Origin of the sequence: Paenibacillus sp. FSL R7-0272, from assembly GCF_037969905.1 — a bacterium.
GTDB classification, from domain to species: domain Bacteria; phylum Bacillota; class Bacilli; order Paenibacillales; family Paenibacillaceae; genus Paenibacillus; species Paenibacillus polysaccharolyticus.
Genome location: NZ_CP150221.1, coordinates 634,385 through 749,727 on the forward strand (window position 1 = coordinate 634,385; position 115,343 = coordinate 749,727).

The 115,343-nt window shown below is 45.8% G+C and carries 105 protein-coding genes, 3 rRNA genes and 2 riboswitches (2 of these 110 running past the window's edge); of the genes, 81 read left to right on the forward strand and 27 right to left on the reverse strand.

Annotated features, from left to right (window positions below):
- Positions 1 to 1,477, reverse strand: partial view of a UvrD-helicase domain-containing protein gene (locus MKY23_RS02895; RefSeq protein WP_339835116.1) — the 5' portion only. The gene continues 1,229 nt to the left of window position 1, outside the view; 1,477 of the gene's 2,706 nt are visible here — the first part of the coding sequence; the start codon lies at positions 1,475 to 1,477; the stop codon falls past the left edge of the window.
- A 355-nt stretch (positions 1,478 to 1,832) separates the two neighbouring features.
- Here MKY23_RS02895 and MKY23_RS02900 point away from each other — a divergent pair, with 355 nt between their 5' ends.
- Together MKY23_RS02900 and MKY23_RS02905 are read left to right on the forward strand one after the other, a co-directional pair.
- Positions 1,833 to 2,651, forward strand: a complete 819-nt coding sequence (locus MKY23_RS02900; RefSeq protein ID WP_339835118.1) for a zinc ribbon domain-containing protein — start codon at positions 1,833 to 1,835, stop codon at positions 2,649 to 2,651.
- Between the two features lie 60 nt (positions 2,652 to 2,711).
- Positions 2,712 to 3,515: a TrmB family transcriptional regulator gene (locus tag MKY23_RS02905; protein ID WP_090918573.1), complete on the forward strand. Its 804-nt coding sequence runs from the start codon at positions 2,712 to 2,714 to the stop codon at positions 3,513 to 3,515.
- Between the two features lie 591 nt (positions 3,516 to 4,106).
- Here MKY23_RS02905 and MKY23_RS02910 read toward each other — a convergent pair.
- The gene (locus tag MKY23_RS02910) at positions 4,107 to 4,901 is read right to left on the reverse strand and encodes an NUDIX domain-containing protein (protein WP_308722961.1); all 795 of its coding nucleotides are present in this window, start codon (positions 4,899 to 4,901) and stop codon (positions 4,107 to 4,109) included.
- 79 nt (positions 4,902 to 4,980) lie between these two features.
- Here MKY23_RS02910 and MKY23_RS02915 point away from each other — a divergent pair, with 79 nt between their 5' ends.
- Positions 4,981 to 5,283, forward strand: a complete 303-nt coding sequence (locus MKY23_RS02915) for a hypothetical protein (RefSeq protein ID WP_090918571.1) — start codon at positions 4,981 to 4,983, stop codon at positions 5,281 to 5,283.
- A gap of 281 nt (positions 5,284 to 5,564) precedes the next feature.
- Here the strand turns inward: MKY23_RS02915 and mscL are convergent, their stop codons facing one another.
- Positions 5,565 to 6,059 (reverse strand): large conductance mechanosensitive channel protein MscL, encoded by a 495-nt coding sequence (gene mscL / locus MKY23_RS02920; protein WP_090918569.1) that lies wholly within the window; start codon positions 6,057 to 6,059, stop codon positions 5,565 to 5,567.
- A 263-nt stretch (positions 6,060 to 6,322) separates the two neighbouring features.
- Positions 6,323 to 6,422, forward strand: a riboswitch (purine riboswitch).
- Between the two features lie 234 nt (positions 6,423 to 6,656).
- Between mscL and MKY23_RS02925 the strand changes: the two genes are divergently transcribed.
- Positions 6,657 to 7,244, forward strand: coding sequence for a xanthine phosphoribosyltransferase (locus tag MKY23_RS02925; RefSeq protein WP_090918567.1), 588 nt, complete (start codon positions 6,657 to 6,659; stop codon positions 7,242 to 7,244).
- 1 nt (position 7,245) lies between these two features.
- Positions 7,246 to 8,607, forward strand: coding sequence for a nucleobase:cation symporter-2 family protein (locus MKY23_RS02930; RefSeq protein ID WP_336121236.1), 1,362 nt, complete (start codon positions 7,246 to 7,248; stop codon positions 8,605 to 8,607).
- Positions 8,608 to 8,953: 346 nt separating this feature from the next.
- On the opposite strand, the gene MKY23_RS02935 is transcribed toward MKY23_RS02930, so the two are convergent.
- The gene (locus MKY23_RS02935) at positions 8,954 to 9,292 is read right to left on the reverse strand and encodes a hypothetical protein (RefSeq protein WP_090918563.1); all 339 of its coding nucleotides are present in this window, start codon (positions 9,290 to 9,292) and stop codon (positions 8,954 to 8,956) included.
- 71 nt (positions 9,293 to 9,363) lie between these two features.
- The gene (locus MKY23_RS02940; protein WP_090918561.1) at positions 9,364 to 9,636 is read right to left on the reverse strand and encodes a transposase; all 273 of its coding nucleotides are present in this window, start codon (positions 9,634 to 9,636) and stop codon (positions 9,364 to 9,366) included.
- A gap of 395 nt (positions 9,637 to 10,031) precedes the next feature.
- Between MKY23_RS02940 and MKY23_RS02945 the strand changes: the two genes are divergently transcribed.
- From MKY23_RS02945 to MKY23_RS02985, 9 genes are all read left to right on the forward strand, one after another.
- Positions 10,032 to 10,220: a hypothetical protein gene (locus MKY23_RS02945; RefSeq protein ID WP_017690840.1), complete on the forward strand. Its 189-nt coding sequence runs from the start codon at positions 10,032 to 10,034 to the stop codon at positions 10,218 to 10,220.
- Positions 10,221 to 10,425: 205 nt separating this feature from the next.
- Positions 10,426 to 11,181, forward strand: coding sequence for a type I methionyl aminopeptidase (gene map, locus MKY23_RS02950; RefSeq protein WP_339835124.1), 756 nt, complete (start codon positions 10,426 to 10,428; stop codon positions 11,179 to 11,181).
- Positions 11,182 to 11,747: 566 nt separating this feature from the next.
- Entirely contained in the window at positions 11,748 to 12,800 is a 1,053-nt protein-coding gene (gene coxB, locus MKY23_RS02955) for a cytochrome c oxidase subunit II (protein ID WP_090919014.1), read from the forward strand.
- Positions 12,801 to 12,832: 32 nt separating this feature from the next.
- A complete protein-coding gene (ctaD, locus tag MKY23_RS02960; RefSeq protein ID WP_339835127.1) occupies positions 12,833 to 14,722 on the forward strand; it encodes a cytochrome c oxidase subunit I in 1,890 nt (629 codons plus the stop codon).
- Positions 14,719 to 15,345, forward strand: a complete 627-nt coding sequence (locus MKY23_RS02965) for a cytochrome (ubi)quinol oxidase subunit III (protein ID WP_090918554.1) — start codon at positions 14,719 to 14,721, stop codon at positions 15,343 to 15,345. Before ctaD ends, MKY23_RS02965 begins: the two co-directional genes overlap by 4 nt.
- Positions 15,346 to 15,348: 3 nt before the next feature.
- Positions 15,349 to 15,669: a cytochrome C oxidase subunit IV family protein gene (locus MKY23_RS02970; RefSeq protein ID WP_090918552.1), complete on the forward strand. Its 321-nt coding sequence runs from the start codon at positions 15,349 to 15,351 to the stop codon at positions 15,667 to 15,669.
- 171 nt (positions 15,670 to 15,840) lie between these two features.
- Entirely contained in the window at positions 15,841 to 16,773 is a 933-nt protein-coding gene (gene ctaG / locus MKY23_RS02975; protein WP_090918550.1) for a cytochrome c oxidase assembly factor CtaG, read from the forward strand.
- A 32-nt stretch (positions 16,774 to 16,805) separates the two neighbouring features.
- Positions 16,806 to 17,270 carry a DUF420 domain-containing protein gene (locus MKY23_RS02980; protein WP_090918548.1) on the forward strand — a complete coding sequence of 155 codons (465 nt, stop codon included), beginning with the start codon at positions 16,806 to 16,808 and terminating at the stop codon, positions 17,268 to 17,270.
- 80 nt (positions 17,271 to 17,350) lie between these two features.
- A complete protein-coding gene (locus tag MKY23_RS02985) occupies positions 17,351 to 17,722 on the forward strand; it encodes a hypothetical protein (protein ID WP_090918546.1) in 372 nt (123 codons plus the stop codon).
- Positions 17,723 to 17,855: 133 nt separating this feature from the next.
- On the opposite strand, the gene MKY23_RS02990 is transcribed toward MKY23_RS02985, so the two are convergent.
- A complete protein-coding gene (locus MKY23_RS02990) occupies positions 17,856 to 18,215 on the reverse strand; it encodes a hypothetical protein (RefSeq protein ID WP_154960587.1) in 360 nt (119 codons plus the stop codon).
- A 218-nt stretch (positions 18,216 to 18,433) separates the two neighbouring features.
- Here MKY23_RS02990 and MKY23_RS02995 point away from each other — a divergent pair, with 218 nt between their 5' ends.
- The 6 genes from MKY23_RS02995 (at position 18,434) to MKY23_RS03020 (ending at position 23,585) form a co-directional block, all read left to right on the forward strand.
- Complete coding sequence (locus MKY23_RS02995) at positions 18,434 to 19,147, forward strand: hypothetical protein (protein ID WP_090918542.1); 714 nt, start codon at positions 18,434 to 18,436, stop codon at positions 19,145 to 19,147.
- A 92-nt stretch (positions 19,148 to 19,239) separates the two neighbouring features.
- Positions 19,240 to 19,629, forward strand: a complete 390-nt coding sequence (locus tag MKY23_RS03000; RefSeq protein WP_339835134.1) for a GntR family transcriptional regulator — start codon at positions 19,240 to 19,242, stop codon at positions 19,627 to 19,629.
- Between the two features lie 12 nt (positions 19,630 to 19,641).
- On the forward strand, positions 19,642 to 20,544 hold the full coding sequence (locus tag MKY23_RS03005) for an ABC transporter ATP-binding protein (protein ID WP_339835136.1): 903 nt from the start codon (positions 19,642 to 19,644) through the stop codon (positions 20,542 to 20,544).
- A gap of 20 nt (positions 20,545 to 20,564) precedes the next feature.
- Complete coding sequence (locus tag MKY23_RS03010; protein ID WP_090918540.1) at positions 20,565 to 21,467, forward strand: ATP-binding cassette domain-containing protein; 903 nt, start codon at positions 20,565 to 20,567, stop codon at positions 21,465 to 21,467.
- Positions 21,460 to 22,758 (forward strand): ABC transporter permease, encoded by a 1,299-nt coding sequence (locus tag MKY23_RS03015; protein ID WP_154960584.1) that lies wholly within the window; start codon positions 21,460 to 21,462, stop codon positions 22,756 to 22,758. The genes MKY23_RS03010 and MKY23_RS03015 overlap by 8 nt, the downstream gene beginning before the upstream one ends.
- 557 nt (positions 22,759 to 23,315) lie before the next feature.
- Positions 23,316 to 23,585, forward strand: a complete 270-nt coding sequence (locus MKY23_RS03020) for a hypothetical protein (RefSeq protein WP_221787958.1) — start codon at positions 23,316 to 23,318, stop codon at positions 23,583 to 23,585.
- 107 nt (positions 23,586 to 23,692) lie between these two features.
- Here MKY23_RS03020 and MKY23_RS03025 read toward each other — a convergent pair whose 3' ends face one another.
- Genes MKY23_RS03025 through MKY23_RS03035 form a run of 3 tightly spaced genes read right to left on the reverse strand, consistent with a single transcriptional unit; the run spans position 23,693 to position 24,939 of the window.
- Positions 23,693 to 24,271, reverse strand: a complete 579-nt coding sequence (locus tag MKY23_RS03025; RefSeq protein WP_221787960.1) for a TetR/AcrR family transcriptional regulator — start codon at positions 24,269 to 24,271, stop codon at positions 23,693 to 23,695.
- A 13-nt stretch (positions 24,272 to 24,284) separates the two neighbouring features.
- A complete protein-coding gene (locus tag MKY23_RS03030) occupies positions 24,285 to 24,596 on the reverse strand; it encodes a multidrug efflux SMR transporter (protein ID WP_221787962.1) in 312 nt (103 codons plus the stop codon).
- Position 24,597: 1 nt separating this feature from the next.
- Positions 24,598 to 24,939 carry a multidrug efflux SMR transporter gene (locus MKY23_RS03035; protein ID WP_221787964.1) on the reverse strand — a complete coding sequence of 114 codons (342 nt, stop codon included), beginning with the start codon at positions 24,937 to 24,939 and terminating at the stop codon, positions 24,598 to 24,600.
- 339 nt (positions 24,940 to 25,278) lie between these two features.
- On the opposite strand from MKY23_RS03035, the gene MKY23_RS03040 reads away from it, so the two are divergent.
- From MKY23_RS03040 to MKY23_RS03075, 8 genes are all read left to right on the forward strand, one after another.
- On the forward strand, positions 25,279 to 26,121 hold the full coding sequence (locus tag MKY23_RS03040) for a PRD domain-containing protein (RefSeq protein WP_123067279.1): 843 nt from the start codon (positions 25,279 to 25,281) through the stop codon (positions 26,119 to 26,121).
- 105 nt (positions 26,122 to 26,226) lie between these two features.
- Positions 26,227 to 28,170: a beta-glucoside-specific PTS transporter subunit IIABC gene (locus tag MKY23_RS03045; protein ID WP_221787966.1), complete on the forward strand. Its 1,944-nt coding sequence runs from the start codon at positions 26,227 to 26,229 to the stop codon at positions 28,168 to 28,170.
- Positions 28,171 to 28,199: 29 nt separating this feature from the next.
- Positions 28,200 to 29,630, forward strand: coding sequence for a 6-phospho-beta-glucosidase (locus MKY23_RS03050; protein WP_312027589.1), 1,431 nt, complete (start codon positions 28,200 to 28,202; stop codon positions 29,628 to 29,630).
- 31 nt (positions 29,631 to 29,661) lie between these two features.
- On the forward strand, positions 29,662 to 31,092 hold the full coding sequence (locus MKY23_RS03055) for a glycoside hydrolase family 1 protein (RefSeq protein WP_210090497.1): 1,431 nt from the start codon (positions 29,662 to 29,664) through the stop codon (positions 31,090 to 31,092).
- Between the two features lie 272 nt (positions 31,093 to 31,364).
- Positions 31,365 to 31,943, forward strand: a complete 579-nt coding sequence (locus MKY23_RS03060; RefSeq protein ID WP_221787970.1) for a TetR/AcrR family transcriptional regulator — start codon at positions 31,365 to 31,367, stop codon at positions 31,941 to 31,943.
- 99 nt (positions 31,944 to 32,042) lie between these two features.
- Positions 32,043 to 33,158: an NAD(P)/FAD-dependent oxidoreductase gene (locus MKY23_RS03065; protein WP_221787972.1), complete on the forward strand. Its 1,116-nt coding sequence runs from the start codon at positions 32,043 to 32,045 to the stop codon at positions 33,156 to 33,158.
- 199 nt (positions 33,159 to 33,357) lie between these two features.
- Positions 33,358 to 34,188, forward strand: coding sequence for a MerR family transcriptional regulator (locus tag MKY23_RS03070; protein ID WP_221787974.1), 831 nt, complete (start codon positions 33,358 to 33,360; stop codon positions 34,186 to 34,188).
- A 67-nt stretch (positions 34,189 to 34,255) separates the two neighbouring features.
- Entirely contained in the window at positions 34,256 to 35,437 is a 1,182-nt protein-coding gene (locus MKY23_RS03075) for an MFS transporter (protein WP_221787977.1), read from the forward strand.
- Positions 35,438 to 35,640: 203 nt separating this feature from the next.
- Here MKY23_RS03075 and MKY23_RS03080 read toward each other — a convergent pair whose 3' ends face one another.
- The 4 genes from MKY23_RS03080 to MKY23_RS03095 form a co-directional block, all read right to left on the reverse strand.
- Complete coding sequence (locus MKY23_RS03080) at positions 35,641 to 37,065, reverse strand: DHA2 family efflux MFS transporter permease subunit (protein ID WP_339835148.1); 1,425 nt, start codon at positions 37,063 to 37,065, stop codon at positions 35,641 to 35,643.
- A 150-nt stretch (positions 37,066 to 37,215) separates the two neighbouring features.
- Positions 37,216 to 37,686 (reverse strand): MarR family transcriptional regulator, encoded by a 471-nt coding sequence (locus MKY23_RS03085; RefSeq protein WP_339835150.1) that lies wholly within the window; start codon positions 37,684 to 37,686, stop codon positions 37,216 to 37,218.
- Positions 37,687 to 38,009: 323 nt separating this feature from the next.
- Positions 38,010 to 39,716 carry a CocE/NonD family hydrolase gene (locus tag MKY23_RS03090; RefSeq protein ID WP_339835152.1) on the reverse strand — a complete coding sequence of 569 codons (1,707 nt, stop codon included), beginning with the start codon at positions 39,714 to 39,716 and terminating at the stop codon, positions 38,010 to 38,012.
- 25 nt (positions 39,717 to 39,741) lie between these two features.
- Positions 39,742 to 40,974 (reverse strand): MFS transporter, encoded by a 1,233-nt coding sequence (locus MKY23_RS03095; protein WP_154892203.1) that lies wholly within the window; start codon positions 40,972 to 40,974, stop codon positions 39,742 to 39,744.
- A gap of 200 nt (positions 40,975 to 41,174) precedes the next feature.
- On the opposite strand from MKY23_RS03095, the gene MKY23_RS03100 reads away from it, so the two are divergent.
- The 6 genes from MKY23_RS03100 to rrf all read left to right on the forward strand — a co-directional run bounded on the left by MKY23_RS03100 (position 41,175) and on the right by rrf (position 50,079).
- Positions 41,175 to 41,924: an IclR family transcriptional regulator gene (locus MKY23_RS03100; protein ID WP_339835154.1), complete on the forward strand. Its 750-nt coding sequence runs from the start codon at positions 41,175 to 41,177 to the stop codon at positions 41,922 to 41,924.
- 169 nt (positions 41,925 to 42,093) lie between these two features.
- Positions 42,094 to 42,957 (forward strand): DUF421 domain-containing protein, encoded by an 864-nt coding sequence (locus MKY23_RS03105; protein ID WP_339835156.1) that lies wholly within the window; start codon positions 42,094 to 42,096, stop codon positions 42,955 to 42,957.
- 205 nt (positions 42,958 to 43,162) lie between these two features.
- Positions 43,163 to 44,386: a TraB/GumN family protein gene (locus MKY23_RS03110; RefSeq protein ID WP_339835158.1), complete on the forward strand. Its 1,224-nt coding sequence runs from the start codon at positions 43,163 to 43,165 to the stop codon at positions 44,384 to 44,386.
- A 600-nt stretch (positions 44,387 to 44,986) separates the two neighbouring features.
- A 16S ribosomal RNA gene (locus tag MKY23_RS03115) occupies positions 44,987 to 46,542 on the forward strand.
- A 341-nt stretch (positions 46,543 to 46,883) separates the two neighbouring features.
- Positions 46,884 to 49,809: ribosomal RNA gene (locus MKY23_RS03120) — 23S ribosomal RNA — on the forward strand.
- A 153-nt stretch (positions 49,810 to 49,962) separates the two neighbouring features.
- Positions 49,963 to 50,079 (forward strand): 5S ribosomal RNA (gene rrf / locus MKY23_RS03125).
- The 16S, 23S and 5S rRNA genes sit together here, the layout of an rRNA operon.
- A 186-nt stretch (positions 50,080 to 50,265) precedes the next feature.
- Here the strand turns inward: rrf and MKY23_RS03130 are convergent.
- Entirely contained in the window at positions 50,266 to 51,621 is a 1,356-nt protein-coding gene (locus tag MKY23_RS03130; RefSeq protein ID WP_090924899.1) for an MATE family efflux transporter, read from the reverse strand.
- 163 nt (positions 51,622 to 51,784) lie between these two features.
- On the opposite strand from MKY23_RS03130, the gene MKY23_RS03135 reads away from it, so the two are divergent.
- The 9 genes from MKY23_RS03135 (at position 51,785) to MKY23_RS03175 (ending at position 60,343) form a co-directional block, all read left to right on the forward strand.
- Complete coding sequence (locus MKY23_RS03135) at positions 51,785 to 52,519, forward strand: class I SAM-dependent methyltransferase (protein ID WP_154960747.1); 735 nt, start codon at positions 51,785 to 51,787, stop codon at positions 52,517 to 52,519.
- A gap of 161 nt (positions 52,520 to 52,680) precedes the next feature.
- A complete protein-coding gene (locus MKY23_RS03140) occupies positions 52,681 to 53,262 on the forward strand; it encodes an RNA polymerase sigma factor (protein ID WP_154960748.1) in 582 nt (193 codons plus the stop codon).
- The gene (locus MKY23_RS03145) at positions 53,259 to 54,653 is read left to right on the forward strand and encodes a hypothetical protein (RefSeq protein ID WP_154960749.1); all 1,395 of its coding nucleotides are present in this window, start codon (positions 53,259 to 53,261) and stop codon (positions 54,651 to 54,653) included. The genes MKY23_RS03140 and MKY23_RS03145 overlap by 4 nt, the downstream gene beginning before the upstream one ends.
- 177 nt (positions 54,654 to 54,830) lie before the next feature.
- On the forward strand, positions 54,831 to 55,508 hold the full coding sequence (locus tag MKY23_RS03150) for an NAD(P)H-dependent oxidoreductase (protein WP_154960750.1): 678 nt from the start codon (positions 54,831 to 54,833) through the stop codon (positions 55,506 to 55,508).
- 436 nt (positions 55,509 to 55,944) lie between these two features.
- Positions 55,945 to 56,367: a MarR family transcriptional regulator gene (locus tag MKY23_RS03155; protein ID WP_154960751.1), complete on the forward strand. Its 423-nt coding sequence runs from the start codon at positions 55,945 to 55,947 to the stop codon at positions 56,365 to 56,367.
- A gap of 226 nt (positions 56,368 to 56,593) precedes the next feature.
- Positions 56,594 to 57,175, forward strand: a complete 582-nt coding sequence (locus tag MKY23_RS03160) for an NAD(P)H-dependent oxidoreductase (RefSeq protein WP_154985854.1) — start codon at positions 56,594 to 56,596, stop codon at positions 57,173 to 57,175.
- A gap of 102 nt (positions 57,176 to 57,277) precedes the next feature.
- Complete coding sequence (locus MKY23_RS03165) at positions 57,278 to 57,589, forward strand: helix-turn-helix transcriptional regulator (RefSeq protein ID WP_123066816.1); 312 nt, start codon at positions 57,278 to 57,280, stop codon at positions 57,587 to 57,589.
- Between the two features lie 258 nt (positions 57,590 to 57,847).
- The gene (locus tag MKY23_RS03170) at positions 57,848 to 58,873 is read left to right on the forward strand and encodes an LLM class flavin-dependent oxidoreductase (protein WP_154985855.1); all 1,026 of its coding nucleotides are present in this window, start codon (positions 57,848 to 57,850) and stop codon (positions 58,871 to 58,873) included.
- Positions 58,874 to 59,167: 294 nt separating this feature from the next.
- On the forward strand, positions 59,168 to 60,343 hold the full coding sequence (locus MKY23_RS03175) for an AI-2E family transporter (protein WP_090924907.1): 1,176 nt from the start codon (positions 59,168 to 59,170) through the stop codon (positions 60,341 to 60,343).
- Between the two features lie 97 nt (positions 60,344 to 60,440).
- On the opposite strand, the gene MKY23_RS03180 is transcribed toward MKY23_RS03175, so the two are convergent.
- Positions 60,441 to 60,812 carry a metalloregulator ArsR/SmtB family transcription factor gene (locus MKY23_RS03180; protein ID WP_090924908.1) on the reverse strand — a complete coding sequence of 124 codons (372 nt, stop codon included), beginning with the start codon at positions 60,810 to 60,812 and terminating at the stop codon, positions 60,441 to 60,443.
- 450 nt (positions 60,813 to 61,262) lie between these two features.
- Here MKY23_RS03180 and MKY23_RS03185 point away from each other — a divergent pair, with 450 nt between their 5' ends.
- From MKY23_RS03185 to MKY23_RS03215, 7 genes are all read left to right on the forward strand, one after another.
- Positions 61,263 to 63,563, forward strand: a complete 2,301-nt coding sequence (locus tag MKY23_RS03185) for a heavy metal translocating P-type ATPase (RefSeq protein WP_154960754.1) — start codon at positions 61,263 to 61,265, stop codon at positions 63,561 to 63,563.
- 118 nt (positions 63,564 to 63,681) lie between these two features.
- Positions 63,682 to 64,038, forward strand: a complete 357-nt coding sequence (locus MKY23_RS03190) for an SdpI family protein (RefSeq protein WP_251511690.1) — start codon at positions 63,682 to 63,684, stop codon at positions 64,036 to 64,038.
- A gap of 303 nt (positions 64,039 to 64,341) precedes the next feature.
- Positions 64,342 to 64,791, forward strand: coding sequence for a MerR family transcriptional regulator (locus MKY23_RS03195; protein ID WP_336121221.1), 450 nt, complete (start codon positions 64,342 to 64,344; stop codon positions 64,789 to 64,791).
- A 253-nt stretch (positions 64,792 to 65,044) separates the two neighbouring features.
- The gene (locus MKY23_RS03200) at positions 65,045 to 66,265 is read left to right on the forward strand and encodes an MFS transporter (protein WP_339835173.1); all 1,221 of its coding nucleotides are present in this window, start codon (positions 65,045 to 65,047) and stop codon (positions 66,263 to 66,265) included.
- A gap of 93 nt (positions 66,266 to 66,358) precedes the next feature.
- Entirely contained in the window at positions 66,359 to 66,781 is a 423-nt protein-coding gene (locus tag MKY23_RS03205) for a universal stress protein (RefSeq protein ID WP_261764711.1), read from the forward strand.
- A gap of 177 nt (positions 66,782 to 66,958) precedes the next feature.
- Positions 66,959 to 68,383 carry an aldehyde dehydrogenase family protein gene (locus MKY23_RS03210; protein WP_339835175.1) on the forward strand — a complete coding sequence of 475 codons (1,425 nt, stop codon included), beginning with the start codon at positions 66,959 to 66,961 and terminating at the stop codon, positions 68,381 to 68,383.
- A 356-nt stretch (positions 68,384 to 68,739) separates the two neighbouring features.
- The gene (locus MKY23_RS03215) at positions 68,740 to 69,507 is read left to right on the forward strand and encodes a TipAS antibiotic-recognition domain-containing protein (protein WP_339835177.1); all 768 of its coding nucleotides are present in this window, start codon (positions 68,740 to 68,742) and stop codon (positions 69,505 to 69,507) included.
- A 183-nt stretch (positions 69,508 to 69,690) separates the two neighbouring features.
- On the opposite strand, the gene MKY23_RS03220 is transcribed toward MKY23_RS03215, so the two are convergent.
- Positions 69,691 to 70,170 (reverse strand): GAF domain-containing protein, encoded by a 480-nt coding sequence (locus MKY23_RS03220; protein ID WP_154892181.1) that lies wholly within the window; start codon positions 70,168 to 70,170, stop codon positions 69,691 to 69,693.
- Between the two features lie 187 nt (positions 70,171 to 70,357).
- Here MKY23_RS03220 and MKY23_RS03225 point away from each other — a divergent pair, with 187 nt between their 5' ends.
- The 4 genes from MKY23_RS03225 (at position 70,358) to MKY23_RS03240 (ending at position 73,910) form a co-directional block, all read left to right on the forward strand.
- The gene (locus tag MKY23_RS03225) at positions 70,358 to 70,654 is read left to right on the forward strand and encodes a hypothetical protein (protein WP_339835180.1); all 297 of its coding nucleotides are present in this window, start codon (positions 70,358 to 70,360) and stop codon (positions 70,652 to 70,654) included.
- A gap of 231 nt (positions 70,655 to 70,885) precedes the next feature.
- A complete protein-coding gene (locus MKY23_RS03230; RefSeq protein ID WP_339835182.1) occupies positions 70,886 to 71,458 on the forward strand; it encodes a GNAT family protein in 573 nt (190 codons plus the stop codon).
- Between the two features lie 292 nt (positions 71,459 to 71,750).
- The gene (locus MKY23_RS03235) at positions 71,751 to 73,259 is read left to right on the forward strand and encodes an MDR family MFS transporter (protein ID WP_339839169.1); all 1,509 of its coding nucleotides are present in this window, start codon (positions 71,751 to 71,753) and stop codon (positions 73,257 to 73,259) included.
- A 159-nt stretch (positions 73,260 to 73,418) separates the two neighbouring features.
- Entirely contained in the window at positions 73,419 to 73,910 is a 492-nt protein-coding gene (locus tag MKY23_RS03240) for a hypothetical protein (protein ID WP_339835184.1), read from the forward strand.
- Positions 73,911 to 74,013: 103 nt separating this feature from the next.
- Here MKY23_RS03240 and MKY23_RS03245 read toward each other — a convergent pair whose 3' ends face one another.
- Complete coding sequence (locus tag MKY23_RS03245; RefSeq protein ID WP_090924920.1) at positions 74,014 to 74,475, reverse strand: MarR family transcriptional regulator; 462 nt, start codon at positions 74,473 to 74,475, stop codon at positions 74,014 to 74,016.
- Between the two features lie 465 nt (positions 74,476 to 74,940).
- Here MKY23_RS03245 and MKY23_RS03250 point away from each other — a divergent pair, with 465 nt between their 5' ends.
- The 7 genes from MKY23_RS03250 (at position 74,941) to MKY23_RS03280 (ending at position 83,055) form a co-directional block, all read left to right on the forward strand.
- Positions 74,941 to 76,275 (forward strand): MFS transporter, encoded by a 1,335-nt coding sequence (locus tag MKY23_RS03250; protein WP_339835187.1) that lies wholly within the window; start codon positions 74,941 to 74,943, stop codon positions 76,273 to 76,275.
- A 200-nt stretch (positions 76,276 to 76,475) separates the two neighbouring features.
- A complete protein-coding gene (locus tag MKY23_RS03255) occupies positions 76,476 to 77,861 on the forward strand; it encodes a hypothetical protein (RefSeq protein WP_339835189.1) in 1,386 nt (461 codons plus the stop codon).
- A gap of 49 nt (positions 77,862 to 77,910) precedes the next feature.
- On the forward strand, positions 77,911 to 79,470 hold the full coding sequence (locus tag MKY23_RS03260) for a hypothetical protein (RefSeq protein ID WP_339835191.1): 1,560 nt from the start codon (positions 77,911 to 77,913) through the stop codon (positions 79,468 to 79,470).
- 395 nt (positions 79,471 to 79,865) lie between these two features.
- Positions 79,866 to 80,273, forward strand: coding sequence for a type II toxin-antitoxin system death-on-curing family toxin (locus MKY23_RS03265; protein WP_339835193.1), 408 nt, complete (start codon positions 79,866 to 79,868; stop codon positions 80,271 to 80,273).
- Between the two features lie 163 nt (positions 80,274 to 80,436).
- Positions 80,437 to 81,174, forward strand: a complete 738-nt coding sequence (locus MKY23_RS03270; RefSeq protein ID WP_339835195.1) for an ABC transporter ATP-binding protein — start codon at positions 80,437 to 80,439, stop codon at positions 81,172 to 81,174.
- 16 nt (positions 81,175 to 81,190) lie between these two features.
- A complete protein-coding gene (locus MKY23_RS03275; RefSeq protein ID WP_339835197.1) occupies positions 81,191 to 82,444 on the forward strand; it encodes an ABC transporter permease in 1,254 nt (417 codons plus the stop codon).
- A gap of 200 nt (positions 82,445 to 82,644) precedes the next feature.
- Positions 82,645 to 83,055 (forward strand): hypothetical protein, encoded by a 411-nt coding sequence (locus MKY23_RS03280; RefSeq protein ID WP_339835199.1) that lies wholly within the window; start codon positions 82,645 to 82,647, stop codon positions 83,053 to 83,055.
- A gap of 722 nt (positions 83,056 to 83,777) precedes the next feature.
- On the opposite strand, the gene MKY23_RS03285 is transcribed toward MKY23_RS03280, so the two are convergent.
- Complete coding sequence (locus MKY23_RS03285; protein WP_339839173.1) at positions 83,778 to 85,052, reverse strand: NAD(P)/FAD-dependent oxidoreductase; 1,275 nt, start codon at positions 85,050 to 85,052, stop codon at positions 83,778 to 83,780.
- A gap of 188 nt (positions 85,053 to 85,240) precedes the next feature.
- Here MKY23_RS03285 and MKY23_RS03290 point away from each other — a divergent pair, with 188 nt between their 5' ends.
- From MKY23_RS03290 to nadE, 3 genes are all read left to right on the forward strand, one after another.
- Entirely contained in the window at positions 85,241 to 86,935 is a 1,695-nt protein-coding gene (locus MKY23_RS03290) for an ATP-binding protein (protein ID WP_339835200.1), read from the forward strand.
- Positions 86,936 to 87,156: 221 nt separating this feature from the next.
- Complete coding sequence (locus tag MKY23_RS03295) at positions 87,157 to 87,591, forward strand: BrxA/BrxB family bacilliredoxin (protein WP_090924929.1); 435 nt, start codon at positions 87,157 to 87,159, stop codon at positions 87,589 to 87,591.
- A gap of 162 nt (positions 87,592 to 87,753) precedes the next feature.
- Positions 87,754 to 88,563, forward strand: a complete 810-nt coding sequence (gene nadE, locus MKY23_RS03300) for an ammonia-dependent NAD(+) synthetase (RefSeq protein WP_090924930.1) — start codon at positions 87,754 to 87,756, stop codon at positions 88,561 to 88,563.
- A gap of 36 nt (positions 88,564 to 88,599) precedes the next feature.
- Here the strand turns inward: nadE and MKY23_RS03305 are convergent, their stop codons facing one another.
- A complete protein-coding gene (locus MKY23_RS03305; protein WP_186811802.1) occupies positions 88,600 to 88,737 on the reverse strand; it encodes a hypothetical protein in 138 nt (45 codons plus the stop codon).
- A gap of 115 nt (positions 88,738 to 88,852) precedes the next feature.
- Between MKY23_RS03305 and acpS the strand changes: the two genes are divergently transcribed.
- Positions 88,853 to 89,263: a holo-ACP synthase gene (gene acpS, locus MKY23_RS03310; protein ID WP_154891894.1), complete on the forward strand. Its 411-nt coding sequence runs from the start codon at positions 88,853 to 88,855 to the stop codon at positions 89,261 to 89,263.
- 89 nt (positions 89,264 to 89,352) lie between these two features.
- Complete coding sequence (mutY, locus tag MKY23_RS03315) at positions 89,353 to 90,621, forward strand: A/G-specific adenine glycosylase (protein WP_339835207.1); 1,269 nt, start codon at positions 89,353 to 89,355, stop codon at positions 90,619 to 90,621.
- Positions 90,622 to 91,360: 739 nt separating this feature from the next.
- Here the strand turns inward: mutY and MKY23_RS03320 are convergent.
- A complete protein-coding gene (locus MKY23_RS03320; protein WP_123066845.1) occupies positions 91,361 to 91,972 on the reverse strand; it encodes a superoxide dismutase in 612 nt (203 codons plus the stop codon).
- Between the two features lie 417 nt (positions 91,973 to 92,389).
- Here MKY23_RS03320 and MKY23_RS03325 point away from each other — a divergent pair, with 417 nt between their 5' ends.
- From MKY23_RS03325 to MKY23_RS03365, 9 genes are all read left to right on the forward strand, one after another.
- A complete protein-coding gene (locus MKY23_RS03325; protein ID WP_090924581.1) occupies positions 92,390 to 92,815 on the forward strand; it encodes a GNAT family N-acetyltransferase in 426 nt (141 codons plus the stop codon).
- Between the two features lie 314 nt (positions 92,816 to 93,129).
- Positions 93,130 to 93,714, forward strand: coding sequence for a signal peptidase I (gene lepB / locus MKY23_RS03330; protein WP_186809856.1), 585 nt, complete (start codon positions 93,130 to 93,132; stop codon positions 93,712 to 93,714).
- 183 nt (positions 93,715 to 93,897) lie between these two features.
- Entirely contained in the window at positions 93,898 to 95,820 is a 1,923-nt protein-coding gene (gene queG, locus MKY23_RS03335; RefSeq protein WP_339835212.1) for a tRNA epoxyqueuosine(34) reductase QueG, read from the forward strand.
- Positions 95,821 to 95,835: 15 nt separating this feature from the next.
- Positions 95,836 to 96,861: an HD domain-containing phosphohydrolase gene (locus MKY23_RS03340; RefSeq protein ID WP_154960399.1), complete on the forward strand. Its 1,026-nt coding sequence runs from the start codon at positions 95,836 to 95,838 to the stop codon at positions 96,859 to 96,861.
- 179 nt (positions 96,862 to 97,040) lie between these two features.
- Positions 97,041 to 97,304: a YneF family protein gene (locus tag MKY23_RS03345; protein ID WP_090924578.1), complete on the forward strand. Its 264-nt coding sequence runs from the start codon at positions 97,041 to 97,043 to the stop codon at positions 97,302 to 97,304.
- A 56-nt stretch (positions 97,305 to 97,360) separates the two neighbouring features.
- Positions 97,361 to 97,954 carry a GTP cyclohydrolase I FolE gene (gene folE, locus MKY23_RS03350; protein ID WP_090924577.1) on the forward strand — a complete coding sequence of 198 codons (594 nt, stop codon included), beginning with the start codon at positions 97,361 to 97,363 and terminating at the stop codon, positions 97,952 to 97,954.
- A 115-nt stretch (positions 97,955 to 98,069) separates the two neighbouring features.
- Complete coding sequence (locus MKY23_RS03355) at positions 98,070 to 98,942, forward strand: lipoate--protein ligase family protein (RefSeq protein WP_154960398.1); 873 nt, start codon at positions 98,070 to 98,072, stop codon at positions 98,940 to 98,942.
- 72 nt (positions 98,943 to 99,014) lie between these two features.
- Complete coding sequence (locus MKY23_RS03360) at positions 99,015 to 99,239, forward strand: hypothetical protein (RefSeq protein WP_090924575.1); 225 nt, start codon at positions 99,015 to 99,017, stop codon at positions 99,237 to 99,239.
- A 206-nt stretch (positions 99,240 to 99,445) separates the two neighbouring features.
- Complete coding sequence (locus tag MKY23_RS03365) at positions 99,446 to 101,851, forward strand: S-layer homology domain-containing protein (RefSeq protein WP_339835219.1); 2,406 nt, start codon at positions 99,446 to 99,448, stop codon at positions 101,849 to 101,851.
- Positions 101,852 to 101,931: 80 nt separating this feature from the next.
- On the opposite strand, the gene MKY23_RS03370 is transcribed toward MKY23_RS03365, so the two are convergent.
- Together MKY23_RS03370 and MKY23_RS03375 are read right to left on the reverse strand one after the other, a co-directional pair.
- A complete protein-coding gene (locus MKY23_RS03370; protein WP_339835222.1) occupies positions 101,932 to 103,236 on the reverse strand; it encodes a Fe-Mn family superoxide dismutase in 1,305 nt (434 codons plus the stop codon).
- A gap of 166 nt (positions 103,237 to 103,402) precedes the next feature.
- Complete coding sequence (locus MKY23_RS03375; RefSeq protein WP_090924572.1) at positions 103,403 to 104,422, reverse strand: alpha/beta fold hydrolase; 1,020 nt, start codon at positions 104,420 to 104,422, stop codon at positions 103,403 to 103,405.
- Between the two features lie 423 nt (positions 104,423 to 104,845).
- Here MKY23_RS03375 and MKY23_RS03380 point away from each other — a divergent pair, with 423 nt between their 5' ends.
- Both MKY23_RS03380 and thiC read left to right on the forward strand, forming a co-directional pair.
- On the forward strand, positions 104,846 to 105,589 hold the full coding sequence (locus MKY23_RS03380) for an IclR family transcriptional regulator (RefSeq protein WP_090924571.1): 744 nt from the start codon (positions 104,846 to 104,848) through the stop codon (positions 105,587 to 105,589).
- 161 nt (positions 105,590 to 105,750) lie between these two features.
- A riboswitch (TPP riboswitch) is annotated at positions 105,751 to 105,864 on the forward strand.
- 396 nt (positions 105,865 to 106,260) lie between these two features.
- Positions 106,261 to 108,084, forward strand: coding sequence for a phosphomethylpyrimidine synthase ThiC (gene thiC, locus MKY23_RS03385; RefSeq protein WP_339835230.1), 1,824 nt, complete (start codon positions 106,261 to 106,263; stop codon positions 108,082 to 108,084).
- 78 nt (positions 108,085 to 108,162) lie between these two features.
- Here the strand turns inward: thiC and MKY23_RS03390 are convergent, their stop codons facing one another.
- The 5 genes from MKY23_RS03390 to MKY23_RS03410 form a co-directional block, all read right to left on the reverse strand.
- A complete protein-coding gene (locus MKY23_RS03390) occupies positions 108,163 to 108,606 on the reverse strand; it encodes a hypothetical protein (RefSeq protein ID WP_339835232.1) in 444 nt (147 codons plus the stop codon).
- Between the two features lie 104 nt (positions 108,607 to 108,710).
- Positions 108,711 to 109,385, reverse strand: a complete 675-nt coding sequence (locus MKY23_RS03395) for a hypothetical protein (protein ID WP_090924568.1) — start codon at positions 109,383 to 109,385, stop codon at positions 108,711 to 108,713.
- Positions 109,386 to 109,524: 139 nt separating this feature from the next.
- The gene (locus tag MKY23_RS03400; protein ID WP_186809853.1) at positions 109,525 to 109,692 is read right to left on the reverse strand and encodes a hypothetical protein; all 168 of its coding nucleotides are present in this window, start codon (positions 109,690 to 109,692) and stop codon (positions 109,525 to 109,527) included.
- Between the two features lie 498 nt (positions 109,693 to 110,190).
- The gene (locus MKY23_RS03405) at positions 110,191 to 111,033 is read right to left on the reverse strand and encodes a zinc ribbon domain-containing protein (protein ID WP_339835239.1); all 843 of its coding nucleotides are present in this window, start codon (positions 111,031 to 111,033) and stop codon (positions 110,191 to 110,193) included.
- Between the two features lie 81 nt (positions 111,034 to 111,114).
- Positions 111,115 to 112,065, reverse strand: coding sequence for a YafY family protein (locus MKY23_RS03410; RefSeq protein WP_090924566.1), 951 nt, complete (start codon positions 112,063 to 112,065; stop codon positions 111,115 to 111,117).
- Positions 112,066 to 112,369: 304 nt separating this feature from the next.
- On the opposite strand from MKY23_RS03410, the gene MKY23_RS03415 reads away from it, so the two are divergent.
- From MKY23_RS03415 to MKY23_RS03430, 4 genes are all read left to right on the forward strand, one after another.
- Entirely contained in the window at positions 112,370 to 113,068 is a 699-nt protein-coding gene (locus tag MKY23_RS03415) for a response regulator transcription factor (RefSeq protein WP_090924565.1), read from the forward strand.
- Complete coding sequence (locus tag MKY23_RS03420) at positions 113,061 to 114,167, forward strand: HAMP domain-containing sensor histidine kinase (protein ID WP_154960393.1); 1,107 nt, start codon at positions 113,061 to 113,063, stop codon at positions 114,165 to 114,167. Before MKY23_RS03415 ends, MKY23_RS03420 begins: the two co-directional genes overlap by 8 nt.
- 79 nt (positions 114,168 to 114,246) lie before the next feature.
- Positions 114,247 to 115,116, forward strand: coding sequence for a M15 family metallopeptidase (locus tag MKY23_RS03425; RefSeq protein ID WP_221791432.1), 870 nt, complete (start codon positions 114,247 to 114,249; stop codon positions 115,114 to 115,116).
- Positions 115,117 to 115,169: 53 nt separating this feature from the next.
- A protein-coding gene (locus MKY23_RS03430; protein ID WP_221791430.1) for a VanZ family protein crosses the window boundary here: on the forward strand, positions 115,170 to 115,343 show its beginning. Its footprint extends 468 nt past the window's final position; 174 of the gene's 642 nt are visible here — the first part of the coding sequence; its start codon is at positions 115,170 to 115,172; its stop codon lies off the right edge, out of view.

The following is a 115,343-nucleotide window of genomic DNA, read 5'->3' on the forward strand; positions in this document are numbered from 1 at the left end:
ACGGCTTCAACTTGTCCCATTTGCTCAGATGGATTAGCGGATATTTCTTGGCCTGTTCCTGCTCACAGCGCTGGATATACTCCAGTCCTGCATCACGGGACACATACAGCGGACCGAGTGCGCTTGGCAGAGCATCCATCGCTCGTGGGTTCAGAGACAGGCGCATATGATCCATTAACGGCTTGATCAGTGACTGATCATAGAAGACCGGAGCGGCCCCGTGTTGTACAAAGGGCACATCCTTCAGCACCAATTGCTCAAATACCGCCCGGCTGCTACTGGCAGTCCGGTGCAAAATAGCTATGTCCCGATATGGAAACTGCCCTTCCTCCACCTGCTCACAGATCTGATTCACGACCCAGGCGGCTTCTTCCTCGGCGTTAGATGGTGTAGCGAACCGGGGCGCATCCCCGCGTTGTCCTGCCGCACGCAGCCGTTTGTCACGTCTGCGTTTGTTGCGTGCGACCAGCTCGCTTCCAAGTCCCAGAATACGCGCATCACTGCGGTAATTAATATCCAGCGTCACGATGCGTGCACCTGGGTATACTTTATCGAATTCCAAAATCGATTCCTGCCGTGCGCCGTTGAACGTATAGATCGTCTGGTCATCGTCTCCAACAACCATCAGATTGCGGTGTGCTCCAGCGAGCATCTGTACAATCTCGTATTGCAGCCGGTTTGTATCCTGAAATTCATCAACCATAATGTATTGAAAACGCCGCTGCAGCGGCTTTAACACCGCCGGATCCCGAAGTAGCGCAGCCGCGCGCAGCAGGATATCATCAAAGTCCATTTTGCCACGATCCTGTTTCCAGCTTTCGTATCCGAGCAATACACGCTTGGCATCGCGCTCATCTTGCGTTTTCTCCGGCAAGTCTGCCGTGTCTGAACCTTGCATCTTCCAGGCGGACAGCATCGCCAGCAGACTCTCCGGCTGAAACGCCTCGCTCATGCCATTTTGGCGAAGAAGCATTTTCAGCACCGTATGCTGGGCCCGCGACTCACCAAAAATGTCTTCCTGTACCCCGTAATGGCGTAGCAAAGTCAGCGCAAACGAGTGAAAGGTGCGGGCCTGTACCGCTTTTGCTGCAGCAGGTCTAATCCCTGGCAAAGCAGCAATCCGGTCCTTCATCTCCGCAGCGGCCTTGTTGGTAAACGTCACGAGCAGAATGCTGCCCGCGTGTACACCGCTGACTTCCATCAGGTAGCCTGCTCTCGCAGCGAGTACAGTTGTTTTGCCGCAGCCAGCACCGGCGAGGGTGAGAATAGGCCCTCTGCCATGACGAACAGCCGAGATTTGCGGACCGTTGAGTTTAATGCCGGCTTCTTCAAGCAAGCGGAAATAATACGCGTCCTGCTGATCATCACCCACAAGCTGCCGGCTGGTTTCCAGCGGTGCCGAGGGGGATTGAGGCAAGGAGGACGCGGGGGTCACCCCGAGCGGACGGGGGTAGAACGTTGAGTTCGGACTTATCATGTTTCATCCACCTCTGTATACATTCAGGGATTGAATAATCCCGTTCAGGAGTAAAGAATTTGCCCTTTTCACAATCGCATTGTAAATTGGTAAGATAGAGTAAGTTGCGAATCCTGCGTGTTCCATTCATATGGAGTCAAAGTTCCATTATACCGAACGTATGGTCTTGACGAAAGCCCCTGTTTTGATCCAATATCCGCATAAAATGGGGTACCAGCGCGATTTTTCGCAACTTTTTGGCTTCATATCGTATAAGTTATATATCCAGAGCATCTCGCATGTTGCGAATTGCTCACCTACTAACTAATGAAGAATAATAATGATATTGTTTTGACGGGACAGAGGAGGAATTGTGATGAAACTGCTTCAGCGCATCAAAAACGGAGCAAACAAAGCAACAGAGCGTGCACAGCACGCCGTTGAGATTGGCAAACTGAACAATCAGATTGTGGGCTTGCAACAGGAACAAGAAGTCCATTTTACCGATATGGGCCGCATCTTCTATGAAGGTTATCGTGCACAGGATATGACGCTCGCTGAAAAGGAAATGGTAGATCTGTCTAATCTGTGTGACGAGTTACAGGATGAGATCGACGCTCTGCGCAGCAAGATTGCCGAGTTGAAAAATGAACGCCTGTGTGAGTGTGGACACGTTGCATCACTGGATGCCAATTTCTGTCCGAAGTGTGGACGCAAATTGGGCGAATCCAAACCGGGTGCAGCTGCATCGGGAACGGCCGGAGCCGCAGGGGTTGCCAAAACGGCAAATCATGAGACGGCAGCTACACAGAACCCGGTTGCGGAGAAGTCGATTTTTGATGCGCCGCCGGTTGTGGAAGAACATGAAGAGACCGAGCCGTATCATACGGTTATCCCTTCGATTGCGGATTTGGATACGGAACCGGGATATAACAGCACCGAGTTTACGCTGGAAGAGAAGGAAGCATTCGATGCAGAGTGGGAACGCCGCAGAGAAGAGGAGATGCAGCGGGAACGTGAGCGTCAGCAGGAGCTGGATGAGCGTATTCGTTATTGGAAAGAAAACAATCCGATCGTGAACACCGTAGATGTGCAGACGGAAGTGCCACGCGAAATGGTGAAGTGTCAGATTTGTGCATCCGAATTGCCAAAAGGCTCGAAGTGGTGCCCGCGTTGCGGAGCCGAGCAGATTTGATGCAGTAGACGTGCTGCCGTCAGGCAGTGCTGGTTGCTGACAGCATGGGGGGACAGAAATATGGACCAACTGCTGCATCATCTACGTCATCTCGGGTTCACCGAGATGGAATCTAAAATTATGGTGGAATTAGCCCGCCAGGGATCAGCCTCTGGATATGAGGTAGCCAAACGGCTGGGTGTGTCCCGTTCCAATGTATATGCAACCTTGCAACGACTGGAATCAAGAGGATTTCTCCGGTGCAGTCCGGGAGAACCTGCGAAGTACAGCATGTTGAAACCGGAAGAGATGACACGCATGATCTCTGATCAGATGCATACTTCTCTGGATTACGTCGAGCGAAGCATGCCGAAGAGCGAACCGGAGAAACCTGTGTTTTACAATGTCGAAGGCGACAAAAATGTTCTGGAGAATCTGAGTCGTGAACTTGCCGCAGCGCAGCACGAGATTGTAGTGGATGTGTGGCGCGAGGAAGCAGAACTGCTTCGAGAGGAGTTGCAACAGGCTGAGGCTCGGGGTGTACGCTTATTGTGGTCCTGTGAAGGTGGGGAAGGTATGGTAGATCAGCCGCTTCCTTTGCCGGGATTGCCCTCACATGGCATGGGTAACGGGCGTAAGTTCTCGCTCGTTGTAGATCGCCGCTGGTGCATGCTGGGCATGCGTGGGGAGTCATGTCCTACGCAGGCCGTGGTCACAGCTCATCCGGTAATGACCGGATTGCTACTGAATCATTTTGCACAAGAACTGGTGCTGTATGAACTGGAGCAGGATATCGGCGAGGAGTTGGAGGATCGCTACGGACGTCGGTACGCAGACATTGCTGCACGGTACTGGTCTACCCCTGCACCAGATCATGAACAGTAACACTACAGTAGCAGGAGAGCTCTTACGGGAGAAATAAGAAATACCAAAAAGGACGAGGCGCGAACAGAAGGGTTCGTTGCGGCTTCGTTCTTTTTGTGTTGTTTTGTGTTACTGATCGTGGCACTCTTTGTCTAGCACATACTCGAAAACCTACGGCTTGAGCGCTAACGATCACCACAAGCCTTATTTTGGCGAAATCGACCTCTTTCAGATTCTAACGATCCTCAGGAACGCTATTTCGTCCAAAAAACATCTTTTCACCGCCAATAGAGCCATTTTTGCCTAAATAACGTCTCTGGTGATCGTTACATTTCACGAGACCCCGAAATGGGGCAAATAACGTTCCCTGTGATCGTTAGAATTTTTCTGAGCCCAAGCTCGCGCACATTCACTTTAGGTGGTTCATGGGTACAACGATACAATTCAGAACCCAAATGCAGTGATGCTTGTTACAGCATTGGTTTGCCATCCGGTTGATAGTAAAGGAATGCTCCTGGAATACCTAAAGGGTAATGTGATTGGGAATAATGAAGGTAATCGTCTAGGGATGAGTTAAACGTATGAAGTAATGCTATTTTTGAGAAAATGAAGTTAGACCCCATGTACTCGTTTCAAAGCTTTGAGTACGTCGATATAATACGTGGAGCCATGCGGCACAAAATCCGCCGTGCTTACTTCGCATATGAGGCGTGCAGCACTGGCGGAATGCTCATAATCGCCATGATTGGACGAAAGGTCGGTTGATGTCATTGTGATTTCTTGGGTGCACTCAGACAGTGACTCACCAGTTCGTAGGGATGCGGTTAAGGGTGTGTCATCCTCTAATGGGGTAGATAACGCTTCACCTTCTTGCACGAATGTCTGTTGCGCACGCACACCAGATGCCTGCACGGCATCTTTCTCTTGGCGGAACAGGGCGAGCAAGTCATCCAGTGGCGCTTCATAGAGACTATCCACTTCGCTAGCCTGAAGAACATAGGACTCCAGTGGCTGGTTCAGGCACAGACCGTAGACAGCACTGAATTCCCGATCCAGAAACGGAATACCACGCACCTCACCCTGTAGCTGTTGCCTAGCCGTGAACAAATAAGTCAGTGCATCGAATGAGGTATGCACACCGAGCTCTTCTTCGAGTTCACGATGTGCATCCTGTAGCTGTTCACCGGCTACGAGGTGGCCTGCCGCTGTGATATCATAATATCCGGGAAAAGTATCTTTAATATCCCGTCTTCGCTGAAACAGAACCATGCGCTTGTCGCCTTCGTCACGCACGATCCAGCAATGAAAGGAACGATGCCAATATCCTTTGGCATGGACCTCGTTTCGGGGTGCTGTACCGATCCATTGTTGCTGATCGTCATAAATGTCGAAACGTTCTGGGGTCATGAAACGTATCTCCTTATATAGCAGAATTTAAAGTTCAAAATTTCACAAAGTATCTTTTTAACGAAAGGGGAACGATTGTATGGAATGCATTGTACACTTTCAGGTGATTTATCCGCAACCTCAGGAGCGTAAAGCGCTTAGGGGACTTATCTTTGTAGGGCAAGGTCAGGAGCCGGCCACGAGTCAGCTTACGACGATGTTCAAAGACATGGGATTTCATGTTCGTTTGGAAGACGAAGCACAGTTGTTGTTTAAACCGACGGATGCCAGCGCCAATTTTGAATACATTCGGGTTACTGAACTGGATACCGGGGAAGAGGTCTACAAGGAAGACAAAGATCTCAAATCGATTCTGGAACACTTGCTGCCAAAACGTTTCTAAATAAGAGACGCATGACCAGCATACAGCAATCACAGTAAATAAAAAAAAGGTCCCACCATTAAGGTGGAACCTGAACATTTGCAGGTTTGATGTACTTTATACGCGTATGCATAGCTAAAATAGTTTTCGATCAAACAAGAATGAGTATGCTTAAATGCTCTATAGATGCAGACAATAATCATTACATAAGCGTACATTGGCTTAGATGTCATTGCTGTATCAAGAATCAAACCTGCATTTGCTTTATTTATATTTGCTCTACACATTAATAGATCAGACCCTTATGCCGGAGCGTTGCTTCCTTCAGCCTCGAGCTGGGAAGTGCATTGGGAACAACGAGTAGCTGCAGCAGGAATTTCAGACAGACAGTACTTGCATGCTTTCGTTGTTTTTTTCGGTTCAGGCTTGGCATGCTCTTTACGTTTCAGATAGTTAATGCCTTTAACCAGCATGAAGATACAGAACGCCACGATAATGAAATCAATCATCACATTGATAAATTGACCGTAAGCAATGACGGTGGCGCCAGCTTCGTTGGCTTGAGCCAGTGTCGTGATGTCTTGTCCACCAGCTGTTTTTACGTCAGGGTCAAGGTTAATGATTTTTTGGCTGAAATCGATCCCGCCGAGCAGTTTCCCAACCGGTGGCATGATGATATCATTCACAAGGGACGTAACGATTTTTCCAAAAGCAGCTCCGATAATTACACCGACCGCCAGATCAATGACGTTGCCGCGAACAGCAAACTCCTTAAATTCTTTCAGTATGCCTTTCATGTAACAATCTCCTTTAACGACTAGATTCGGAACGCATCCTCCAAGGTAAGTCCCGTCAGGATACGCTTTTGTTCTCATATTGTACATAAAAAATGAAAATCAATCATCCCCCATTATGCAAAAGAAACATCGTTTCCGCAAATTCCATGAAAATACCTCTTTATTTCAAGCCGCCAATTCGGTATACTTCTAACATTGTCAGTGAGATTACACTTTTACATTCAGGTTCGCAATTATACATGGATACGAATCGTGAAGCCAAAATGAATTGAATAGCCGTTACTCGTATATGTGCAGGAATAGGCCTGCATGTCTCTACCCGATCACCGGAATGATTGGACTACGGGAAGGATGCTTCTACGTTCTGCGTGGGTTAAGGTTAGGTCTGCCTAAATACATAGGTATGGCTTCCTGAGCCTCGCCCTGTGGCGTATGCAGTGTTCGAGCGGCTTGTGTCCGTACAGGAACAAGTCCGTCTTTCCCGTCTCCGGTTCATGCCGCAGGTGTGGACAGGCGGGCTTTTTGTTTTTTTACCCGGGAGAGATATTGTGGAGCAGACTGTACATGGCGGTAGAGGGCATTTGGGAGGAAAAAACGATGCAATTGTTAAAAGACAAAGTAAGACAGGAAGGCATTGTCCTGTCCGAGCAGGTACTCAAAGTAGACTCATTCCTGAACCACCAGATGGACCCCGTGTTGATGAAGGAAGTTGGCAAAGAGTTCATTCGTCGGTTTGAAGGGGAGAACATTACACGTGTGCTGACGATTGAATCATCCGGCATTGCGCCGGGTATTATGACCGCACTGGAACTCAATGTTCCGCTGATCTTCGCCCGTAAGCAGAAGTCACTTACCCTAACGGAAGATATTTTGGTGGAGAAAGTGTATTCCTTTACCAAGCAGGAGACGAATGAAATCACGGTAGCGAAGAAGTTTATGAATCCCGGCGACCGCGTGCTGATCATTGATGATTTTCTGGCGAACGGCGAAGCTGCATTTGGCCTGGCTCGTATTGTAGAACAGGTTGGCGCGGAAGTCGTTGGGATCGGGATCGTGATTGAAAAAGCATTCCAGCCGGGAGGCCGTCTGTTGAAAGAAGCGGGTTACCGCGTGGAATCTTTAGTTCGTATTGGAGCACTGTCCGATGGACAAGTAACCTTTGCAGATGAGGAGGGCACGAACTAGTATGGCACGCGAACGTATTTTTCAACGTCACCGGCATCCGGCCAAAACCTTCTCACTTGGCTTGCAGCACGTACTTGCGATGTATGCAGGAGCTGTCATTGTCCCGCTTATTGTTAGTAGCGCACTTGGATTCACACAGGAGCAACTTACCTATTTGATTGCGATCGACCTGCTTGCTTGCGGTGTAGCTACACTGCTTCAGGTCTGGGGCAATAAATATTTCGGCGTTGGCCTGCCAGTTATGCTGGGCTGCGCCTTCCAGGCCGTATCTCCGATGATTATGATCGGGAAGAGCAGCGGCGTATCTGCCATTTACGGTGCCATTATTGCCTCCGGTCTGTTCGTTCTCATTTTCTCTGGTTTGTTTGGCAAACTCATTCGGCTCTTTCCGCCAGTGGTTACAGGTTCCGTGGTTACTATTATTGGTCTGACCCTGATTCCGGTAGCATTTACCGATTTGGGTGGGGGTCAGAATGCGGAGGACTTTGGCAGCGGTGTACATCTGTTGCTCGGTTTCGGTGTATTCATCTTCATTATTTTAATGACTCGTTTCACTACAGGTTTTGTACGCTCCATCTCTGTATTAATCGGTCTGTTCGTTGGCACAGTGGCTGCTGGCTTCATGGGTGAGGTGAAGTTTGCTCCCGTTCTTGATGCAAGCTGGTTCCATATGGTTCAGCCATTTTATTTCGGAAGACCGACCTTTGAGATTGTTCCTATTCTGACGATGATTCTGGTCGCGATTGTCAGTGTGGCCGAATCTACGGGCGTATTTATGGCTCTGGGCAAAATGTTGGACAAGGATCTGACCTCCAAGGATTTGGCGCGTGGATACCGTGCAGAGGGACTGGCTATTGTACTTGGGGGGATTTTTAACTCGTTCCCTTATACAACGTATTCGCAAAATGTAGGGCTTGTACAGATGACTCGTGTGAAGACACGTGATGTCATCGTTGTTGCAGGCGGTTTGCTGATTGTTATTGGCTTTGTACCAAAAATTGCTGCTCTAGCTCAGCTTGTTCCCGGATCAGTGCTTGGCGGTGCCATGGTGGCGTTGTTCGGTATGGTGATTTCGTCGGGTATTCGCATCATTGGCACTCAGGTGGACCTGAACCGTCATGAGAACCTGTTCATCATTGCATGTTCTATTGGCATGGGACTAGGGGTGACGGTGGTACCGCAGTTGTTCGCAGGTGCACCAGCCTGGGCTCAGATTATGCTGGGCAATGGCATTATTGCAGGTAGCTTTACAGCAATCTTTATGAATTTGTTGTTTAATGGCCTCGGCAGTAAAGAAACAGCTGCCCAACTGGCTGCACAGCATACAGATGAGATGGCTCAGGAGAACACCAAGACTGCATAAAGGTGAGGTAAGGAGTAATGTAAGGCTGGATAGGATTATGGCTTGGAGTGGGATTCTATCCCTTCATAAACTGGCCGGAATCGCTGTTCCTTTTAGCCTGATGCTTGGTCAGAAGGGTTATTATGTAAAGCGTACATGATGAATGATTCACGTCATAAAGCATGTTGACTCAGCATATGAATGATTTATTTCTTATATTATTCATGTTATAAAATATCAATGCGATGAAGTATAAGTTAACCTTTATTTTGGACAGTTAACATAATTTACGCACAGCAAACACCGAAACAATGGGTTCAGCACAAACCATTGTTTCGGTGTTTGCTTGTTATTGCACGATACGATATTATAGGTGCCGCATCTGCTTCTCGGCAAAATCACCAACCCAAGGTAGCTTAAGCCATTTTCCTTGCAGACTTGTAACGACGGTCAGGAGCCATACGATTACACCTAGCAGGGATAACAGTGAAGCTACAAGTGGACCAAACAGTGGGAGAAAGGCCGACAGTACATGCCCAACCATAATCAGTCCGAAAACCGTCACGGATTGAAGAGCATGGAACAACACAAATCGGCTGCGCTTCTCCACGGCTAGAAAGATGATGCCGCCTACAAACGTGAATAAATAACACAACATGCCGGCTATATTTTCATCCAGACCGCTGGACGATTTCATGGGGGACATTCGGCCCAGCCTCCTTTGTCCTTTTTATATAGGCTATGTAGGAGGTGGACAGAACTGAACCGATGAATGGTTTAAGTTTGAATCTGTCTGCGAGGACTGGTTATTTTCCCTTTTTTATCTTCATCATCTTCCTTCGGCACCAGACGCTCATCTGTTTTTCCTTCATGATGATTATCGAATGCATACTCTGTCAGCTTCCATTCGGTCTTGCCGAGTACGAGGTCGGCAGGAAACTCTTGCCCCCGGTGAAGGTGCTCTTCCTGCCCGGCTTCATTGACATAAACGCCGTCGACCTCAACCTTTTCATGCGAAAGGGGTAACATATCCTGTTCTTTTCGTTCCATAACAGGTCCTCCTTTTAATTCCATATAGTTAACTAATTTGGTGATCCAAGATAATATCCCCCGAATAGTTGCGGGTTATGCTGGATAGATTAATCCGTATAGAATAAACATTTTATAAAATATGATTCGGAATTAAACTTTTTGGGCAGTAAAACCGTTATATATATTAGGAAAAATCGTCAAGTCGTAACGAGGTTCCGAATATGATACAATAAGATTATGATTCAACCTGAATCATATCGGGTATTTATAGTGTCAGGTACTTGCTATTCGGCGAGGTTCCCGACCTAAAGCTTGCTTTAAGCCGCGCACACAACTTCATGAATGGCATTTAAGACTTATTCGGCGTTCTCTAAACGGAGCATTCACTTTCAACGTTTTGGGAGGGAATTACAATGGCAACGAAAGGTCACAATGAGGTCAAAGAAAGTTTGAGGGAAATGACTCGGATTTTCCGTCCTAAAGATCCAAAAAAATTCGTGAAGGAGTATGTGAGAAAATACCGGATTACGGGTGGATATGAGGAAGAATTGACTTCTGTCGTTGAGCATGAACTTGTCAAGATGGATTCTTCCGTATCCTGAAACAACACCAACTTCTGATTATACTGTTCCAATATGAATAGAACCGTCTCTCGGGCCTTGGCTCCGGCAGACGGTTTTTTTTGCGTTTGTGGAGTCAATTAGCATGTATCTATATTATCTTGGATTTGGTGTCACTTTAGGGGCTTTGTTCTGAATTGCCTGCATATACATGGAAGTATACCTACAGCAGGAAGGATGAAGGCATGTGGACCCTATATTGAAAACCAGAGAAGAGATTGGCTACATGCAAGAAGCGGGACGGATATTAAAAGAATGCCATCAACATATTGAACAGTACATGGTTCCAGGCACCACAACAGCGGAGATTAACGAGCACGTTGAAGCCTTTCTCGCGGATCATGGAGCCACACCTGAGCAGAAAGGGTATAAAGGTTATCCCTATGCTACATGTGCTTCCGTCAACGATGTGGTCTGTCATGGGTTTCCTGGGAGCCAGGCACTTGCAAGTGGAGATGTCGTGACGATTGATATGGTAGTAAACAAAGACGGTTGGCTTGCTGATTCGGCCTGGACATATGCCATAGATGAACCGAGCAGATCTATTCGTCGGCTTATGAAACGTACGGAAAAGGCGCTTTATAAGGCGATAGCACAGGCCGTTCCAGGGAATACACTTGGAGACATTGGTAGCGCAATTGAACGAACGGCACGATTGTACCGATATGGAATCGTTAAACCGCTTATCGGCCATGGCATAGGGCAATATATCCATGAGCCACCGAATGTACTGCCTTATGGAAAACGAAAAACAGGAATGATGCTTACTGAAGGTATGGTCATAACCATTGAACCCATATTCACGAAGGGTAGCTCCGGGGCTGTGGTGTGGGATGAGGATGGCTGGACAGTCCGAACGCTGGATGAAAGCTGGGGAGTACAGTATGAACATACCGTAGCTATTACCAAGGATGGGCCGTTGATCCTAACGGATGGAACTTAAACGAAAATTTTCCCTCTATAATTGAATAATTGAAATGCTGTAAAGCTGGCGTGAATGCTCCATGCAAATATCGACTCGAAGATCCATGGGGCAGAATCGTCCATTTCCAGTTGGTGTGGTAATAGTTTCCTGAAAAGGCGAAGAATCTTTTTGCATAATATTGCATGTTTTTATTGTGATAAAAGTCGCCAAGAAATCTGATATCATCACCGAAATTTGGCAAAATTTTTCAGTGGTTAATTGTAATACTTTTAAGTGAAATCGTTTTCAAACCAAGTTGTGATGCGGTTTTATACATAAAGTGAACAATTTGTGAACATGTGTCCAAAGATTGACAAAATCATACCCTCAACTTATATTTAATAAGTGATTGAAGCATATAGAATGAATTGGAAGAATGCGCAGACATGCCCTGGACAGGAAATGACGGGAGTACTGGAAGCGTTATTTTTGTAAGCATCCTATATGATGAAGAGGATTATGTGTATCGTGCTGAAACGTACATGTGTTGCTTTTGTACCGACGACAACGTAATCTACGAAAACGTAAAAAAGTGGGGTAGATCAATGATGAAACAGTGGCAGGTTGCAAAGCGAATTCTCCCCTTGCTGGCGGTGTTCTCTTTGCTGCTATCCGCATGCGGGCGGGAAGACTTGTCAGTAATGAAACCTCAGGGTCCTGTGGCGCAAGGCCAATATGATCTGATGAAGCTGTCTATTGCGATTATGATCGTGGTGCTCATCATTGTATTTGCAATTGCTGCCTATGTCCTGATTAAGTTTCGCAGACGAGCCGGGCAGAACGAAGTACCCGAACAGGTTGAAGGCAATTTCAAGCTGGAAGTAATATGGACAGCCATTCCTCTATTGCTGGTCATTATTTTGGCTGTACCAACAGTTCAGACGATTTTCGCCCAAGGGGAAGATCTGTCCAACGACAAAAACGCAGTTAAGGTCCAGGTAACCTCACATCAGTATTGGTGGGAATTCACTTATCCTCAGTATGACATAACCACCGCTCAAGACCTCATCATCCCGACCGGAAAGAAAATTGCATTCGAATTGAAAACCGCGGACGTGCTTCATTCCTTCTGGGTGCCGTCACTTGCGGGCAAAATGGACACAAACCCGGATGGAACACTGAACAAATTCAGCTTCTCTGCTCCAAATGAAGGCGTTTACCGTGGTAAATGTGCTGAGTTATGCGGTAGATCTCATGCTTTCATGGAATTCAAAGTTAAGGCTGTTAGCCAGGAGTCCTTTGACCGCTGGGTTAACGCGATGAAAGCGCCAGCTGTTCTTCCTGAGGACACACAGCTTGCTGAGAAATTCAAAACGAACTGCCTGTCTTGCCACGCTGTAGGCGATCAGGGCGGACCTGTTGCACCTAACCTTACAGGTATTGGTGGCAAGGAATCCGTTGCAGGTATTTTGCTGAATCAACGTGAAGGTCAGGAAGAAGGTAAACCGGTACTGGATAACATGAAAGAGTGGCTTCATGATCCACAAGCGGTGAAGCCGGGCAATACGATGCCAAGTCCGAAGAGTCTGGGACTGACGGATGAAGAAATCGACGGAATTGCCGAATATTTGGCCAATTACAAATTGGACTACGAATAGAACAGCAAGGATGAAGAAGGGGGTACACAACCTTGGCTCATGCGCATAGCGTCAAGCGGTACAAGGGCTTGATGGACTGGATCACCACCGTCGATCACAAAAAAATCGCCGTTCTTTACTTGGTTGCAGGCGGACTTTTCTTCGGCATTGGCGGTATCGAAGCCATTTTGATCCGGATTCAACTGATGAAGCCGATGAACGATTTTGTATCGGCGCAAGTGTTTAATGAATTGATTACGATGCATGGAACTACGATGATTTTCCTTGGTGTCATGCCGATTATTTTTGCCATTATGAATGCGGTGGTCCCTTTGCAGATCGGGGCACGTGACGTAGCTTTCCCTTTTGTTAACGCTCTAGGCTTCTGGACATTTTTGTTCGGTGGTTTGTTACTTAATCTGAGCTGGATCATGGGAGGCGCGCCGGACGCAGGGTGGACATCATATACACCTCTCTCCGGTTCGGAGTATAGCGGAACACACGGTGTAGACTTCTATACGATCGGTCTTCAGATCGCCGGTCTGGGTACACTCATCGGGGGCATTAACTTCCTGGCTACCATTATCACCATGCGTGCGCCAGGCATGTCCTATATGCGGATGCCGATGTTTACCTGGACCACGTTTATTACATCAGCCATTATCCTGTTTGCTTTTCCTGCCATCACGGTGGGCCTTGTATTATTGACGTTTGACCGTATTCTCGGTGCGAATTTCTTCGATGTTGCAGGTGGCGGTAACCCCGTGCTCTGGCAACATATCTTCTGGATTTTCGGACACCCGGAAGTTTACATTCTGATCTTGCCGGCATTCGGCATTATCTCGGAGGTTATTCCAACCTTCTCGCGTAAGCGGTTGTTTGGATATAGCTCCATGGTATTTGCCACCATTCTGATTGCCTTCTTGGGCTTCATGGTATGGGCGCATCACATGTTTACGACAGGTCTGGGTAACGTGGCCAACGCGTTATTCTCGATCTCAACGATGCTGATTGCTGTACCAACAGGGATCAAAATCTTCAACTGGCTCTTTACGATGTGGGGCGGACAGATTCGCTTTACGGCGGCCAATCTCTTTGCTGTCGGATTTGTACCAACCTTCGTCATGGGTGGGGTTACCGGTGTCATGCTGGCTTCTGCACCGGCAGACTTCCAGTTCCATGACACGTACTTTGTTGTAGCTCACTTCCACTATGTTATTGTGGGCGGACTGGTACTCGGATTATTCTCCGGACTTCATTACTGGTGGCCGAAGATGTTTGGTCGTATTCTAAGTGAGTCACTCGGGAAGTGGACATTCTGGACATTTATGATCGGGTTCCAGCTGACCTTCTTCGTACAGCATTTCCTCGGTCTGATGGGGATGCAACGCCGGATTGTTACATACTTGCCGAATCAGGATTTTGACCTGCTTAACCTGGTTAGCTCCATCGGGGCGTTCCTTATGGGCGTAGGGGTCATTATCTTCCTGGTGAACATCGTCATCACGACAAAGAAACCAATCGATGCACCGAACGATCCGTGGGAAGACGGCCGTACACTGGAGTGGACGATTCCATCGCCGCCGCCAGAGTACAACTTCAAACAAACACCACTGGTGCGTGGTATCGATGCATATTGGAAAGAGAAGATGGCAGGCAACAAGGAGATGACTCCGGCGGAGCCGGTAGGTTCCATTCATATGCCATCTGCTACACCATTGCCGTTTGTTATGTCGGTAGGTATTTTTATCGCCGGACTTGGATTAATGTTCAGCAAAGACAAATTCGAATTGGAATTCATGAATTTCATTTTCAATAATTATATTGTGCTTATTATCGGTCTTCTCATTACATTTGGTGCGATGGCACTGCGCTCATTATATGACGATCACGGCTGGCACATTGAACCCGAGGATCAGGACGAGAAGGGGGCGAGAACATGACAACCTCACATGCCGAGCCGGTAAACGGCAAACTGCCGCACGAACCAGAGAAGGCAACGCTGGAAGGACGCAACAAGCTGATTGGCTTCTGGCTGTTCCTTGGCGGTGAGACGGTACTGTTTGGTACACTCTTCGCGACCTTCCTCGCACTTCGCGGGCAGACCAATGATGGACCTACAGCGAATGAACTGTTCCATCTGCCGCTTGTGGCAGCAGCAACCTTCATCCTCTTAGTCAGCAGCTTGACGAGTGTATTCGCCATTCAGGCGATGCACAAAGGGAACCGAAATTCACTGGCTTTGTGGCTGGGGATCACAGTTGTTCTAGGTCTGGGATTCCTTGGTCTGGAGATTTACGAGTTCTACGAGTACGTGAAACATAAAGAGTTTGGCATGACCACGAGCGCCTTCAGTTCGGCATTCTACACGCTGGTCGGGTTCCACGGAGCCCACGTTGCATTCGGTATTGTGTGGATCGGAATCATTATCGGGCAACTGTTCAAAAAAGGATTAACGGTCGTAACCGCACCGAAAGTCTATGTCTCAGCCATGTACTGGCACTTCATCGACGTTGTGTGGGTGTTCATCTTTACGGTCGTGTACCTGCTCGGAAAGGTGGGGTAACACATGTCCGCTCAGGATCAAAGTGATCAACAGCCGGTGAAGCACCGTCACCGTGCGGAAGGGCCTTCGAAGCATGTCGTCGTGTTTATTTTCTCCATTATACTCACGTTGATTGCCTTTGCAGCTGCTGCAGCCGGAGGGGTTAACACAACCTTCACCATTATTATTATGGTTGTCATGGCCATTCTGCAGGTATTTGTGCAACTTGGTTACTGGATGCACTTGAAGGACAAAGGCCACTTGATGCCAATACTATTTATGGCCTTTGGATTTTTTGTAGCCTTTACATGTATTATTATGGCCCTCTTCTGGGTCTGGTGGTAAGAGAGATGGCGGCGGCGAATGCCGCCGTCTTTTCCCCTTTTATACGAGTGAATGATGAATGATGGAGGTTTGCATCTCTGGATCGTTCCAATGTACTGTCATCAAGAGAGTATGACATCGTGGTAAGTGAAATAAATGTTCACCAAAACAGGTCACGGGGAGGTTTCCCGTATGCTCGGGTTGCAATATTTTAGTTTTGACGACTTATGGAGTCCGCTTATTCTTGCTTTATTTTTGATTATTGCGGCAGCTTATCTCGTATTAGTGGGTCCGTTCAGCGAGAAAGTACAGGGCGCAGAGCCAGCAACTACCGGACAGAAAATCATGTTTCTGGCAGGTCTGTTCGCTCTATATCTGGCACAAGCGGGTCCCTTCAATCTACTGGGTCATGTAATGTTCAGCTTCCACATGGTGAGCATGGCATTATCCTACCTTGTTGCTCCGCCATTGATGATGAAAGGTTTGCCGACTTGGGTATGGCGCGGTATTGTGCGCTGGCTGCCTACTCGCAAGCTTTCCTTCCTGGCGCATCCCATTGTAGCGGCAGTGTTGTTCAACGGACTGTTTTCCTTATATCATCTGCCCGTTGTGCATGATTATGTCATGTTGAATTTTACCGTTCACCGGTTGTATTATATTGTACTTTTTATCACATCTATGCTGATGTGGTGGACGTTACTTAACCCTCTGCCAGAGGGTAGACAAGCTTCAGGTTTGTCCAAGGTTGGATTTATCTTTTTGAACATGGTGCTGTTGACGCCTGCATGTGGATTAATTATTTTTGCTTCTGAACCGCTGTATCAGACTTATAGCAATCCGGCTGTATGGGCTGAAGCGATGAGGTATTGCGTAACGGGCGACTCTTCTGCGATTCTCCGTTCTTTCGGAGGGCCGGCGTTCTTTAATGTTCTGTCTTCCACGAAGGAGGATCAGCAGGTGGGTGGGATTCTTATGAAGTTTATCCAGGAGGGCATCTTTGTGTCTATGCTGGCTTATGTGTTTTCTCAATGGTATCGGAAAGAGAGACAGGAAGAGGATGATGATCTCTCGCCTGCTGGTGGCGGTAAAGAGCAGGGGCCGCTCAATCCGGCCGCCAAATCGTGAGTTTAATGTGACGACAAAAGGGGGAACACACGATGGATATGTATTTTTGGCTGCCTACAATCAGTACTTCGTTCATTGTGCTTAGTGCGATACTTGTGGCGATTGGCTGGGCTTTAATTATTCGTGGTAAACGTGAGGCACACCAGTCTGCTATGGTAGCGGGAGCGATCGCAGCTCTAATCTTTTTTGTAATCTACATGTCCCGCACTGTATTTGTTGGTAATACGGCTTGGGGCGGAGACCCGGATATGGAGATCTTTTACCGCATCTTTCTGATCTTTCATATTATTCTGGCCACGGTTGCCGCTGTATTTGGTATCTCGACACTGGTACTTGGCTTCAAAAAGAATTTTGGAAAACATCGCCGTTGGGGGAAATTTACCTCCATCATCTGGTTTGGCTCCGCACTAACAGGTACGGTGGTATATGTGTTGTTATATCTGCTCTATCCGGGGGGACACACAAGTCCGGTATGGGAAGTTATCCTCGGCGCTTAAATGGATGAATCTCGCAGATGATTAGTCCATACCATCTCTCTTATTCATTCATAGAATGAGTTTGAGAGGAGGGAACCAAAATGAAAAAAACAGTCAGCATCAGTCAGACGTATCCTCGTCTTACCGTGTATTCCGAAGAGAACTACAGAGGAAGAAGCCGCATTTATCGTGGTAACACTGGACTTCGCAACCTGGACAATATTTTGGACGGGGTTGAGAGCCTGCGCTTCTTTTCAACGAGTTCGAATGCAACACTTGTGCTGTTTACGCGGCCAAACTTCCAGGGAGGCTTCCGTGTCTATCGTGGAAACACCAATCTGAGAGATTTGGATGACTTGATCCGCGGCGAAGATGTAGAGTCGTTGATCTCCACCAATCAGCGTCTCACTCTGGCTGAGATTCGCGCCATCCGTAGAAACCGCAGCTTGCCAACAGGCTACAACCTCGTGTAAAACATGAGCCTCTTCTGCTATCAGGTGACCGGAAAAGAAAAAGAAAAAGAAAAAGAAAAAAGAGCTGTGCCCTTCTGTGACTGATTCACAGTGTGGGGTACAGCTCTTTTCTCTTGAGGTAGAGCAGAGGCTGTTAGTCTCCGCCGCCACCGCTATCTCCGCCTCCGCCACTATCCCCACCGCTGTCGCTGCTTCCGTGATCACTGCTCGAATGATGATGAGAGCCCGAAGAAGAATCTATATCGTGATGTTTGTGATCGTGATGGAGTCGGTGGTCGTGAGTGGACCTGGTATGCGAGTCCGTCGAAAAGTCAGAGGTCATCATAGAAGAAGACGTAGCCGAGCTAGACGAATGATGATGTTGTCTGGACTGTCTGGAATGCCTTTTGCTGTCACTTTTGCTCTTAACCCGACCTGGCTCACTTCGAATGATGAGCCAGATCATCGCAAGGATAAAACCAAATACAAGTATGGGCTCAATAAGCCATCCCATAGGGTGATCATTCCTCTCAACTAAAATCGCTGTGTATATCTTATCGCAGAATGGATTCTTTTCCCATCCTGCTTTCCTGATTCAGGAAAAAAAGGGTTGACGGGACATGCAATAGGTCTGTATACTGTGTATATTGATATACACACTAGACACAGTGATCAAAACAAAAGCACAGTCAACCAGATGAAGGAAGACAGTTGAAAGGCAGGCACAGATATATGGATGCATGGAAGCAAGCGTGGTGGCTAACCCGTAACGATTATAGTAAGGATAAGCTGCAGTGGTTATGGTCTGCCATATTTATGATCTACACAGGCAGTATGAGCGGCGTGATGCTGATTGGGCAGCAACAGAGTAATTTTATTAACCCGGTAGTAGATGCGTTTTTTCTCATTATGCTTCCGTTCCTAGGATTTCTTTTCAGCAGACGTTCCTTCCGCTACATACAAGAAGATTCCTACACACAGTTGCTTGCCTTTTATCGAAGGCTCCCGATTCCGAATGAAACTGTGATGTGGTCAAGACTGCAACAATCGCTGATTGCATTCGCATATAATGGTTTTTTCTTCTACGGATCATTATATGCAGTCAGATTACACACGGAAGGCTTCACATGGGATCAGTATTTAGCCTTTGCGCTGAGTTGCACAGGATATGGACTCCTGATTACGGGATTATATATTTACGGAGAGTTTCTCTTCAGTGGTAAAAAATATTTGATGCTTAGCTCCATGTTCTTACCGATGGCCGTTGTGATAGCTGTTCTGATCCGCCTCTCGGGTAATTATGGATTCTGGTATGTAATACACTACAGTAAACTGTGGGGCTTGTTATCTCCGATCATGTGGATTGCGGTGGTAGCAGGTTTGGCAACATTATGGGGATTCAGTCGATTGACGTTGAAGAAGCTTGCTGTGAGAGATCTTAGTTAGAAGGCAGCAGAATTATTGATAAAAAGAATATAGGATGAAACCGGCACGTTCAGGTAAGTGAATGAAGTGTACCGGAGGGCGAGGTGCAAGATGTGAAGATACCCATTCAAATAAATGAGAATAGCGCTGAACCTTTGTATCACCAGATTGAGAATCAATTAAGGTCGTTAATTATAACGGGTCAACTGGGGGAGGGGACACATTTGCCGTCCATTCGTGAATTTGCCGGCGCACTGAATTGCAGTGTGATTACGGTTAGACGGGTCTATCAGGATCTGGAAAATGAAGGCCTGCTTCGCACGAAGCAGGGGACAGGAACATTTGTGGCTCAGGTTGAGGCAGGAGAAAGAGAAAACTACAGGCTGAAGGCAGCAGAGGAAGCAATGCAAGCTGCGGTACAGTCGGGTAAAGCTGTGGGGTGTACAGAAGAGGAAATGGAAGTTTTGTTCCGGGAAGCCCTAAGAGTAAATTATTCGAAGTAAGGAGGGGGAGGTATGGTGGAACCTATAGCCGTTCAATTAAATGGTGTATCCAAGATGCGTAAACGCAGGGTTATTGGGCCGATTGATCTCACGATTCCGGAAGGATATGTGGTTGCCATTCTGGGGCATAACGGCTCTGGCAAAAGCACATTGCTTAACATGTTGCAACAAATTGTACTACCGGATAGTGGTGAGATCATATGGTTTGGACAGGAGAAGCATTCGGGGATACTTCCGATTGAGCTGAGACAACAGATTGGCTTTGTGGCAGATAACAGTGGTATTGAAGAGAATCGGATGACGCCGCAAGAGGCAGCCGATTTCAGATCACATTGGTACCCAAGGTGGGATATGAAGCTGTTCAAACAGCTTATAACAGACATGGACGTGCCAAGTGATGTGAAGCTGACCAAGATGTCCAAGGGAGAACGAAGGAAGTTTGAAATAGCCGCAGCACTTGCTGCTCGTCCTAAACTGCTTCTTCTGGATGAACCTTCGTCCGGTCTTGATCCTTTTGCTTGGAAGGTAATGGTGGAGCAGTTCCGTCATTATATGGAAGGTGGAGACACAACCATTCTGATTGCCACGCATATTGCAGATGAAGTGAAGCGGCTGGCAGATTACATCGTGCTGATGCACCGCGGGCAGGTTCTGGGTATGGCAGAGAAAGACCTAGTGCTTGAGCAGTGGAAGGAGATCTGGTACGAAGGGGATTTGCGGCCCGAGAATATTCCTGGTGTAGTTGAATCTTTTCAGGAAGAGAATGGTCTGATCCGTGTGATTACAACCCGGGTGAGCGAAGCGCAGGAGAGGTTGGAGTTATCCAATCACCGGGTGCTCAAAATTCGCAATTTGGAACTGGGAGAAGTGCTTGAATATTGGATTGCCGGGTATGCACCCGTACAGTGGAGATAACCGAAGGGAGACGATTCTGAATGAACCGATTGGAACTAAAGCAAGTCGTCAAACAGTACGCAGACAAAACAGCTGTCAATGGAGTTACGCTTAATGTAAAAGAGGGCGAGATTTACGGATTGCTTGGAGCGAACGGCGCCGGTAAAACAACAACGATGCGCATGGTGCTCGGTCTAATCCACCCGGATGGTGGTAACATTCTGTACAACGGGAAGCCATATAATACAGAGCTGCAACAGATTATGGGATATTTGCCCGAAGAACGCGGATTGTATCCCAAGGTAAAAGTTAGCGAACAGATTAATTACCTGGCACGCCTTCGCGGAATGAAAGCCAAGGATGCCGATGAGAGTCTGAAGTACTGGCTGAAGCGTTTCGAAGTGCCGGAGTATTATGATAAAAAAATCGAGGAATTATCCAAAGGAAACCAGCAGAAAATGGGCTTTATAGCCGCGGTGGTACATAGACCGCAGATTCTCATTCTGGATGAAGCGTTTAGTGGACTTGATCCAGTTAACGTAGAGTTGCTTAAATCAACGGTTAAAGAATTGCGTGATGAAGGTACAGCCATCTTGTTCTCTACACACCGGATGGAACATGTCGAGGAATTGTGTCGTCAGATCACGATACTTCATCGTTCTAACACGGTAGTGCAAGGTGAGATTAAGGAGATTAAGAGCCGTTATCCGCGTGAGCAAGTTTACCTCAGTACTCTTGGACAGGTAGAAGGACTTGAGCAGCTGGCAGGTGTGAAACGAGTGGAGCAAAACGAACGTGGATATCAGATTCAGGTCAGTGAGGTTGCAGCCGCTCAGGAGATTTTGAAAACGGCAATGGCACAGACCACCGTGGAGCATTTTGAGATCAAGGAACCAACGCTTAACCAAATCTTTATTCGTGAGGTAGGTGAGTCGAATGAATAAAATGGGCACAATTACAGGTTTCACGTTCAAAAACAAAGTAAAAACGAAGTCATTTATGGTTACTACCATTGTACTTGCACTTTTAATTTCGATTGGACTCAATGTTCCATATTTCATTACTTTATTCAATGGCGGACCAATCGGCGGCGGAGCTTCCGGTAAAAATCCTGTCAACATAGGTCTTCTGACAACGGAACAGCAGGATGTAGCACAGAAGCTGGAAGACTTCTCATCTGCTCAGGGAAATCAGGCGTATCGTTTCATCGTGAGTGGTGATAAAGACGAAGCTGCATTACAGGAAGATGCGAAGGCAGGCCTGATTGATGGTTATTTGAAACTTGAAACGGTAACAGGGCAGGAGTTTCCGAAGCCTGTGTTGTATTCCACAGATGACATTTCACCTCAGATCACTACGGCTATTGAATCTGCTCTGCAAAGTGTGAAGCTGGATGTCGTAGTCAAGGATGTACTGACACCTGAACAGAAGGCGTTGATTACAACACCTGTGAAGCTGACTGCAGAGAGTCTAAGCGCCGATGATGGTGAGGCTGGAGCTGGTGCGGAAAAATCAATGAGTCCGATCAACTATATCGTTGTGTACTTGTTAATCATCTTGCTGTTCACATCTACGATGATGACAGGTAATATGATTGCTTCTGAGATTACTGCTGAGAAAAGCTCAAGAATCATGGAAATTTTGATTACGAGTGTATCTCCACTCAGTCAAATGTTTGGTAAAATCATCGGTATCTTCATGGTAGGTATGTTACAGATCGGAATCTTCGGCGCAGTTATTGCGGGGAATATTCTATTACCGCACAACCGCGCAGTACTGGATGATTTCAATTTAAGTGTTAGCGACATTAATATCGCTGTAATTGTATATGGATTGATCTTCTATATCCTGGGTTACTTCCTGTACGCAGTGCTGTTCGCAGCCGTTGGTTCAATGGTCAGCCGTACGGAAGAGCTGGGGCAAGCAGTTCTGCCAATCACGATGCTGTCCCTGGTATCATTCTATATTGCACTCTTCAGCATCTCTGCACCGAATATTTTATTGCTCAAAGTTGCAAGCTTCATTCCGTTCACCTCGCCAACAGCGATTCTTGTACGGATCGGGGCAGGCGTTGCACCGACCTGGGAGATTCTGACGTCTCTTGCCATTCTGGCTGTATCCATTCTGGTCTTTGGCTGGCTCGCAGCTAAAATCTATCGCACGGGCGTACTGATGTACGGCAAACGTCCAACCTTCAAAGAGTTGTTTAAAGCGATGAAGGCGTACAAGATTTAATATTTCAAACGAAGATTGTTAACTTTAAAATAAAATGTCGATAACTTTAATTTAAAATGTCGTTTTCCCTTGATAAATCAAGATTTTTCAACAGAACCTCCGTAAATGCAGAGCGAAATTAGCTTTATAGTATTATGTCGTTTTTGTTGATTTTGAATAATTCATTAAATTCTCGACCTTTAATTTGTTATAACTCAATATTCCCTCCTTATGGTAGACAGTGGAAAAAGAGTCCATGTTACAATGGACTCAAGCACTGGATATAGGAGGGTTTTTTTGTGTGAATAGGAATATTCGTCCATCTGGGGTTGAAGTTTTTGTTGTAAAGACTGGACTGTGAGAGAAGTAAACATTTATGAGTGAGATCTAGCTCACCATCTGTGTTCTTTCAGAAACATTTCAAACTTTAAAGTGAGGGAATTCAATGAATAATTCGAAACTAGGGGATCAGTTTTAAAAAAGAGAGTACTATAGGACAGAATTATAGAGAGAAGTGGGAGAAGAGAAGATCAAGGAAACTCATAGAGATTTATTGTTCGATAGGTGTTATCTTAAGTATGATGAGGGATTTGAAAACAGCAAACGGCAATGATCGTTTTGTGAAGATAAGTAAATTAAATATTGATTTGCATTACATAATTAAGTTTTCCAAGAGAAATAAAAAGGATCTTGCTTTAAAAGAAATAAGAGAGCTTACATTAATATTTTTGCTTAGAATCAAATCAGGTTCAATCTTTGTAGGAGATGTTATCATATTCCTAGAAAGAGTAGAAACCCTGTTAAAGAGTTCAGTGGATCTTAAAAATGATGAGCATAGCCTTAGTTAGAAAAGGAAAGTTAGCATTAAAAGTATAAAAAGCGTAACTGATGGTATCAGTTATGCTTTTTATGTTTTACACAAAATTATACTTAGTTCATATGGATTAATTGAAGATTATTTCTGGATTCCTCTCCAAAATACTTTCCAAGTTTCTTCTAATTTGTTTTCATACTCATCACGAGAAAAGTTTAACATCTGAAAGATCATTCCATCTATAACACACATAAATGAAGCGATAACTGTATTAGCAGGTATAAATCTCTCAGGTTCACTGTCTATAGCTTTTCCGATAATTTTTTTTATTTCCTCTTCAGTCTGTTTGTAGAGTTGAACAAATGTCCCCCTGAATGGATCTGGAGGGAAAAGAAAATATCTATTGATAAAGTGTCCAAGATCATTCTCGTAGACATATTCATTCAATGATCTCATTAGCGTGTATAACTTCTTTTCTACGGAAAAACTCGAAATTTCATCTGATTGATCACGTACAAAATTCATATAATCATTAGTAACATAGTCACATACAATTCCAAACAATTCTTCTTTACTGGAACAATAGGCGTATAGTGAAGGAGCTTTGATATCCACTTCAATGGCAATTTCCCTCATAGAGGTTTGTTCATACCCCTTTATTGCGAATAAATGAAGAGCACTTGTTATTATTTTATTTCTCGTTACTTCACCTTTATTCAAAAAATTCTCCACCTCAGACTAGTTTTAAGCCTACAATACTTACAATTATACCACCAACCATGATTAGCTTGCTAATGTTTCTAGGCTCTTTGAAAACAAACATGCCTAAGAGCACACTTCCTGAAGCACCAATACCAGTCCATATGCCGTAACCGATACTAAGAGGCACTTCTTTTAAAGACACGGATAGAAAGATGAAACTGGATAGCATAAAAATAATAAAGAGGATGGTTGGCTTCAGTTTTGAGAAGCCCTCTGTGAATTTTAAGCTTATTACTCCACCCACTTCCATCAAGCCTGCAATCACCAAAAAAAACCAACTCATACTAATTAACTTCCTCTCTTTCAGGCTTATTGGATATAAATTTTAAACCCATAATGCAAGTGATTAATGTAATGACAAAGAAAATTTTAAGTACACTCACTTCATCTCCAAGGAACAGCATTCCAACTGCTGCGGTTCCAAATGCACCAAACCCTGTGAAAACTGCATAAGCTGTGGATATGGGCAAAACACTTAAGGCTTTGGAGAAGCAAAAAAAACTAAGTGCCATCAGTATTAAGGTTGGTATAACCACGCCTATTTTAGTGAATCCATCCGAATACGACAGACCTAACGCCCAACCGACCTCTAAAAGTCCTCCAATAATAAGATAAAGCCAAGCCATAGTAACTCTCCTTCTGTTTATAAAATTCTTAAAATCTAACTAACGTTAGTTAGATTTTTTAATCCTAATACAGATTTATGATATATGCAATATGTAAATGACGTATTATTCTGAACAAGGTAGTGAAGTATAAAACGTAGATAAAATGAAAAAAATAGTATAAAAAACACTCTTGCTAAAACAAAAGGTCACGATTACAATGGAAGTGTAAGTTAAGGATAGTGATTGTTTAATTACAAGCTAGACCTGCTTGCACATCAAAATTAATTTACGCCATAGTTGCGTTTATTTTTGATGTGCAGACAGGTCTTTTTTATTTGGAAAATAGGGGGGAATGAGATGAATATCCTCAAAATTTTGAACAATAATGTGGCAGTTACTCACGACAAAATGGGTCAAGAAATTATTGTAATGGGCAAAGGGATCGCTTACCAGAAGAAGGTTGGCGATAGTCTGGATCAGCAAAGTATAGATAAAATCTATTCACTTTCTAATAAAGATGCCTTCGTGAAATTCCAGGAACTTCTGTCCGAAATTCCTATCGATTATTTTGAAGTGGCGGACCAAATTATAAACTATGCGAAGTTAACGTTAGGTAAAAAACTCAATGAGAGTATATATATATCGCTCAGTGACCATATTTTCTCGACGATAAGTCGATATAAAGAAGGAATATCGCTTAGAAATGCTTTGCTTTGGGATATTAAACGATTTTATGCAGACGAATTTCAGATTGGTTTGAAGGCGCTTCAATTTATTAAGGAATCTTTCGATATTCAATTTCCTGAAGATGAAGCAGGTTTTCTTGCATTGCATATTGTCAACGCTGAGACTCCCCAAGAAACTCAAGACATTTACAGAGTGACCAAAATCATTCAAGAGATCAGTGATATAGTTAGATATTTTTTTCAAATGGAGTTTGATGAACAATCCGTAGCATTTTTTAGATTTGTCACTCATTTGAAGTTTTTTGCTCAGCGATTAATCAGTGGAAACTTGCATGAGAGTGAGAGTGATACAGATCTATTAGATGTGATCAAAGAGAAACACCCGAATTCTTACCAATGTGTGGGGAAAATCGAAACTTATATTAAGAACAACTACCAGTATAACTTAACAAACGAAGAGAAATTGTATCTAACTGTTCACATCCAACGTGTTGTGCACAAAACAAATTCATAGCAGTTTTCATTAAAGGAGGTGAGGTTTCTTGCAACGCAGGATGGTGACATTAAGTTGGCCAAACCCTTCACTAAGCTGTTTCAGCTAAATTTGGAGGAAAATAAAATGAGAAAATATCAACAGTTGGCCGAGGAAATTGTAAAGACAGTGGGTGGTTCTGAAAATGTTCTTGATCTCACTCATTGCATGACCCGGTTGAGATTTCAATTAAGGGACGATTCCTTACCCAACGATGAAGTATTGAAGCAAATGGATGGCATCGTATCCGTTATGCGTTCTGGTGGGCAGTATCAGGTTGTAATCGGCAATCATGTTTCCGAGGTGTATTCGGAAGTTACCCAACTAACTAAAGGGGGCGAAAAACCAACTGCCCCAATAACAGATAAAGAGATCAAAAAGAAGAAACCCTTTGATGCCTTTATTGATGTCGTGTCCAACTTATTTCAGCCGATTTTGGGAATTCTGTGTGCTGCAGGTATGTTAAAAGGATTTAATATTTTGTTTAACGCGATGGGGCTATATACAGCTGATAGCGGAGCATACATGATCATCAATGCTATGGGAGATGCATTGTTTATGTTTCTTCCTGTGTTTTTAGGATACACATCTGCTAATAAATTTAAAGTGCAGCCTTTTACTGGGATTCTCATTGGACTGGCCATGTGTTACCCTGCTATTCAGTTGAATACCTTGGCAGCAACAAAAGAGCCACTGTATACATTATTTAGCGGTACAATTTTAAGCTCTCCTGTCTATTTGGATGTGTTTGGTATTCCGTTGATTGGTATGAACTATACATCAACTGTACTTCCAGTCATCATCGTCGTATATTTTGCATCAAAAGTGCAGCGTGTGTTGGACAAGATTATTCCAAGTGTAATCAAATTCTTTATTGTACCGATGCTCACGGTCTTTATTTCTTTAACCTTGGGTTTTTTACTGATAGGTCCTTTGGCAAACTACGGATCAGAGCTTATAGCACAGGGAATATTTGCTGTTCGAGATGCGAGCCCATTAGTAGCTGGATTTCTACTGGCATCCCTATGGCAGATTCTTATGGTATTTGGCCTGCATTGGGGAATTATCCCCGTCTATATTAACAACATCACAAGCTTGGGTTTTGACAACGTATTAACTATGGCTTTTGCCACCACGTTTTCTCAAATGGCTATTACTCTTGCCGTCATCGTTAAAACAAAGGATAAAAATTTAAAGGCACTCGGCATACCGGCAGCTGTATCCGCTCTATTTGGTATAACAGAGCCTATTGTTTATGGAATTACCCTTCCGCGAAAAAAATTGTTTATCATGAGCTGTATTGTTTCAGGTATTGCTGGTGGGTTCTATGGCTTCTATAACTTCAGAGAGTTTACCTTTGGAGGACTGGGCATATTTGAATTTATGACCATGTTTGATCCGGAGAATCCAGGAATCAGGAACCTCATGATCGGTATTATTGGTGTTGTTTTTGCTATGGTAGCTTCGTTTGTTTTAACACTTTTCTTGTTCAAGGATGATAAATCCCAGCCAAGCTCTGGCAAAACGATAAACGTATCATCTACACCAGAATCCAAACCAGAGTTGAAATCTGAGAAAAAGCATACGATGCATAGTCCTATGAACGGAGAAGTCGTTCCTATTAAAGAGGTTCAAGACGAGGCGTTTTCGCAAGAACTTTTGGGCAGAGGAATCGCGATTAAGCCTGTGACCGGAGAACTATTTGCACCTTTTGATGGGAAGGTTGTTACATTGTTTCCTACAAAACATGCTTTTGGATTAGTGTCAGATGAAGGAATGGAAGTCCTTATTCATATCGGATTTAATACGGTTCGTCTGAAAGGTAAATATTTCGAGACCTTCGTACAAGAGGGAGACGTTGTTAAACAAGGACAGAAATTGGCTGAATTTAATATTGCGGAGATTGAGAGAGAAGGATATTCGGTTGAAACGCCAATGATCGTTACAAATACAGATAGTTATCTTGAGATTATTGAAACTAAAGGAAAACAAGTAAATGCAGGGGATGTTTTGCTTACAGGTTTGATTTAACAATTTTATCTTAGCAGGAGATGAGAGAAATGGCTTTTAAAGACGGATTTTTGTGGGGCGGAGCAACCTCGGCTAACCAATCTGAAGGAGCTTACAATGTAGACGGAAGAGGCATAGCAAATGTTGATTTATGTCCAACAGGTGATATCCGTGACAGTGTTCTTATGGGTAAAACGAAGATGTTTGATTTTGACGAGAACTATTTTTACCCTGGCCAAGCAGCAATCGACATGTATCACTATTACAAAGAAGACATCGCATTGTTTGCAGAAATGGGATTTAACGTATATCGGTTGTCAATTGCTTGGAGCCGTATATTCCCGAATGGGGATGAGCTGGAGCCAAATGAAGCTGGACTCCGGTTTTACGAAGACGTATTTAAAGAGTGTCAAAAGTATAATATTAATCCTCTGGTGACCATTTCCCATTTTGACGTTCCCATGCACCTTGTTAAGGAATATGGTTCTTGGCGTAACCGAAAAATGATTGATTTCTATGAAAGATTATGTAGGGTGATCTTTAAACGTTATAAGGGCTTAGTGAAATACTGGATTACGTTTAATGAAATTAACATGGTTTTGGAAGCTCCATTTTTATCATCCGGATTGTTCATAGAAGAACACGAAGATGCGGAATTAGTGAAATTTACAGCCAGTCATCATGAGTTGGTGGCCAGCGCGTTAGCTACAAAAATTGCCCATGAAGTAGACTCTGAAAATATGGTGGGATGTATGCTAGCTAGCATTGCCCCATATCCCAGAACATGTGATCCAAAAGATGTATGGAAAGCCAAACAGGTTGAAAACCAGAGCTATTTTTTCATTGATGTTCAGGTTAGGGGTGAATACCCGGCATACACCCTTAAAGAACTGGAACGAAAAAATATTGTTCTACCATTCAAAGAAGGTGATCGAGAGTTATTGAAACAACACACCGTTGATTTCATAGGATTCTCGTATTATTCCTCCAGCGTAGTCAGTGCTGATTCGACACTTACGGATACAATAGGAGGAAACCTATTTCCAAGTTTGCCGAACCCGTATTTAAAGTCTAGTGATTGGGGTTGGCAAATTGATCCGTTAGGATTACGAATTACAATGAATAATATCTATGACCGTTATCAGAAACCTTTATTCATTGTTGAAAACGGCCTAGGGGCTGTAGATGTTCCTGATGAGAGTGGTTATGTAGAAGACGATTACAGAATTTCATATCTAAGTGAGCATATTCGTGCAATGCGGGATGCTGTAGAGTACGATGGCGTAGACTTGCTTGGCTACACCGTTTGGGGACCAATTGATATTGTAAGTGCAAGTACAGGTGAAATGAAAAAAAGATACGGATTCATCTATGTAGATCGAGATAATCAAGGTAAAGGAACACTGAAGCGTTCGAAGAAAAAATCTTTTGAATGGTACAAAAAAGTGATTAAGTCAAATGGTCAAGATTTAAGTGTGTAGCACTAATTTAATGATGAGAGGATAGATGAATATGGCGTCACCATTTCCGAAGGACTTCCTGTGGGGCGGTGCAGTAGCAGCTAACCAGCTTGAGGGAGCCTATAATGTCGATGGTAAAGGTTTGTCAGTACAGGATGTAACGCCAAATGGGGTTACAACACCAAGAACAGAAGGTCCCACCGAGGATAATCTGAAATTGATTGGTATCGACTTTTATAACCGATATAAAGAGGATGTTAAACTGTTTGCTGAAATGGGCTTTAAAGTGTTCCGCACATCCATTGCCTGGTCTCGTATTTTTCCCAAAGGAGACGAACTGGAGCCAAACGAGAAAGGTCTGCAATTTTATGATGATCTGTTTGACGAATGCCATAAATACGGTATTGAACCGCTCGTGACGATTTCGCACTACGAGACGCCGTTGCATCTGTCCAAAACGTATGATGGATGGGTAAATCGTAAAATGATTGAGTTCTACGAACGTTATGTTACGGTACTATTTCATCGTTATAAAGGTAAAGTCAAGTACTGGCTGACGTTTAATGAGATCAACTCTATTGTGGAAGAACCATTCATGAGTGGTGGTATATATACACCAAAAGAAGAACTTTCCGACCAAGACTTATATCAAGCTGTCCATCATGAACTTGTTGCAAGTGCCCTTGCGGTTAAACTGGGCCATGAGATTATGCCAGATGCGAAGATTGGTTGCATGGTGCTGAGTATGCCAACATATCCGCTCACGCCAAATCCAGACGATGTTGTTGCAGCGATGCAAGCAGAGCAGCAAAATGATCTTTTTGCGGATATTCATGCACGTGGCTATTATCCGAAATACATGAATCGTTATTTCAAAGCCAAAAACATCAATATTAAGTTTGAGGATGGGGATGAGGAAATTCTCAAACATACCGTAGATTTTATCTCATTCAGTTATTATTCAAGTATTTGTAAGAGCGGCGATCCAGAGAAGGGTAAGGAGACTCAAGGGAATCTGTTTGCAGGTATCGAGAACCCATATTTGAAAGCGAGTGAATGGGGTTGGCAGATCGACCCTCAAGGCTTGCGCTTAACTCTCAACAAATATTGGGATCGTTATCAAAAACCATTGTTTATTGTTGAGAATGGTCTAGGTGCGATCGATCAGCTGATTACGGATGAAGACGGTAATAAGACTGTCAAAGATGATTACCGTATTCAATACATGAATGACCACTTGGTACAGGTTGGAGAAGCTCTCGAGGATGGTGTGGAAGTAATGGGATATACATCTTGGGGCTGTATTGATCTCGTAAGTGCGTCTACAGCAGAGATGAAGAAACGTTATGGCTTCATCTATGTAGATCGTAACGATGATGGCTCCGGAACACTGGAGAGGTATAAGAAAAAGTCCTTCCATTGGTACAAAGAAGTGATTAGAACCAATGGTGCAAATCTTATAGGAGTTACCAAGAAATTATAATTCATAGGCAAAACCTTAGGCAGGTAGCATTGTAACCTGTCTTGGTTTTGCTTTTTCCTAGTTGTATGGGCATATATTGTTTTCTAGTCAGTTTCCTACTTGAAGAATGAACACTGAATTCAGCCCTTTTATATAAACAAGCAGCTGCATGGTATTCATATCAAAAGAATTAGATTACAATGAAAGATACACTACAACTCTAAATGGACTTTTGATAATAACTTCGCATTATACTACTACAATAATTGTTAATAAACATAAGGAGTATTACGATGAGCGAACAGAAGAAAAAAATCATAACAGCAGCCAGGAATTTATTTCACACCAAAGGGTTTTCTGAAACTTCAATGAACCAAATTATTGAAGCTTCGGAATCTAGTAAGGGTAATTTATATCATCATTTTAAAAATAAAGAAAATCTCTTTGTTTTCATCCTTGAAGAGGATGCTAATCATTGGCTAGAAGATTGGAAACAGGAAGTTGAAAATACACAGGCTGATTCCGATCATATTTTATATGTTCTTGCAGATTATATAGCCAAGTCTAGAGGGAACCTTTATTATCATAAAACAACCGCAGAGTTCTACAGTAGTGCATTTAAATCAGATGAGATCACGGAAAAAATTAAGGAAATAGACAAGTTATATCTTGATTTTTTTGTTAATATCATTAAAGAATGTCAGGCAGTAAACCAAATTAATCCAGGTGAAGATCCAAAATTGTTAGGATATTTTCTCATGTCCTTGTTATTTATAAGTAATGACTATAAACATTATAGTGATGATGTTGAAGTAAAAGAGAATAATTATAACAAAAAAGCCATAGATATTTTCTTGAAGGGCGTAAATTAACAAAATTATTTCAAAATTAAAAATAAAATTGATGTATAATTTTTTTTGTATTATGATTAGACCGAACGGTCTGTCTGTAAAAATAAAGGAGGAGAAATAATGAATCACAATCATGTCATTATTATCGGAAGTGGTGTAGCCGGGATAGCCACAGCTTTATTCTTGAGAAAGGCAGGAATTGCAAGCACTATTTATGAAGGTAGAACAGCTGAATTAGAAAAAGGGGCTGGTTTTTTACTTACTCCAAACGGTGTAAATGTCTTAGCCGAGATCGGATGTAAAGACAAAGTTATTGCAAATTCAACGATTATCAAAAGTATTTATCAAATAAATAGTGAAAATGAAGTCGAATCAATAACAAATAATTACAATGAAAAGCACTATAAATCCCCAATGATCAATGTCATGAGATCCAACATTGTTAAAGTTCTCTTGGAGGAAGCTCAGCATCAAGGAATCGAAATCAAGTATGATAAAAAGCTGATTACAGTAAATCAAAGTTCAAAATCAGTTGAAGCATTTTTTGAAGATGGAACCTCTGTCAAAGGTGATATTGTTGTCGGAGCAGATGGAACTTTTTCTAAAACGAGAGAAGCCGTAGCATCTGACGCTAAATTGGATTATAGCGGTATGTGGGGACTGCAAGGGGTATCGTATGTTGATGATTTCGAATGGGATGAATCAAGTGGTTATTTGTACTACGACAAGAATCTGTCCTTTATCTTTGGGCAAGCTCATCCTACAAACAAGATGAATATCTTATGGCAAGCATTCTCAATAGCTCCTGAGAAACTACCAACAAAAGACTTTGAAAAAGCCTCCACACAAACGATCAGAGAATTATTAAACAAAATGATGAAAGATTGGAAAGTCACGAACAATCTGTTTAAAATTGTTGAAAACACAGAGCAGATTTTCGCTAGAAGTATTCACGAAGTGAAGAATTTACCTACGTGGTCAAAAGGTCGCGTTGTTCTGGTTGGGGATGCTGTGCATACAGCTAATCCTTTTGTAGGTCAAGGAGCTTCATACAGCCTTGAAGATGCCATGGTCTTAGCAAAAAATTTAAGAGACCATGATTACCGGGATGCGTTTTACTATTATGAAAAGGACCGAAGAAAAAGGACAGAAGAATTAAATGCTTTGTTCCTGAACAAACACATGGAGTTTAATATGGATAAGAAGATTAATGAATACAAAATTACATGGGAATAAGTACGTTCTAATATATAAAATCAAGCACCTACAGATTGTAACATGCACTAATTTACTCAACATGTTAGCCATCTAATTAATCTGGTAGGTTACAAAAGCAGCTATTATACTACCATACTAATAAAAGTCGCTATGATATAGCGGCTTTTATTTTGATAAAAATGAACGAATACTCAAAGATAAAGGGGTTTTATAATATATGTTACGAAAATATTTAACCATCGGAGAGTTTTCGAAGTTAACGGATCTTCCTAGTCGAACACTCCATTTTTACGATCAGAATGGTGTGTTAAAACCGGTGAAAGTCGATCCGCAAACGAACTACCGATACTATAGTGTAAGTCAAATATTAGACGCTAATTTAATCAAGGCCTTTAAATTTTTAGGCGTACCTCTTAATCAAATAGAAGAAGTTCAAACCTATACACCGGAGGAGCTCCTTCGATTTCTAAACAAACAAGAAGATGTACTTGAGGATAAAATCAGACAAATTAACGAAGTTCAAAAGAATTTGCAAATAATGAAGCAAAATTTCACACAACAATATATAGAGTCTGCAAGTAAAGAGGTATACATCAAAACATTTGAGAAGCAAAATTTACTGAAAATAACCATTAGAGAATCATCTGAAATAGGCGTGTGGAGTCAAGTACTGAATAATGTTGTTCAATCCCATGAGCAATTCCATAAGCAAACTATATTTGGAGGTGTTCTTCCATTTGAATCCTATCAGTCCTATGAAGAAATTAAATATGACAGCATTTTTATACCTGTTATAACTGAGATTGAGGATAAGTATTTACCAAGTAATATAGAGCGGATTACATTAGAAGCCGGTGAATATGCGGTAATTACATTCGCAATTCATTCAGATGATTTTATGGAGATGTACAATAAATTGAGAAACTATGTAGAAAAACATAAATTAAACGTTGCTTCTCATATCTATGAATATTTTTATCCGTTAAATTTCAAAATGAATAATGCATCACGTTTTGATATTGAATTTAAAATTAAAATTTTAAAATAATCTTCTTGACCCTACACTAACTATAACCTTTAAAGTGTTCGATAGGCACCTTAAAGGAGGAATTGTTTTGGATAGGAATACAAAAATAGTATTATCCATTTTGTTAGGAAGTTTATTTATTGCTTTTATGGGAATAGGGTTGGTTATTCCTGTTTTCCCAAAATTAATGGTCGAATTAAACGTTGGTGGAAAGACGGTTGGTTTATTAACAGCCATGTTTGCTTTAACCCAATTAATTGCTTCGCCCCTTACAGGGAAAGCGACAGATTACTTTGGTAGAAAAATAATGATTGTAATCGGTCTATTTATATTCGGTGGATCAGAGCTACTATTCGCCATCGGAGATAATGTCACTGTACTATACATTTCAAGAGCCTTAGGTGGGATTAGTGCGGCATTCATTATGCCAGCGGTATCTGCATTTATTGCTGATATCACTACAGACGAAACAAGGCCCAAAGCATACGGATATATGTCGGCAGCAATCAGTACGGGTTTAATTATTGGACCAGGTGCCGGAGGGTTTTTGGCAGATTTCGGTATTCGGACTCCGTTTTATGTCGCAGGATTGTTGGGAATTTTAGCAGGGGTTTTTGCATGGATTATTTTACGTGAGCCTAAAAGACAAGAAACATATGAACCCAAGATTATGAAAAGTAAGGGGAATTTACAAAAAATTTTAATGCCAATGTTTTTAATGGCTTTTATTGTTATTTTCATCTCAAATTTCGGATTAATGAGTTTTGAATCCTTTTACGGATTATTTGTCGATGTGAAATTAAATTTTACACCAAAAGATATTGCAATTGCGATTACTGGTGGTGCCATTGTTGGTGCAATTATTCAGATTACTTTGTTTGAACGATTAACACGTTGGTTGGGTGAAATTAAACTTATCCGATATGTGTTATTATTGTCGGCAATTAACGCGGCAGCCTTCCCGTTTTTAAATAGCTATGTCGTCGTACTTATATCAACCATGTTGGCGTTCATCTTCTTTGATCTGGTTCGACCAGCCGTTACCACGTATTTAGCAAGTATAGCTGGACCAGACCAAGGGTTTGTAGGTGGGATGAATTCATTTTTTACCTCCTTAGCCAATGTCATAGCTCCAATTATTTGTGGGATTTTATTTGATATTGAGATTGCATATCCATTTTATTTAGCAGCTATTACAATCGCTTTTGGATTTGTATTAGCGATATTTTGGAAAAAACCATCTAAAGTAACTCTTGGAGTCCAAGTTTAAACTCACATCTTACCCTTTAAATTGCTTTGATCTTATTCCTTAGGTCTAGCGTAGTGTAATGCTCTAAATGCTTGCCATTATATTCAGTAATTCATCTTGGACGAGAAGTGATGGATTTTCTCAAAGTTTAGCAAAGATGGCTGCAGCCCTCTTCTTTTGGTGTTAGCCTGGATTCGTTTTAACGTTGGATGAAAGAATGGGTGCTACTCTAAAAGAGGGGGCACCTTCTTTTTATTCGTAAGAAACAGGCCGGGGATAAAGATCAGTGCCAGAATGATCGCGGCTATAAGAAAACCGATATGGTACGCCTGCAATTGATTTGCAATGGATGGATGCAAACCTTGTATAGCTGTTGCAACAGCCGTCGCAATAATGGCTGAGCCGAAGCTTGAACCGAGGTTTTCAATGATATTTATTCCAACACCCGCCTCCGGAAGTTGCTTGTTGCCCAGTCCATTGTAGGCTTCGCTCATTAGTGGAAGACTAATGCCCCCAACGCTGGCACCGCGAATAAATAAGATTACTGAAATCCAGATCATACTTGTATGATCTGTGATGAAGATAAAAGGAATGGACCCAATAAGGGAAAGGAAGAGACTGACGATCAGCACATTTTTTGCACCAATGCTGTCGATCATTTTTCCAATGAAAGGCCGAGTAATCAGCATACCAACGCCTTGAGGAATGAGTGCAACTGCTGTTTCAATGGCTGTGAAGTGTCGAAAGGTTTGAAAGAACAGAGGGAGTATTAACAACGGACCCATGATGGCGATATTCGCGAAGAATAGCCCGGCACTTGAGGCTGCAAAGTTCTTATGGGTGAACAAATTCAGGGGCAGAACGGTTTGATTCATTTTAATACGATTATAAACGAGATATAAGAGAGCCGAAGCGAGGCCTATCCCCATCCACAAGATGGTCTCCTGATTGTTGAAAGTGGCATAATCCGCTGCTTTGGTGATTCCGTATATTAAAGCTATGCTCATAATGGATAAAACGATAATTCCAAATAGATCGAGCTTGCTCTCTTTGTTAAAAGGCTCGTAGTTTGGAATCTTTCTGATCATTAATGGTGCAGAAATCAATACAACGAACACGTTAATGAAAAAGATCCACGGCCAAGATGCGACTTGAACAATGAACCCTCCGAGGATGGGTCCCAAAATAGGACCAAAGATCATAGGAGTGCTTACAATCGCCATGACTCTGCCTAAGTACTCTTGTCCGGTTGTCTTAACCAAGAGGGTGAACATGAGGGTGGTAATGACTCCGGCACTAAATCCCTGAAGCAAACGGAAGAAGATAAAACTGGATATATCCCAGCTAACACCAATTAGTAAAGAGATTACGCCAAAAGCAATGACCGCTCCAATGAAGACCTTTTTGCTATTAAATTGATTCATAAGCCAACCAGATACCGGAACTGCAATCGCAAGGGCTAAAATATATCCTGTAATGGCCCATTGAATGGTGCTTAATGTGGTATGAAAATCTTTTGTGAGTTGACTTACAGCGATATTCACCATTGTAGAATCCAACATAGGAGCGATTGCTCCAAGAGCAATGGCCCAAGCGGTAATCAGGATATGTCTAGGTATTCCGGTTTCTTTTGCTTTGTTTGTACGCATATTAAACTCCTTTAATTAATATTGTTTCCTCGTCAACGAAAATTTTATCCACTTTTAGTTTCCTTGTCAACAATAAAAAAGGTGTAAAAAAAGCATCCATATCTCTTTAGAGAAGGTTGCTCTTGGTTATATTCTTAATTTATAGTTGTTTCACTTCATTATATCTAAACCTTGTTTCTTTATTTCAGTGTCCAAATGTTTACTGTACAGTTCAATGAAGTCCAGCATGTGATCGAATTGTTCTTCCGTTACATGCTTGAATACGGATTCATCTCTTTCATGAAACTCTTTATGCAGTTTCTCGTGAATGTCAAATACGACTCTGCCTTGCTGGGTGAGTTTAAAAAAGACTTCTTTCTTGTTATTCGTTTTCTGATAGTCTTCGATCAGGCCTTTTTCAATGAGTTTCTTCGTTAATTTACTTATAGCGCCCTTGGTCATATACATGGACTCCGCCAGCTTGGTTACATTGGAATCTACATTTTTCTCTATAAATTCAATGCAATGGACTTCAGAAGGCTTGTGCCCTTGAAGACTGCTTTCCATCTTCGATTTATTAATCCAGACTAACTTGTTAAATAAGTCCCTGAAATTCAGCATAACCTGTTCTTGCTTGTTCATGGTTAGTCACCCCATACGAGTAATATGATAAAGTGAGACAGAACATAGAAGCACCATCTTACATAGTAGTACGTGAATTAATATCACTGACAACGTTTATCTCCTACGATAAACTATAACCTTTTATAAGGTGAAATCAAATGATGGGATTCCGGGAGTCATAATTAGTGAATGTATTTTCAAAATGGATGGGACATGTAACTGAAATAGGTGCCACTCGGCAATGGAGTGGCACCTATTTATCTTTGATTCGATGAATTGATTCGATCAATTAAAGCAAGCACGATTTGCTAAATAGACTGCATTCCTTTTAAAAATACAATCTATTTAGGGAATTCAATATAACTACAATAGTTAGAGCCTGTATATAGGGTCTGAGCTGCAATCTTGTATTTGGATGTGGAAGCCCAAGGTTCTTTCACATTGGAATGTACATGGTAAGCAGGAAAATTAGAAGAAGATACTTCTGCTCGAATAAAAGAACCTTTTTGCAGTTCCCACGCTGTTGGCCACATCTCTATAATGACCTGTACAGGTTGGTTGGGTGTATAATCCACGGGTTGATCAATGTTATTCCGATATCTCAGAGAAGTTATGCCATCGACGATATTAAAACTTTGACCATCGGAAAATACCTCGCAGATTTTCACACTAAAAGCCGTATCCTCCGCATCTGTACTAACCTCTAAGCACACTTTAATACCGCCTGTTATTTGTGTATTTTCATCCAGTACAGCAGAGTCAAACCTCAGGACATCTTGGCGATCAGAAAAGTCAGGTTGGGCCAAACTACCATGTGGTGCACCCTTAAACGAAGGCATGATCCATGCGAGTAAGGCACTTCCTCCATGGGTAGGTACGGGGGAGGAAGGATCGTATACATACTTCACTGTTGACGGTTGCGATGGCTTGTCGGTTAGTTGCTGTTCAGGATTATTTGAAAAGTACAAACGCCAGGTTGTATCCTGATCCGTTATGGACTGACGTTCTTCCCACCGAGAAGCTCCAATACGATAAAAGGAAATTGGGCTGAATGTGCCAGGGTTCCCTTTTAAATGTATATCAAACCATTCCAAGGCCGCTTTTATTCGAAAAGCTCCCAGAAGGTTAGCATCAGGATACGTTCGTTCACCTGGTGAATTCCCGACATGATCCCAAGGGCCGACTACAAATCTGCTTTTACGTTTTACGTGATCTTGAAGCAGGTTGTAGCCTTTGAAGGCTCCCTCCAGATGATGGTCAAACCATCCCTCTACCATAAACACTGGAATATTGATCTTGGCAGGAATATTTAACAGCTCTGCCCATATTCCTTCCTGCCAGTATTTTGATTCACGGCTCGTCTCTGAAATATAGCTTTGGTAGAAGGGAAGGGTACGGCCCAAAAGTTTCTCGTCTGCTTGGTTATGAGGCAGAATGCTGAGAGAGTCTTGATACAGCTCGCCTGCATCGGTCGTCGTTTCAACCCCGGAATTCGCAAACGCCCAGGACGTATATATGTCATGCCGAAACATACCGTTCATATACATCTGTCCGTAGCGATCCACTCCAAAAAGATCTAGAAATACGGTTTTGACTTCTTTAGGAAACGAATCAGCGATAATCCAGGTTGTAAATGAACAGTACGATTGGCCGAAGAGTGCAATGTTTCCATTTTGGAAAGATTGCTGGACTAGCCATTCCAATGTATCAATGCCATCTTCACGTTCATTCACAAAGGGAGACCACTCCCCTTCGGAAAGTCCTGTTCCTCTACAGGATTGAATAACTAGAACATAACCATGCCTGACGAATTGTGTATAGGTTGCTTCAAGCAAGTCTTGGTTATTGGGATAGGGATTACGTACGAGAATGCATGGCCAAGAATCACCTTGATTAGGCCGGTAAATCCTAGTATGAAGCTGAACGCCATCTCGCATCGAAACCATGGCTTCACTCATACCGTGGATTTCATATTTGCAAGGTGGGTTTTCCTGTTCGATCGTTTTAGTTAAACCTTCCCATTGGGGATTTACTTGGAATGATCTCATTTTTTTACACCTTCTAACGAATTTATTATGTGGTCATTCTTTTTCTGAATTGAATAGCAAATGCAAGGCAAAGGAAACCAATTGTATACGCTACCACGTTCAAAATCAATGAGGCTGAGTAGGAATGGGTTTGATCAAACATCGATCCATGTATATATACAGAAACAGCATTGGCAAATGCACCGAACATGAGAATAATAGAAAGGATTTGACTATAGTCTTTCGTTCCGAAAGATCCACGAATCAATAGAGGGATTGCAGTAAGTACGATGGCTTGTCCCATCCCGCTCAGAAATCCAGAACCATTCAAAAAGACTACATTGTTGAATACGCCTGTACTATACCATCCAGAAGCTCCAAGGAGCGTGAAAATAAGTAGTACAATGACGGGTTTAACATGATCCAACATAAAGCCCATAAGCAGTTTACCAATGGCGGCTCCAATAAGCAGGGCGGACATCACACTTGCACCTACTTGTAAACTGAAGTTTAAGCTTTGAATAAGTGCCGGTACATGTTGTGCCAGAGAGCCAGCTGCCTGAAAACAGATAATAGCTATGATAAAGCTGTAAAAGATAGGTGTGCGGGATGCCTCTTTTATCGACAGACCGTTCGCTTCCACATTGTTGACTGCTTGATTTGATTCAGCTGCTGTATGATTCGTTTCTGCACCATAAGGAAGCAAACCGTTTTCAGGTTTGAATTTCATCAGAAGGGCCGTCGGTAAAAGCACGACAAGACATATAATGCCTACGATGATATAAGTTGTTCTCCATCCATGTTCAAGAATAAGATGACTGATTATCGGATTAAAGAACGAGCCTCCGACAGCGGTCAGCGCACCTGTAATTCCAAACAAAATCCCAAGCTTTTTCTCGAACCAGTTACCGAGCAAAATAGGGATGGAGATCACAATGGAGATACTCTGCACGACTCCCAAGACTACTTTGATCCCGTAGAAAGGAGTGACACTTTGAATGAATGAACATGCTATAAAACAAAGGCCTGTTATTCCGAAAGACAGACTGAGCAGCAGTTTGGTATTGACCTTTTTAAACACTGTACCAGCAAACAATAAAGAAACTGCACCGGCAATCCCGCCAAAGGTTGCGTTGAGAGCGATTTCAGCACGCGTCAAATTTAAATCTGTGCTCATCCCTCCCCAGAATAAACCGGCTGTATTGATTGTTAATCCGAAACCAACGAAGGATATAATACAGCATCCCAAAAAAATGACCCAAGCATAGTGAATTTTCATATTGTCTCCCCTGATGTGTGCACACCCCTATCATTCCACTATATGGAATGGCATTCAACTTAATGATTAGAATTGAATTATCATTCCGTATAATGGAATGGTGTTCTTGAATGTGGAATGGGTGTGTTGTATGATTGGAATAGTAGCATACGCTTACATTATAATCAAGATAAAGATTAACGATGAAAGGTGCCTTATTAATGACCAATAAATCTAACGTAACTTTGAAAACATTAACCATTATGAAGGCTTTCATTGATGGACAAGCGGTATGGGGAGTCAATGATCTTGCACGATATCTGGAAAGTCCACCTAGTTCCATACACCGTATTTTAAAGACATTAAAAGAAGAGAACATTTTACAGACTATCCCCGAAACGAATAAGTACACGATTGGGAATGAGTGGGTACGACTTTCATCATTTATTAGTGCTAATTTTGGATTGAAATCCGTAGCTGAACCTTACCTTAAGACCTTGTCGCATGAAGTGGGACAGTCCGTGTATTTGGCACAATATCAAGAGCAGTATCAGAAGCTATCATTCATTTTAGGTATTCATAGTTCCAACATTCTTCAGTATCGCTTAGAGCTCGGAGTGCTTCAACCCATTCATATTGGAGCCAGCGGGAAAGCAATTTTAGCATTTTTAAAAGATGATCAGATTAAGGAAGTGTTAAATCAGGAAGGTGTGCCATTAGATGAAGCAAAGCAAATTATAGTGGAGATCGAGAGGATCAGGACTGAAGGATACTCCTACACGTTCAGTGAACGTAAAAATGAGTCGATCGGTTTTGGTGCTCCTATCTTTGATGCCGCGCACAATGTAGTCGGAAGCATTATTTTCGCAATCCCGTTGAGTTTGTATAAAGAGGAAGAGAAGGGTGTTATGATTGATAAAATTTTAGAGACATCCAAAGAAATTTCATATCATCTTGGACAAGTGAGATAAAAAAATCGTCTATTAGATTGCGAAGAACGGAACGTTTCCCCAAAAACTTATATCAATTAGAACGTAATGTTGCATGCATACAATCTGGCGCGCAAGTTAATTATAACCTTTAATAATGAAGTTATGTCATCTGAGGATTATGGACTTCATTCGGAAAGGAGCATGCGACGTGCCTGATTGGTTAGAAGTTATTATACGAACGATTTCTGCGGTAACTATGCTGTTTCTCATTACGAAAATTTTAGGTAAGCGGCAGATCTCTGAACTTTCCTTGTTTGAATATATAACGGGGATCACACTCGGGAACCTGGTAGGTTACATCTCTTTGGATACCGATACAAGCTGGTATTTGGGCTTTCTTGCTGTGCTGGTTTGGGTTTCTTTCTCGGCAGGTGCGGAGTATCTAACGATGAAAAGTAAAAAGTTTCGAGATATTGTGGATGGGAAATCAACGATCCTTGTTGAAAATGGAGCTGTCATTCAGAAAAATCTGAAAAAGGAACGACTGACGATTGATGAGTTTCTGGAACAGCTTCGTAAGAAAGATGTTTTTCGGGTGGCCGATGTGGAATTTGCGGTAATGGAACAGAGCGGAGATATCAGTGTACTATTAAAAAAGGAATATCAACCGCTCACCGCAGACATGCTGGGGTATCGTCTTTCTTCAGAAAAAGAACCGCGAACGATCATTATGGATGGTCGCATTCTACCTGAAACTTTAAATTCTGCTGGAGTGAGTGAGGAATGGGTCAAAAAAGAACTGCGTAAGCTTGGTCTGACCTTAAGCCAAGTTTCAATCGGTCAGGTGGATAGTAAAGGAGAACTGACTGTGCAGACCGGAACGGAGGCTTTGCCCAAACCAGCTCAATCGAATCCAAATGATCAGATTAAAGATCTGGTACAACGATTACAGGACGATTTGATTATGAGAAAACAACTTGCAGCGAATGACAAAGATCGTCTTAAATATCAGGAGGCGCTAGATCAATTTCAAACGGCAATGCATGCTTATCAAAAAACGAATCCGTCGTGAGAAGGTACGTACATAACAAAATCATTCGAAACCTTGGCTAAAGCCAGGGTTCTTTTTTATAATCCATAGTAATCTATGATTATCTGGAAAATTTTCTGAAACGAGATTCACATTAGAACGTAATATAAAAAGTGAAAGTTACCTAGTTAATCTTTGTCTACATCAAAAGTGTGGAAATGAGAAGAAGAAGGGGAATACACAATATATGAAGCAATGGAAACACGTACTCTTATCTCTTACCGTCTCAGCAGGATTGCTCGCATCAGCAGTTCCGGCAATGGCTGCTCCGCAAGACACAGCTGTTAAGGTCGACAATAAGGCCGTTACATACACTGCAGGCGCACCAATTGTTGAAAAAGGAACGACTCTCGTTCCACTCCGTACAACGCTGGATGCACTGGATGCCAAACTGGCGGGTACAACCGATGACAGTATCACAGCAATCGTCAATGGCAAGACGATTACACTGAAAAGCAAGCTTGTTCGCATCAATGGTGTTACTTATGCGCCAATTCGTATCGTTGGCGATGCCGCAGGGTATGAGGTTCGTTGGGATAAGGCTACAAGAACTGTGTTGCTCGTATCCAAGGGTGACGGCCCGGTTGAAACCGCTCAAAACGGTGGACGCGGCTTCATGTGGGAAGTGCAGAATAACGGCAATACCGTATATCTGGTAGGGTCGATGCATGTAGCAGACAAAAGTTTTTACCCGTTGCGTCCTGAATTTGAAGAGGCGTTTGCTGAAGCTGACTATCTTGGTGTAGAAATAGATCTGAGTAAAGCGGCAGACGAAGAACAACAGAAGCTGGTGTTAAGTATGGGTTCATATCAGGATGGTACAACTTTGAAGGATCATGTTTCCAGTGAGACATACAGCAAGCTTGGTGATATTTTGAAGAAAAATGGGTTAGAGCCTAATGCGCTGGATGCATTTAAGCCTTGGGTGGTGGAAACTACGCTGGGAAGTCTGAAGATGTCATCAGCTGGACTGGAAGCGGCGTCCGGTGTAGATTTGTATTTTATTCAAAAAGCGATTGAGCGTAAAATCCCTGTCATTGAACTTGAATCCTACCAGTCTCAATTAGGAATGTTCGATAATTTCTCAAAAGAATTACAGGAAAAAACATTGCGTTCCACAATCGATAACTTCGATGTCCTGGACAATTCCGCGAATCAGATGGCTGAGATGTGGAAAACAGGTAATGACGAGCAATTGCTGGAGTTGACAAACACCTTCTCCACTGATGAAGAGTACAACAAAGCGATGTTGATAGACCGCAATATCGGTATGGCCGACAAGATCGATGGTTACCTGAAAAACGGCAAAGGCGAAGAGTACTTTATCGTAGTTGGAGCAGCACACTATTTAGGGGACCACGGGGTTGTGAAGTTGCTAGAGGATAAAGGATATAAGGTAGAGCGCAAGTAAGGTGAAAACAGTTAGGTAAGGTATCTAATGGTTTACTCTTTATGGTTCACCTTAGTTGTTTCAATAAAAGGAATGCACGTAGGAGCCCTTTCAGACGCTTAGTTTGAAAGGGTTTCTTTCTATGAGTAGGTGTCTTTATTATCTAATGATGATTGGTCGGTTACAGTTGGTGGAGAGTGAGGGTAGTGATAGACTGTGCTAATCTTTAGCTTGATACTCATTTGGATAAAAGTGGATAACTAAATTTAATAAATAAAACTTTACAAGTGGAGCCGATACGTGGTATATTCTTATTCCGGCCAAGAAAACACAGCTTACACGGTGCGGTAAGCCATAGAAAACAAGCTTCGAAAGAAACTTGAAAAAAGAGCTTGCAAAGTTGGTTTGGACATGATATTATATAAGAGTTGCTGAAATGAACTGGTTTCGGTAGCGAGAATAAGTTTGATCTTTGAAAACTGAACAACGAGTGAGTAAACATTCTGCTTGCAGAATGAATAAATGAGATTTTTAATCTCGTCAGATTCAAAATGAGCTTATCGCTCTTTTCAATACCCCGATGAGTTTCACAGCGTTTAACGACGCTGACGAAATTCATCTTTATTGGAGAGTTTGATCCTGGCTCAGGACGAACGCTGGCGGCATGCCTAATACATGCAAGTCGAGCGGACTTGAAGAGAAGCTTACTTCTCGGATGGTTAGCGGCGGACGGGTGAGTAACACGTAGGCAACCTGCCCTCAAGCTTGGGACAACTACCGGAAACGGTAGCTAATACCGAATACTTGTTTTCTTCGCCTGAAGAGAACTGGAAAGACGGAGCAATCTGTCACTTGGGGATGGGCCTGCGGCGCATTAGCTAGTTGGTGAGGTAACGGCTCACCAAGGCGACGATGCGTAGCCGACCTGAGAGGGTGATCGGCCACACTGGGACTGAGACACGGCCCAGACTCCTACGGGAGGCAGCAGTAGGGAATCTTCCGCAATGGGCGAAAGCCTGACGGAGCAATGCCGCGTGAGTGATGAAGGTTTTCGGATCGTAAAGCTCTGTTGCCAGGGAAGAACGCTTGGGAGAGTAACTGCTCTCAAGGTGACGGTACCTGAGAAGAAAGCCCCGGCTAACTACGTGCCAGCAGCCGCGGTAATACGTAGGGGGCAAGCGTTGTCCGGAATTATTGGGCGTAAAGCGCGCGCAGGCGGTCATGTAAGTCTGGTGTTTAATCCCGGGGCTCAACCCCGGATCGCACTGGAAACTGCGTGACTTGAGTGCAGAAGAGGAGAGTGGAATTCCACGTGTAGCGGTGAAATGCGTAGAGATGTGGAGGAACACCAGTGGCGAAGGCGACTCTCTGGGCTGTAACTGACGCTGAGGCGCGAAAGCGTGGGGAGCAAACAGGATTAGATACCCTGGTAGTCCACGCCGTAAACGATGAGTGCTAGGTGTTAGGGGTTTCGATACCCTTGGTGCCGAAGTTAACACATTAAGCACTCCGCCTGGGGAGTACGGTCGCAAGACTGAAACTCAAAGGAATTGACGGGGACCCGCACAAGCAGTGGAGTATGTGGTTTAATTCGAAGCAACGCGAAGAACCTTACCAGGTCTTGACATCCAACTAACGAGGCAGAGATGCATCAGGTGCCCTTCGGGGAAAGTTGAGACAGGTGGTGCATGGTTGTCGTCAGCTCGTGTCGTGAGATGTTGGGTTAAGTCCCGCAACGAGCGCAACCCTTATATTTAGTTGCCAGCACTTCGGGTGGGCACTCTAGATAGACTGCCGGTGACAAACCGGAGGAAGGTGGGGATGACGTCAAATCATCATGCCCCTTATGACCTGGGCTACACACGTACTACAATGGCCGGTACAACGGGCTGCGAAATCGCGAGATGGAGCCAATCCCAACAAAGCCGGTCTCAGTTCGGATTGCAGGCTGCAACTCGCCTGCATGAAGTCGGAATTGCTAGTAATCGCGGATCAGCATGCCGCGGTGAATACGTTCCCGGGTCTTGTACACACCGCCCGTCACACCACGAGAGTTTATAACACCCGAAGTCGGTGGGGTAACCGCAAGGAGCCAGCCGCCGAAGGTGGGATAGATGATTGGGGTGAAGTCGTAACAAGGTAGCCGTATCGGAAGGTGCGGCTGGATCACCTCCTTTCTATGGAGAATCGTCTTCTGCAATGAAGACATTCAAATCTAAAATCTAGCCAGGTCGGCTAGTTACTCACTCGTTGCTCAGTTTTGAGAGCTCAAACTCTCAAAACTTCTCGTTTGTTCGACCGACACATCCGTGAACGGCCCGAACGAAACGATTTGTTCTTTGAAAACTAGATATCGAAACGAAACAAACGCGAATTAGAACATTCCTTTAAGCTGATCTTGTGTAAACAAGTGAAGTGTTTTATAAGGTAGATTGCTGGAGCGAGTGATCGAAATGGAACGACTTTTGGATTTGCGCAAGCAAACCAAGGGAAGTGACAGCTCGAACACGAGCGCAATGGTTAAGCTACTAAGAGCACACGGAGGATGCCTAGGCGCTAGGAGCCGATGAAGGACGTGGCGAACAACGAAACTGCCTCGGGGAGCTGTAAGCAAGCTTTGATCCGGGGATGTCCGAATGGGGAAACCCAGCTGGGGTAATTTCCAGTTACTCTTGTCTGAATACATAGGGCAAGTAGAGGCATACCAGGGGAACTGAAACATCTAAGTACCCTGAGGAAGAGAAAACAATAGTGATTCCGTCAGTAGCGGCGAGCGAACGCGGAGAAGCCCAAACCAAAGAGCTTGCTCTTTGGGGTTGTGGGACGTCTCACATGGAGTTACAAAGGAGTCAGTTAAACGAAGAGGTCTGGAAAGGCCCGCCAAAGAAGGTAAAAGCCCTGTAATTGAAAGTTGATTCTCTCCGAGACGGATCCCGAGTAGTGCGGGGCACGTGAAACCCCGTATGAATCCGGCAGGACCATCTGCCAAGGCTAAATACTTCCTAGCGACCGATAGTGAAGCAGTACCGTGAGGGAAAGGTGAAAAGCACCCCGGAAGGGGAGTGAAATAGAACCTGAAACCGTGTGCTTACAAAAAGTCAGAGCCCGTTTTAGGGGTGATGGCGTGCCTTTTGTAGAATGAACCGGCGAGTTACGTTCCCGTGCAAGGTTAAGGTGAAGAGCCGGAGCCGCAGCGAAAGCGAGTCTGAATAGGGCGCCATAGTACGTGGACGTAGACCCGAAACCGGGTGATCTACCCCTGTCCAGGGTGAAGGTGCGGTAACACGCACTGGAGGCCCGAACCCACGCATGTTGAAAAATGCGGGGATGAGGTGGGGGTAGCGGAGAAATTCCAATCGAACTCGGAGATAGCTGGTTCTCCCCGAAATAGCTTTAGGGCTAGCCTCGGAAAACAGAGTCGTGGAGGTAGAGCACTGATTGGGTGCGGGGCCCGCAAGGGTTACCAAGCTCAGTCAAACTCCGAATGCCATAGACTTACTTCCGGGAGTCAGACAGTGAGTGCTAAGATCCATTGTCAAAAGGGAAACAGCCCAGACCATCAGCTAAGGTCCCCAAGTGTGTGTTAAGTGGGAAAGGATGTGGAGTTGCACAGACAACCAGGATGTTGGCTTAGAAGCAGCCACCATTGAAAGAGTGCGTAATAGCTCACTGGTCGAGTGACTCTGCGCCGAAAATGTAACGGGGCTAAACACACCACCGAAGCTATGGCTTGATGCTTTGCATCAGGGGTAGGGGAGCGTTGTATAAGGGTTGAAGGTGTACCGTAAGGAGCGCTGGACATTATACAAGTGAGAATGCCGGTATGAGTAACGAAAAGATCAGTGAGAATCTGATCCGCCGAAAGCCTAAGGGTTCCTGAGGAAGGCTCGTCCGCTCAGGGTAAGTCGGGACCTAAGGCGAGGCCGAAAGGCGTAGTCGAAGGACAACAGGTCGAAATTCCTGTACCACCGTAAATCGTTACGAGCGATGGGGGGACGCAGTAGGGTAGTGACGCAGACTGATGGATGTCTGTCCAAGCAGTAAGGCTGGTTAGTAGGCAAATCCGCTAACCGTAAGGCTGAGCTGTGATGGGGAGTGAAAATTACAGTAGCGAAGGTCATGATCTCACACTGCCAAGAAAAGCCTCTAGCCAGATGAAGGTGCCCGTACCGCAAACCGACACAGGTAGGCGAGAAGAGAATTCTAAGGCGCGCGGAAGAACTCTCGTTAAGGAACTCGGCAAAATGACCCCGTAACTTCGGGAGAAGGGGTGCCCCGGTAGTGTGAATAGCACGAGGGGGCCGCAGTGAAAAGGCCCAAGCGACTGTTTAGCAAAAACACAGGTCTGTGCGAAGCCGTAAGGCGAAGTATACGGGCTGACGCCTGCCCGGTGCTGGAAGGTTAAGGGGAGTGGTTAGGAGCAATCCGAAGCTGTGAACCGAAGCCCCAGTAAACGGCGGCCGTAACTATAACGGTCCTAAGGTAGCGAAATTCCTTGTCAGGTAAATTCTGACCCGCACGAATGGCGTAACGACTTGGGCGCTGTCTCAACGAGAGATCCGGTGAAATTTTAATACCTGTGAAGATGCAGGTTACCCGCGACAAGACGGAAAGACCCCATGGAGCTTTACTGCAGCTTGATATTGAATTTGGGTACGATCTGTACAGGATAGGTGGGAGCCTTTGAAGCGTGAGCGCCAGCTTGCGTGGAGGCACCGTTGGGATACCACCCTGATCGTATCTAGGTTCTAACCTGGTACCGTAATCCGGTGCGGGGACAGTGTCAGGTGGGCAGTTTGACTGGGGCGGTCGCCTCCTAAAGAGTAACGGAGGCGCCCAAAGGTTCCCTCAGAATGGTTGGAAATCATTCGAAGAGTGCAAAGGCATAAGGGAGCTTGACTGCGAGACCTACAAGTCGAGCAGGGACGAAAGTCGGGCTTAGTGATCCGGTGGTACCGCATGGAAGGGCCATCGCTCAACGGATAAAAGCTACCCTGGGGATAACAGGCTTATCTCCCCCAAGAGTCCACATCGACGGGGAGGTTTGGCACCTCGATGTCGGCTCATCGCATCCTGGGGCTGAAGTAGGTCCCAAGGGTTGGGCTGTTCGCCCATTAAAGCGGTACGCGAGCTGGGTTCAGAACGTCGTGAGACAGTTCGGTCCCTATCTGTCGTGGGCGTAGGAAATTTGAGAGGAGCTGTCCTTAGTACGAGAGGACCGGGATGGACGTACCGCTGGTGTACCAGTTGTTCCGCCAGGAGCACCGCTGGGTAGCTATGTACGGACGGGATAAGCGCTGAAAGCATCTAAGCGTGAAGCCCCCCTCAAGATGAGATTTCCCAGTATGTAAGACCCCTTGAAGACGACGAGGTAGATAGGCTGGGGGTGGAAGTGCAGCAATGCATGGAGCTGACCAGTACTAATCGGTCGAGGGCTTATCCAATAGCAAGTTTTGATCGCGTGCGTTTCGTTTCGAATCTAGTTTTCAGAGAACAACACTCTGAATGGTGAAATGAAAATCGGTACATCACGGAATGTGTGGTTGATTTTCAATTCCAAAATGGATATGGAAGAAGCTATGCTTCGACCAATCGCGTTTGGTGGCGATGGCGGAGGGGTTCCACACGTACCCATCCCGAACACGACCGTTAAGCCCTCTAGCGCCGATGGTACTTGGACCGCAGGGTCCTGGGAGAGTAGGACGCCGCCAAGCAAAGCAAAGACACACTTGATGAGAATCAGGTGTGTCTTTTTTGTGTCTTGCACAGAATGGTACTGAGCCCCTGACTCTGGAGTTATCTTTTGGAGAATTACGCCGGGGTTAGGGGCCAGTGTTTAATATCGTGACGGTGGGGCGAAAATACAGCGAACGTTATGTTTGTTTTTTAAACCATAATATTTATTTTGCCTGTAACAGATTGAGCCGCTCGGTCAAGGAGCGTTTGCGATAATAGAGTGCTATCGTGATTAGAACAATCATTTCAGATAATGGTACAGCTAGCCATACCCCAGTAACACCCAGGAACGAAGGAAGAATGGCAATCAAAGCAATCATGATAATCATCTCGCGTGCAGCTGTAATCCAGATCGCCATTTTAGCGTTACCTATGGACTGGAAGTACGTGCTCATGACAAAGTTTACTCCCATGAATACATAAGCAATAGTGAAAATACGCAAACCGTAGACCGCATTATCAGTTACACTGCTACTGAAGTTACCAAAGATTTGCACAAAATAAGGTGCTCCAACTTGAACGATGAGAAGCAGAACCACACCGCAGGTTAAGGCTGTTTTGACGGCAATACGAATCGTTTCCTGCACTTGTTCCATTCGCTGTGCACCGTGATAATAACTGATTAGGGGCTGCGCAGCAGAAGCCAGACCAAGGAATGCCATTAAGACAACCCCGTGGATGTAATTTAAAACCGTAAACGAGGCAACACCATCCGTACCTCCAATCCGTTCCGTTGAGATGTTATGTGAGACCGAAAAGACGGACATACCGAGTTCAGCCAGGAAGCTGGGAAAGCCAATAAGTGCGATCATGCAAAGCAATTTGGTACTCCATGTGAACCTTGTGAACGTAAGATTATTGGACTTTTTGAAAAAATGACTGAACAGCACGAGCAGTGCCAAAGCGGCTGAAACAATCGTGCCAAGTGCAACCCCGCGTACTCCCCACTCCAGCACATATAACGTAATATAATTGATCACAATGTTAGCTACAGCAAAGGTAATCTGGGCATACATTGAGGTGTTTGGACCGCCATCGTTGCGAACAAAAACGGATAATGCATTTTCGATCGTAAAAACAAACCCGAAAAGTAACATGATATTCATATAATCAGATGCGAAGGGAAAAGTATCTGCATTTGCACCCAGTGCATATACGAGTTTATCTTTGAATGTGAAGGCCGTGTAACCAATAACCACTGTGACCAGCGAAATGAGAATAATGGATTTGGTAAACACTTCTTTGGCCTTCTGATTCTCTTTCCTGCCCATATGATTAGAGTATAACGTAGCTCCGCCCATGCCGATCCATAGAGACATTGCCACGAACAGGGTGTAGACAGGGGAAGCAATGCCGATGCCTGCCATAGCGGTTGACCCCAGTTTATGCCCAACCATAATGCCGTCGATAATAAAGTTAAATGCGATGACCAGCATCCCCAGAACAGAGGGCACCAGATAGCTGATAAAAGCTTTGCCTACCGTTTGCCTCTCAAGTGGATGTGTCCAATTTGTACTCATAATGACCTCCGTTAGTAAGTTTAAAAAGTTTATGCCTATATTTTATACTGAACGTTCGTTCTGTATAATAACATGAGTACAATTCAAATGGCAACTTTTCCGAAATTCATACCGTTTATTTGGATAGAGTATGAGAGAAGACCGGGGAGGGAGGTAAGATCACATGAAACAAAATAAATACGATGATAAGGCATTTTTTCAGAATTATAGTAAGATGGCTCGCTCCGTTGAAGGGTTAGATGCAGCTGGGGAATGGCATGAATTACAAACCTTATTACCCGATTTAAAGGATAAGCGAGTACTTGATTTGGGTTGCGGTTTTGGCTGGCATTGCCGATATGCGCGTGAACAACAGGCGAGTTCTGTCATCGGTGTAGACTTATCCGAAAATATGCTGCGGCGTGCGCATGAGCTGACGAATGATCTACAGATTGAGTATCGGCAGACGGCCATCGAAGATATTCATTTTGACCAGAATCAGTTCGATGTGGTTATTAGCTCGCTTGCTCTGCATTACATTAAACATTTGCATGACGTGTATCGTAAAATCAATCATTGTCTAGTCACAGGTGGAACGTTCATTCTGTCTGTTGAACATCCGATATTCACCGCTCGTGCGGAGCAAGATTGGCATTATGATGCTCAAGGGGAGAAACTGCATTGGCCTGTGGATCATTATCATGAGCAAGGACAGCGGATCGCAAACTTTTTGGATCATGATGTGGTGAAGTATCATCGGACGATGGCTACACATCTGAATGAATTGATTGGTGCGGGGTTCATCATTCAACAAGTGGCAGAATCCAAACCTTCTTTGGAGATGATGGAGCAGGTCCCAGGGATGTCTGATGAGAATCGAAGACCGCTGTTTCTGATGATTGTAGCAATGAAGAAATAATGATGAATCTTATATGTACATTATTCAACGTTTTACGATGGCGTGTTCAGTGTATCTGGACATGCTGTTTTTTATTTTTTTGCTAAAATATAAAGAATATTGTGTAAATTAGGGAACCGGATGACATTCCGTTTAGTCGTATTAAGTGAGGTGAACATTCGTTGGACTATTCGTTTCTGGCAGAGGCCCAGACCATCAACAATGACACACTTGCCAGCCTGATGCACGATTACGGCAATGATGTGTGGAATTATATTTATTTTTTAACTAGAAATACGGAGCAAGCAGATGATTTGTCACAGGAAGTGTTTGTCCGGGCATACACAGGAATCGCGAACTATCGGGGAGATTGCTCGATCAAAACATGGCTTCTAACAATTACGAGGAACACAACGTTTACATACCGAAAGTCGAGGTTTTTCCGAAGCAGCTTATGGGGAGAAACGTTGTCGTTAGAGTCAGATCAAGGAGATCAATTCGGATCAAGAAAAACGATGCGAGAACGATCAGCTTATCCATCTGCCGAGATAGAAGTGATTCGTAAAGTACATATCAATGAAATTTGGGATATCGTGCTGGCACTACCGGAGAAGTTTCGGGAGATTCTTCTGTTGCATCTGAGGTATGAACTTACAACAGTGGAGATCGCAGATATGTTACGAATTAGCCAAGGAACCGTGAAATCACGGCTATCCCGGGCTAAGGATAAGGTTCGAAAGCAGTGGGAGGAGAGAAGCGAATGAAACATGAGGATGATCAATGGGAAAAGGAAATCCGTAAAGGGCCGTTTGCAACGTCTCCTTTTACTGAAGATCACAAGCGTAAGGTGCTACAGCAGGTGCAGCGGATACGAACGGTAAGCAGTAAGGAAGAGGAAATGAGTGAAATGAGCCCTGTGGAGTCGTCATTGGAACGCTCTAATTGCCTCTCCAATTCATTAAGAGAATACACAGATACAGACACAAATGCAGTTAAAGATAAAGTTCAAGTTAAAGATCAAGCTGCAGCCACTAAATTTGGCCCAAGACATCAACGTCATAGAAAAAGTCGTAGAGGCATTCTCGTTGCAGGGTTGAGTGCATTGGTTATCGCAGGCGGGCTATTTATGTGGAATTGGCACGACGGGCAACTCGCGAAACCGTTGATGGAACAGATCAATCCAGCTTCTGCTCTGTTGTTTACAGATCACCTGAATGTCGATATCCTTACCGATCAGATGAAAAAGAATGTTGCGATGACGATGAGAGATGATCTGGGCAAACAGCTACGCATTACCAAAGTACAAGATCTGCCTGTGTCTGGCAGAATATACGTCGAAGCAGGTCAGGAGAAAGGAGCAGGTTACGCCCAAATCTGGCTGGACGCCAAGACGGGTAACCTTCGTGAAGTGCAGATGAGAGCCGAGATGCAGCCGAGTAAGCTGGAACATCGATATACACGACAGATTCCTTCACTTCTGGAGGGCATGGGTATGATACCGACACTTCAACCTGTGAAAGTTAGAAGATCCGTGGGAATGCAACAAGGAAAAACGGAGCCAACGAGCTACACTGTAGTAGATTTACGCGAGGGTGATAGTTACGGAGAAATTATCTGGCGGCAGGATCAAGCGATATCCATTACAGGTGAGTTAAGAGCAGATCAGATATCCCAAACTGAAGTGGCAAAGGCGAAAAGGGCGATTGAGGTGTTCTCAGGTAAAGCTAACTTTAACCTAGAAGATGCTAGTCGAATTAAAGATGATGAAATTGGTGAAGATTCAACTTTTTTCTCATTTAGTGATAATTATTTTGTGAAAATAACAGAAGCCAAAAACGGATCGAGATATATGGTGGGAGATTCAAATGATTATGGTTATCCCCAAATAAACAGTCCGGAACAGATGGAGGCTTACCAGGATCAGTTATTAAATATGGATGAGAATCTTCTTAGAGAGCGGGTTGGACCATTTGTGAAAAATATTTTCAATGTAGATCTTGACGACTACAGGGTCCATCGAGATGCTGAAAAAATAGATACAGTTACATTTGAGCGCGATGCAAAAGATGCTTTTGAGGTTCGGTACGAAGAAGATGGGCGTATCACAATGATCACTAAGGTAGAACGCAAGATTTTAATTAAGTATTTTAAGTAATTACGCAATTTAGTAATGTAAGCTATCCTTACTTTTAGGAACCAGGGTACAATAAGGTACGTACTTTTCAATCTGGAGCATAACATCTAAACTGATACCTGAGCCATAAACAGCAAACGAAATCTATAGCTATGCAGGTTCAGCATATAATGTATAAAACAAAGGACGTGGAGAAGAGTGGATGTTACTGTAAAGACAAAGAAAAAAGAAGAGATTTTGCAGGCATTTAAGTTTCGTCATGCAACAAAGCTATTTGACGCGTCACGCAAAATTACAGAAGAAGACTTCGCTTTCATCCTTGAAACAGGTCGTTTGTCTCCAAGTTCCATTGGATTCGAACCCTGGAAGTTTCTCATTGTACAAAATCCCGAGTTCCGTCAGCGCTTGTCCGAGGTGTCGTCCGGTGCACAGCGGCAGCTAGCCACAGCCAGTCACTTCATTGTGATCTTGGCTCGCACGGATGCCAGCTACAGCTCTCCTTATGCAGCGTACATGCTGAAAGAGGTCCAGGGCATGCCCGATGATGTATTCAAGCTGACAAGTGAAGCTTACGGTAAATTTCAGAACAATCAAGGTCTGCTTCAAAACGCGAAAACATTATTCGACTGGGCATCTAAACAGACATACATTGCCCTTGGCAATATGATGACTGCAGCGGCTCAGATTGGCATCGATTCTTGTCCGATCGAAGGATACAATTATGCAGAGGTGCATCGTATTCTGGAAGATGCAGGACTGTTAGAGAACGGCGCATGGGATGTGTCAGTGATGGCGGCCTTCGGTTATCGTGCAGAAGAGCCTCATCGGGAGAAATCACGTCAGTCTATTGAGCAAATTACACACTGGATTAAATAACGATAAGGTAAAGAACGAAAGTAACGGCTCTTGTTGTGCAAACTAATCTTCTGTGAACTAAACTGTTGTAACGATGTACGGCCCTTGTACTCCCATACCTTCAAGGTATGAGAGTACAAGGGCTGTGTCACTTTGTTTGGAATTATGAATTTGTATATAAGTTGAACTATTCTTTTACAAAATAACGGAGAGGACAGAAAAAACCTGAAAAAGCTGAGCTAAAAGCTTTCTGAAAGAAAGCTAGCATCGGAAGCAGACGCTTCGCCTTTATCACCGGATTTTCCCCTTTGGAAAAGGGAATCCAAAAAATCTGGGGATAACAGCGATTGGAAGGTTATTCTGTCATCGGAGTGGGCCGTGTAAAATCTTTAGTTTAACTTATATAGTCTAAAAATGAGGAGTTGAAAATACATAGATATCTATGTATAATACATTTATGTTAAAACACAACGCTTTTGCAATGATTGCACGAATCAGAGATCATGTGAACAAACGAATTGTTCATGAATTGGAACAGCATGAGGTAACAGGTATTGTGCCTTCTCATGGAGATGTCCTAATGTTTCTGTACCGGGAAGAGACATTGTCGATCAAAATGCTGGCTGAACGTGTTCAGCGTACGCAACCTACAGTAACGGTGCTCGTTAACAAATTGGAGAAGCTGGGTTATGTCGAACGCAGTAAGAGCGCTGAGGATAGCCGAGTGACCATGATTCGTCTTACGGACAAAGGGAAGCAGCTTGAGCCGATCTTCCGCGAAGTGTCGGATCAGATTAACCAGATGATCTACGCAGATCTCTCTGAAGAACAGTCGGAGCAGTTGGAGAACTTATTGTCTATGATTGTCAGACGCTTTTAACTGTCGGCATGCCCTGTCTGTTTCTAACTTTATATGCTGATCTCTATACAATGCAATAAAGATGTATGAGGAGCTTGCTTAAAGGTTAGGAGCAGAAGTTTTTTTGCTCATATACATAGATATCTATGTATATGAAAGGCTTTTGATAGCTGAAATGTTTAGCTGAAATTTTTAGTAACAAGGCGAAATTAAAATATGTTGAACCCAATTGAGGAGGAATTAAAGCATGAAACATCTTATCGTATACGCTCATCCACATACAGACAGCTTCAATAAAGCCATTTTGACTACAGCCGTAACTGCTCTGGAAACAGAGGGGCATGAGGTCGTTGTGCGTGATCTGTATCAACTCGGATTTCAGCCTGTACTGACTGAGGCGGATACAGCTGCAATGCGTGCAGGACAGACTCCCCAAGATATCGTAGCGGAGCAGAAATATGTGACAGAGGCAGAAGCTATTACGTTTATCTATCCAATCTGGTGGACGGGGCTTCCAGCGATTCTGAAAGGATACGTTGACCGGGTGTTTGCTTACGGATTTGCTTATGCATCTGGAGCGGCAGGAATCGAGAAACTGTTAACGGGTAAAAAAGGTGTTATGATCAGTACACACGGAACGCCGAAGGACGTGTATGACCAGATCGGTATGACGGATGCGCTCCAGCTGACTTCCGACACAGGGATTTTTGATTTTGTAGGAATCGAGCCGGTAGGCCATCTGCTCTTCGGTGGTATTGGTTATCTGGATGATGCTGCATATCAAGCAATGCTGGATGAAGTGAAACAGACGGTAACAACACGTTTCTAACATGGAATTGATCAGATGTGAATTGCCAAGCCGACTCTTGATGAGTCGGTTTGTTAGTTTATGGGGTTTGGCAAAAGGTCAAAAAGGGGGTATAATCGACCCATGGAACCTATACTCATTTTCAAAGCACTATCTAATGAGACACGCAGACAGATCCTGTTGTGGCTGAAAAACCCGGAGCAGCACTTCTCTCCCCTCGAGCTATCCCAGCATCCGGATGGTGGTAAGAGTGGGATCTGTGTTGGCACGATTCAATTGAAGGCTGGACTGGCACAGTCTGTAATCTCCAGCTATTTGTTGACGATGCTCAAGGCAGGGTTGTTGTTATCGGAGCGCAGAGGACAATGGACGTACTATCGACGCAATGAAGAAACGATACAGGCTTTTGCCGAGTACGTACAACATGAGTTATAAGCCGGATGCCGGAACGGAACCTAAGATGCAATACGCAGCAAGCAGGAGATTCCGTCCGGATGTGAACGGCTAGAGGTTGTAAGAACACGTGGTGTGTATGACATGGACTCCCGCCTTTCTTCGCTATTCGCTACATGTATGAAAAGAATCAGCCTTCGAAACATAAGAGTTATGTTTCATTTTTAAGCAAAATTTTGTTTATTTATATCTATATATCTGGATATACAAAAATATAATCACAGAGGAGTATGAACTTTAATGAGTATTGAACATCAACATAAAGAACATATCACTGACGTCAAACTTTCCGTGCTTGACCTTGCTCCCGTTGTCGTGGGATCAACCCCTGCAATTGCACTTCGCAACAGTCTGGAGCTGGCACAACATGCCGAGCGTTGGGGATATCATCGCTACTGGGTGGCTGAGCATCACAACATGCCAGGCATCGCTTCGTCTGCAACCTCGGTTGTAATCGGACACTTGGCGGGTGGAACGAAGTCCATTCGTGTAGGTTCTGGTGGCATTATGCTGCCGAACCATGCACCACTTGTCATTGCAGAGCAGTTTGGTACGCTTGAATCCCTGTATCCTGGACGCATTGATCTGGGTCTGGGCCGTGCACCCGGAAGTGATCGCCGTACATCTGTTGCGCTACGCAAAGATCTGAACAGCGGAGAAGATTTCCCTGAGCTGCTGGCAGAACTGCGTGCATACTTTGATGCATCGGCAACGTCCTATCATGCACCCGTACGCGCAGTGCCCGGCGAAGGGCTGAACATCCCGATTTACCTGCTGGGCTCCAGTGATTTCAGCGCACGATTGGCAGGCCAGCTGGGATTGCCGTTTGCTTTTGCCAGCCACTTCTCACCAGATTATACCCGAATTGCTCTGGATACCTACCGCAATAGCTTCCAGCCGTCGGAGAGTCTGAAGGAGCCTTATGTCATCGTAGGGGTGAATGCCGTGGTGGCAGATACCGATGAAGAGGCTGCGTGGCTGGGAACGACGATGCAACAACAGTTCCTGAACATCATCCGCGGCACAACAGGGCTTGTACAGCCGCCAGCTGTGATGGATGGAAAATGGACAGATCGCGAACAGGCTACTGTAGCTCAAACACTGAAAGCTGCAGTGAACGGTTCACCGGAGAAAGTGCAGGGACAGCTGGAGTCCTTTATTCGCCAGACGCAGGCAGATGAACTGATTATTACCTCGATGATCTATGATCATCAAGCACGTCTGCACTCGTATGAGTTGATCGCACAGCTTGCGGGAAACGTATAAAGGTTTTATATGACAGAAGAATGTGAATAGCATCGGATCAGAGAGAGACGGTTCGCCTCCAAGCAGAGGTGGATCGTTTTTTTGTATGGGAGATTTTTCAATTGGCCGGTGTGGGGCAGGTTGTGCATTTTGGGGTAAAATGACTTTACTTGCCGAATTTGAAACGGTCAACGGGCTCATACGTATAAATCGGGAGTATTATACATATGTTGGCTTGTACAACAGTTAATTGTACCCGTCAGGCAGAAGGTGATTATAACGGAAGAAAGATACATAAGAGAGGACGACAAGCCTATGGAGCAACCTGAGCAACAACCTGAGGTACAAACTCGGGTGTGGCCTGAGCGATTCAAACGATTTTTTCTGAACAACAAATTTGTGCTGTTTCTGTTAGTTCTGCTATTGGTAGGACTGAACATTATGGTGCTGACCAAGGTATCCTTTGTGTTCCATCCGCTAGCGGTGTTACTCAAAACAATTCTTCTGCCTATTATTCTGTCGGGTATCCTTTATTATCTGCTCAATCCACTTGTGGACGTGATGGAACGATGGAAAATCAAGCGAGGCTGGGGGATACTGATTCTCTATCTTGCCATTGGTGGCATCTTGACTATTGTGGTGCTGGCAGTTATTCCTGTGCTACGTAATCAGATTATGGGGCTGATCGCCAATTTCCCTACTTACAGTGAAAACGTAAGGGAACAATTCGAGGAATTGACAGGCAATAAGCTGTTCAGCCAGGTGCAAGATACGATCAACATGAACTGGCAGGACTGGTGGGGCACGATTTCCACGAAAGCTACCGAGATCCTCAATTCTACCTGGACGAAGCTTGGCGGGTTCCTTGGTGCATTTACCGAGACCGTGTTATCTATCGTAACCGTGCCATTCATCTTGTTCTATCTTCTCAAAGACGGCAAGAAGTTGCCGGACAAGATTTTGTCTTTTTTGCCAATCAAAAGTCGTACCGGTGCCATGCATGTGTTGCATGATATCAACCACCAGATCAGCTCATTCATCCGTGGACAGATTATCGTCAGCTTCTGTATCGGTGTGTTGCTTTACATCGGGTACATGGTCATTGGTTTGGATTATGCTCTGATTCTTGCAATCATTGCTTCCTTCACGAGTGTTGTTCCTTATCTGGGGCCAGCAATTGCCATTACTCCGGCTTTGATTGTTGCTCTGGTGACTTCGCCAGTGATGTTGCTGAAAATGATTGCCGTGTGGACCATTGTACAGCTGATTGAAGGTAAACTTATCTCGCCGCAGATTATGGGTAAAACACTCAAAATTCATCCGATCACCATCATCTTTGTCATTCTGACTTCAGGGAACTTGTTCGGGGTAGTCGGCATCCTGCTTGCGGTTCCGGGATACGCGGTACTTAAAGTGGTGGTGTCACATATATTCAACATGTTCAAAGATAAGTCGGGCCTTTATGATCCGAACAATAACCGTTTGCTGTAACTATTAAAACGGTTCCCTTACATAACAGAAACCCCCGTCCATCGGCATAAGGCCGAGTGACGGGGGTTTCTGTTGGTTTGAACAGGCTGGCAGTAGCCTAGCCGTGTTTGATATGCTGGAGCGTTTGCAGGAAAATCTGCTCAATGTGAGCATCATCCAAAGAATAAAAAACGGTCTTACCTTCCTTGCGACGCTTCACAATCCGCATGTTGCGGAGAGAGCGCAGCTGGTGGGAGATGGCTGACTGACCCATGTCGAGCAATACCGTCAGATCATGTACACATAATTCTTTCTGTAACAGTGCATCAATAATACGTAGACGTGTTGGATCACTAAATGCTTTGAACCAATCCGCCATCTCGGAAGAGGTCTCCCGATCTATAAGTGAGGTGCGAATGGTTTGCACATCGGCTTCCGTACCTAAGCAGGCATCATCGCAATCATGTGGAGCTTTAACCGGTTGTTCCATTCCTATCACCGCCTATGTTTAACAACTTGATAGCTCTATTATATCCAAAAAACGCCTAAAGCGAAATGATTACTATTTGCATATTCTGTATCCAAAATCAACACCTTGTGTTGACACTCCGGTTTGGGCATGCATATAATAGTGTTAATTGAACATATGAATGATTGCTCATATATTATTGAATACAAGATTATATAAAAAAAGATGAACTATTTTTTACACAAAAACGGAGAGGACAGAAAAAACCTGGAAAAGCGGAGCGTTCGCCTGAAAGCTTTCTGAAAAGAAAGCTACATCGGAAGCCTACACTTATCACCAAATTTCCCTCTGAGGATGAAAGGGATAAAAGAAATTTGGGGATAACAGCGATTGGAAGGTTATTCTGTCATCGTAGTGCTCGTGTAATACCTTTAGTTCAACTTTTTTCGGACTGCAAAGGGGAGAATTCACATGGGAACCGAACAGGAACAGGTGAAAAGGGAACTGCTGCTTGACGGACTGGATTGTGCCAACTGTGCACTGAAGATTGAAAATGGTGTGAGTAAAATTAAGGGCATTAATGAATGCTCCGTTAATTTTGTAACCAAAACGTTATCCATGTACACCAACTCCGATACGGATGAGCAGGTAGTGGAGGAAGTGAGGCGCAAGGTGTTGCGGCTGGAGCCACATATTCGTATCTCGGAAAAAGGGTCGGGTAGTCTTGCCCACACGAACGTAAGCCAAGCGGGTGGCACGCATAAGCATCAACATCAGAGCCATGCTCATTCACATGAACATTCACATGGACATACTCATGATCATGGACACAGTCATGGACATGATCACAGCCATACGCATAATCACACCGAAGGCAGTGACGCTCATGCAGGGCATTCACATGAGCATGGTGCCGGACAGACCAAAACGTTACTAGCCCGCCTTGCTACGGGGTCTGTGTTGCTGGCCGCAGCGATCTGGTCACCGCTCGATGGCTGGGCACAGCTTGCGCTATACGTAGTGGCTTATCTCATCGCTGGTGGCGATATCGTGCTACAGGCATTCAAAAACATCATTCGCGGTCAGGTGTTTGATGAGTACTTCCTGATGACGGTTGCCACGCTAGGTGCGTTTGCCATCGGAGAGTATCCTGAGGGTGTCGCGGTCATGCTGTTCTATCAGCTCGGAGAGCTGTTCCAGGGCATGGCAGTGAATCGCTCACGCAAGTCGATTCAGTCCCTGATGGATATTCGCCCGGACTATGCGAATGTTCTCACAGGTGCAGGGGAAGAGACCCGGCGTGTCTCCCCGGAAGAGGTTCGCATTGGCGACCGGATTGTGGTTAAAGCCGGTGAGCGTGTGCCCCTCGACGGTATCGTAAAGGCAGGCCGCTCCATGGTAGACACATCCGCGTTGACGGGGGAATCTGTTCCACGGGAACTGGAGTCTGGAAGTGATGTACTCAGCGGATTTGTTAACAAAAACGGCATGTTAACCATAGAGGTCACCAAAACCTTTGGTGAATCCACCGTATCCAAAATCCTCGATATGGTGCAGAATGCCAGCAGCCGCAAGGCGAAAACGGAGCATTTTATCAGCAAATTTGCCCGGTATTACACACCTGTTGTGGTCATTCTCGCTGCTCTGATTGCCTTCGTTCCGCCACTGCTACTCAGCGGTGCAACGTTCGCAGACTGGATCTATCGCGCGCTGGTGTTCCTCGTTATTTCATGTCCTTGTGCACTTGTTGTATCGATTCCGCTTGGTTTCTTTGGTGGGATTGGTGCAGCTTCGCGTAACGGCATTCTGGTCAAAGGAAGTAATTACCTGGAAGCTCTAAATGATGTTAAAGTGGTAGTGTTCGACAAAACGGGCACATTAACCAAAGGTGTTTTCAAAGTCACGTCTGTTCATCCTGAAGGTACGCGTACAGAAGAGGAACTGATGAAGCTGGCCGCGATTGCCGAAGCGAACTCCAATCATCCGATTGCAGAATCCATTCGTGCCGCTTGGGCAAAAGATATTCCCTCGCAAGGTGTAGATGGATATGACGAAGTAGCCGGACATGGGATCAAAGTGAAGGTGAACGGTCAGGAAGTGCTCGCAGGCAACGCGAAGTTGATGGAGCAGGCAGGGATCATGTATACGAAGCCGCAAACGGTAGGAACGGTTGTGCATGTAGCTGAAGCCGGAGAGTATGTCGGACACCTCATTATTGCGGACGAAGTGAAGGAAGATGCAGCATCTGCGATTCAGGCGCTCAAGCAGCTCGGCATACACAAAACGGTCATGCTGACGGGCGATGCCAAAGCGGTAGGCGAGGCAGTTGCACGCCAGCTTGGCGTGGATGAGGTTCATGCCGAACTTCTACCGCAGGATAAAGTCGAACGACTGGAACAACTGGAACAAAACAAATTACCGAAGGAAAAAATGATCTTTGTTGGTGACGGGATTAACGATACACCCGTGCTGGCACGCGCCGATGTTGGTATTGCCATGGGCGGACTCGGATCGGATGCAGCAATTGAAGCAGCGGATGTGGTGATCATGACGGATGAACCGTCCAGAATCGCCAGTGCCATCCGTATTGCGAAGCGTACACGCCGCATTGTCTGGCAGAATATCGGATTTGCGCTGGGAGTCAAAGCAATCTTTCTGTTGCTGGGTGTATTCGGGATCGCTACCATGTGGGAAGCTGTTTTCTCCGATGTGGGTGTGACGGTGCTTGCGGTACTGAATGCGATGCGGGTTCTACGAATTAAGGACGTTTAAATAGTTTGAAACGTACATCACGGCTCTGCGTATATACGTAGAGCCGTTTTACTTTATTTATGGCAGACTGTGAACCGAATTGGCCTGAGAGCTAAAGTGAAAAGAAGGAGCGAGTATTTTGGCAGGAGCATTCGTGGGGATTATATGCGGAGTATGTTATTTCATTTTGGGATTGATGGTGTATAAGAAGCCGCCAAAACAAATTAACGGAATATATGGGTATCGTACACCACGGGCAATGAGCGACCGGGCGCTGTGGGAAGAAGCGCAGCGGTACAGCTCGGCACTGATGATGCAATTTGGAGTTATTATTACCGCTTTTGGTGTGATTGGTTTCTGGCTTACGGATGTGCGTGCGTTGGTACTGAGTCTAGTCGCTGTTGGTTTCTATACCATCAGGCTGTTTACCCGGGTGGAAGGCCGTTTGAAGCAAATGCAAAGGGCACAGCAGGAACAGGACAAGCAAGAGAAATAAGAGAAGTGAGATGAGTAAGGAAAGTAAGATAAGACAAGGTCAGAACAAGTAATGTCAGTAAGTACATGCAGAGCAACATGCTTAATGACCTGTATTATCACCGAGATCCGCGGATGCGGGTCTTTTTTTGTCTTTATTTTCTGCTTCTGTTTCAAATACGGAATGGAATGGTCGATGTTATCTATCATTTCATGAATAATTTTAACGGTTAAATTCAAAACTAAAATCTAACGTTGACGTTAACGTTAGTTTTATATATAATTATGTACATAACATAAATGACATATAAGAGAGGTGAAGCCAATGAGTTTGTTCAAAATTGATGATGTCGCCAAAGCCTGCGGACTGACGAAGCGTACCATTCGATATTACGAAGAGATTGGTGTGATGCCTTCACCTCAGCGGACAGACGGCGGAACGAGGCTATATTCACAGGATGACATCGACTATTTGAAAAAAGTGGTTCGAGCCAAAGAAGTGCTTGGCTTTTCGTTACAAGAACTTCATGCCTATGTAGCTACGACAGATGTGCTGAACGAGCAACGTTTCGACTATCAGCAGACCACTGAGGTGAAAGAGCGGATCGAAAAGCTCACCCGGATGGAAGCCACATTGGATGGTCAGTTGCAGTTGCTGGAGCAGAAGCTTCAGAGCATTCATGCTGTACAACAGGAGCTGGAGGAGCTTCGTGGGCGCGTTAGAACGGGCATACAGACGTTGCAAGCCAACGCTCGTGAGAGAAACGAAGATTAAGACGAGTAGCCAACAGAGAAGGCAACAAGTAGCCGAAGTGAAAAGATACGCATAGGGAGCTTTTGCAAGTCTTTATGTGGGAGTGCAGAGCAGTATGGATGAATGCAATACACCGGGATTTCCGGTGTCCTTGTGCTGTTTTTGCAACTCGTTTTCTGAAAAAAACAAGAAAACTCATGAAAATACAACTAATCAATTGTTCTTAATTATTTTCACCGTCTCAACATTACACATTACATCGGAGGAATGACCTATGAAAAGAGAACCATCACTACCTGACGAATTGCCCTCATCCCGTGGAGGTCTGCTGTCCCAACCACGAGCAGTCTGGGCTGTAGCCTTCGCCTGTATCATCTCGTTTATGGGCCTGGGCTTAGTTGACCCGATTCTGCCAGCCATTGCGGATCAGCTACACGCGTCCAAAAGCCAAGTGTCCTTGCTATTTACCAGCTATAACGCGGTAACGGGGATCGCCATGCTGATTACGGGTGTGGTTTCCAGCCGAATTGGTGTGAAATGGACACTGCTCAGCGGTATATTGCTGATTATTGTATTTTCGTTCCTTGGCGGTACATCGGACACGGTCGGAGCGCTGGTTGGTTATCGCGGGGGCTGGGGACTCGGGAATGCCTTGTTCATCGCCACCGCGTTGTCAGCTATTGTTGGCTTGTCCACGTCAGGGACAGCCAAGGCTATTATTTTATACGAAGCAGCACTGGGTCTAGGGATTGCCGTTGGTCCGCTACTTGGCGGGGAACTGGGTTCGATCTCTTGGCGCGGCCCGTTCTACGGAGTAGCTGTACTGATGGCAATTGCGTTTATCAGCATCATGTTTATGTTGCCCAAAATGGCTAAACCGAAAACACGCAGCACGTTATCCGATCCGTTCAAAGCACTCGGGTACCCTTCACTGAAAACGTTGGCGATAACCGCCTTTTTATATAACTTTGGATTCTTTACGTTGATGGCGTACTCCCCTTATGTCATGAAACTGGACGAACACGGCCTTGGGTATGTTTTCTTCGGATGGGGATTGATGCTGGCGATTACGTCCGTCTTTGTGGCACCGAAGCTGCAGCGCCGATTTGGCTCCGTGCCTTCCATGAGTGTCATGCTCACGTTGTTTGCGCTGGACTTGCTGGTTATGGCTGTGGGTACGGTAATGGGCTCATCGGTGACGGTTATTGTTGCGGTGATCGTAGCAGGTATCTTCCTTGGAATAAACAATACGTTGATCACCACGGCTGTGATGGAAGCCGATCCAGTGGAGCGCTCCGTAGCCTCTGCGGCGTACAGTTTTGTGCGGTTTATGGGCGGTGCACTAGCCCCGTGGCTTGCGGGTAAATTGTCAGAATGGTTTTTGCCAGAAACTCCGTTTTACTTCGGTGCGCTAATGGTGCTGATCGGTGTTGCTGTATTGTTGATGCGTCGTCGTCACCTGCGGGATATTGATGCGTCCATCACAGCTCATTAAGAGTTGGTTTATGGCTACAGGAAATTAGTACGAGCGCAACGAGTGGATAGATGTAGACGTTGAGGACCGATGAACAGACTGGAGGATATGGGTATGCTAAAACGAATATTGGTCGCTGTAGATGAATCGGATCATGCGAAAAAGGCGCTGGAACAGGCTCTGATGCTGGCTGAAGAGATGAAACATCCTGTCAGTCTGGCCATCTTGCACGTGAATCCTTCCATTTCAATTAACGAACCAGCGCTTGGCGTTGATTTAGAGGAACGCATCGCTGAAGAGGGAAAGCACATTATGGAGCCAGTGATTGAACAAATGGTTGGTCGTGGTGTCGCCTACGAGACATTGCTCGTTGCAGGTGATCCTGTGACAGAAATCTGCCGGATGGCAAGTGAGCGGAAATGTGACCTGATTGTGATAGGCACCGGGGGGAAAAGTGTGCTGGCAGAGATTGTAGTCGGCAGTGTCAGCCATGGTGTGCTGAAGCATGCCGAATGTCCGGTACTGACGGTGAAATAAAGCAACGATTTTTCTAAAGATCATCCACCACACAGCCCTACCAACAACCAGTACCGAGTAACTTATATCGTTTCGTCAACTGGGTGGAAGAGGGCGAAATGGTGTATAACTAGAGTAGAGTTATGTAAGGATGGTAGTTATTCGTGAATCGAATGAACGGGAACGGAGGATGCGTTTATGAAAAAACAACATCTGTTTATCGGCGGTAAGTATACCGAATCGGTACACTATACAACACTTCGAGCACCTTATTCCGAGGAAACGCTGGCAGAAGTGGCTTCGGCCTCGGCGGAGGAGACTGAAGCCGCCATTGCGGCGGCTGTGAAGGCACGTAAAGCGATGCGCCAAATGCCTGCACATCAGCGTGCAGACTTGCTGTACAAGCTGTCGGCCATGCTGGAGGAACGTAAAGAAGAGGCAGCCCGCATCGTTGCATTAGAGGCGGCAAAGCCGATCACGGCGGCAAGAGGCGAGATTGATCGTACGATCGAGACCTATCGGTTTGCTGCCGAAGAGGCAAAACGTTTGACTGGAGAGACCGTTCCGATGGATGCGGCAAAAGGCGGCGAAGGTCGTATTGGTTATACGATGCGGCAGCCGCTGGGGGTGATTGGGGCCATTACACCGTTCAATTTTCCGATGAATCTGGTTGCTCACAAGGTTGGACCCGCACTGGCTGCTGGAAATACCATCGTGCTTAAACCTGCGGAACAGACTCCGCTGTCTGCCTATTACATCGCAAACCTGCTCCAAGAGGCAGGGTTGCCAGACGGAGCACTGAATGTGGTGAGCGGTGATGGTAAAACCATTGGCGATGTACTTGTGAGCCATCCGGATGTAGCTTATCTTACCTTCACAGGTAGCCCGGCCGTAGGAACAAATATCCGCAGCAACGCAGGACTGAAACGTGTTACGCTGGAGCTGGGTTCCAATGCGGCTGTCATTGTAGACAAAGATGCGGATCTCGACAAGGTCATCCCGCGCAGCGTTACGGGAGCTTTCACATATCAGGGCCAGGTATGCATTTCGTTACAGCGCATCTATGTGCATCAGTCGATTGCCGAGCCATTTATTAAGCGCTTTGCCGAAGCTGCTGAACAGGTTGTGATCGGTGATCCGCTGAACGAGGATACGGTCGTATCAGCACTCATTACATCTAAGGATGTACAACGTACTCTGGACTGGATTGAAGAAGCGAAACAGGCAGGGGCAACCGTGGTCGCAGGTGGTGAGGCTGAAGGAGGCGTATTGCGTCCAACCGTGCTTGCGAATGTGCCACGCGATGCAAAGGTTTCTTGTCAGGAAGTGTTTGCACCGATTGTTGTGATTAACACGGTTGATTCCGTAGAAGAAGGCATTCAGCATGTTAACGACTCTATGTATGGACTTCAAGCTGGGGTATTCACGAATGACATTCAAACGGCACTTCGAGCTGTGGATGACATTGAAGCGGGCGGTGTAATGATTAATGATATCCCGACATTCCGGGTAGATCATATGCCGTATGGCGGTGTGAAGCAAAGTGGCATCGGGCGTGAAGGTGTGAAATATGCAACGGAAGAAATGACGGAATTGAAGTTTGTCATGTTTAACAAAAATTAAGTGAGTTCATCGCTTGTAATAAACCGATTATATGAAATTTTCGAAGATCCTGTATCCATCTCATGGTGCAGGATTTTTGCTTGTAATTTTATATCACAAACGATCGATATCCGCTTAAAATTTCCTGAAAAAAAACGATCATTTTTCTGCACTGACTATAGGTTCACAATGGGTGAGAAGGGTATAAAATAGGTAACATCCTGCAAGCAACTGTCTGAACCCGTTGAATTTCATAGGGCATGGGTGCACGCATTTTCAACTGCGTTTTCAATTCTTTTGTATCTTTTTAAATATATCGGAAGCAATACGGCGGGTGAACACACAGAGCACGCATAACAGGTAGGAGGTGAATTCATATGGCGTATTCTATGACGGATGTATCGGGTATGTCAGGTGTGAGCCTGAGTGAGTTAAGTCATTATGCGGAGCTGGGGTTATTGTCCCCTGCCTTTCGTGGACTGGATGAGGATATTTATTATGAAAAAAAAGAGTTGCTGACGCTGCAGCAGATTCTGTTCTGCAAGGAAGCAGGAGTAGCGGAGGAAGAGATCGGCTCTATGCTTAAGGAAGAGCCTGTGGAGATCATCCGTGTCATGCGGCAACATCGTATCCGAATTTTGGAGGAAGCACTTCGCCTGCACGGTTTGATCCAAACGCTGGATCGAACGGTTTCTTATCTGCAAGGGGAAGAGACGATAGAGGAGCACGAACTCTACCATGGCTTCGAACATAATACGCGTCATGCCAGATTGCCAGAAGCAGGTCAAACACAGCACTTACCTGAGACCCTGCCGTCACGTGAATCGAAAGCGGAGAAGATCGAGTTGAAATCCAAAGAGGATTTTTTGGACTCACAGACCAGAATCGATCAGATTCATCTGGATCTGAAACAGGCGCTGGAGCATGGGCTTGAACCGGGCAATCCGGCTGTGCAGGAGATTATTGGAAGACACCTTGAATGGATCAAAGGATATTACACACCTACGGCTGAGATTTATCGGGATTTGGCCAATCTGTACGTGGAGCACCGAGATTTTCGGAACATGTATGACGGTTATCATCCAAGACTGGCAGAATTTCTGCGAGAGGGAATGATCATCAAAGCGTCACAGGATCTATCCTGAATGCATAAAGTAACATGGGCGGGCAAGATGATTGGTAAGAACATTGGTAAGAGCATTCGTAAGAACATAACAACAAAAAGCGCAGACCTCCGGGAGGGCTGCGCTTTTTGTTCGTACATATGGATATCACCGGGTGAGGACAGAGTCCTCTCGTTCACATGAATTGGAGATGAATCGGACGGCTTACAGTTGCTCGACGAGCAAGCTAACCGCTTTTTCCAGGAAGATACGATCCTCATCGTCAAAACGGTTTTTGATCGGGCTGTCGATATCGAGTACGCCATATAATTGTCCGTCTTTGATGATCGGAACAACGATCTCACTGTTGGATGCAGCATCACAGGCGATATGGCCTGGAAAAGCATGCACATCATCAACAACGAGTGTGCGTCTCTCCGCAGCAGATGTGCCGCATACCCCGCGTCCAAGTGGAATACGGATGCAAGCAGGCAATCCCTGAAACGGTCCGAGGACCAGTTCTTTTCCATCATACAGATAGAATCCGACCCAGTTGGTGTCGGTTAGAAATACATTGAGCAGCGCAGCAGCGTTAGCCAGATTGGCAATCGCACTAGGTTCATCGCGGATCAGAGCACTTAACTGTCCCAGGACGGCGGTGTGCTGCTCGCTTCGTGTTCCTTCATAGGAAACAGCTTGAAACATGGTGAATCACCCTCCCGAGCAAAAATGGTACTTATTTTCAAGATAGTGCAGTAGATGCGGTTAGTCAAGCGGAATGATTTTGGAAAGAGATGACAGTACCTCGATTATGCGCCTGTTTCTTCGCTTCTTTCGCGGGGTAATTACTTAGCAACCAAGAAGGGCTACAACCCGGGAAGGAGCTTAGCTTATGCATGCAGAAGTACAGAATCTATTCGTACGAATTCATCTTCTATATTTTGCCCAAAATCAGGATTTAAACGTAAGCGACACGTTGCCTTTGTTAGAAGAGCGAGGATATCGCGTGGGTGAACGTGAGATCAAGCAGGAGCTTGAACACCTGACGCAAGAGAACTTCCTGACTGCCCACGGAGATCAGTGGAGCCTTACCGGGACAGGCATTGAGGAGTATAAGGAAATTGTTGCTGTGCTTGGTCGGGTGAGCGAAGAATTGTTGCCCGACAGCAAGAAGGCCTCTCCGGCGTAAAACTGTTGCAGATCAAGTTTTGCGAGCAACTGAGCAAATAAAGATTGATTCTCGGCATAGAACAGGACAACCTGTGCTGGTGGATTCATAGGTACATCAAGACCGGGAGCAGATGCGCCCGGTTTTTTGATATGATCTGAGGAGTGAACAGTTGCCAATTGGTGCAGGTTATGGTTAGATGGCTAATGAATCTTATGGTCTGCAAGAAAGATCGGATCGGAGTGTCAGGTAATGTATAAATGTAAAGGAAGAATCCCGGAGCTTGAGACTGCGCGGCTTCGTTTGCGCAAAATGCGCCGCAAGGATGCGGCCCAGATGTTCGTACACTGGTCAGACCGGGAAGTAACGCGGTATATGAATCTCGCGCCCATGATTGGGACAAGCGAGGCGGCCGATATGATCGGGCTGCTGAATCATATGGCAGGGGAAGAGGATGCCATTCGGTGGGGCATCGAATTAAAGGCTACCGGCAAACTTATCGGCAGCTGCGGATTTAACACATGGCAGCTGGAAGGTGCATTTCGTGGTGAGATCGGATATGAGCTTGGCCGTGAGTACTGGCGTTACGGGTATATGTCCGAGGCATTCACGGCACTGCTACCCTTTGGTTATGAGACCATGGGATTGAACCGGATTGAAGCACTTGTGGACCCGCGTAACGCAGCTTCGGGAACGTTCCTGACAAGCCAGGGATTTACACGCGAGGGCCTGCTTCGCCAGGTACAGCATACGTCTACGGGATACAAGGACATGGTGATGTACTCGCTATTATATGATGAGTTCCTTCGCAACAAGAGAAGGTAGTGGCAAGGAAGGTAGGAAAAGATACTTAATTTATTTTGAGATTACACATTAACGAAGAAACAGAACAAAGCTGGAGAAGCGAAGCGTTCGTCTGAAAGCTTTCGGCACGAAAGCTACATCGGAAGCATAGGCTTACCACCGGATTCCCCCTTTTAAACAAAATAAGATCAAAAAAATCTGGGGGTAACAACGATCGAAAGATTGTTCTGGCTCGCAGTGGGCATGTAAATAATATCTTCTAATGGTTAAAGAGAAAAAAGAGAGAAGGGTTTGTGTGAATACAACAGGAGGTTTGAAGCGCAGTTTCATTCTGGCGGGTTTGTTGCTGGCAACATTTCTGTCCGCGATTGAAGGCACGGTGATCGGTCCGGCGGGTCCAACGATTGTCAGCGAATTGGGGAGCGTGCAGCTGCTCAGCTGGATTTTTACCGCATACCTGCTCACCATGGCAGTCAGTACCCCGATTTTTGGCAAAATCAGTGACATATATGGACGTAAACCCGTTTTTCTTATCGGCTGTGCCTTATTTTTGCTGGGATCACTTTTATGCTGTCTTTCGCAGAATATGGAGCAACTGATCATCTACCGTGCCATTCAGGGGATTGGCGCAGGTGCTGTCGTGCCGGTTACCTTTACGATTATCGGGGATATTTACCGCATTGAGGAACGTGGCAAAATCCAGGGCTGGATCAGCTCGGTATGGGGCATTTCATCTCTCGTTGGCCCATTGCTCGGCGGTTATTTCGTGGACAACCTCGGCTGGCAGTGGATCTTCGGATTTAATGTACCGTTTGGCTTGCTTGCCATGTGGTTTGTATTCCGTTATTTGAAGGAGGACATCTCACCACGCACGGCCAAAATTGATTATATGGGAGCGCTGACCTTCACCGTTGGTATTACAGCCTTGCTCTTTGTTTTATCGGCGGGTGGGCAGTATTACGCATGGAGTTCTCCATTGATTGTGGCACTGAGCATCGTTGCCGTGCTGTTTATCATCTTGTTTTTTGTGGTGGAAAAAAGAGCCCAGGCCCCGATGGTTCCACTCCATCTGTTCCGTATCCGGGACATCCGGGTGGCGAATATCGCCGGCCTGCTGACCAGCACCTTGATGATCGGCTTAACCAGTTATTTGCCTCTCTGGGTGCAAGGGGTTCGCGGAGGTAATGCAACGGAGTCCGGGTTGTTGCTCGCACCCATGTCCGTGGGTTGGCTGATTGGCAGCGTGCTGGCAGGAAGGCTGCTGCTCAAGATCGGATCACGGTTGACCACATTAATTGGACTTACCGGAATCGCCGTTGGCTCGGGCGGGTTGTTCTTGGTTGGCGGGACTTCTCCGCAGGTCGTGCTGTTCATTTTGACCTTTATTTATGGGCTCGGGTTTGGTTTCGCCTTTACGATCTTCACCATCATTGCACAGTCTTCTGTGGGGTATAAAGAGCGTGGTTCCTCAACAGCACTACATACGTTCATGCGTACACTCGGCCAGACGATTGGGGCAGCAGCATTCGGAACGTGGCTGAACTTCCGCATCTCGGCACTGTCGAGTGAACAAAATTTGGCGGCGTCAGGTATTTCGGAAAAGGATCTGAATGAGCTGCTTGCACCGCATACGGATGTTGCGTTATCGGACGAGAAGTGGGCGCTGCTGCGCAATGTGCTGGAAGGCAGTCTGCACTCCTTGTTTGTCATCATGTTTGTGATTGCGATTGTTTCGTGGGTTACTACATTAGCTTTGCGCAAACGGCTGATCGTTCCCGAGGATGCTGATGCGCCGCCACAAGTGGAAGCCATGCAGAAGTAACGGACATGCTGGGGGAAGGAATAAATGCACCGCAAAACAATGGGATTCAAGGATCGAAGCATATCATCGCGATCTCCTAAAAAAGCAGCTGAACATTAGCTGCTTTTTATATTTCAATGGGTTTGGTATGATGAATTGGAAAAAGGAGGATGGTGTGAATTGAGCAACCCGAAGTGGCTAGCCCTGCATTCCGTTTCTTTTCCTGCCCGTATCTTCTCAGCATTGCTGACTTGTATTTCAATCTCTGTCATTATGGTTTTTATTAACTATGTACCGGTTGCCGACCGAATGGAGGATACGTACTATTATCCGCTATGGTATTCATTAGTTATAGCTATACTGATTACTCTAGCAATCGCCATTTTTCTTGTTCTTCCGCTGTCGCTTTTGACAGATGCGGTGACTCTGTCCTTAGCGCGACGATTCAAGGGAGTTGCGATGCAAGTTGTTTCCATCATGATTGGTTATGTTCTGTTAGCAGGATCAAGCGGTGTTCTGTTCTCTGTTTTTGTGTTTCGGGAAGATACGTTTCTTTACATGGGGGCAATCCGCCAGATGTTTATCTTCATCCCGATCTTTCTGGGCTGGCAATATATTTTGAGGGCTGGGTCTCATTGGCTGAAAAATAATAAACAAGCAAAAACCGGATGAGCCTTGGTCAGGCCCATCCGGTTTTTGCATCTCTACAACTCTTTTAAGTTATCTAACGTAAGCCTGGTTCGTTGTCTAGCTCGGATATGGTGTACATAAGGTTCTAGCTACTCGCTGACAGGCTTTCTGCACCATGCGCCAGCCTGCCCAGAAGCTCGGATAGCAGTTCTTTGTCCTCTTCGCTTAGACCGCTGACTGCGCGATCAATCTTGACCGCATATCCTGGATAGATGTCATCCATCGTACGCTGACCTTCTTCGGTCAGTTCAACAAAAATAATGCGTCGGTCTTGAGGACAATGTTTGCGGCGCAGCAGCCCCTTTTGCTCCAATTTATCAATGACATAGGTGACATTACCGCTCTGCAACAGTAATTGAGCCCCTACCTGCTGGATTGGTTGTGCTCCTTTCATGTATAACACTTCGAGCACTCCGTAGGCAGTCGGGTTAAAACCATGTACTTTACTTCCAGATACAGCGTGTTCATTCACACTTTTGAACGTATGAGCCAGGGTGCGGTACAGATGAAGTGAACGTTCTGTCCCGATCTCTTGTAATTCCAGCATGCTGATCCCGCCTTTCAGTGTATTTATATAAGTTGACGTGATATATGAAGGTTCTCTTTGCTGTATAAGTTTGAACTAAGGTTAATTTACTCGTAAATAATAGTTAAACTTATACAATGCGTTTAGTAAAAGATCAGATCAACTTATATGAGTTGGATCATTATATCGATTGACGAATCAGAGGATCGTCATATATTCATTGTAGACCTCAATTTGGCCGAAAAACATGCGATATGTCACAAGATTTGCATTTTTAGCATTTAAAATTTGATCATTTGTCACGATTTATAATACATATTTTAGATTGGAGCAACCAAATGGGTTAGAGTGCAGAATACCAGGGGAATGAAAAATCATCCCGTAGATGTTCTATCATCTCCGACTCGGGCAGGAGGTTTTGCCCGAGTCTCTTTTATATAATCATTTTCATATTAGATATTCGGAAAATGATGGAGGAGAAGTGGAATGACGACAAACCACAATTTAGCAGGGCAAGGGGCACTGAAACAAAACCGTGCATTCATGACATTGATGGTATCTCAGGCGATATCTAACTTGGGGGACTGGCTGCATCTGTTGGCTATTTTCACACTGGTAGGGCTTCGCTGGAATGCAACACCTTGGGAGATCACGTTTGTAATGTTATCTGCGGCACTGCCGATGCTACTCACAGGGCCGTTTGCCGGTGCTCTGGCAGATCGCCTGAACCGAAAGTGGATGATGATTACAGCGGATGCTGCCCGAATTATCATCGTAGGTGCATTTATTTTTGCGGATCAGATTTGGCATATTTATGTTTTGCTTATTCTTAAATCCCTATTTGATGTCATGTTCTCACCCGCCAAGAACGGCAAATTAAAAGAAATTGTGCCGCATCACCAGCTTGCTCAAGCGGTTTCCATTAGCTCGGTGATTGAACAGATGTCCAAAATTATCGGCCCGGCACTGGGCGGATTACTTGTAGCCGGGTTTGGGATTACGTGGTGTTTTGTGCTGGATGCATCGTCATTTCTGATTTCTGGCCTCATTTTATTGTGGATTCCTGGACATCGGGTGATCCAACGAACGAATTCTGACGTAACAGGAGTAGAGGAAAAGACAGCAGGATCGACTCAAGTCAAAAAATCCTTTTGGAAAGAAACACTTGAGGGTATCCGTATGCTAGCTTCACTTCCTCGCGTAGGAACATCACTTCTTTTGCTGGCAGCTGCGATTTTGTTTCTGCAATTTGCCGATTCACAAACGGTTGTTTTGTTCAGGCAACTACCTGGAATTTCGGGTGATCTGCTTGGATGGTGCGTTGCCGCAAGTGGTGTTGGAACGTTAATCGCGGCGATGAGTGTCCGGAAATGGAAAACAGCGAGCCACGGGTTGAAAATGGGGCTAGGCACCGCCGTAACAGGTCTTGTTATCGGAACGGCCGGATTAGTCGTGGTTGTATGGCCTTCAGCAGGAATAGGCGCACAGCTGCTTCTTATTTCGCTGTTTGCCTTGGCGGGTGTGGGTATCGGGTTTGCAGTCGTGCCTTTTCAGATTCTGCTGCAAGAACAGACCCCTGAGCCAATGACAGGCAGGGTGTTTGGTACCGTAGGCAGTGTGATGACAACGAGCAACATTCTCGGCCCTGTGGCTGGCGGGTTATTAGTGACTTCGTTTGGTGTTGTGCCTGCGTTTGTAAGTTCAGGCATTCTGTTGACACTGCTGGGTTTACTGTATTTATTGAAGCCAAAAGCGAAGCGTGGAGATGATCTGGAGGCAGTTCTTCCGGCGAAATCCGTGGCAACCGGAGAGGTGCCGTAAGGTGGTTTTTGAGAGGTAATCGCCCCAACAGATGGAGGAAATTATTTTAAATTTAAAATATTTTTACTGAAAAATCGTTTGAGGAAACGCCTTCATGTTTAATGAGGAACAGGCAGAAATCCCTGTATTCTAATTAATCCTAGGGGAAAACTCATATGCCTTGTCCCACCAACGCTAGTGCGGAAAGGGGGTGAAGCAACTTGAACTTAAAAGGGAAATTACCCAGATCGATCACTCGTCTGGCAAGCATTCCGTTAGCCATTTTGGCTGGAACGTTGGTTATGGGCATCGGTTCATCGCATGCGTATGCCGATGATGCTCAGAATCAGGCAGGTTCAAGCAAATCGTCCAGCGGATTGTCACTGAACCTTTTTTCACGCGATGCAGATGGCAGTCTTGATCTGACTCCATCGATATCTCTATCCACACCATTACTCGATGTAGAAGTTCCTTCGATCCAAACGAATGCATCTACCGGCAAGCTAAGTGTATCTGAGTTGAAGGTCGATACACCGCTTGGATCGGCAGGAACATCGCAGATTGGCATCGATGCGAAGCAAGGGACGGTGGATCTTCCATCTGTACAAGCAGATACGCCTGTCATTCGAGCAGATGTGTCCAGCGGTCAGGTGAATCTTCAGGAGGGAACAGCTTCCTTGCCGGGAATTAAAGCCGAGGTTCCTGAGGTTATCAAAGCAGAGACGTCAGCTGTACAAACAGACTTGCAACAAGGCAAGGTTGAACTGCCTTCCGTGAAAGTTGACGTTCCTGAAGTTACATCGCTCGATGTCAGGGCATCAGGTGTAAACCTGAGCGAAGGCAAGGTACAGCTTCCAACCGTGAAAGCAAATGTACCTGCTGCGGGTGTAACCGCGGAAATTGAACCTAGCAAAGGCAAGGTTGAACTTCCGGTGGTGAAACCGGAGCAGCCCGAGAATACTTCAGAGCAGCCTGTTGCTGTGCAAGCACCTAGAGATGAGAAGCGATTTTCTAGTACAGCAACGGATTCACCTTCGTCTCAGGGCAAGGTGAGTGGACAGAACACGGCACAAGATGAAATACAGGTTACAGGTCAGGTGATTGATCGTGAGATTAATCCGGACTCAATCAACGAACCTCCTGTTTCTCAGGCTGTGCCTGTGGAACAGGATCGTCTGAACCAACGTGCTGAGAAGACAAATGCAAACGTATCTGTACTGGATAATGAGTGGTTGCAAATGGACACATCCTTTGGCAGATCAACAGCCGAGGACCAGGATCAGAGGAATCTGAATATAGATCAGGTAGTACCTGAAAAGCAGGATGAAGCCTCTGCACCTTGGCAACCAAGGACTGAACGACCGGCCAACTGGTCTGTTATGGCAATAGCTCCTGCTGCAACGAGTACCTCTACAGGTACAAGCTCCGGTTCGTCCGGTGTGACAGGGGGCGGAGCATCCGTTCCAGCTGCAGCACTGCCTTTAGCTTTAACAAGTCCGATGATGCCGGGTTATGGTTTTGCTTTTGACATGGAACGTTTGGATGGTTTCAGCCAGTGGTCACAAGCACCACCAGGTCAACCGCCGAAATATACCTCTTTCTCATAAACAACAATGGCGTTAATTCAACCAAAAATGAGAAGGAGTGTATATTATCATGAAAAAAGTGAATCGTTGGGTAAAATTGTCGGTATTGTCGGGTACGCTGGTAGCTGGATTGCTGGGGGCTTCACAGGCAACCTATGCAGATAGTTATAACAGCAACAGCAGCGGTAATTTGGATCTGAATGCAGGTCTGCGTCTGGAACTGGGATCATTGTTGTCAGGACAACGTGACGCTGGTTACGGGAATACTGGCAGCTATGGGGGTTCCTCTAACGCAAGAGGTGCATTGAATCTGGATCTGGGACTAAACGCCGGTGTATCCGCCGAGAACATGAACCGTTACAATAACGAATCTACGGACGTTACGAGCGAACAAAGTAGCTCTGGCAAACTGGGCCTCGGTCTGAATGCCAATGTGTCTGGAGAAGCAGCAACGATGAACGAGTATTCACGAGACGGTCAAGCACGCAACACAAGTAGCAATTACGCTAGCGAAAGCCGCGGTAAGCTCGATTTGGGTCTGAACGCGAAAGCCGAAGGAGATAGTGCAACAATGGCTCAATCCGAACGCAATAGTAACGTGAATGACCGTGAGCGTACTGCAAGCAGCAGCTATGCCAGCGAAAGCCGTGGCATGCTGGATCTGGGTCTGAACGCGAAAGCGGAAGGAGATAGTGCAACAATGGCTCAATCCGAACGCAATAATAACGTGAACGACCGTGAGCGTACTGCAAGTAGTAGCTATGCCAGCGAAAGCCGTGGCATGCTGGATCTGGGTCTGAACGCGAAAGCCGAAGGAGAGAGTGCAACAATGGCTCAATCCGAACGCAATAGTAACGTGAATGACCTTGAGCGTACAGCAAGTAGCAGCTATGCCAGCGAAAGCCGTGGCATGCTGGATCTGGGTCTGAACGCGAAAGCGGAAGGAGAGAGTGCAACAATGGCTCAGTCCGAACGCAATAGTAACGTGAACGACCGCGAGCGTACCGCAAGCAGCAGCTATGCCAGTGAAAGTCGCGGCATGCTGGATCTCGGTCTGAACGCGAAAGCGGAAGGAGAGAGTGCAACAATGACTCAATCCGAACGCAACAGTAACGTGAACGACCGTGAACGTACTGCAAGCAGCAGCTATGCCAGCGAGAGCCGCGGCATGCTGGATCTGGGTCTGAACGCGAAAGCGAAAGGGGAGAGTGCAACAATGGCTCAATCCGAACGCAACAGTAACGTGAACGACCGTGAACGTACTGCAAGCAGCAGCTATGCCAGTGAAAGTCGCGGCATGCTGGATCTCGGTCTGAACGCGAAAGCGGAAGGAGAGAGTGCAACAATGGCTCAATCCGAACGCAATAGTAACGTGAATGACCGTGAGCGTACCGTAAGCAGCAGCTATGCCAGCGAAAGCCGCGGCATGCTCGATCTGGGTCTGAACGCGAATTCGGAAGGAGAGAGTGCAACAATGGCTCAATCCGAACGCAACAGTAACGTGAAGGACCGTGAACGTACCGCAAGTAGCAGCTATGCCAGCGAAAGCCGTGGCATGCTGGATCTGGGTCTGAACGCGAAAGCGGATGCAGAAAACGAAACGATGACCATAGTGGAGAGCAATCGATAATATGAGTTTTCACTCTAACATGAAGAAGCAGGGGCTCCGGAACCCCTGCTTCTTTTTTTATTTTTAACTAAATACCATGGGTGAATCATGGTAAATTGTTATAACAGTTGAATGGTATAATTCCAGGAGGAATCTAAGTGAGTAGGGTGAGAGAGATGGAACGAAAGTAACGAAGTTTGGTAACAGCCTTGGAATAACGATGACAGAAGCATTCAAGCAAATTGGACTTGAGCAAGGAGACATGGTTCAGGTAGAGATCGACCAAACGAGCGGAGACATTATTATAAAAAGTCGGTCAAGGTAAATTTGCCTAATGGAATAAGTAATGATTTTATGGATACGTTAGCTTCTGTTATGGATGAGTATGATCAAACTCTGAAAGGTCTTAAAGACAGATGAGTCTCATTCGTTATATAAATATTCAAGAAGTAATTGCGATCAATGTTGCGATGATAAAACGGTATAGCCCGGGAGAGCAGATTGGTGTAAAAGATTCTAATCTGCTTGAATCTGCTGTTCTTGGACCGCAATCATCTGCTTTTGGTGACGAAGCGTATCCGATAGTCTATGAGAAGGCAGCTGCAATTTTTCAGTCGTTAGGTCAAAATCATCCTTTTCATAATGCGAATAAACGAACAGCTTTTACTGCATTAGTCATATTTTTACGTTACAATCATATTTATTTTAAAATGGAGCAGGCCTTAGCTGAGGATTTTACGGTTGATATGGTCAACCACAAATATTCATTTGAAGATCTTACTTCGATGATTCAAACTCACTGTTGGTCTGAGGAGAAAATATAATAGGGATCAAAGAATGTATGAGCAATAAATCATGGAGTTTTAATGGTTTATTGTTTTTGTTTGCCCACTTTTTGCTCAATTTGATCAAACATGATACTCAAAACTCATTTACAATATAAATAGTTCATTATGTAAAAAAGGATAAGAACAGGAGTGTTAAGCCATGCAGCACGCATCGCAGGAAGAAATAGATTTACCTAATTCCATCCTGAACGTACATATTCGCGAAGCAGGTTACGCGCCAGGGCAGTCTACGATCCGGAATATTCGGATGCACGTGGCGCCAGGAGAGTTGGTCGGGATTATCGGACCCAATGGTGCAGGTAAAAGTACAACCATCAAGACATTGCTTGGCCTGCTGGAGCATGCCGATTATGATGTAACCATTGGTGGGGCAGGGCGTTATGCCTACATTCCCGAACAGCCTGTTTTTTACGAGTATATGACCTTGTGGGAACATCTTGACCTGGCTGCTGCAGCGTATGAAATAGAAGAAGATGTATTCGTGGCGAGAGCGGAGGAACTGTTAGTCCGTTTTGGTATGGATCATGTTCGCAATGATCTGCCAGCGAGTTTCTCGAAGGGCATGCGTCAGAAAATGATGCTCATGATCGGTTTTCTCTCCTCACCGGATATCTATATTGTGGACGAGCCATTTATCGGTTTAGATCCACGTGCGACAAAGGATTTTCTGAAATTACTTGATGATGAGCGTCGCCGCGGAGCAGGTGTGTTAATGTCTACACACGTGCTGGATACGGCTGAACGGATATGTGACCGTTTTATTTTGATTGCTGCCGGCAGGTCGGCTGCGGAAGGAACATTGGATGAGATTCGGACTACGGCGGGAATGCCGGAAGCGTCGTTGTTTGATTGTTTTGACACGTTAACATCGGATTGAAGAAAGGAGAAACCTGATGGTCGAGCCCAAACGTTATACCCCCCATCTTCTATATCAGAGAAGACAGAAAGAGCATCTTCGAGAACAGTGGCGCAACTTCAAACTTGTGGTGGACTGGACAGTCTGGCTGTATCTGCTGATTCCAGGTCTGCTATATTTTATGGGCTGGTACGCCAGTCTGTGGACGAAAGCATTACCAACATGGGCTACCAGTATACCATTACCCTTACTAACGGGGATTATCGAACTGATCATCCTGACGGGTGGAGTTCTTCTTTTTATCGAAGAAGCGGATGTATTGTTCCTGAAATCCAGAAGGGTTTGGATGCGAACACTGATGATGCGAGGACTTGTACGGGTGACGGTGTTACAATTTGGAAAAATGATACTTATTACTGCAGTGGTTGCACCGCTATTCGTTCGTGTGTATGAAATGTCTCTTTTACAGATTGTGCTGACATGTTTCTGGTTGGGAACCGTAGCGTCACTTCAAGTCATTGCTATACATACTATCAAAGTTCGATATACGGGATGGCGGCGCTGGCTCTCATTGGCCTCACTTGTGATCGCCATGGGATGGATGACTGTCCGCACGTCGGCTTGGATGTTAGGGGACATGTATACGTGGAAAATCATGCTCAGTATTGCCGCCGTTCTGCTACTGCTCATTACGATGATCCAGATGAGATTACGTATGAAAGGTACGTTTGAAGGCGATGTGCGCGAGGATTTGCGAAGCAGGCTCAGGTTGACTGCACTGATGTTAAGTCAGGCCGTGAGGAAGCCGAAGTCTCCACAGACACGAACAATTGTTTTTCGTAAACCTCGCAAACTGTTTCGTAAACGCTCCATTCCGAATCGGACAGCAGAGATCGCGTTTAAAGCATTTTTTCGGAATTCCGAGACGTTGAAATTGTATTTGCAACTGGGTGGGTTGTCTATCGTAGCGGTAGCTTTGCCGCCGTTTCCGGTCAATGTCATCGTATGTGGGTTACTGGTCATTATGCTAACCGTGATGTTGTACCGTGCTTGGGATGGATTGGCTACGTCGGAGTATGTACAGCTTGTCACGTATGATTCTGCTGCGCTGCATGAAGCAAGTTCCATCATGGTGCGTATGTTATTGCTCCCACTTGTTGCAGTGATGGGGTATGTCATGGGAGTGTTTTGGCTAGGTTGGCTTTCCGGTTTTCTGACGGCTGCATGCACAGTGGCATTGGGTTATGGTTCAGTGTCCGTTGCAGGCTTGATCAGACAGACTCGTTCATAATTTGTTTTTGCATCACGATGAGTGAAAGGAATTTGCTATCCGAGACGCATATCACTTGGTTGAACTGCCCATGCTATAGAAGAAAAGGGATGTGAAACACATGAATATTAGGGCGTCCTGTTTATGTATCTCTGGATTTATGGATTTAATAGGTTTCACAGACTGAGGATAGAATTATCTATAGTGAGGAGGAGTAGAGCGTGATGGATAACGGTGAGCTTCAAGTACATTTTTCCGATCCTTCGGCACTGCTTGAGGCAAAAGCAACCTTGGAGGAATTAGGCTATAAGCCATATCAATCTGCACCACTTGAATTATATATCCCGACAGATCGCCAGGACCCGCAATCCGCTGTAGAAATAGTGCAATCACATGGAGGGAGTGCGGTGTTTGCTTCTTCTGTTGATCAACTGGATCAGTTCCAAAACGTATCCATTCCGGCACATCTGGTGAATGAGGACTGGAACGAAGGCTATGCACGCGGCGGAAGCCAGTCGGTAAATTACGGTCAAAACGTTGATCAAGGAATAGACCAGGGCGAGCATAATTATAGTGATGACCCGGTTTATGATGATTCGGCAGATGGTTTTTCCGGCAGTGTTAAAGCTTGAGGAAAAACTGCACACACGAATACATTTCCCCCGTACCTATCGCAGCAAACTGCAGGGTTCATCTGAAACTTACCTTGGAGCTGTAAAAAGTATCAAGCAAAGCAAAAAAGGCACCCTTCGGTCATTGATAATGACATGTAGGGTGCCTTTTTGTACAAGCCAATGATGCAGGTTGAGTGAGTGTCCCATGGGTTATCGCTGTATCTGAACATTTTCTAACGATCACAGAGAACGCTATTTGCTCGATTTAGAGGTGTTTGAAACTCTAACGATCTCCAGAGACGTTATTTTAGTAGAAATAGCTCATTTCAAGCTGGAAAAGCCTGTTTTGTGGCAAATAGCGTTCCTGGTGATCGTTAGATTTTAAAAAGGGTCAATTTTCACGAAATAAGGTTTGTGGTGATCGTTAGCGTTCAAACCTTATGCCTGCCCAGCACGCAATGCACTGCTTCATGACGAGGGTGGTCAGCCACACCAACACAATGCAGTACAATGCAACACAAACAAGAACAAACACAACACAAACACAGTACAGTAGAGTAGAGTACAGTCAACGCAACATTTCATTCAAATAAGTGGGCCTCAGTCCATACTATGCCCGCAATTCATACATGAACACATCTCCCAAAAGCCAGAGCTAATAGATAGGCCGCTTACCCAAGAGGTGCTTACATACTATCCAATTATCTCTGCAACTGATGACCAACCAACCACCAGCTTACCTACGCATTAACATGTCTGTACTCCGCGGCATGCATGCCCGCAGTATACCCTGTAGAGAATGCAGCGGTAATGTTATAACCTCCGGTATAACCATGAATATCGAGTACTTCTCCGCAAAAGAATAGTCCGGGCAGCAGCTTGGATTCCATCGTTTTAGGGTATATTTCCTTTAAGTGAACTCCACCTCCGGTAACAAAGGCTTCTTTAAGTGATCTTGTGCCGTCAACGCGGAAAGTGAAGGATTTCATCAAATCGCATAGATGGTTTAACATACCTTTAGGGAAATGGTGAAATGTCAGGTCGTCCCCGATCTCGGCACGTTTCATCAGTAGCGGAACCAGACGTTCAGGCACCCATGTTTTCAAAATATTTTTGACAGCCTTGCGTGACTCCTGCTCTAGGCCTTGCTTCACTTGTGCTTCCAGCGCGGCAGGGGTAAAGTCAGGGAAGAGGTCGATACTCATGGTGACCTGTGTATTCCCTGATTTCATCTGAACTTTGCGAATAAACTGACTGCAGCGTAGGGCAACCGGGCCGGATACACCAAAATGGGTAAAGAGCATATCTCCACGGTGAGAAATGACAGTTTTACCTTTGGCATCGAGTACGGACAGAGCAATGTCACGAAGAGACAAGCCCTGCAATTCCTTGGACTGAATCCAGCTCTCTCCAGATACGATCGGCACCTCGGTTGGATACAATTCTGTGATAGTATGACCAGCCGCCTCAGCCCAAGGATATCCGTCACCTGTGGAACCGGTTTGCGGCACGGATTTGCCGCCTGTTGCAATAATGACGGAGCGGCCGTGAATGATTTTGCCTGAAGAGAGCTTAACACCCTGCACTTGCTGACCGTTATGAATAAGCTCTTTAACAGGTTCTTTCGTACGAATCTCGACGCCAAGAGAGACGATTTTCCCGACAAGTGCATCAACAACCGTTTTGGCCTTATCGGTGACAGGAAACATTCTGCCGTTGTCTTCTTCTTTCAAGGCAATGCCGAGATTTTCAAAAAAACGCATGATGCCCTGATTGTCCAGATTTTGAAACGAGCTGTGTAAAAAACGTCCATTACCCGGAATATGTCGAATAAGCTCATCCGTTTCTTTGGCATTGGTTACATTGCAGCGTCCTCCGCCGGAGATGCCCAGTTTGCGGCCTAATTGATCCCCTTTGTCCAGCAAAAGCACAGATGCTCCGTGCTCGGCAGCTGCCACACAAGCCATCAGACCAGCGGAACCGCCACCTATTACGATAACGTCATACATACATATTTACCTTCTTTTTGATTGATTTTGTCTGTTTTTTATAGACAATGTCTGTTACTGCCTCTTTCTGAAATCAGACAGGGTGATTCGGTGTTCTATTTTGCAGTCTTAAGCGATATATTGTAATAAGCTGTCGCCTATGTTTTAATCAGAATTAAATGAGGGAATGTACAGGCAGAGGAGGAGATGACATTGTGGTTGCGTTAAAGGACATTCTTTTACAAGTACTGCTGGCTGGATCGGCAGTATTCCTGATTCCCTTATTATATTTGGGTCTCTCCAAACAACAGGTCATGCGGATGGATCATGCAGGTAAAGTCAATTTCAGCTTTGCTGCAACAAGTGTCATCAGTATGTTACTCTGTCTGATTTTTGCATTATCTGTAGGTTCCGAGACCGTTCCTATATCCCTGAGTATCATCCCGGTTACTCTTGCGATTCTATATTGTAAAGCCCACATAGGCGCTGCCTTGTCTATTCTACATATTCTCTTCTATTTTCTATTAGCACATCCCTATGATCTGTACGGATTTCTTCTTCATACGGGAATACTTCTCTATCCTATTGTATGGTTGTCTGCCAAACGATTCAAGCATAATACGTGTTCACGCAAAATGAATACGGTCATCGCGCTCATTACCGCTGAACTAGCTGTTGCGAGTCTGTTATGGGTGGTTTATGTCTATCCTGATACCACATATTCCAAGCTTCATCTGATTTTGTCAGCACTTGGATATACAGCAGGTGCACTGGCTGCTGGGGGCATGAGCCAGCTGTGGCTGGATCGGATGGGACGTTATCGCGGAATGGAACAGCAACTATCTGAAGAACATCACCATTACATAAGTGAAACGGAGAAACTGCACCAGATTTTGAATGCAGTGCCTCTTTCTATAGCCACGGTAGATGTCGAAGGCAAAGTTGTGTTTGTAAACGAACTGATGAAACAAACGGCAAAAGAACAGCTTCCATGCACATCAGCACATAACTTGATTGGCCAGCACGCCAGTCAATTTGTCGAGCAAGAACAGGCGGATAAGATGGAACACAGCATCCAGCAAGCGGTTGTTCACGGTGAAGTAAGTGTGCTGACCGTGCGATACGGATCGCATGTATTTCTTTCCCGAACGGTGCCGATCTATGCTTATGCTACGAAAGGCTCGAAGGAAGTCTCGGGAGCTATGATCACTATTCAGGATGTTACCGAGCTTGAGATGTTGCGTAGTGAGCTTGATAATGTGGATCGTCTAAGCTTGGTGGGACAGATGGCGGCAAGCATCACGCATGAGGTGCGCAACCCGATGGCTGTGGTGCGAGGGTTTCTTCAGTTAATGCAGGAAAAGAGTCCTGAATCCCTGAATCATTATTATCGGATCGTTATGGAGGAATTGGACAGAGCCAACAGCATTATCAATGATTTTCTGTCCCTGGCTCAGAACCGTATAGCAGAAAAAGAAGAATCACAATTACACGATATCATTCATGAGCTAAGTCCTTTGTTGTGGGCAGACGCCAATCTGCGAGGTCAGAGCATCGAACTGATGCTGGCCCATAATGTGCCGAAGCTGCATCTGAATGCAAAAGAAATTAAACAAGTCGTATTGAATCTTGCTCGTAATGGAATGGAAGCCATGACGGAAAAAGGTGTGCTTACCTTGGAAACACGGATGGTTGATGACCGGGTGGAACTGTGTGTACACGATACAGGGCCGGGAATACCGCCAGTGAAGCAGGAAAAGCTATTTGAACCATTCTATACAACCAAAGCAAAAGGAACCGGACTGGGATTATCCATGTGTCTGAGCATTGTCGAACGCCATAATGGCACAATCACCGTTGAATCTGAAGAAGGGCAGGGAACGACGTTTAAGGTTGCCTTTCAACGTTAGAGCGTCAGCATATTTTGCCAGACCAATAGCCATAATAAGTGAGAGAAAGCTGTTCCGCAGGTGTTGTCTGAACCTTGCTTTCATTGCACGGGGATGTATAATAGGAATAGCACAGCGTGTATCCATTTTTTTCGATATGGACGCATTCGTTGGTGCATAGCTATTGTCCTCTAACTTTTCAAACGAGATCATAGAACAACCATTATAAGGAGTGAAACTGAATGTCGATGTCATTTGATCAATACATGAGAGATATGGTTCAGCCAATGCGGGATGAGCTGACTCGTCTGGGAATCCAGGAGCTGCGTACACCGGAAGAGGTTGAAGCAAGCTTGCCTGATGCTAAAGGAACAGCACTGGTCGTAATTAACTCTGTATGCGGATGTGCAGCAGGTCAATGTCGTCCAGGGGTTGCTCAAGCACTTCAGAACGATTTAACACCTGATCATCTCTACACCGTATTTGCTGGTCAAGACAAGGAAGCAACGGCGAAAGCACGTGAATTCTTTGCTCCATACCCGCCATCCTCACCGTCCATTGCTTTGCTGAAAGACGGAGAACTCGTTCACTTTATCGAGCGTCACCAAGTGGAAGATCGTTCTGCAGAGGAAATCGCGGCTGACCTGACAAGTGCATTTGAACGTTACTGCCGTTAATCTGCTCTATAGAACGCCCCGCACTTCGGATGCCCGATGCCGGGGCGTTTCATTTTGGACAGATCAGGTTATTGAACCATTCGAACCTTTCTAGCTGGACACCAACATACCTTTCAAACGAGCATCAAAATTCTATTATAGTAGAAACGGGGTGTATGAACGATGAGTTTGCAACAACAGATCATCGCTGAATTGAAGGTTAAACCGAGTATTAATGAAGCTGAGGAAGTACGCAAGCGTGTGGATTTTCTGAAGACGTATGTCAAAAATTCCGGCACCAAAGGACTGTTGATCGCCATCAGCGGCGGCATTGACAGTGCTGTGGCGACAGCGCTTTGCAAACAAGCTACGGACGAGCTTACCGCGGAAAACAATCAAGAGTACAAAACGCTGGGTGTGTTCCAGCCTTATGGAGAGCAAGCAGATATCCAGGATAGTTATGCTGTAGCCAAAGCATACGATCTGAAGCATGTTGTGGAAACAAACATCGAGGATGCCGTGAATGAAATCGCGCTGGAAGTAGAGCAGGGATTCAAATCTCTTGGCAGTCCGCGTCATATGACTCATCAAGGCAAGGGCAATGTGAAAGCAAGAACACGTATGGTGATGCAATATGCGCTTTCTTTTGAAGAAAACCTGCTGGTCGTAGGTACGGATCATGCATCCGAAGCGATTACGGGCTTTTACACCAAATGGGGCGACGGAGCCGTGGATATCACACCACTGAGCACTCTCAACAAACGTCAGGTTCGTCAGCTGGCTGCTTACCTGAAAGTGCCGCAATCCATTCTGGACAAAGCACCTTCGGCCGGACTATGGGAAGGGCAAACGGATGAGGACGAGCTGGGCATCTCATACGAGGCGAACAGTGATTACCTTGAAGGCAAGCAGATCGACCCGGCTGCGCAAGAGCGTTTGGAGGCCTTTTACACACGCACACATCACAAACGGAATGCGATTCCTGGTATCTAAGGTTGGGGATTTAAAAGTGTAATCGAGTAGCGTACTTTATTTTGCAAATGAGTCGTTGCTAACAAAAAGAGTCACTGCCTTGAGCAGCGGCTCTTTTTGTTGTTCTAACTTACCGCCATTTCGTAGGGAGAAAATTTTAGCAAAAGTGGAAACGCGGATAACAGGTACTCGCATCCATGCACGCCTCCTGCTACAATAGAATATGTGTTCGGAAAGCTATGGATTCGTTGAATTAGGGATTACTAAAGATTATCTTTTATAGCCTAAAAGATTAAGCGGGTGAATCGTTATGATATATGGCATTGGCAACGATGTATTAGAGATAGAACGGTTACGCAGGTTGCTGTCTGGACGCCAGGCAGAGGCATTTATGAAGCGTATTTTAACTCAGGCTGAACAGGAAATTGCAGCTAGGCGCGGGAAACGGATGGCGGAGTTTGTATCCGGGCGTTTTGCGGCCAAAGAGGCGGTATCTAAAGCATTCGGATGCGGGATCGGCGCTGTCATGGGTTTTCATGATATCGAAGTGTTGCCTGATCCGTCCGGTCGTCCAGTCGCTACTTTGTCCAGTCAGGCCTGGGAGCGGCTTCAGCTACCGTGTGGTCAGAGATACCAGATTCATCTAAGCATTACACATCAGACGGAGCTGGCCGCGGCATTTGCGATCATTGAGCAGGGCGCGGGTGAACCGCTTGAGTGATATACGTATAGATGCGTCATTTAAAATGAGGCGAGGAATTGCCTCGCGCTGAGATCGGGAGAAACGTGGGTACAGGAAAGGAAGGGCATATGGGTTTACAAGAACAGAAACGACATTTCAGCGTGAATTTGCTGGATTGGTACATGATTAATCGTCGGGATTTGCCGTGGCGTCGCCACAACAATCCGTATTTTACTTGGGTTTCGGAGATTATGTTGCAACAGACGCGTGTAGATACGGTGATTCCGTATTTTAACCGATTTATCGGGAATTTCCCGACCGTCCAGGCTCTTGCCGAGGCACCGGAGGAAGAGGTGCTGAAAAATTGGGAAGGGCTCGGATATTATTCAAGAGCGCGTAACCTTCAGGCAGCAGCAAGGCAAGTTATGGAGCTGCATGGCGGAGAGATGCCGCAGGACAAGCAGAGCGTCTTTGCATTAAAAGGAGTCGGCCCGTATACAGCCGGCGCTATCCTCAGCATTGCCTTCAACCAGCCACAACCAGCGGTGGACGGCAATGTGATGCGGGTGCTGTCTCGATATTTCCTCATTGATGAGGATATTATGAAGGGTAGCACCCGGGTTTTGATGGAAGAGCTCGCGGGAGAGCTCATTCCGGAAGGGCGGGCGCGTGATTTCAATCAGGCGCTGATGGAACTTGGCGCGCTGGTATGTACACCCAAAGCGCCGCATTGCTTGACTTGCCCGGTGATGGAGCAATGTTCCGGCAGAATTGCCGGAAGGGAGCTTACGTTGCCGGTCAAGACCAAAGCGAAGCCGCCGCGCCCTGAGCAGCGGCTGGTTGCCCTGGTGGAAGGCCGCGGTGCTCATCGCGGCCGTGTGCTTGTGCGCCAGCGCCCAGAGACAGGCCTGCTGGCCCGGATGTGGGAGCTGCCGCATGTGCTGGCGGCGCCTGCCGCAGCGGGTAAGGCGGCAGCGCCGCTGGCGGATGAGCCGGCCATGGCTTTGCTGGCCGGCAGTCTGTGGGCGGAAGGCTTCGCTGCCCGCCCGGAAGGGCTGGCTACCCATGCGGAGCACGTGTTCAGCCACATTGTCTGGAGCCTGCAGGTGTACAAGTGCACCGAGCAGGACCAGAGCAGTGAGCTTCCGCTGATCGCCGCGGAAGCCAGAGCCGCCTATCATGCACAGGCGGCATCAATGGCAGAATCAGCCCCAGCTGCACAGTCATCTTCATCCACCGCCGCTCAAACGGCGCAGGAAGCGATGACAGGCAAAGGTGATGGCCTTACTTATCAATGGATCGGCCCGGAAGACATGGAGAAGCTGGCGTTCCCTAATGTATTTCTGAAGCTTCTTCGCAACTATTTTGCTGGAGCCTATGATGAGGCAATTGAGTAATAATGAGGCCAACTGGCTAACCATTGGGATCATATGAACCACCACCTCTAAGGATGTGGGAGAGAAAGTGGATAGATGCCGTTATTGAGTTGGGGGATTTCTAACGATCTCCAGGAAGCTTATTTTGTGAGAAATGGGGGCTGCAAAATTCTAACGATCATGAGAGACGCTATTTTCCTCGAAAACGTGCATTTGGCGTAATATTTCACCGGAAATAGATAAATAACGTCTCTGGAGATCGTTAGAATTTATATTGGCTGAAAAAAGCGCAAATAGCGTTCCTGGTGATCGTTAGCGCAGGTTGGCAGTCTTAGGTCAGCGCGTGACATGGCTGCCAGCATGGAGGTAATTCACGGTCAGCGCGTGACATGGCTGCCAGCATGGAGGTAATTCACGGTAAGCGCGTGGCATGGCCTGCCAGCATGGAGGTAATTCACGGTAAGCGCGTGGCATGGCCTGCCAGCATCGGGCTCATCACCGGCCCCCAGCCCCTCGATCAGGCACATAAGCGTCGAGATATGCGTCGTGGCCCCTTGGGAGGCCTTAGTGTAGTGAGCATGGCTTCAGTCTTCGACCCCTGCGGCACAGCCTGCCCGCATGCGTGATGGTCTTCCATCAGATGTTGTAACATCCCGCTCTAGCTGACACGTGCCCCTTATATCCAATACGCCCCACTCAATAACAAAGAGCCTGAACCGATCACAAGGATCGATTCAGGCTCTTTTATTCGAACAGCGTCTTATTTCGCTGCTGCGTAACGTTTGTTTACTTCATCCCAGTTGATTACGTTCCAGAATGCACCGATGTAATCAGGACGTTTGTTTTGATATTTCAGGTAGTAAGCGTGCTCCCATACGTCCAGACCCAGAACTGGAGTCAGACCTTCGAAGAGTGGGCTATCTTGGTTAGGTGTGCTAGTGATGGACAATTTGCCATCTTTGCCTACAACGAGCCATGCCCAGCCAGAACCGAAACGAGTTGTAGCTGCTTTAGCGAAGTCTTCTTTGAACTTGTCAAAGCCGCCCAGTTCGCTATCAATTGCTGCTGCGATGTCACCTGTTGGTGCGCCGCCGCCGTTTGGTCCAATGATTTCCCAGAACAAGCTGTGGTTAGCATGTCCGCCACCGTTGTTACGAACCGCTGTGCGGATGCTTTCTGGTACGCTGTCCAGGTTAGCGATCAGATCTTCCAAGCTTTTGTTTTGCAGTTCAGGAGCGCTTTCCAGAGCTGCGTTCAAGTTAGTTACGTAAGTGTTGTGATGGCGATCGTGGTGGATTTCCATCGTTTGTGCATCGATATGTGGTTCCAGTGCATCGTTAGCGTAAGGAAGTGCTGGTAATTGAAAAGCCATAGTGAAATACCTCCTGAGATTTTGTGATTTGTTGTTAAGGTACATATGTAATAATACCCTTGCCATTATTATTAAACCGCATTCGGGATAATTAATCAACATTTTTGTTTATTAAGTCCCCCGAACCGTTAATCAAAAGCGAGGCCAGAGATAACAAACATATTTTACCCATTATGAGTAAAATTATGAGATTTCGACGGAAAAAATCGTTAAAATTTAAGCGAAATCAATGTAAACGTTTACAATAAAGCGCTTTCAGAAGAAAATGCGTGTTTTATGGAGAAAAGTATGGTTTAATTGACGAAGAAGCGGTATTTTCTCGTTTTTTGTCATTATATGAACATCGGGTTTTTGGTAAAAGGGGATTCCCTTTTTGGTAAAACCTCATCTAAGCTAACGAAAAGGGAGATTTAAAACATGCACGTTCGTTCCTTTCAGTTGAGTGATGCAAGCCAGATGACGGAGCTTCTCCAGGTTGCACTATCGGAAGAGTGTTATGAGAACACGATGGGCCCGTTTGCCCGTCAATTGTCATGGGATTCTGACCTGATCATGGTTGCGGAAGAAGAGGGAGACCTCGTGGGCGCTTTGATTGGTACGATTGATCAAAACCAGGGTTGCATCTACCGTATTGCGGTTCATCCAGACTATCGTCGCCGCGGCGTCGGTAAAACACTTGTCGAGGCTATGGAACAGCGGTTCCAGCAGCGTAAAGTCAGCCAGATTTGGGTGGCTGGTGATGAGCACAACAAAGCAGCCATGCCTTTGTATGAAGCAATGGGATATGGGGCCAATAAGATTCTGAGTGCTTTTCAGAAACTTAGTATTTTGTCCAAGGCTTAATCGATGTAGGTAAATTCGGTGTAGTTAGACAAAGAAATAAAGAGATTTTCATTTCATATTAGGCATATCTGTTCACGCATCATGGCGTGAGAGATATGCCTTTCTATTTGTATGAGGAGGGAGCGGCTGATATGCATCCTGTTTCCTTTTTTCCAAAGCGTGTAAAAAGATTGTAATTGTCTGTATGCTGGTGGGCATCTCCAATTGTTTCGTTCTTCCAAATAGAGTAGACTGAAAAGGAGTACGACCAAGGTTACACGTTAAATCTACAAACTGATAAATGAGGTGTCTCTTTGAATTCTAATATGCCTTCTATGGAGCATTCGACGTTTGAGGAGCAAAATCAGAAACCTGTCCCCAAGCAGGCAGGGAAGTCCTGGTCAGCCGAATTGTGGGATTGGGTGAAGACCATTGTGGTGGCTTTTGTGATCATGATGTTGCTTAACCTGTTTGTATTCAATCTGTCGATGGTCAAAGGACAGTCTATGCAACCAACGCTGGTCGAGTCTGATCGTCTGTTTGTGAACAAGATGGTCTATCATTTCGGCGAACCGGCCCGGTCGGATGTGATCGTTCTTCGTGATCCGAGTGAAGATGCAGGCAAGAAAGATTTTCTGGTGAAACGAATCGTTGGACTTCCTGGAGATACAATTGAGGTCAAAGACCATCATCTATATGTAAATGGTGTTCAGCAGGCAGAGAGTTACACCGACATTGAGGTACAGGACCCTGATTTTGGGCCGCTTACCCTGGCATCGGATCATTTCTTCGTCATGGGAGATAATCGTCATGAAGGCAAAAGCAAGGACAGCCGTGTGTTTGGGAGTATAACTTCCAGCGAGATTGTCGGCAAAGCCGAGTTTATTTTTTGGCCATTCTCCGAGATGAAAAAGCTGTAAAATGTTGGACCACAACAACTTCGAAGCGCAATTTGCGTTTAACCATACAGGCACGTAGCTGTACATTTAATCGTATGCAAGACATATATCGTTATAGTTCAGCGCCTGGTCTCTTAAGTGAGGCGGGCGTTCATTGTTTAAAGATAACGAGATTACGTGCCTGATAGAAAAGAGGGAAGAACAATGACGAACGTACGGACCGGGGCAGCACAGGCCGCCTCCGTATGGGAAGCGTTAAAGCAGGAGATCAAGGCGGCAGGCCCGGAACTGGGTATAGATGATATTGGATTTGCTTCAGCGGACCCCTTTATCTCTTTGAAGTCATTGCTAGAGCAGTCTCGGGATAAGGGATATGCGTCAGGATTTGAAGAACCGGATATTGAAAAAAGAGTGCATCCCTCCCTCCCGGATAGCGAGCCTGCTTCCCTGATCGCCATAGCTGTAGCTTATCCGTCCAAAATGGTCAATCCGCCGAAGTCGGAGCCTGGCGCGTACCGCGGCATTTTTGCTCGTTCGGCTTGGGGGCAGGATTATCACCAGGTGCTTCGCGCGGCGATGGACAAGCTGGTGAATTTTATTCGTGAACGCGTACCGGAAGCGATCATTGAAAGTATGGTGGACACAGGTGTGCTTGTGGATCGCGCCGTCTCCCAACGGGCGGGGATCGGGTTCAGTGCCAAGAACTGCTCGATCATATCGCCCAAATTCGGTTCATGGATATTCCTTGGTGAGCTTGTCACGAACATTCCATTCCCGCCAGATACTCCCGTGACCGAGGATTGCGGGGAATGCACGAAATGCATCGATGCCTGTCCTACAGGCGCGCTGGTTGGCCCTGGGCAATTGAATGCACAGCGCTGTATTTCTTTTCTGACCCAGACTAAAGGGTTCCTCGATGAAGAGTTTATGTTGAAAATAGGCAACCGTCTGTACGGTTGTGATACATGTCAGATTGTATGTCCGAAAAATCGGGGCAAAAATTGGGATCATCATCCCGAGTTTCATCCCGATCCGGAGGTTGTAAAGCCTTTGCTGTTGCCGCTGCTGGATATCGGTAACCGTGAATTCAAAGAACGTTTCGGTCAAAGCTCTGCCGCTTGGCGGGGCAAAAAGCCGATCCAGCGCAACGCGGTCATTGCACTGGGCAATTTCAAAGACAAAAGCGCTGTACCGAAACTAACGCAGGTACTGAAGCGTGATCCGCGTCCGGAACTGCGGGGAACCGCTGCCTGGGCGCTGAGCAGAATTGGAGGAGAAGATGCCATGAGAGCTATTGGGGAAGCTGCCGCGATCGAACAAGATGGGAACGTGCTAAGTATGCTGCAGAAGGCCGAGGAGAGATTATTATCGTCCGAGACCTTACCCGATCGACCGCAGGCGGAGCAAGTGAAGAAACAACAAGCAGATACAGTGGAAGCTGTGCAATATACACAAGCAGCATCTTTTTCTCAAGCAAGAGATACGGAGTTCGGGGAGGAGACACAGCGGACTGCGAACGTTATTAAAAGTGAAAGTGACGCTGAACCTGAGCAATCCGTCGCCTCTGGCAGATCTGAAGCAGCTGCATGGAAGCCGTCCGCAGTAACCGGGCTTCACGGCAAACCTGTGTATTATGATGAGGTGTTGACACCGATCGGGACACTTACCTTATGTGCAACGGATGAGGGACTGTGTCATATCGATTTTGGTGCTTTTCATGTTCGGGAAGCTCATCTGCAACAATGGGCCCGTACGTGGGTCGGTGAATACCGATATGAGAAAAACGAAGAGAAACTCAGCGAAGCTGCAGGGCAGCTAGGGCAGTATTTTGCTGGGGAAAGAACGACATTTGACTTGCAGCTTAAGCAGTATGGTACTGCATTCCAGCTACAAGTTTGGGAGGTTCTGTCCGATATATCTTATGGAGAAGCCTTAACCCACCAAGAGGTTGCGGAAAAGATCGGCAGGCCCAAGGCTGTACGTGCAGTTTTGGATGCTATTAGCAAGAACCCAATCCCGATTATTATTCCCTGTCATCGCATGAGTGGTAAAGACGGCACCCTGGTGGGTTACGCAGGCGGTCTGCAAACCAAGGAGCAATTGCTCGCTTTGGAGCAGCAATCGTAAGAGCGGGGGACGTTCATGAAGTATGTAAACGTGGAAAGCGTGGAGGCGGGAGAGATTCTGGGCAAGACAGTGTACTCCAGTAACGGTACGGTATTGTTGTCTGCCGGAGTCGAACTCACCGTGTTTATGGTCAATACGCTGAAGCGTATCGGGGTAACCACGCTGTACATCCAGGATGAAGCGTTTAAAGATGTGGATACAGAAGATATTCTGGATGAAGCCACGAAACGGGCCATTATCAATGAGATGAGCGTTACGCTGGAAGCGGTACGATCCGGGAAAGACTGGAGTCCGAAGAAAGTCGCGCTCAGTATAGACAAATTATTGAATGATGTGCTAAACGGGCGAGAACTGCTGGTGCAGTTAACCGATATCCGAACCCAAGACAATGCACAATATGTTCATGCGATGAATGTTTGTTTGTTGTCTTCTGTTATCGGGTTAAATATGGGGCTCAACTACAATCAGCTCAAGGATCTGGCTGTAGGCGCTCTGTTACATGATATTGGAAAAGTAGGCGAAATTCCTGGCACGATGCCTTCTTCAAAGCTGCATCATACATGGCGCGGCTTTGAAGTGATCAAGAATAAACGTGAGTTCAGCTTGCTAGTTGCACACACTGCGCTACAGCATCATGAACATGAGGATGGCAGTGGTGTACCAAGAGGCATCAGGGGCAAAGATATCCATCTATTCGCCAAAATTGTAAGTGCGGCTAACATCTATGATAATCTCATTAACGGTTTGTCAGGCAGTAGCATGCTGCCGCATGAAGCGTGTGAGGAGATGATGGCGATGTCCGGAACGAAGCTGGACCGGGATATCCTGATTGAGTTTAACAAAAGTGTATCCGTATATCCCAACGGGACTGCTGTTCGGTTGTCTACGAAGGAAACGGGCGTCATTGTTCGCCAGCACCGTGGTCTGCCGGGCAGACCGATCATTCGGGTGGCTCGCGGTAGCACACGCTATTCGTTAGATGTCGTTGAGATCGATCTGGCCAAACAAACAACGGTCTTTATCGAAGGTGTTCTGACTTAAAGCAGGAAAACTGGAAAATGCGTTTGCTCAGGACGTGTGGAAATGCTATGATAACTCTCAGGAAATCCGGTCAGTGTTATGTTTGCATCATGGTATAAAATCTTCATCATTCATGATGTGTACAAGCACGGATCATCCGTTTTTTAAGATTGCATATTGCATACAGAGGTGTCTAAGAGATGGATATTGTAATACCGATTATTACATTGATTGTGGGTCTGGTCGGTGGATTTTTCATCGGGGTGTTCTACCTGCGTAAACAGCTTGAGAAAATGCAAAGCGACCCTGACATGTTACAGAAAATGGCGAAGCAAATGGGTTATAACCTGAATGGCAAGCAAATGCAGCGTGCCCAGCAGATGATGAAGAACCAGCAACCAGGCGCAAAGATGCCTCAGCCGACTCAACATCCTGCGCGTAAAAACTCGGGCCGCCGAAAATAATAGCTGTGGGTGATTAAATCGCTTGCAGGATGTGGTTCGAAAGGAGGCGCTTGGCAGTGGCTGGCGTGAAAGATTATTTGAATTCCAAAGTATCCGACAATCGGGAGAAGATCGAGTATCACGTCGAACAAATTCTCAAATTGATCGGAGAAGATAGCACACGTGAAGGGCTTCTGGAAACGCCTGCGCGTGTAACCCGGATGTACGAAGAGATTTTTGGTGGATATGAAGTGGATCCCCGTGACGTGCTGGGTGTCACCTTTGACGAGAATCACGAAGAGCTGGTCATCGTGAAAGATATCGTGTACTACAGCCAGTGCGAGCACCATATGGCACCGTTCTTTGGTAAAGTCCATATTGGCTATATACCAAGCGGGAAAATTGTGGGTCTTAGCAAAATGGCACGCCTGGTTGAAGCGGTAACACGTCGTCTTCAAGTACAGGAACGTATTACATCACAGATTGCGGACATCTTGACCGAAGCGGTTGCACCGCATGGTGTGATGGTTGTCGTAGAAGGTGAGCACTTGTGCATGTGCTCCCGCGGCGTGAAGAAGCCGGGCAGCAAGACGGTAACGTCTGCTGTACGTGGATCTTTCCGTGATAACCCTGCACAGCGTGCAGAGTTTCTGTCTCTGGTCAAAGAGTAATGATAAATAAGCCGAGTTCCTTTGGGGAACCGGCTTATTTATATAGGGCTTTTTTTTCGTATTTGTCGGAGGGACTGAAACTACATATGAATTCGATAGTCGGAGGTTATGGACGATGAATATACCTTCCCAATCCAACCAACTGCCTGAGTCAGAGAAGAGCGAGTTGACTGTACAAAGGATATCCGCTGAGCAGCATTCATCGCTGCGTTTGCAAATTTGGGAGACACCGCTTATGCGCCTTGGCAGCAGTGTACTTGATGCTTTTGCATGGGAAGAAGTGATGTGCAGACGTGTGGGAGCAGGCCATCTGCCTGTTGCTCATATATGGCGACACCCAGATGCCTTTGTGGCCGGCTTACGCGACCGAAGGCTGCCTCGGGCAGTCGAAGCGATGGATGTTATCAAAGGTCAGGGGACAGCTGTATGTGTAAGGCCTTCTGGTGGGGCCGCAGTTCCGTTGAATCCGGGTGTTGTGAACGTGTCGCTGATTTTGCCCAATCCAGGGTACGCAATTAATATTCATGATGATTTTCGTGAGATGGCTTCGATCATTGCCGAGTCGTTAACTCCTTGGTCAACTCAGGCGCAGACAGGAGAAGTGCAGGGGGCGTTCTGTCCTGGGGATTATGATGTCAGCGTGGGTGGATTGAAATTTTGCGGTATTGCTCAGCGGCGTCAGGCCAAAGCGTACATCATCACGGCTTTTATCATTGTGGAAGGTCAGGGGGATCGGCTTGCTGCGGAGGTGCGTAAATTCTATGAAGAGGCCTCAGGAGGGATAGCCGAAGGATATCCTGAGGTAAAGCATGGAACTATGGCAAGTCTGCAGGAGCTGGCAGGGGTGCCATCCACGGCTGCGTATACGGCTTCGCTGGTACGCACATTGCGCAACAGGTATCCTCATGCAGCGACGGAACGGGTGCTTTCTGTTGATGCGGATGATGTGTTGCGGACGGCAGAACAGATGAAACAGCGCTACGACTGAGTTCTTTATCAATAGGCTTGGAATTGGTGAAGAGAGATGGTATGATGTGATTTCGGAAGGAGAGGATTTAGAGTGGAAACATTGCGATATACATACCTGTATGAAGTCATTTCAACAGGTGAAAAGTCAGAATTCAGCCAAATGGCAACAAGTAAAGAAGAGGCGGCTGCCCTGATTGTGGCACGTATTGCCGATCTGGAGTTCACAGAAGAGTCCGATATCAAACTGGGCGATCTGATCGCCATCAGCAAACAGGTTGGCGACAACTATGTAGCGTGCGAGGGCTGTGCTTCTTAACATAGGTATGTTATGTATGGATTGTAATATGAAGTCGATATTGAGGCGAATCTCTAATGAGAGATTCGCTTTTTTTTACGTGGATTTCATTTCTTGAGTCAGATAACATCGATAAAGCGTGAACTATGTCGTATTTTGTTCAGAAAATGTTCAGAATACATTGTTATACTCATCCAAAAGCCTACAAGGAAGGGAAGGTTTATACGATGAGAAAGTCAGTGCAAAACAAGTTTTCATGGATGTCTCGTCCAATGAAATTCTTTTTGATGGTTGTGTTAACACTTGGTATGGCGAATAACGTTTATTTCTCAGGAAAAGCACATGCTTCAGTCGGAATAGATTTTGCTCGTGGCACTCCTAATTATCCAATAGACGTAAAAGTTACCTCGTCAACGTTTAAATCAAGTGTAAAACTAACGGAGAGTGCGCGTTTATATTATGAGATCCGTGCAGTAGACTGGCTTAGTCCAAGACCTGAACTGGATACGATCAAGGAAAATGCAACACTTGCAGGAACGTATATTGATTTACAAGCAGGAGAAGAGCGTGATCTGTTTTTTAATCACTTAAATTCATCTACAGATTATGCTGTATATTTTACAGCAGATGATCCAAGCAATAACTTATTCGATCTGGCTGATCTGGGGTATCAACAGTTCCAGACTAGCGCAGGCTCACCGGTTACTCCTTCCCATGTAAAGGCCGTTGCTGGTGATGCTCAAGCGAAGATTAGCTGGAGTTCAGACTCTTCCGTTACGGATGCTGTTTATATGTATCAAGGTTCCAAAGAGCCAATTGATCCTGATAGCTGGATTGATATCACAAGTATGTTAGACGGTGAAAAGGTCATCCATGGTTTGACGAACGGATTGCCTTATGTTTTTGCAGTTAAATCTACATTCAACGATGATCATACCCAGTCCGATTATATCGTCTCTAACGTGATCACACCTGGTTTACCTGCTGCACCTGCGGCACTAACTCCGCAGGTTATTAATGGACAAGTTCAGTTAAACTGGAATAGTGTACCTGAGGTAGACGGTTATGTCGTATATATGTATCAGGGCAGTACTGCGCCACAAGATCCTGAGAATTGGACTAAAGTAGCTGGGCCGATGGATACATTGCAGTATACCGTTTCAAATCTAACGAGCGGTCTGCCTTATGTATTTGCTGTTCGATCTTCAAGCAACGCGGGAATGTCAAAGTTTAAAGTATCCGCATCGGTAACACTGCAATCTCCCGGCAATAGTGGGGGAGAAGTTGTTGTGACACCTTCTCCATCACCATCTAGCTCTTCGCCTTCATCACCGGTTTCATCGACTCCACAGAAGGAGATTATTAAAGTGGATGTGGCAAATGGCGAGCTGGCCTCCACCATTGATTCCTTGGAAATCAGCCGGACTCGTGGAACAGATGGTACGATAAAAGACGAGCTTGGATTAAATCCAGGTAAAGCACAGTCGGTTATTGATCAGTTAAAGAAAACCGGCTCACGTACAGCTGTTGTTCTGATTCCAGATGCAAAAGATGAAGTCTCTCAGTGGGACGTGAAACTAGCGCGGGAATCGACTAAGTTGTTCACTGAACAAGGAATCGAGTTGGTTATTTCCAATCCAAACGTGAAAGTAACCATTCCAGCCACATCTATGAAAGACAGAACAGATGATGTATATTTCCGTCTCGTGCCTGTAAAGAAACAGGAGACACGTCTGGCTATCGAACAACGATTGCTGGCTAACGAGACGATTACTCAATTCGCCGGCACCAAAGATATTCAGGTGTTGGGGCGTCCAATGACGATTGAAACGAATCTGCAAAGCCGTCCTGTAACGCTTGTCCTGCCAGTAGACAGCAAACAGCTTGCAGGTGTGAAACCAGCGGATCTTGGCGTGTATATCGAACACAGCAATGGAACAAAAGAGCTGGTACACGGTAAAGTAGTAACATTGAATAAAGATAATAACCAGCAAGGCATCGAGATTAATGTGGATCAGTTCAGTACCTTTTCCGTGGTACGGGTCAAAGACTGGGCTGATGACACGGCAACAGCCAAACCTTATATTCACGGCTATGCAGATGGTCGTTTCCAACCGGAGTGGTTCGTAACACGTGCCGAGATGGCGGCACTCATTACGCGTGTAACAGGCACTGTGGAGTCTGAGAGTAAAGCATCATTTACTGATGTTAGAACTGGCCACTGGGCTTATGGCAGTATCTATGCTGCTACTCAAGCCGGTTACTTCACAGGTTACGCAGACGGTAGCTTCAAACCGGGGCAAGGAATTACACGAGCAGAGATAGCGAGTGTATTACAACATTTGCTGAAAGCTGAACAAGCAGTGACATCCGAAGCAACAACTGCATTCACGGATGTGAAGCAACACTGGGCACAGGAGGCGATCGCTCGGCTTGATGCTGCAGGAGTTCTTACAGGATATACGGATGGTACCTTCCGTCCTGAGAAACTGGTATCGCGTGCTGAAGCAGTGACTATGATCAATAAATTGATTGGTCTTCAACCTGCAGCAACAGCGCTAAAATCCTGGTCGGACGTACCTGATACCCATTGGGCTTACCAAGCGATTCAGGCCGCATCCATAAAGGATTGACGACCAGCACGTTTCAAAGAGATATCTTTCAGTCTTTGACTGGAGATATCTCTTTTTATATTTACTGGAACCAGAATACCTCAGTACGGCGGCCATAGGAGCTTGCGCGCGGTTTCGTACCGTTCAGCGACAGCGGGCCAGTAGACTACATTCCACCAGTCTTCAATGTACTTTTTGCGTTCGTTTTGATGCTTGAGATAGTAGGCATGTTCCCATACATCTAGTGGCAGGAGTGGAACGATATCCGATTGGGACAGATTTTGATGTTTTTCAGCCTGCAAAATTTCCAAACGATGTGCTCGCGGACTCCAGACCAGCATTGCCCACCCGCTACCTTCCACCTTGTTAGCTGCCTCGGTAAATTGATTTTTGAATGCTTCATAGCTGCCAAAATCACGTTTGATCTGCTCTGCAAGCATTCCGGTAGGCTTGCCGCCGCCCGCTGGGTTCATAATGGTCCAGAAGATGGTATGCAGATAATGTCCTGCTCCATTAAAAGCTAGCTCACGCTCCCAATGTTTGATGAGCTCAAAATTATTCTTTTTCCGGGATTCGGCGAGTTTCTTCTCCGCAACGTTCAAACCGTCCACATAGGACTGATGGTGCTTGTCATGATGAATGTGCATTGTCAGCTCGTCAATGTGCGGCTCCAGCGCATTATACGCGTAAGGGAGGGGAGGTAACGTGTGCCCGCCAATAGGAACCGGCTTTTCTCTTACCGGGACAGATGCAGGCAGCGTTTCGGCAGGAGCCGTCCCAGCCGTTGATGGTTGGAGTGACGACGATTGCACCTGCGCGGAAGCCGAAGGGGATATACTGGTATTGGTATTGGTTTGCCCGGCTAAAGATGCTTGTAATTCCGTTGCTTCTAGACGTGTGTCTTGGGCGACCTTGGAGCTAATGTTGTGTAGTGCATTCTCTAGCAACATCGATGAGGGTGGTTCTGTTTCACGCAAAATGCCGGGCTGGCTCAGGGTTTCTAATACCCCTAGGAAATACTCCGATTCGCGGATGATATGCAAGATGAAGGTTTGAGCAAATGGGACCGCACGGACCGCTGCACTTTGCTCCAGCATAATATAAAGCTGCTTGATAAACTCTTTGGACTGATGTTTTGCTGTCTGGACGAGTTGATCGATACTTCGCATGATATAGGGGGCAGGCGGCTGGGTTGCAGGCAACAGCTGTTTTATCAACTGATTCGCCACTCGCTCACTGTTCGCAAAGGCTGCTTCCCATTCCTCCAGAAGTTTAACGTAGGAGGGCTCAAGGTCAGGAACCAGTGTGCGAATGATGAGCGTATGTTCTTTCTCTTGCTCTTTCCAGAAACGGATTTCTTCCAGCGTCCGTAGAGGAAGCAGATGACCGTATCCATCGCAGTTCATATGCGTTATACCTCCAATCTTTCAGATTATTTTTCGAACCCGATCTTCGTCCAATTACCTTTGCTCTGTCTCAACAGTGTATTCTTGGGACGCATTGTCCTATGTGTATAAAAAAAGAGCCCCGGAGGGCTCTAAACACATCGAAATGCTGTATATCATTTTAATATTACTGCCGGTTTTGTTGCACATCCTCACTGCTTGTTTTCGTCACATGACTAAGGAAAATCGAAACACGGCGTAGATATTCCTTCGGATGCTCCCGGAAGATCAGTTCATGATGCGCGCCTTGTACAATCCATTCTTCTGAATAAGGATTCGTCTGATTAGCGGCAAGTTGTTCGGCAATCGGATAAGGGGCCTTCTCATCTTCTGTACCATGAATAAAGAAGATTGGGAACGGATAGTCCTTTTTCTTCACTTCCTGATACGGGATTTGCTGCAAGCCGGTACCGTTCAAGATCGGGAAGAGCAACTTCATAATCTCGAGCGTAGGCTGACGCGGCAGATTGATCTGATTATGAATGTTGTGGTACAGCGTATCCGGCTCCAGCAGGAATGTACTGTCCAGAATCATGGCATCCACTTCTTTGGTTAGCAGTCCGGTTTGCAGAGCCGTGCCTGCTCCCATGGAAAATCCCCAGACGACCAGCTCCTGTGCTCCGCGCTGTTTAGCAAACTGAATAGCTCCCAGCAATTGCTGAGACTCAGCTTTACCACCTGTTGCTACCGCTCGGTTGACCTGAGAGGCAAAGCCGTAATCGAACATCACCACATTAAACCCGAGCTGGTGCGCGTAATGGGCGAGGTCATACATAGGCACCCAGGTTTCCTCCCGATTGGCTCCATAACCGTGGCTGAAGATGATGGTTTTGCCCGTATCGGTATTCGCAGGGATATACCAGCCTTGCATAGTTCTGCTACCGTCGGCCGCAGGGAATGTAATGTCCTCATATTTCATGTTTTTGGCCTGCATCGGGTTCGAAAACACCGGTGCGACCGTAGGGTTGGAGAGCACCCAAGCAATATAACCGTGTAAGGCAATAAAACAAAACAACAGAAAAAATACAACGGAGAGCAGCAACGCTACGACAATATGTTTGAACCGAATCAGCCTCGGTGACAACGAAGAGGGCAGATCGGACACTTTGGTATGCAGCGGGGCTTCGCTCTGGGATGTCGGATACATGCACGCCCCTCCTTTGAGTTTCGGTTGAGGATTAATATGGACAAGATCATAACGATATGAAAAATAGCATATAGGTACTTTTTAGCACGTATTCATGACGATGGCATCCTAATGCTAAAGTCACGCTTTTGATATTTTATCTAAATTCGTTTCTATCTTTATCGTATGTCCCGATATAGTCAAAGTCAATTGATTGGAGGTATTTGTTACGCAATTGTTATATAGTTCTTAAGATGTAGAGGTAACAATTCCATAGTGTGTAAATTACAGGAGATTGGGATGTGCTAATTGGATATCCTTGTTCATTTTTTTGTTTTCAAATCATACTCAAAACGGTTCTTTTTGGTTTACAGATGAGACCGTTTCTCATATAATTTATGTAACCAAGTTTCATGTGATGAAACATGAGGAGGGCATCATGCCATGGAAGACCGCAAATTAACCGTCCGGGCTGTAGAACGGGCGCTGGATATATTATTATGTTTTACCACGCGCAGTGATCTTGGACTCACTGAAATTGCTAGTCAGATCGGTTTGCACAAAAGTACGGTACATCGATTGATGGCTACACTGGAGGATCGGGGGTTCGTGATACGTGATGCGGCAACCGAAAAGTATCGGCTAGGTATTCGGATCTGGGAGCTGTCAGCGCATATGTCACGTAGTGACGATCCTGCAATTTTGCTGTTACCTGCAATGGAGAGGCTGCGTGATCGCTTGGGCGAAACCGTAAGTCTCTACCTTCGTGACGGCGGTGAACGGATTCGGATTCAGGCTGTGCAGAGTGATCAGGCGATTCGGCGGGTTGCACCTGTAGGTGTCAGACTGCCGCTTTCCGTAGGAGCTTCCAGCAAAGTATTAATGGCATTTGCCGCTGATGAGGATCGGGAGGAACTGATGAACGGCCCGGAATGGCCTGTATTTATCGATCCGGCCGTCTATCTGGCACAGATGGAAGACATTCGAGTGAGTGGCTACGCAACCAGCTATGAGGAACGCGAGCCGGGAGCTGCCGCTGTGTCTGTGCCAATTATGGATCGCAGAGGCAACATTGCAGCAGCGCTTTCCGTGTCTGGACCTGTTAGCAGGCTCTCGCAAGAGACATTACATGAGTACGCGCCTGTGTTGAAAGAAGCAGCTGTACAAATGGGACTTATGTTGCCATAGGGGAAGGCTCTTGCATGAAGTTTTGCTCGAAGGGAATTACCTCTCTGGAATATTAAGGTTGAATTTAAGCCCAGATTACGCTACTCTGTAATGGACGACCCAGCGGGGTCGGTTGAATGTCATATTTTAAGTTGAACAGCGGCTTGATTGTCGCAATACGTTTACGTTACTGGGGGAGTCCGAATTGTCCGGACTGAGACGGGATCGCATGAGATCCCGGACCCTTTGCACCTGATCTGGATCATACCAGCGTAGGGAAGTAATCGGCCATATGACCACAGACACCACAGACGTTAACCCGGGATCAATGCTGTATTGCAGCGGGTGGCCCTTGTTGCGTGTATGGTGATGGACATTAGTCGGTTCCTTCGGAACCGGCTTTTTTTATTTACAGCGGCAAGCAGAGATTCAGTTGTTGTGTTTCACCTTGGCAGTGACAGCACAATAATTGCGGCATAGATGCCTGGACTTCTAAGAGAAGTGATCTCGTGTTTCGTGCTCATGCTGATTGTACATAAAAGTTGTCTTTTGGATCATTCTAGCTGCTTATGCAGGGTCAATCCTGCTGTGCTTCTGTGCTCTGCTTTTTCCAGACAGGTGTGGTAAGTCAAAGCTGTCACATTGGTGGACGATATGGGCAAATGAAGATCACAGAGGAGGAAACAGGAGACATGAATACAGGGAACCAAACGGAGCAACAGACGGGAATAGAGGAAACAGGGCGCGATGGTCATCCGGTGGAAAAGAAAACCGGAGCGACTGGAGGGGTACAACCCTTCCCGGGCAGCCGCAAAGTCTACATTCAGGGCTCACGACCGGACATTGCTGTACCGGAGCGTGAAATTGCCCTTCATGATACGAATACCTCCCAAGGGGTGGAGCATAATGAGCCGCTGCGTGTCTACGATACGAGCGGCCCGATGACCGATCCCGAATTCCAGATGGATATTCGGAAGGGATTACCTGCGCTCCGAAATCACTGGATTATGGAGCGTGGTGACGTTGAAGCATATGAGGGCCGCGCAGTGAAGCCGGAGGATAACGGATTGAAGGCGGGAGGACGGAGAGCCGGGGCAGAGGAGTACCCGGGATTCCGCGGTCAACCGCTACGTGCTCAGGCTGGACGCTCTGTCACACAGATGCATTATGCGCGACAGGGCTTGATTACGCCCGAGATGGAGTACGCCGCTATTCGTGAAGGCGTAGAGCCTGAATTCGTGCGGCAGGAGCTGGCGAGCGGCCGGGCTATTCTTCCATCCAACATCAATCACCCGGAGAGTGAGCCGATGCTGATTGGGCGTCATTTTCACGTGAAGATCAACGCCAACATAGGTAATTCCGCTGTATCTTCCTCCATCGAGGAGGAGGTGGAGAAGATGACCTGGGCTGTTCGCTGGGGATCGGATACGGTAATGGATCTCTCCACAGGCAAAGACATTCATACCACACGGGAATGGATCATCCGTAACTCCCCAGTGCCGATTGGTACGGTGCCGCTCTATCAGGCGCTGGAGAAGGTAAATGGCGAGGCGGAGGCCCTCACTTGGGAGTTGTACCGGGATACGCTGATTGAACAGGCGGAGCAGGGCGTGGACTATTTTACAATTCATGCGGGTGTGTTGCTCCGATATATTCCGATGACAGCGAAACGGATGACGGGAATAGTGTCTAGAGGCGGGTCCATTATGGCGGCGTGGTGCCTGGCACATCATCAGGAGAACTTTTTGTACACCCATTTTGAAGAAATCTGCGAGATTATGAAAAGGTATGACGTTGCTTTCTCCCTCGGGGACGGACTGCGTCCAGGTAGCATCTACGATGCCAACGATGAAGCACAGATGGCGGAGCTCGCCACACTTGGGGAATTAACGCAGATTGCATGGAAGCATGATGTGCAGGTGATGATTGAGGGGCCGGGACATGTGCCGATGCACAAGATCAAGGAGAATGTGGATTTGCAGATGGAGATCTGCCAGGAAGCGCCGTTTTATACGCTCGGGCCACTGACCACAGACATTGCACCGGGATATGATCATATTACGTCTGCGATTGGGGCAGCGATGATTGGCTGGTTTGGTACGTCTATGCTCTGCTATGTCACTCCAAAGGAGCATCTGGGGCTTCCGAACAAGGATGATGTACGTGAAGGGGTTATCGCTTATAAAATAGCTGCCCATGCCGCAGACCTAGCCAAAGGCCACCCACGCGCTCAGCGCCGGGATGATGCACTGTCGAAGGCACGCTTCGAGTTCCGCTGGAGAGATCAGTTTAACCTGTCACTTGACCCGGAACGAGCGCTATCCTACCACGATGAGACCCTACCCGCAGAAGGGGCGAAGGAAGCACATTTCTGCTCCATGTGCGGACCGAAGTTCTGCAGTATGCGCATCACGCAGGACATCCGTGCCTTTGCCGCAGATCGCGGCCTGAACGATGATGAAGCAGTAGCCGCCGGGATGCAGGCGAAGGCTGAGGAGTATCGGGCGCGGTCGTAAGCTTCCGCAACCGAAAAAGTGACCCGACAGGACTGAAGTGCCTGAGCTTGGGTCACTTTTTTATGTTTAAGTTGTAGGTTACTCGTAATATCCTTTTGCATACACGGCTGCGGTTGAGAAGCAGAGATGTTTCATTTCATCCTGCTGATTTTCGGGCGGCATCTCCAGGAACCACGGCTCCTTCATATCTTCTCGGGTCATGGGTACCGGACGCCACAGGATCAAACCGATCTGATCGAACTGGAAACTGCAACCAAGCTCGGGATCTTCACGGTCATATGGCGCAATAGCGTCCAACTGCGGTATCAAAATGTCAGCCTCGGTGCCAAGCAGATCAAGTTCTCCCAGCATACACTTATACTCATCACTTTCATGAAATTCAATAAAATGTACTTTGCCTTGAGCATCATATTCTACGTTGGGATCAAAGCCGAAAGCTTCCGTTTGTTCAACTTCATTTTGTGTCATGCCTAAACGGATACCCCCGATGGATTGACCTGGTTCTACAACGAGATGTTTCATGGTTACATTCCCTCCAAAATAAAAAGTCTACATAGTTGTGGCTGACCACCCTTGTCATGAAGCAGGGTACTGCCTACTAGAAACTGCAAACAGTGCGAAAATGCTTATACTTTCTTCGTGATACCGATATCCCGCTCCAGATTCGCGCCTAATAATGAAAGCGGCGTATAGATGGTCATACTTGTATCGGAAGATGCCTGCTCAGCGGCAGGAGCCATGGAAAGCTGAGCAGCGACAAGACAAGTATCCTTGCGTTCAAGAGCAAGCTGCTGCAATGCTTCTTCTAACGCGGTGATGTAGCCTTCCTGGTCACCTCGCATGATCATGTCGAATAGACCAGGGAGCAACACGGATTCAAGCTCAGGCTTGTCCTTTCCTGCCAAGTGTCGATCCATATAGTCACGATATCGAGCCATCGTGGGTTCTACGGTGGCGGGATTGGTAAACGCGAGCAAATACCGCTTCGGATGTTTTACCATCATCGCGAGCAGTGAATCGTCAATACCCGTTACCCTAATCGGTAACGGTTGTATTTGTTCCAGTACGGCAGCGAACAAGGTGCATGTCACAAGAATGGCGTCAGCGTGACAGCGGCTCATCCATTGCAATGTCTGATTTACTTTTTCCCGAACAAGCGCACTATTGAAATGCTCATCATGCTTGAGCCGATCAAGACCGGGGTCCACATAGTGAACCAGTTCGATATTATAGGAAATCAAGGCTTGTTCAATCAACCTGATATTGGAGTGATGCGCGTGGAAACAGGCAATGGTACTCATAGGCAATCCCCTTTATGTAGAGTGGCTACAAGACGCGCCTGGATCACACAATTAGAGTGAACCATCGGTTAAGAAACTTCGCGCCTGAAATGTCACCTTTTACACGTAGTATAGGGAGTAGCCGGAAAGATGTAAAGCGTTATCTCATGTTCATGGATACGTTCTTTTTCGCCATTTTTTGCTGTAAAATTTCATGGAAGGATAGGCCTTGAGTGTTCTCATTTTCCTTTTTGGGCACATTGGTCTCCGTGTTGCGCGGATATTGGTGGTGATACGGGATCATTTGCTGAATAGGCATGCGGATCATCTTGGTTTCCTCCTTACATGCATGATGGACATGCATCGTTAGTGTGTATGTATATTCAACATTCGTTTTGTTGGTGAAAATAAAATGAATTCACCTTGTACGCTTATAGGTACATATGACTTGTTACATGAAGAAGCGGAAATTCAATCATTATTCCGACTCGGATGTAGTGATTTTACCCGGTATTCAGAAGATGTAAACGGTTTTAGGAAAATTCAGGAACAAAGAACCTGATATAAAAGGCGAGGCATGGGAGCGTGGTATCGGTTGTTATGCGAATGGTCCTAATTTTAGGGAAGTCAATGGTACTTGCCTCTAAGACATATGTCCAAGTAACTAGGTATGGTATATGCTAACTAACTTGGTTCTATGGTCGGGGTATATTAATCGAAAAATGTCAAAAAAGCTGCCAAGACCACTTGGCAGCTACAGGTTTCCTCATTTGATTCTCTCTTTAAATTCTTTTCTGAAGAGGGGTATCCGTTCGTATTACTTCCGTTACCTACGTTCGTTTACCGCAATATATACATCCACCTGTGTATGTTCCGGGTCTAAACTGCGTTCATCATAGTACTCAAAATCGCCGGTAAATGTACGGTCTTGCTGATGGCTCCACGCCCACACCGCTCCCCACACTTCGCTGACCACCTCAACCATGGGTCCGGTTCTCGAAGTAAACACTGCATAGGTAGCAGGCGGTAACTGTACCTCGTCGAAACCTTCAGGTAGTCGTTCTTCCGCGCCGATTTCATGTCCGATCAAAATGGTATATTCTCCAGCAATGCCATCCGCGTAATCCGTGTAACAGCCATAGCGTGCAGCCTCAGTAGCCGGAATGTGTTCGGAGGCAAAATAACGGCCCCACAACGCACCGATGCTGCCTTGACCGCTCATCTCAATTGCGTTGGTTGTACGTGCGGACAATCCGGCTAAGCGTTTGCCTGGAAGGGTGACATAGCGAACAGGCTCTTTGGTCAGCAGAGTATCGTTCACCGCAGAAGCAACGTCAGATGATGGTGCTCCAGCATGAATAGGTGCATGAGCGACAGTCGCTGTCCCGTCCGGACCGTTTCCTACATTTCCTTCATTACGCCAGCGTTTCAGAAAAGGTAGTTGGTTGCGTAGCATCGAGCGGGCTGATTCCTCGTCCATGCCTTCTTCTTTGAGAATAGCGGTGCACATCTCGATCATGCCTTCTAGCGTCATGCCTGGTTGTTCGAACTTGCCATCCTTGTAACAATAAATGCAGTATTCACGGGTGGTGCTGCCATCCATTTCTGTACCAAATTGATCAGTACTTGTGAGTGGCATTCCACAGCTTTGACATACGGTAACGTTCATTATTCATTCCTCCTCGGTTATATGTACAACTTCAACCTGAACATAGTTGAAGTATACGGGGAGGAACTGGACAGCTGTCTGTCAGGTTTGAGCTGAGGTTTTATAATTTTGCACAATCTGCTCTGCCATCCGGCATACATTGTCCCGAATATGCAGAGGTTCCAGCACCTCCACGTCCGCGCCAAAACCGAGAATAAATCCATATAGCCAGTTATCCTCAGGGAAAGCGATCTGGCTGATATAATACCCGTTCCCGTCAGGCAGTACATTCTCAATCCCAAACCATTCTTCCGCGAGATGACGGGCACGGGCATGGAATTTCAGCGTGAGTCCAATGTGATTGTTCGGACGGCTCCATTCCTGCTGCCACGGTCTGTCCTGAAGATTGATGGATTGACGTTCAAAATGTTGTTCGGCAAGCACAACCTCTTTCATGCGAACCAGCTTGAACATACGGAATTCATTCCGTTCATGGCAAAAGGCGTACAGATACCACGCGTGCCTTTTCAGCACAAGGGTGTGTGGATCAACCGTGCGACAGGTCTCTGCACCTTCGGCGCTGCAATAGGCAAAATGAATGCATTGAAGTTGATCGATTCCCTGATCGATGACCTTTAATTTCTGTTGCAGTGCTTCAGGGTGTGTCCACGTTGAATAATCCACGATGAATCGGTGTGTGCTGGCCTGAAAATCTTCATTTTTGGCTTCCGGCACGATACTGCTCAGCTTCTCTACCAATAACTCACGCGCAGTATTCGTATGAGTGGTTGAGATGCTACGCAGCGCCGTGACGATGGAAGCGAGATCCTTGTCGGTTAACAGATTGCGATCCAGCCGGTAACCTTCTGCCAACCCGATGCCACCGCTTGCGCCCTGATAGGTCACCACCGGAATTCCAGCTTGGCCTAATGTGTCGATGTCTCGATAGATTGTACGAATAGACACTTCAAACATGTCTGCCAGGTCTTTGGCCTGTAATCGCCTGCGATTAATGAGCAGTACCACAATGGCTAACAAACGCTCCAGTTTCATAGATATATCTTCCTTTTTTATTAGTGTCTGTATAAGTGGAATATTTCTTTTACACTTGAACGGAGAGGACAGAAAAAACCTGGAGAAGCAAAGCGGTCGCCTTTATCACCGGATTTTCCCTATAGAGAAGGGAATCAAAAAAATCTGGGGATAACAGCGATCGGAGGGTTAGTCTGTCATCGGAGTGGACTGTGTAAAATCTGTTCTGCTTATATAACATTGCTTTCAATTGTTTATCTGGGAGTTATCTGTTAGATTCATAGGTATTATATGCTCAGCATCCCATATAGGAGTGAAATAAGCAATGAAGCGAATTACGATTCTGATTGCGGACGATGAAATAGAGATCGCGGATCTGGTTGCTTTACATTTACAAAAAGAAGGCTATCATACCGTCAAGGCTTCTGACGGACAGTCGGCACTACAGGCCGTTCAGACACACGCCATCGATCTGGCGGTTCTGGACATTATGATGCCGGGTATGGACGGGTATGAGGTGACCCGCAAAATTCGGGAGCAGCATCATTTTCCAATCATTTTCCTGAGTGCGAAAACGTCGGACATGGATAAAATTACAGGACTCGTGATGGGGGCCGATGATTATATGACCAAGCCATTTAATCCGATGGAGCTTGTGGCTCGCGTCAACTCTCAGCTACGGCGTGCTTTGCAGTTCAGTCAGTCCACAGCTACGGCGCAGCGTTCTGTTTTGGAAAAGGGCGGACTTGTTATTGTCCCCGACCAACATAGCGTAACTCTTTACGGTAAACCGCTGGAGTTAACACCGAAGGAATTTGACATTTTAGTGTTACTTGCCAGCAATCCCAAACAGGTATTCAGCACAGAAATCATTTTTGAAAAGGTATGGGGCGAGGCTTATTTCGAGAGCGGTAATACTGTCATGGTACATATTCGAACACTGCGCAAGAAACTCGGAGAAGATGTGAACAAGAACAAGTTCATCAAAACCATCTGGGGTGTGGGGTACACGTTCAATGACTAAACGGAGAAGTTTTCGCACAACGATGATTATGATGCTTGGTCTGAGTATGCTTTCTTCTGGCGTCGTAACATTTATCGTGTATAAGCTGTTACAGATGTACTACGCAGGGGTGAGGCGGGAAGACCCGCTGGCGGAATATCGCAATATGATGAGAAGTATTGGCGATTTATATGTTTTTATGCTGCTCTTTATCCCGCTTGCGATTTTATTTTTCTACTTGTTTACCAGACGCTATGTCACGTATTTCAAAGAGATTTCCGCGGGCATTAATCACTTGGCTAACGGGCATTTTGATCATCAGGTACAGATTGTAGCCAAAGACGAATTGGGTACGATTGCGGAAAGCGTCAATATGGCGAGCCAGAAACTGCGAGAAGCGGTGAAACGAGGGGATTTTGCCGAGAACAGCAAAGACCAGCTCATCGTAAATCTTGCGCATGATCTGCGCACACCGCTGACCTCTGTACTGGGTTATCTGGATTTGCTGATGAAGGATGAGCAGTTGACTGAGGAACAGGCGCGGCATTTCATCGCGATTGCGTTTACCAAGTCCCAGCGGCTTGAGAAGCTAATAGATGATCTGTTTGAGATTACACGAATGAACTACGGCATGTTACCTGTACGTAAAACGCGGCTGGACCTAAGCGAGCTGTTGAAGCAGATGAATGAGGAACTTTATCCTGTTTTTGAAAAAAACAATCTGGTCACCCGTTTACATATCGATAACGATCTTACCGTATCCGGAGATGGGGAGCTACTCGCCCGTGTATTCGAAAATCTGCTAATTAACGCTGCCAGACATGGCAAGGACGGTATGTACGTTGACATCAAAGGATTTCACGATGGAGGTCAAGTTGTCATTCAGGTGACGAACTATGGGGGACATATTCATCCCGATGATCTGCCGCACATCTTCGACATGTATTACACCGGAGATCGGGCACGGACCGTGCAAGAGGGAGGTACGGGGCTTGGACTGTTTATCGCACGTAATATCGTGGAGCAGCATGAAGGTATAATATCGGCTGTAAGTGATGTGGTGCACACGATGTTTGAGGTTCGTCTACCTGTTTTCCAGCAGGATTCTCATGAAACTTAAGAAAAATTTAAACATTGCCCTGCGTTTTCTTTAAATTGTTTTGTCTATCCTTGAATCATGAGAGGAAGGAGGAACAATCATGAAAAAGTGGGGCTTTCTACTATGCATCATTTTGATTGGATATATCGTAACGCAATCAACGGCAGCTTTACAGCAAAAAGAGGGGGTGCCGATTGTTATTTTGGATACCGATGAGAAATACAGGGGGTACCATGAAGCTACAACTCAAGATATGAAACAGCAAATACATAAAGGCAATCTTGTTTTGGTCAATTCCAAACATCCGATTCACCCGGAGGGTATTCGCTCCGATGTTGTATATGTAGCGGATGAAGAAGATTTGCTTCAGGGTTATGGCATCATGGATCAGACGTTGATGCTGTCCCGTGAGGTCACAGCAAAATTTCAGAAGATGGTTGAGGCTGCGGGTAAAGAGGGAGTGCGCTATTTCCTGATGAGCAGCGGGTACAGAGATTTTGAGAAGCAGGACGAGCTGTATCGGCAAAAGGGTTCAGACTACGCTTTGCCTGCAGGCTACAGCGAGCACAATCTGGGTTTATCCCTGGATATAGGTTCAAGTCTGGCCGCGATGAGCGAAGCTCCTGAGGGGGCATGGCTGGAGAAGAACGCGTGGAGATACGGTTTTATTTTGCGATATCCGAAAGATAAAGTGAACGTGACCGGCATTCAGTATGAACCCTGGCATTTCAGATATGTTGGCATGCCGCATAGTGCGGTAATGTACAAGAACCATATGGTTTTGGAAGAGTATCTGGAGATGTTAAGAGAAAAGAAAGACGTAAGCGTCGATCTGGACGGCGTTACATATGATATCCATTATTATCAGGTGTCGCAGGATGCGAAGATATATCTGCCAGAGAATGATGCCTATGACATCTCCGGTGATAATATGCAAGGAGTTATTGTTACAGTTGAAAAATCGTCTTGATGATGAGTATCAACCTAAGAGGACGGCCTGACGGAGGAGGAGGGAGAGACAGCATGAGACAGAACGAGCCGGACGAGCAGGTTAGGCAACAGGGTCAAAAAAATCACCAAAAAATCAAACTTTTTGATGACAACCAACGTCATAAGAATCATAGTCCCCATCGCAATGGGATCAACCCCAGTCCGCTTCGAATCGTCTGGATTGCCCTATTCGTGGTCTACCTCTAT

What these genes read in the sequence shown, in the direction of transcription:
- coxB (WP_090919014.1), top strand. Translation starts at nt 11,748, where the DNA reads ATGATGAAACAGTGGCAGGTTGCAAAGCGAATTCTCCCCTTGCTGGCG.
- MKY23_RS03195 (WP_336121221.1), top strand. Translation starts at nt 64,342, where the DNA reads ATGAGTTTGTTCAAAATTGATGATGTCGCCAAAGCCTGCGGACTGACG.
- MKY23_RS03390 (WP_339835232.1), bottom strand. Translation starts at nt 108,606, where the DNA reads ATGAAACATCTCGTTGTAGAACCAGGTCAATCCATCGGGGGTATCCGT.
- MKY23_RS03245 (WP_090924920.1), bottom strand. Translation starts at nt 74,475, where the DNA reads ATGCTGGAATTACAAGAGATCGGGACAGAACGTTCACTTCATCTGTAC.
- MKY23_RS03135 (WP_154960747.1), top strand. Translation starts at nt 51,785, where the DNA reads ATGAAACAAAATAAATACGATGATAAGGCATTTTTTCAGAATTATAGT.
- MKY23_RS03205 (WP_261764711.1), top strand. Translation starts at nt 66,359, where the DNA reads ATGCTAAAACGAATATTGGTCGCTGTAGATGAATCGGATCATGCGAAA.
- MKY23_RS03165 (WP_123066816.1), top strand. Translation starts at nt 57,278, where the DNA reads ATGGAACCTATACTCATTTTCAAAGCACTATCTAATGAGACACGCAGA.
- MKY23_RS03045 (WP_221787966.1), top strand. Translation starts at nt 26,227, where the DNA reads ATGAGAAAATATCAACAGTTGGCCGAGGAAATTGTAAAGACAGTGGGT.
- MKY23_RS03185 (WP_154960754.1), top strand. Translation starts at nt 61,263, where the DNA reads ATGGGAACCGAACAGGAACAGGTGAAAAGGGAACTGCTGCTTGACGGA.
- MKY23_RS03095 (WP_154892203.1), bottom strand. Translation starts at nt 40,974, where the DNA reads ATGAAAATTCACTATGCTTGGGTCATTTTTTTGGGATGCTGTATTATA.
- MKY23_RS02970 (WP_090918552.1), top strand. Translation starts at nt 15,349, where the DNA reads ATGTCCGCTCAGGATCAAAGTGATCAACAGCCGGTGAAGCACCGTCAC.
- MKY23_RS03395 (WP_090924568.1), bottom strand. Translation starts at nt 109,385, where the DNA reads ATGAGTACCATTGCCTGTTTCCACGCGCATCACTCCAATATCAGGTTG.
- MKY23_RS03100 (WP_339835154.1), top strand. Translation starts at nt 41,175, where the DNA reads ATGACCAATAAATCTAACGTAACTTTGAAAACATTAACCATTATGAAG.
- MKY23_RS03220 (WP_154892181.1), bottom strand. Translation starts at nt 70,170, where the DNA reads ATGTTTCAAGCTGTTTCCTATGAAGGAACACGAAGCGAGCAGCACACC.
- MKY23_RS03340 (WP_154960399.1), top strand. Translation starts at nt 95,836, where the DNA reads ATGAAGTATGTAAACGTGGAAAGCGTGGAGGCGGGAGAGATTCTGGGC.
- MKY23_RS03070 (WP_221787974.1), top strand. Translation starts at nt 33,358, where the DNA reads ATGTTACGAAAATATTTAACCATCGGAGAGTTTTCGAAGTTAACGGAT.
- queG (WP_339835212.1), top strand. Translation starts at nt 93,898, where the DNA reads ATGACGAACGTACGGACCGGGGCAGCACAGGCCGCCTCCGTATGGGAA.
- MKY23_RS03085 (WP_339835150.1), bottom strand. Translation starts at nt 37,686, where the DNA reads ATGAACAAGCAAGAACAGGTTATGCTGAATTTCAGGGACTTATTTAAC.
- MKY23_RS03030 (WP_221787962.1), bottom strand. Translation starts at nt 24,596, where the DNA reads ATGAGTTGGTTTTTTTTGGTGATTGCAGGCTTGATGGAAGTGGGTGGA.
- MKY23_RS03260 (WP_339835191.1), top strand. Translation starts at nt 77,911, where the DNA reads ATGAAAAAAGTGAATCGTTGGGTAAAATTGTCGGTATTGTCGGGTACG.
- MKY23_RS03370 (WP_339835222.1), bottom strand. Translation starts at nt 103,236, where the DNA reads ATGAACTGCGATGGATACGGTCATCTGCTTCCTCTACGGACGCTGGAA.
- MKY23_RS03080 (WP_339835148.1), bottom strand. Translation starts at nt 37,065, where the DNA reads ATGCGTACAAACAAAGCAAAAGAAACCGGAATACCTAGACATATCCTG.
- MKY23_RS02910 (WP_308722961.1), bottom strand. Translation starts at nt 4,901, where the DNA reads ATGACCCCAGAACGTTTCGACATTTATGACGATCAGCAACAATGGATC.
- MKY23_RS03225 (WP_339835180.1), top strand. Translation starts at nt 70,358, where the DNA reads ATGCATGCAGAAGTACAGAATCTATTCGTACGAATTCATCTTCTATAT.
- MKY23_RS03270 (WP_339835195.1), top strand. Translation starts at nt 80,437, where the DNA reads ATGCAGCACGCATCGCAGGAAGAAATAGATTTACCTAATTCCATCCTG.
- MKY23_RS03015 (WP_154960584.1), top strand. Translation starts at nt 21,460, where the DNA reads ATGAATAAAATGGGCACAATTACAGGTTTCACGTTCAAAAACAAAGTA.
- MKY23_RS03380 (WP_090924571.1), top strand. Translation starts at nt 104,846, where the DNA reads ATGGAAGACCGCAAATTAACCGTCCGGGCTGTAGAACGGGCGCTGGAT.
- MKY23_RS03250 (WP_339835187.1), top strand. Translation starts at nt 74,941, where the DNA reads ATGACGACAAACCACAATTTAGCAGGGCAAGGGGCACTGAAACAAAAC.
- MKY23_RS03155 (WP_154960751.1), top strand. Translation starts at nt 55,945, where the DNA reads ATGTTAAAACACAACGCTTTTGCAATGATTGCACGAATCAGAGATCAT.
- MKY23_RS02925 (WP_090918567.1), top strand. Translation starts at nt 6,657, where the DNA reads ATGCAATTGTTAAAAGACAAAGTAAGACAGGAAGGCATTGTCCTGTCC.
- mscL (WP_090918569.1), bottom strand. Translation starts at nt 6,059, where the DNA reads ATGAAAGGCATACTGAAAGAATTTAAGGAGTTTGCTGTTCGCGGCAAC.
- MKY23_RS02905 (WP_090918573.1), top strand. Translation starts at nt 2,712, where the DNA reads ATGGACCAACTGCTGCATCATCTACGTCATCTCGGGTTCACCGAGATG.
- thiC (WP_339835230.1), top strand. Translation starts at nt 106,261, where the DNA reads ATGAATACAGGGAACCAAACGGAGCAACAGACGGGAATAGAGGAAACA.
- MKY23_RS03200 (WP_339835173.1), top strand. Translation starts at nt 65,045, where the DNA reads ATGAAAAGAGAACCATCACTACCTGACGAATTGCCCTCATCCCGTGGA.
- MKY23_RS03230 (WP_339835182.1), top strand. Translation starts at nt 70,886, where the DNA reads ATGTATAAATGTAAAGGAAGAATCCCGGAGCTTGAGACTGCGCGGCTT.
- MKY23_RS03035 (WP_221787964.1), bottom strand. Translation starts at nt 24,939, where the DNA reads ATGGCTTGGCTTTATCTTATTATTGGAGGACTTTTAGAGGTCGGTTGG.
- MKY23_RS03110 (WP_339835158.1), top strand. Translation starts at nt 43,163, where the DNA reads ATGAAGCAATGGAAACACGTACTCTTATCTCTTACCGTCTCAGCAGGA.
- mutY (WP_339835207.1), top strand. Translation starts at nt 89,353, where the DNA reads ATGGGTTTACAAGAACAGAAACGACATTTCAGCGTGAATTTGCTGGAT.
- MKY23_RS03175 (WP_090924907.1), top strand. Translation starts at nt 59,168, where the DNA reads ATGGAGCAACCTGAGCAACAACCTGAGGTACAAACTCGGGTGTGGCCT.
- MKY23_RS03405 (WP_339835239.1), bottom strand. Translation starts at nt 111,033, where the DNA reads ATGAACGTTACCGTATGTCAAAGCTGTGGAATGCCACTCACAAGTACT.
- MKY23_RS02945 (WP_017690840.1), top strand. Translation starts at nt 10,032, where the DNA reads ATGGCAACGAAAGGTCACAATGAGGTCAAAGAAAGTTTGAGGGAAATG.
- acpS (WP_154891894.1), top strand. Translation starts at nt 88,853, where the DNA reads ATGATATATGGCATTGGCAACGATGTATTAGAGATAGAACGGTTACGC.
- MKY23_RS02940 (WP_090918561.1), bottom strand. Translation starts at nt 9,636, where the DNA reads ATGGAACGAAAAGAACAGGATATGTTACCCCTTTCGCATGAAAAGGTT.
- MKY23_RS03215 (WP_339835177.1), top strand. Translation starts at nt 68,740, where the DNA reads ATGGCGTATTCTATGACGGATGTATCGGGTATGTCAGGTGTGAGCCTG.
- MKY23_RS03130 (WP_090924899.1), bottom strand. Translation starts at nt 51,621, where the DNA reads ATGAGTACAAATTGGACACATCCACTTGAGAGGCAAACGGTAGGCAAA.
- MKY23_RS03145 (WP_154960749.1), top strand. Translation starts at nt 53,259, where the DNA reads ATGAAACATGAGGATGATCAATGGGAAAAGGAAATCCGTAAAGGGCCG.
- MKY23_RS02990 (WP_154960587.1), bottom strand. Translation starts at nt 18,215, where the DNA reads ATGGGATGGCTTATTGAGCCCATACTTGTATTTGGTTTTATCCTTGCG.
- MKY23_RS03305 (WP_186811802.1), bottom strand. Translation starts at nt 88,737, where the DNA reads ATGCGAGTACCTGTTATCCGCGTTTCCACTTTTGCTAAAATTTTCTCC.
- MKY23_RS03160 (WP_154985854.1), top strand. Translation starts at nt 56,594, where the DNA reads ATGAAACATCTTATCGTATACGCTCATCCACATACAGACAGCTTCAAT.
- MKY23_RS03320 (WP_123066845.1), bottom strand. Translation starts at nt 91,972, where the DNA reads ATGGCTTTTCAATTACCAGCACTTCCTTACGCTAACGATGCACTGGAA.
- MKY23_RS03415 (WP_090924565.1), top strand. Translation starts at nt 112,370, where the DNA reads ATGAAGCGAATTACGATTCTGATTGCGGACGATGAAATAGAGATCGCG.
- MKY23_RS03410 (WP_090924566.1), bottom strand. Translation starts at nt 112,065, where the DNA reads ATGAAACTGGAGCGTTTGTTAGCCATTGTGGTACTGCTCATTAATCGC.
- MKY23_RS03060 (WP_221787970.1), top strand. Translation starts at nt 31,365, where the DNA reads ATGAGCGAACAGAAGAAAAAAATCATAACAGCAGCCAGGAATTTATTT.
- MKY23_RS03010 (WP_090918540.1), top strand. Translation starts at nt 20,565, where the DNA reads ATGAACCGATTGGAACTAAAGCAAGTCGTCAAACAGTACGCAGACAAA.
- MKY23_RS03420 (WP_154960393.1), top strand. Translation starts at nt 113,061, where the DNA reads ATGACTAAACGGAGAAGTTTTCGCACAACGATGATTATGATGCTTGGT.
- MKY23_RS03020 (WP_221787958.1), top strand. Translation starts at nt 23,316, where the DNA reads ATGATGAGGGATTTGAAAACAGCAAACGGCAATGATCGTTTTGTGAAG.
- MKY23_RS02935 (WP_090918563.1), bottom strand. Translation starts at nt 9,292, where the DNA reads ATGTCCCCCATGAAATCGTCCAGCGGTCTGGATGAAAATATAGCCGGC.
- MKY23_RS02980 (WP_090918548.1), top strand. Translation starts at nt 16,806, where the DNA reads ATGGATATGTATTTTTGGCTGCCTACAATCAGTACTTCGTTCATTGTG.
- MKY23_RS03050 (WP_312027589.1), top strand. Translation starts at nt 28,200, where the DNA reads ATGGCTTTTAAAGACGGATTTTTGTGGGGCGGAGCAACCTCGGCTAAC.
- lepB (WP_186809856.1), top strand. Translation starts at nt 93,130, where the DNA reads ATGGAGCATTCGACGTTTGAGGAGCAAAATCAGAAACCTGTCCCCAAG.
- MKY23_RS03425 (WP_221791432.1), top strand. Translation starts at nt 114,247, where the DNA reads ATGAAAAAGTGGGGCTTTCTACTATGCATCATTTTGATTGGATATATC.
- MKY23_RS03355 (WP_154960398.1), top strand. Translation starts at nt 98,070, where the DNA reads ATGAATATACCTTCCCAATCCAACCAACTGCCTGAGTCAGAGAAGAGC.
- MKY23_RS02915 (WP_090918571.1), top strand. Translation starts at nt 4,981, where the DNA reads ATGGAATGCATTGTACACTTTCAGGTGATTTATCCGCAACCTCAGGAG.
- MKY23_RS03005 (WP_339835136.1), top strand. Translation starts at nt 19,642, where the DNA reads ATGGTGGAACCTATAGCCGTTCAATTAAATGGTGTATCCAAGATGCGT.
- MKY23_RS02995 (WP_090918542.1), top strand. Translation starts at nt 18,434, where the DNA reads ATGGATGCATGGAAGCAAGCGTGGTGGCTAACCCGTAACGATTATAGT.
- MKY23_RS03210 (WP_339835175.1), top strand. Translation starts at nt 66,959, where the DNA reads ATGAAAAAACAACATCTGTTTATCGGCGGTAAGTATACCGAATCGGTA.
- nadE (WP_090924930.1), top strand. Translation starts at nt 87,754, where the DNA reads ATGAGTTTGCAACAACAGATCATCGCTGAATTGAAGGTTAAACCGAGT.
- MKY23_RS03040 (WP_123067279.1), top strand. Translation starts at nt 25,279, where the DNA reads ATGAATATCCTCAAAATTTTGAACAATAATGTGGCAGTTACTCACGAC.
- MKY23_RS03345 (WP_090924578.1), top strand. Translation starts at nt 97,041, where the DNA reads ATGGATATTGTAATACCGATTATTACATTGATTGTGGGTCTGGTCGGT.
- MKY23_RS03180 (WP_090924908.1), bottom strand. Translation starts at nt 60,812, where the DNA reads ATGGAACAACCGGTTAAAGCTCCACATGATTGCGATGATGCCTGCTTA.
- MKY23_RS03295 (WP_090924929.1), top strand. Translation starts at nt 87,157, where the DNA reads ATGTCGATGTCATTTGATCAATACATGAGAGATATGGTTCAGCCAATG.
- MKY23_RS02900 (WP_339835118.1), top strand. Translation starts at nt 1,833, where the DNA reads ATGAAACTGCTTCAGCGCATCAAAAACGGAGCAAACAAAGCAACAGAG.
- ctaG (WP_090918550.1), top strand. Translation starts at nt 15,841, where the DNA reads ATGCTCGGGTTGCAATATTTTAGTTTTGACGACTTATGGAGTCCGCTT.
- MKY23_RS03090 (WP_339835152.1), bottom strand. Translation starts at nt 39,716, where the DNA reads ATGAGATCATTCCAAGTAAATCCCCAATGGGAAGGTTTAACTAAAACG.
- MKY23_RS02985 (WP_090918546.1), top strand. Translation starts at nt 17,351, where the DNA reads ATGAAAAAAACAGTCAGCATCAGTCAGACGTATCCTCGTCTTACCGTG.
- MKY23_RS02930 (WP_336121236.1), top strand. Translation starts at nt 7,246, where the DNA reads ATGGCACGCGAACGTATTTTTCAACGTCACCGGCATCCGGCCAAAACC.
- MKY23_RS03400 (WP_186809853.1), bottom strand. Translation starts at nt 109,692, where the DNA reads ATGATCCGCATGCCTATTCAGCAAATGATCCCGTATCACCACCAATAT.
- MKY23_RS03265 (WP_339835193.1), top strand. Translation starts at nt 79,866, where the DNA reads ATGAGTCTCATTCGTTATATAAATATTCAAGAAGTAATTGCGATCAAT.
- MKY23_RS03170 (WP_154985855.1), top strand. Translation starts at nt 57,848, where the DNA reads ATGAGTATTGAACATCAACATAAAGAACATATCACTGACGTCAAACTT.
- MKY23_RS03055 (WP_210090497.1), top strand. Translation starts at nt 29,662, where the DNA reads ATGGCGTCACCATTTCCGAAGGACTTCCTGTGGGGCGGTGCAGTAGCA.
- MKY23_RS03375 (WP_090924572.1), bottom strand. Translation starts at nt 104,422, where the DNA reads ATGTATCCGACATCCCAGAGCGAAGCCCCGCTGCATACCAAAGTGTCC.
- MKY23_RS03275 (WP_339835197.1), top strand. Translation starts at nt 81,191, where the DNA reads ATGGTCGAGCCCAAACGTTATACCCCCCATCTTCTATATCAGAGAAGA.
- MKY23_RS03325 (WP_090924581.1), top strand. Translation starts at nt 92,390, where the DNA reads ATGCACGTTCGTTCCTTTCAGTTGAGTGATGCAAGCCAGATGACGGAG.
- MKY23_RS03065 (WP_221787972.1), top strand. Translation starts at nt 32,043, where the DNA reads ATGAATCACAATCATGTCATTATTATCGGAAGTGGTGTAGCCGGGATA.
- MKY23_RS03365 (WP_339835219.1), top strand. Translation starts at nt 99,446, where the DNA reads ATGAGAAAGTCAGTGCAAAACAAGTTTTCATGGATGTCTCGTCCAATG.
- MKY23_RS02965 (WP_090918554.1), top strand. Translation starts at nt 14,719, where the DNA reads ATGACAACCTCACATGCCGAGCCGGTAAACGGCAAACTGCCGCACGAA.